Origin of the sequence: Kitasatospora sp. NPDC101183, from assembly GCF_044767945.1 — a bacterium.
Classification (GTDB): domain Bacteria; phylum Actinomycetota; class Actinomycetes; order Streptomycetales; family Streptomycetaceae; genus Kitasatospora.
The window spans coordinates 1-115,343 of sequence record NZ_JBIWOW010000016.1 but is presented as its reverse complement, the minus strand read 5'-3'; the positions used below and the strand labels follow the sequence as shown (position 1 = coordinate 115,343).

The window sequence follows — 115,343 nt, the reverse complement described above, 5'->3', positions numbered from 1 at the left end:
CCGGCCAGGGCCGCGAGCAGCCCGATCCCGGCCGCGAAGAGGCCGAGGCCCGCCACCATCACGTACTTGCCGCCGAAGCGGTCGCAGAGCTTGCCGGAGTACGGCGCGGCGAAGATCGAGACGAGCGGGGCGACGGCGATCAGCAGGCCGGACTGGAAGGCGCTGAAGTCCTGCACCTTCTGGAGGTAGAGCGGGGTGAGCAGCAGCATGCCGCCGAGGCCGCAGGGCAGCGCGCCGACGACCACGGCCATCACGGTGAAGTTGCGGTCCCGCAGGATCGCGAACGGCACCAGCGGGTCGCGGTCCTGGCGGCCGCGTTCGACCAGCAGGAAGAGTCCGAGCACGGCCACGCCGACGACCATCAGCATCGGCACGGTGACCGGCCCCCAGAGCGTGCCCCAGTCGTGGGACTCGCCCTCCATCAGGCCGTAGACCACGCAGAACACGGCGACGGTGAGCAGGACCGAGCCGAGGACGTCGATCCGGTGCTTGCGGTTGGGCTCCAGGGCCGGGACGAAGGCCAGCACCAGGATCGCGCCGATCACCCCGACCGGGATGTTGATGTAGAAGATGCCGCGCCAGCCGAGCCAGGAGACCAGGAAGCCGCCGAGGGTCGGCCCCGCGGCGGCGACGATGCCCGCGAAGGAGCCCCAGACGCCCATCGCGGCGCCGCGCCGGTCGGCCGGGAACAGCCGGGTGATGACGGCCATCGCCTGCGGGGTCTGGAGCGCGCCGCCGACGCCCTGGAAGACGCGGGCGAGGATCGCCTGGCCCGGCGTCTGCGCGATGCCGCAGGCCGCCGAGGAGAGGACGAACACCACCAGGCCGATCAGGAACATCTTGCGCGGGCCGTACAGGTCGCCCAGCCTGCCGCCGGTGACCAGCAGCACCGCGTAGGAGAGCAGGTAGGCGTTGATCATCCAGAGCACCTGGTCCATGCCGGCACCCAGGCCGTCGGCCAGCGAGGGCACCGCCACGTTCACCGCCGTGGTGTCCAGCAGGACCACCGCCTGGGTGAAGCAGATGGCGAACATCGCCACCCACGGGTTTCGCATCCGCTCCGGCAGCCCGGGGCGGCCCGTCTCCGGGGCGGTTTCGGTGGCGCTCATCGGCCGGCCTCGTTTCGCTCGCTCATCGTCTCTCCTCGGTGGCCCGGCTCCCGTACGGCCGGGGGTGCGCCGCTCAGGCGTGCTCGGCCAGGCTGCGCGGGCGAAGGTCCGTCCAGTTGGCCTCGATGTGGTCGAGGGCCGACTGGCGGTCGGCGGGGCCGAAGGCGGTGTCCCAGCCGGCCGGGACGGCCACGGTGACCGGCCAGAGGGAGTGCTGGCCCTCCTCGTTCACCAGGACCAGGTAGCTGCCGTCGGCGTTCTCGAACGGGTTGGTGCTCATGGGGCGTTCCTCTCGTGGGGCGGGCAGTGGGGCGGGCGGTGGGACGGGGCGGGGCCGGGCCGGCCGCGGGTGGCCGGCCCGGCGGGGTTCGGGGGTCAGCCGTTCGCGGTGCGGCGCAGTTCGGCGGCGAGGACCGCGCCGATCCGGCCGATCGGCTGCGGGCGGGTCATCGCGCCGTGCTCGCAGTCCACCGGGTGGTCGTGGACCGTCCCGGTGATGTGCGCCGCCCAGTCCTGGGCGGTCGGGTCCTCGGCCGTCTTGTCCGCCGTGGCGGTGAAGAACAGCAGGTCGCCGTCGAACCTGCGGGGCGTGAACCGGCTCGCCAGGCTCAGGTTCCGTACGAACCCGTGGGCCAGGCCCCTGAGTTGATCCGGCGTCAGCTCGGCGAGCGGGCTCTGCCGCGCCCTGAGCAGTTCCAGCGCCCGCACTGGCGTGAGCGCCTCAACGGCGCCAGTCTGCACCGGGTGGCCTAGCGAGTCAAGAAGATCTGCCAGCGCCTGCTGACTCTCCGTCATCTCCCTGTGGGAGCGCGGCATCGGGTAGCTGTCGAGGAGGGCCAGCAGGGCGACCCGCTCGCCCGACTCGCGCAGCCGGACGGCGATCTCGTGCGCGACCGTGCCGCCGAAGGACCATCCCACCAGGTGGTACGGGCCCTCGGGTTGGACCTCCCGGATCAGCGCGAGGTACTGCTCGGCCATCTCGGCGAGCGTCTCCGGCGCGCCGTCCGGATCGGTCAGCGAGCGGGCCTGGAGGCCGAACAGCGGGCGCCGGGGCTCCAGTTCGCGCAGCAGGCCGGAGTACACCCAGGCGATGCCGGCCGCCGGGTGGACGGCGAACAGCGGCGGCAGGTCGCCCTCCGCGCGCAGCGGCAGCAGCGTGGCGAAGTCGTCCGAGCGCGTGAGCGTCCCCTCCTCGGCGGCGCTCACCCGCTCGGCGAGCCGGGCGACGGTGGGCGCCTCGAACAGGGCGCGGATGCCCAGGTCGGCCCCGGTGCTCTCGCGCAGCCTGGCGATCAGCCGGGCGGCGAGCAGGGAGTGGCCGCCGAGGTCGAAGAAGCCGTCGTCGACCCCGACCGAGGGGAGGTCGAGCACCTCCGCGAAGGCGGCGCAGAGCTCCTTCTCCAGGGCCGTGCCCGGCGCGCGCCCGGGCAGTGCCGGGGTCGCGTCCGGGACGGGCAGGGCGCGGCGGTCCAGCTTGCCGTTGGGCGTGAGCGGCAGCCGCTCCAGCTCGACCAGGGCGGAGGGCACCATGTAGGCGGGCAGCGTGCGGCCGAGCGCGGACCGGACGGCGGGGCCGTCCAGCGGGCCGGCCGCCGGGACGACGTAGGCGACGAGGCGCTGGTCGCCGGGCACGTCCTCGCGGACCACCACGGCGGCGGAGGCGACGTCGGGGCGGGCGGTCAGCGCGGCCGCGATCTCGCCGGGCTCGATCCGGAAGCCGCGCAGCTTGACCTGGTCGTCGGCGCGGCCGAGGTAGACCAGCTGGCCGTCCGCCGTCCAGCGGGCGAGGTCGCCGGTGCGGTACATCCGGCTGCCGGGCGGGCCGTACGGGTCCGCCGTGAAGCGTTCGGCGGTGAGCCCGGGGCGGCCGAGGTAGCCGCGGGCCAGGCTCGCGCCGGCGATGTACAGCTCGCCGCGGACGCCGGGGGCGACGAGGCGCAGCTGCGGATCGAGCACGTACGCCCGGGTGTTGGGGAACGGGCGGCCGATCGGCACCGCCCCCTCGGCCAGCGGTTGGCCGGGGGCGATCCGGTACTCGGTGCAGTTGACCGTCGCCTCCGTCGGCCCGTACACGTTGACCACGGTGGCGTCCGGGTGCCGGCGCCGCCAGTCGGCGACCACCGCGCCCGTCAACGCCTCGCCGCCGAGCAGGAGTTCGCCGGAGGGCGAGAACGCGTCGGGCAGGGTCGCGAGGAGCGGCAGGTGGCTCGGGGTCGCCTTGAGGAAGGTCACCGGCTGCTCGGCGAGGGCGGCCGAGGTCAGCGGGTCGTCCTCCAGGGCGGCCAGGTGCACGCATCCGCCGACCACCAGCGGGGTCCACAGCGCGGTGACCGTCAGGTCGAAGGAGACCGGCGAGTGCACCAGGGCCGCGCCGCGGGCGCTCGGGTAGTCGGCAGCCGTCCAGCCGAGGTAGTCCGCCACCGAGCGGTGCTCGACCAGCACGCCCTTGGGGCGGCCGGTGGAGCCCGAGGTGTAGATGACGTACGCGGGGTGGCGGGCCGTCAGCCGGGCGAGGCGCTCGGCGTCGGTCAGGTCGGTGTCGCGCTGGCCGGACAGCAGGCCGGTCACCTCGGGGCGGTCCAGCTCCCAGACCTCGGGGCCGTCGACCTCCGGCAGGCCGGCCCCCACCTCGAGGGTGGTGAGCAGCAGGGTCGGTGCGGCGTCCTCCAGGGTGGAGGCGATGCGGTCCTCGGGGTGCGAGGGGTCGACGGGCAGGTAGGCGGCGCCGGACTTGAGGACGGCGAGCAGCGCGACCACCAGCTCCGCCGAGCGCGGCAGGGCCAGGGCGACCAGCCGCTCCGGGCCGGCGCCGCGCTCGACCAGCAGGCGGGCGAGGCGGTTGGCGCGGGCGTTGAGCTCGGCGTAGGTGAGGGTCCGCCCGGCGACCCGAAGGGCGGGGCTGTCGGGCGTCCGGGCGGCCTGGGCCTCGAACAGTTGGGGGACGGGCACGACGGGCACCGGCCGCTCGCCGCCGCTCCAGTCGTGGAGCAGCTGCTCGTGCTCGACGGGTTCGAGCACGTCGATCCCGCCGATGGGCCGGTCGGGCGCGGCGACCGCCTGGGTCAGCAGCCGGATCAGCCGGTCGACCAGCCCCCGGACGGTGGCGCGGTCGTAGAGGTCGACGTCGAACTGGAGGGTGCCGTCCAGGCCGGCGGCGGTGCCGTCCGGGTGGAAGCGCTCGCTGAAGTGCGCGGCGAGGTCGAACTTGGCGCCGCCCTGCGCGGTGTCGTACAGCTCGGTGCGCAGGCCGGGCAGGTCGAAGGACGGCTCGGCGTTGTCGTGCACCGTCAGCAGGACCTGGAACAGCGGGTGCCGGGCCGGGGAGCGGACGGGGTTGAGGGCCTCGACGAGGTGCTCGAAGGGCAGGTCCTGGTGGGAGTAGGCGGCCAGGTCGGCCTCCTTGACCCGGTCGACCAGCTCGCGGAAGGTCGGGTCGCCCGAGGTGTCGGTCCGCAGGACGAGCGTGTTGAGGAAGAAGCCGACCAGGTCGTCCAGCGCCTCGTCGGTGCGACCGGCGATCGGTGTGCCGAACGGGATGTCCGTCCCGGCGCCGAGGGCGCCGAAGAGGGTGGCGAGGCCCGCCTGGAGGACCATGAGGAGGCTCGCCCGCTGCTGCCTGGCCAGGCGGGCGAGGGCGTCGTGCAGCTGGGCGTCGACGCGGAAGTCCAGGCCCTCGCCGCGGTGGCCGGCCACGGGCGGGCGGGGCCGGTCGGCGGGCAGGGCGAGCTCCTCCGGCAGGCCGTCCAAGGCCCGGCGCCAGTGGTCGAGTTGGCCGGCGAGGACGCTGCCGGGCCGGTCGGCGGCGCCGAGCACCCGCTGCTGCCAGAGGGTGTAGTCGGCGTACTGGACGGGCAGGGGCGCGAACCCGGGGGCCCGGCCGGCGGTGCGCGCGGCGTAGGCGGTGGCGAGGTCCCTGGTCAGCGGGGCCATCGACCAGCCGTCGGTGGCGATGTGGTGCAGGGTCAGCAGCAGGACGTGGTCCTCGTCGCCGAGGGCGAACAGGGTGGCCCGCAGCGGGATCTCGGCGGCCAGGTCGAAGGCGTGCGCGGCGGCGGTCCGGGCCGCGCCGGGGAGCCCGTCCTCGTCCGTGCGGACGACCTCCAGCACGGGGACGGCGTCGGCGGGTGCCAGCAGGTGCTGGCGGGCGGTGCCCTCGTGGTCGGGCAGGACGGTGCGCAGGCTCTCGTGGCGCTCCGTCAGGTCCGCCAGGGCGGCGCGCAGGGCCTCGCGGTCCAGCGGGCCGCGCAGCCGGTAGGAGAGCGGGATGTTGTAGGTGGCGTTCGGCCCGTCCAGCCGGTTGAGGAACCAGAGCCGGCGCTGGGCGAAGGAGAGCGGGACGACCTCCGGGCGCGGCCCGGCCGTCAGCGCGGGGCGGGCCGCCTCGGCGCTGCCGAGCTCCTCGGCGAGGCGGGCGACGGTCGGCGCCGCGAAGAGCGTGCGGATGCCGACCTCCACGCCCAGGACGGTGCGGATGCGCCCGGCCAGCCGGGTGGCGAGCAGGGAGTGGCCGCCGAGGTCGAAGAAGCTGTCGTCGATGCCGACCGCGGGCAGGCCGAGCAGGTCGGCGAACAGGGTGCAGAGCGCCTCCTCCCGGGGGGTGCGCGGCTCCCGGCCCGACACGGCGGCGCCGAAGTCCGGTTCGGGCAGCGCCTTGCGGTCGGTCTTGCCGCTGGGCGTCAGCGGCAGCGCGTCCAGGACCACGACGACGGTCGGCACCATGTAGTCGGGCAGGGCGCCGCCGAGGAAGGCGCGCACCTCGGCCGGGTCGAGGGCGGCGCCGGGGGCGGGGACGGCGTAGCCGACGAGCCGCTTGACGCCGCCGGCGCCCTCGCTGACCGCCACGGCGGCCGCCGCGACCTCGGGGTGGCGGGCCAGCGCCGTCTCGATCTCGCCGAGCTCGATCCGGAAGCCGCGGACCTTGACCTGGTGGTCGACCCGGCCGAGGAACTCCAGGTTGCCGTCCGGGCGTCGGCGCACCAGGTCGCCGGTGCGGTACATCCGGCTGCCGGGGGCGCCGTGCGGGTCGGCGACGAAGCGCTCGGCGGTCATGCCCGGCCGCTGCCAGTAGCCGCGCGCCAGGCCGGAGCCGGCGATGTACAGCTCGCCCGGCACTCCGGCCGGGACGGGCCGCAGCCCGGCGTCCAGGACGTGGGTGCGGGTGTTCCAGATCGGGCGGCCGATGGGCGGGGCCTGCGGGGCGGGGCTGAGCGGGTCGCTCATGGTGGCGACGACGGTGGTCTCGGTGGGGCCGTACACCTGCATCACGGTGCGGCCCGGGGACCAGCGCTCGACCATGTCGGCGGGCAGGGCCTCCCCGCCGACCACGAAGCCGCGCAGGGTGGGCAGGTCGCCGTCGGGCAGCGAGGCCAGCATCGGGGCGACGAGGTCGGTGTGGGTGACGCCGTGGCGGCTGATCAGGTCGTACAGCTCCTGGCCGGCGGCCTGCTGGTCCGGTCCGGGCACCACCAGTGCGGCGCCGGAGGAGAGCGTCATGACGATGTCGGCCATCGACACGTCGAAGCTGATCGAGACGACCAGCAGGAAGCGGCTGCCGGGGCCGAGCCCGAGGCGGTCGACGTGGGTGCCGGCCACGGAGGCGATGCCGCGGTGGGTGACCACCACGCCCTTGGGGCGGCCGGTGGAGCCGGAGGTGTAGATGACGTAGCCGGGCCGGTCGAGGGTGAGCGGCGCGGTGCGGTCGGCGTCGGTCGGGTCGGTGGCCGCGTACGAGGCGTCCTCGTCCGGTTCGTCGAGTTCGTCGAGGACGATCACCGGGCGGTCCACGGCGGGCAGCCGGTCGGCGACGGCCGCGGTGGTGAGCACCAGCGCCGGGTCGCCGTCGGCCAGCATGTACGCGACGCGGTCGGCCGGGTAGCCGGGGTCGATCGGCAGGTAGGCGGCGCCGGCCTTGGCCGCGCCGAGCAGCCCGACGACCATCTCGACCGAGCGGGGCACGGCGAGCGCGACGAACTGCTCGGGGCCGACGCCGAGGCCGATCAGCCGGTGGGCGAGGCGGTTGGCCCGCTCGTTGAGCTCGCGGTACGAGACCACGGTGTCGCCGAGGACCACGGCGTCGGCCTCGGGGGTGAGGGCCGCCTGGGCCTCGAACAGCTCCGGCAGGGTCGCGGCCGGGACGGCGCGGGCGGTGTCGTTCCAGCCGTGCAGCAGCAGGTGCCGCTCCTCGTCGCCGAGGATCTCCAACTCGCCGATGCGGCGGCCGGGTTCGGCGACGGCGCTCTCCAGCAGGCGCAGCAGCCGCTCGGCGAACCGCTCGACGGTGCCGGGGTCGAACAGGTCGGCGCTGTACTCGACGACACCCTCGATCCCGGCCGGCAGGCCGTCCGGGCCGCGCCGCTCGACCAGGTCGAGGGCGAGGTCGAACTTGGCCTGCCCGAGCGGGACGATCTCGGCGCGGCCGGTCAGCCCCGGCAGGTCGAGTTCGGCGGTGAGGCTCTCCTGGAAGGCGAGCATCACCTGGAACAGCGGGTGCCGGGCGAGCGAGCGGGTCGGGTTGACCAGCTCGACCAGCCGCTCGAACGGCAGGTCCGGGTGGGCGTACGCGGCGAGGTCGTGGGTGCGGACGCGGTCCAGCAGCTCGGTGAAGGCCGGGTCCCCGGAGGTGTCGGTGCGCAGCACCAGGGTGTTGACGAAGAAGCCGACCAGCTCGTCGAGTTCGTCGTCGGTGCGGCCCGCGATCGGGCTGCCGATGGGGATGTCCTCGCCGGCGCCGAGCCGGGTGAGCAGGGTGGCCAGCGCGGTCTGGAGCAGCATGAACACGGTGGCGCCGTTCTCGCGGGCCACCTCCTGGATCCGGCGGTGGAGCCCGGCGTCGATGCGCAGCGGGACGGTGCCGCCCCGGTAGCCGGCGACGGCCGGGCGCGGCCGGGCGGTGGGCAGGTCGAGCTGGTCGGGCAGGCCCTCCAGGGCGGTGCGCCAGAAGGCGAGCTGCTGGGAGAAGGGGCTCTGCCCGTCCTCCTCGGAGCCGAGGACCTCGCGCTGCCAGAGCGTGTAGTCGCCGTACTGGACGGGCAGTTCGTCCCAGGTCGGGGCGGAGCCCGTCGTCCGGGCGGCGTAGGCGCGGGAGAGGTCGCGGGTGAGCGGGGTGGTGGACGGGCCGTCGGCGGCGATGTGGTGCAGGACCAGCAGCAGGACGTGCTCCCGCTCGCCGAGGGTGTGCAGGTGGGCGCGCAGCGGGATCTCGGTGGCGAGGTCGAAGCCGCCGGTGGCGGCCTCGTGGAGGTCCTGCGCGAGGCCCTCGCGGGTCGAGGCCCGCTCGTGCAGCGGGGGCGCGGCCTCCGCCGGGTCGAGGACGCGCTGGTAGGGCTCGCCCTCGGCGTCGGGGAAGAGCGTGCGCAGGGCCTGGTGGCGCCCGGTCAGGTCGGCGAGCGCGGCTTCGAGCGCGGCCCGGTCGAGCGGCCCGTCGAGGTGCAGCGCGATCGGGATGTTGTAGAGCGGGGAGCCGCCCTCGAAGCGGTTGAGGAACCAGAGGCGGCCCTGCTGGTGGGAGAGCGGCAGCCGCTCGGGCCGCTCGCGGCGGCGCAGGGCGGGGCGGGCTCCGGCGGCGCCGGCGAGGCGTTCGGCGAGGCCGGCGACGGTCGGCTCCTCGAACAGGTGGCGGATCTTCACCTCGGCGTCGAACAGGGCCCGGATCCGGCTGATCAGCCGGATGGCGAGCAGGGAGTGGCCGCCGAGGGCGAAGAAGCTCTCCTCCACGGGCACCGAGGGCAGGCCGAGCACCTCGGCGAACAGGCCGGCGAGCAGCTCCTCCTGGACGGTGCGCGCGGCGCGGCCGGCCCGGGCGCCCTGCTCCTCCTCGGGGGCGGGGGCGGGCAGGGCCTTGCGGTCGAGCTTGCCGTTGGGCGTGAGCGGCAGCCGCTCCAGCGGCAGGACGGCGCCGGGCACCATGTAGTCGGGCAGCTCGGTCGCGGCGTGGCGGCGCAGGTCGGCCTGGTCGAGGACGGCGCCGGGGGCGGGGACCACGTAGCCGACGAGGCGCTTGTCGCCGGGCCGGTCCTCGCGGACCAGGACGGCGGCCTGCGCCACGCCCGGGTGGGCGGCGAGGACGGACTCGATCTCGCCGAGCTCGATCCGGAAGCCGCGCAGCTTGACCTGCTGGTCGACCCGGCCGAGGTAGTCGAGGTGTCCGTCGGCCGTCCAGCGGGCGAGGTCGCCGGTGCGGTACATCCGGCTGCCGGGCGGGCCGTACGGGTCGGCGGTGAAGCGCTCGGCGGTGAGCCCGGGGCGGCCGAGGTAGCCGCGGGCCAGGCCGTCGCCCGCGATGTACAGCTCGCCGGGAACGCCGGGGGCGGTGAGGGCGAGGGTGCCGTCGAGGAGGCGGATCTGCGTGTTGTGGACGGGCCGGCCGATGACGGGGGCGCCGGGGCGCCCGTCCAGGGCCGCCGTGGTGGACCAGATGGTGGTCTCGGTGGGGCCGTACATGTTGCTGACGCCGTCGGACAGTTCGCGCAGCCGGGCGGCCAGGGCGGGCGGCAGGGCCTCGCCGCCGACGAGGACGCGCACCCCGGCGAGCGCCTGCGGGTGGGTGGCGATCAGGGCCTGCCAGAGGGAGGGCGTGGCCTGGACGACGCGGACCTTCTCGGCCTCGATCAGCGCGGCGAGCGCGGCCGGGTCCTGGACGGTCTCCTTGGGGGCGACCACCAGGCCCGCGCCGGCCAGCAGCGGCAGGTACATCTCCAGGGCGGCGATGTCGAAGGCGATGGTGGTGACGCCGAGCAGCCGGTCCTCGGCCGTCATCGGGAACTGCTCGGCCATCGCGGCGAGGAAGTTGCCGAGGGCGGAGCGGGGCACGACGACGCCCTTGGGGCGGCCGGTGGACCCGGAGGTGTAGATCACGTACGCCGGGGTGGCCGGGTCGACGGTGACGCCCGGGGAGGTGGCGGGCTGGTCGGCGAGGCGCTCCTCGCGGTCGAGGAGCAGCCGGGGCACGGCGGTGGCGTCGGTGGCGTCGGAAGCGTCGGAGGTGGTGAGGACCAGGGCGGGCGCCGCGTCCCCGAGCATGTAGGCGATCCGCTCGGCCGGGTAGTCCACGTCCAGCGGGAGGTACCCGGCGCCGGTCTTGAGGACGGCGAGCAGGGCGGTCACCAGGCCGGCCGTGCGCGGCAGGGCCAGGGCGACGAACTGCTCGGGCCGCACGCCCTCGGCGATGAGGAGGTGGGCGAGCCGGTTGGCGCGCTCGTCGAGCTCCCGGTACGTGAGCCGCTCGGCCCCGGCGACGACGGCGAGGGCGTCCGGGGTGGCCCGGGCGACGGCCTCGAACGCCTCGGTCAGGCTCTGCCCGGGCAGGGGGCGGGCGGTGTCGTTCCAGCCGTGGAGCAGCTGCTCGCGCTCGTCCTCGCCGAGGACGTCGATCTCGCCGAGGCGCAGGCCGGGGGCGGCGACGACGGCCTCCAGCAGCCGCCGCAGCCTGGTGAGGAGCAGCTCGACGCTCGACGGGTCGTAGAGGTCCTCGCTGTACTCGGCGAGGACGGTGATGCCGCCGCCGGGCCGCTCCTCGCAGTACAGCGAGAGGTCGAACTTGGCGGCGTCGAGGGCGACTTCCACCGGTTCGGTGGTGAGGCCGGTCAGGCCGTGGTCGGCGGCGGGGGTGTTCTGCAGGGCCAGGAAGACCTGGAACAGGGCGTGCCGGGAGAGCGAGCGGGTCGGGTTCAGCGCCTCCACCAGGCGCTCGAACGGGACGTCCTGGTTGCCGTAGGCGGCCAGGTCGGTGTCGCGGACGCGGCGCAGCAGTTCGGTGAAGGCCGGGTCGCCCGAGGTGTCGGTGCGCAGCACCAGGTTGTTGATGAAGAGGCCGACCAGGCCGTCCAGGGCCTCGTCCGTGCGGCCGGCGACGGGGCTGCCGATCGGGATGTCCTCGCCGGCGCCGAGCTTGCCGAGCAGGGTCGCGAGGGCGGCCTGCAGCACCATGAACAGGGTGGCCTGCTCGGAGCGGGCGAGGGACAGCAGGCCCCGGTGCAGGTCGGCGTCCAGCTCGAAGGGGACGCTGCCGCCGCGGTAGCTCGTCCGGGCCGGGCGGGGCCGGTCGGTGGGCAGTTCGAGCTGGTCCGGCAGCCCGGCCAGCGCCTGGCGCCAGTGGTCGAGCTGGCGGGCGTACGGGCTGCCGGCCTCCTCCTCGGAGCCGAGCGCCTCGCGCTGCCAGAGCGCGAAGTCGACGTACTGGGCGGGCAGTTCGTCCCACTGCGGGGCGTCGCCGACGGTCCGCGCGGCGTAGGCCCGGGCCAGGTCCTGGCGCAGCGGCGCGATGGACCAGCCGTCGGCGGCGATGTGGTGCAGGGTGAGCAGCAGGACGTGGTCCTCGTCGCCGAGCGCGAACAGCTCGGCGCGCAGCGGGGGGTGGGCGGCGAGGTCGAACGGGCGGGCCGCCGAGGCGGTCAGGGCGGCGGCGAGGCCCTCCGCCGTGACCGGTGTGACGGGCAGGGCGGGGGCGGCCTCGGGCAGCACCAGCTGGTAGGGCTCGCCGTCCCTGGCCGGGAAGAGGGTGCGCAGCGCCTCGTGCCGGGCGGTGACGTCGCCCAGGGCGGCGGTGAGCGCCTCCCGGTCGAGCGGGCCGCCGAGGCGCAGGGCGATCGGGATGTGGCCGGCCGCCGGGTTCTCGTCCATCCGGCTGAGGAACCAGAGCCGCTGCTGGCCGTAGGAGAGCGGCGGGTGCGCGGGCCGGGTGCGGCGGCCGAGCGCGGCGCGGGCGGTGGCGGCGCCGTCCAGGTGCGGCGCGAGCGCCTCGGGGGTGGGCGCGTCGAACAGCGCGCGGACGCCGAGTTCGGCGCCGAAGGCGGTGCGGATGCGGCTGACGAGGCGGGTGGCCAGCAGGGAGTGACCGCCGAGGGCGAAGAAGTCGTCCCGCATGCCGACCCGTTCGACGCCGAGCACCTCGGCGAACAGGCCGCAGAGCAGCTCCTCGCGCAGGCCCCGGGCGGCCCGGCCGGCGCCGGCGCCCGGCTCGGCGGCGGGCGCCGGCAGCGCCTTGCGGTCCAGCTTGCCGTTCGGGTTGAGCGGGAACGCCTCCAGGACCACGACGGCGGACGGCACCAGGTGGGCCGGGAGCCGCTGCGCCAGGGCCTGGCGCACCTCCTCGGGCGCGGCCGTGCCGGTCACGTAGCCGACGAGGCGGCGGTCGCCGGGGCGGTCCTCGCGGACCGTGGCGACGGCCTGGGCGACGCCGTCGACACCGGCCAACTCGGCCTCGATCTCGCCGAGTTCGATCCGGAAGCCGCGGATCTTCACCTGGTGGTCGAGCCGTCCGAGGTACTCGACCTGGCCGTCGGCCGTCCAGCGGGCGAGGTCGCCGGTGCGGTACATCCGGGTGCCCGGGGCGCCGTGCGGGTCGGCGACGAAGCGCTCGGCGGTCAGGCCGGGGCGGCCCAGGTAGCCGCGGGCCACGCCGTCTCCGGCGATGTACAGCTCGCCCGCGACACCGGGCGGCACCGGGCGGAGCCCGGAGTCCAGCACGTAGACCCGGGTGCGGCGCAGCGGGCGGCCGATCGGCGGGGCGGTGGCGACCGTGCCGGTGCCGTACCAGGCGGTGGCGTAGACGGTGGCCTCGGTGGGGCCGTAGATGTTGGCCAGCCGGTCGGCACCGAGGGCGCCCGCGATGTCGGTGGCGGCCTGGGCGGGCAGGGCCTCGCCGGCCAGGACGACGGTGCCGGCGCTCGCGTCCAGGTCCCCCTGGGCGACGAGTTGGGCGAGCGCGGAGGGCACGCCGCTGATCAGGGTGGCGGGCCGGCCGCCGCGGTCGGCGAGCGCGAGCAGGTCGGTCAGCACCTCGACGGTGCCGCCCGAGAGCAGCGGCCCGAAGAGCTCGAACACGGAGACGTCGAAGTTGAGCGAGGTGGTGAGCAGCACGTGCGCGAGGCGCTCCGGCCCGAACTCCTCGCGTGCCCAGGCCGCCAGGTTGGCGACCGAGGCGTGCTGGACGACGACGCCCTTGGGGCGGCCGGTGGAGCCCGAGGTGTAGATGGCGTACGCCGGGTGCTCGGGCCGCAGCGGCACCTGCGGGTCGGTGTCGGGGCGGTCGGCGGCGAGGCCGGGCTCGTCGAGGAGGAGCGCGGGCAGCCCGGTGTCGGGCAGGTCGACTCCCCCGACGGTCAGCACGAGGGCGGGCCCGGCGTCGCGGAGCAGGTAGTCGATGCGCTCGGCCGGGTACGTGGGGTCGACGGGCAGGTAGGCGGCGCCGGCCTTGAGGACGGCCAGCAGGGCGACCACGGCCCGCTCGTCCCGGGGCAGGGCGAGGGCCACGAACTGCTCGGGGCCGACGCCGCGCGCGATCAGCTCGTGGGCGAGCCGGTTGGCCCGGGCGTCGAGTTCGGCGTAGGTGAGCCGCTGCTCGCCCGCCAGGACGGCGAGGTGTCCGGGCGTCTCGTCGGCCTGGGCGCGGAACAGCGCGGGCAGCGTGCGGTGGACCGCCGGCTCGTCGGTGTCGTTCCAGGTCTCCAGCACCCGGTGGCGCTCGGCCTTGGAGAGGACGGAGATGTCGGCGGCGGGCTGCTCCGGGTCGTCGGCCAGTGCCGTCAGAAGCCGGACCAGCCTTTCGCCGAGCATCGCGGCCTCGGCGGGGCTGAAGCTGTCGGTCCGGTGGCTCAGCCGCAGCCGCAGACGCTCGCCGGGGTGGGCGAGCAGGGCCAGGGGGTAGTGCACGGCGTAGCGGCTGTCCACGGCGGCGCCGGTGCGGTCGCCGGGGAAGCTCTCGAAGACCGTCAGGGTGTCGAACAGCTCACCGTGGCCGATCAGTTGCTGGATCTCGGCCAGCCCCGTGTACTGGTGCGCGGCCATCGCGGCCTGCTGCTCCTGGAGCCCGGCGAGCAGTTCGGCCAGGGTCTGGCCGGGTGCGATGCGGGCGCGGACCGGCACGGTGTTGATGAACAGGCCCACCATGCCCTCGATGCCGGGCAGTTCGGGCGCGCGGCCGGAGACGGTGGCGCCGAACACGACGTCCTCGCGGCCGGTGAGCCGGGCCAGCAGCAGCGCCCAGGCGCCCTGGACGGCGGTGTTGAGGGTCAGGCCGCGGGCGCGCAGCACGCCGTCGAGCCGCTCGGTGAGCCCGGCGGACAGCTCCACCCAGTGGTCGCGGGGCAAGCCGTCGGCGACGGGGGCTCCGGCCGCGCCCGGGGCGAGCAGGACGGGCTCCTCCAGGCCGTCGAGCAGGGTGCGCCAGGCCTGGCGGGAGGCCTCCTGGTCGCGGCCGGAGAGCAGGGCCAGGTAGTCGCGGTAGGGGGTGACGGGGCCGGGCTCGGCGCCGGCGAGCAGCGCGGTCAGCTCGTCCAGCAGCACCGGCAGCGACCAGCCGTCGACCAGGATGTGGTGGAAGGTCAGGGCGGCGCGGCGTCCGTGCGGGCCGAGGTCGGCGACGGCGATCCGCAGCAGCGGGGGCGTGGAGAGGTCGAATCCGCGGCGGCGCTCGACGTCGAACAGCTCCTCGGCCTTGCGCCGCGCGTTCGGGCCGACGTACTCGACCAGGGTGAACTCCGGCAGGGCCTCGGCCGGGACGAACTGGACGGGCGCCTCCAGGTCGTCGTGGGCGAAGCCGGCCCGGAGGTTGGGGTGGCGCTCCAGCAGCCGGCCGACCGCCGTCCGCAGCGCCTCGGGCTCGGCGTCCAGGTCGAACACCAGCTGGACGGCGTAGACGTCCAGGGCGCCCTTGGCGTACTCGGAGTGGAACAACAGGCCCTGCTGGAGGGGGGCGAGCGGCCAGAACTCGACGGCGTCCGGCCGGACGTCGCGCAGCCGGGCCAGCTCGGCCGCGGGCGGCTCGGGCAGGGCGGGCAGCGCCGGGGCGGCCCCCTCGGCCCCCGCGGCCGGCTCGCCGGCGGCCGCGGCGAGGGCCGCGACGGTGCGGTGGGTGAACACGTCGTGCTGGGTGAGCGCGAACCCGGCCCGGCGGGCCCGGCTGACCAGTTGGATGGCGCGGATCGAGTCGCCGCCGAGGTCGAAGAAGTTCTCCTCGACCGAGAGCTCCGGCAGGCCGAGCAGTTCGGCGGCCAGGTCGTGCAGGGTTCGCTCGACGGGCGTGCGCGGGGCGGTCCGCCCGGCCTCGGGCGCGGCGGCGGGGGCCGGCAGGGCCTTGCGGTCCAGCTTGCCGTTCGGGGTCAGCGGGAAGGCATCGAGCAGCACGAACGCGCCGGGCACCATGTACTCGGGCAGCGCGGCCCCGACGGCCTCGCGCACCGCGTCGACGTCGACGGCGCCGCCGGGCTGCGGCACCAGGTAGGCCACCAGCCGCTTGCTGCCGGGCCTGTCCTCCCGGGCCAGTACGGCGCCGGCGCCGACGCCCTCGCAGGCGTCCAACACCGCCTCGATCTCCCCCAGTTCGATCCGCAGGCCGCGGATCTTCACCTGGTGGTCGGCGCGGCCCGCGTACATCACCGCGCCGTCCTCGCGCCGGCGGGCGAGGTCGCCGGTGCGGTACATCCGGCTGCCGGGCGGACCGTACGGGTCGGCGGTGAAGCGCTCGGCGGTCAGCCCCGGGCGGCGGAGGTAGCCGCGGGCCAACTGCACGCCGGAGAGGTAGAGTTCGCCCGTTTCGCCGATCGCGGCCGGCCTCAGCTCGGCGTCGAGCACGTGCACCCGGGTGTTCCAGACCGGGCGGCCGATGGGGACGGAGGTCTCGCCCGGCTCGGGGACGCACTCCCAGAAGGTCACGTCCACGGAGGCCTCGGTCGGCCCGTACAGGTTGTGCAGCGGCACTCCGGGCAGCAACGCCCGGAAGCGGGCGACGAGTTCGACCGGCAGCGCCTCGCCGCTGGCGATCACGCGGCGCAGCCCGGTGCAGCCGGCGGCGGCGGTCTCGTCGACGAAGGCCTGGAGCATCGACGGGACGAAGTGCGCGGTGGTGATCCGCTGTTCGCGGATCAGCTCGGCCAGGTACGCCGGGTCGCGGTGCCCGTCCGGGCGGGCGACGACCAGGACGGCGCCGGTGATCAGCGGCCAGAAGAACTCCCAGACCGACACGTCGAAGCCGGACGGGGTCTTCTGGAGCACCCGGTCGTCCTCGGTCAGGCCGTACGCGGCCTGCATCCACAGGAGCCGGTTGACGATGCCCTCGTGCGGGACGACGACGCCCTTGGGGCGGCCGGTGGAGCCCGAGGTGTAGATGACGTACGCGGCGTCGGCCGGGCTCGGGGCGTCGTGCGTCCCGCCGGGGGCGTCGTCGGTCTCCGGGAGCTCGTCCAGGACGAGGGTCGGAACGTCCTCCCCCGCCGGGTGGCCCACGGTGCTGTGGCTGAGCAGCAGCACCGGCGCGGCGTCGTCGAGCAGGTACGCGATCCGGTCGGCCGGGTAGTCCGGGTCGACCGGCAGGTAGGCGGCGCCGGTCCTGAGCACCGCCAGCAGGGCGACCACCAGCTCCACCGAGCGCGGCACGGTGAGCGCGACCAGCCGGTCCGGGCCGGCCCCGTGCAGCCGCAGGCGGGCGGCGAGGCGCTCGGCCCTGGCGTGGAGTTCGGCGTAGGTGAGCTCGGTGTCCTCGAAGACCAGCGCGGTGCGCTCCGGCGTACGGGCCGCCTGGTCGGCGAGCAGCCCGGTCAGGGTCGCCGGGGTGTCGGGCAGCTCGTGCGCGGTGTCGTTCCAGTCGTCCGGGGCGATCCCGCGCCCGGCCGTGTGCTGCCCAGTCATGTCTTCCCCTCGGGAGGTGGCATCGTGCTCGGTGTCGCGTCGGTGAGCGGTGGCGCCGGTGGTGAGCGGTGGCGGTGCGGGTGGCGGTGCGCAGTGGCGGTGCGGGATGGCGCTCGCGGTGCGGGGCGCGCCGGCCCCGGTGGTCAGCCCTGCGCGGACGGGAAGCTGCGCCCGGTGCCGGCGCGCAGCCGGTGGGGCGTGGTGGCGTCGACGAAGGTGCGCGGCGGTACGTCCGGCGTACCGCCCCGCTCCCCCGCCCAGTCGGCCGTCTGCGACGGGTCCATCGGCACCGGCGGGTACCCGGGCAGTTCGACGCAGTCCACGCCGAGGTTGGCCCGGGTGGTGAGGGCCCAGAGCAGCTCCTCGGCGCAGCGGATCCGGACGTCGTCGTCGGTGAACAGCACCGTCTTGACGAACGGGTGCCGGGCCACGACCTCCCGGGCCAGCGCGGCCAGCGCCCGGTCCCCCTCGGCGGACTCCTTGCGGACGGCGACGGCGAGCAGGAGCATGCCGCCGCCCGCCGGCGAGAAGTGCAGGTCGTGCACGTGCAGCCCGGGCGCGGACGGCAGCGACAGGGCCACCGAGAGCGCGCCGGCGGCGCCCAGGATGTGCGACTGCTCGCGGCCGGGCCCGATCACGGCCTGGTAGAACGGGTCGCGCCGGGTGGTGACGGCGGTGACGGTGAGCACCGGCAGCCCGCTCCTGGCCCGCCCGTCGTAGCCGAGGAACTCGGGGAGCGAGCCCTCGGGCGGGGAGCCCGGCATCGCCTCGTCGGCCAGCGTGCCGTCGAGGAACCCCTCCAGCACGATCTCGCTCTCCGCCAGCGCCGTCGCACCGGGCTGGCTGAGCGCCGGGACGAGCCCGACCGGCGCCCCGGCCAGGGCCCCGGCCACCGTCAGCTTGTCCGAACCCGGCGGTAGGAAGCGGGTGTTGAGGGCCGAGGCGATCATCGCGGCGGGCGGCACCCCGAGGTTGACGGTGACGGGGAGGCGCTCGCCGCGCGCCACCGCCTCCTGGTAGAGCTGCCCGAGCCGCCGGCCGGGGACCATCCAGACCGTCAGCCGGTCCCGGCCGATCACCAGCATCCGGTGCGCGGAGAGCGCGCTGCCGCCGCCCGCGGCGTCGCCCGCGTGAACGAGCGCGGCGGTCAGGTACGGGCCGGCGTCCCGGGGGGTGGTGGTGAGCACCGGCAGCTCCCGCAGGTCCACCTCCGCCGCCACCACCTGCTGGCAGGGGGCGGCGTCCGTCGGCACCGGCGGGAGGCCGGCCGCCACCAGGGCGGAGGCGCTGCGCGGGGTGGTGCGCCGGGGCAGTCCGGGCAGCCAGCCGCGGACCCTGCCCTCGTCGCCGTACACCCCGAGCAGCACCGGCGGGACGGGGCGGCCGTAGCGGACGGGGCTCCCTCCGGAGGCGTCGGACGAGGCCGGCAGCACCCCGGTGTACAGCACCGCCGGTTCGGAGCGGGACAGGCCGACCGCCGGGACGCCGGAGTACCGCTCCGCGAAGTCGGCGGCGACCGCCTCGCGGGCGATCGGCTCCTCCCGGCAGAGCACCGGTATCCCGGCCAGCGCCGCCCGCAGCGAGAGCCCGGCGGGTAAGGCCTCCGGCGAGGGGGCGGGGTAGATGGTCACCACGTCGCCACCGCTCCTTCTCCGAGATCGTCGAGATCGCCGAGATCGCCGAGATCGCCCAACTCACCCAACTCGCCGAACCAGCCGTCCAGATCGGGGTGGCGCAGCAGGCCGGTGCCGATCAGCAGGCCCCGGTACCCTGCGGCCAGCAGCCCCCCGGCGTCCTGCGGCGTCTCGATGCCGCTGGCGCTCACGGGCACCCGGGTGCCGGTGGCCAGGACGGCGGGCAGCAGGCGCAGGCTGCGCCCCAGGTCGGGCGCGTCCTGCTCCTTGCGCCGGATGTCCTTGTTGTTGACGGCCACCACGCAGGACTCCCCGTGCACCACCGCCGCCAGCTCGCCCTCGTCCGTGACCTCGACGAACGGGGTCAGCCCGTGGCCCAGGGCGGCCTCGATCAGCGAGGGCAGCACCCCGCGCGGCAGCACCGTGGCGGTGAGCAGGACGGCCGCCGCCCCGGCCGCGCGGGCCTCGGCGAGCTGCCGCTCCTTGGTGAAGAAGTCCTTGACCAGGACGGGGAGTTCGGTGGCGGCCACCACCTCCTCCAGCAGGGCCGGAGTGCCGCCGAACCAGGAGCCGGTGACCACCGAGAGCGCGGGCGCGCCCAGCCGGGTGTACCGGTCCACGATCTCGCGCACCGGGCGGCCCCGGAACAGGTCCTCGCCGTGGGCGCTGCGGGCCTTGAGCTCCATGACGACCGGCAGCCGGGCGGCCAGCAGCGCCGCCGGGAAGGCCCCGGCGGCGGGCCGCCAGGCCGACCTGATCCGTTCGATCCGCTCCGCGTCGAAGGCGCCGCCCGGGGCGCGCGCGGCGCTGTCCACGTCGATGCCGTGGAAGCCGGGGTGGCTCCGGGCGGCCCGGTGCGCGGTGGAGTTGACCGCGCTGATCCCCCCGGCCAGCATGAACGGCCTGGTCAGCCGCCCGAGCACCGCCTCGACGGCCTCCGCGTCCAGCGGCACGCCGGTGCTGCCGATCCGGCCGTCCGCGCCCACCGAGTCGAACAGGAAGACGTCCACGCCCGCCTGCTCGTAGGCCCCGATCAGCGGCTTCTCCAGCACCCGGCCGTCCCGGACGTGGAGCACCTTCAGCAGCTCCACGCCGGGCAGCTCCGCGCGGATCGCCGCCACCTGGGCGGGTGTCGCGTAGCCGTGCAGCTGCACCCGCGACACCCCCGAGGCGGTGACCGCCTCGCGCAGCGCCGCCGGGTCGGCGAGCAGGGTCACCAGGACCGGGGACGGCCCGCCGGCCGAGCGCGCGCACCCGGCGAGTCGGACCAGCTCCGGCAGGTCGAGGTCCGCGGGCCCGTCCGGCACGCCGTACCAGAGCCCGACCAGATCGACCGGGGCTCCGGCGAGCAGCCGCAGCTGGTCCTCGCCGGTGACCCCGCACACCTTCAACCGCACGGTTCGTTCAGCTCCCCGCGACCTGGTCGGCCTGAGTACCGGAGGGGCCCGCGCCGAACTGCTCCGGCAGCCGGGACAGCGAGCGGGCCACCAGCTCCTGGTCGAAGCCCTCGTCGACGAGCTCGTCGCCCAGGTACTTCTCGTAGGCGGTGAGGTCGAAGTGCCCGTGGCCGGAGAGCCCGAACAGGATGGCCTCGGAGCGGCCCTCCTCCTTGAGCCGCAGCGCCTCGTCGATGGCCACCCGGATCGCGTGGGTGGACTCGGGCGCCGGCAGGATGCCCTCCGTCCGGGCGAAGGTCAGGCCGGCCTCGAAGCAGGCGGTCTGCGGGACGGCGCGCGCCTCCAGCAGGCCGTCCTCCAGCGCCTGGCTGACCAGCGGCGCGATGCCGTGGTAGCGCAGGCCGCCGGCGTGGATCGCGGGCGGCACGAAGGAGTGGCCGAGGGTGTGCATCTTCAGCAGCGGGGTCAGCCCGGTGGCGTCGCCGAAGTCGTAGGCGACGCGGCCCTGGGTGAGGCTCGGGCAGGCGGACGGCTCCGCGGCGATCACCCGCACCCGGCGGCCGCCGCGCAGCTGCTCGCCGAGGAACGGGAAGGCCAGGCCGGCCAGGTTGCTGCCGCCGCCGGCCGCGCCGACGACGATGTCCGGGTAGTCGTCGGCCATCTCCAGCTGGAGCAGCGCCTCCTTGCCGATCACCGTCTGGTGCAGGGCGACGTGGTTGAGCACGCTGCCGCCCGCGTAGTTGGTGAACGGGTCGTTCATCGCGACCTCGATCGCCTCGGAGGTCGCGATGCCGAGGCTGCCCGGGCAGTCCGGGTCGTCCGCCAGGATGCCGCGCCCGGCGGCGGTCTCGGTCGACGGGCTGGGCACGCAGGTCGCGCCGTACGCCTGCATCAGCGCGCGGCGGTGGGGCTTCTGGTGGTAGCTGACCCTCACCATGAAGACCTTGACCTCGAGGCCGAAGAAGGCCCCGGCGAGGGAGAGCGAGGAGCCCCACTGCCCGGCCCCGGTCTCGGTGGCGAGCCGGCGGATGCCGGCCTCCTTGTTGTAGAAGGCCTGCGCGATACCGGTGTTGGGCTTGTGGCTGCCGGCCGGGCTGCCGCCCTCGTACTTGTAGTAGATCCGCGCGGGGGTGTCGAGCAGCTTCTCCAGGCGGCGGGCCCGGAACAGCGGCGCCGGCCGCCACTGGGCGTAGATCTGCCGGACCACGGACGGGATCTCGATGTCCCGCTCCAGGGAGAGCTCCTGCTCGGCGAGCTCCTTGGGCATGATCCCGACCAGGTCCTCGACCGTCGCGGGCTGTCCGGTCCCCGGGTGCAGCGGGGGCGAGAGCACGGGAAGGTCCGCGGCCAGGTTGTACCAGGTCGTCGGGATCTGCGAATCGGCCAGCTGGTACTTGATGGTGTCCACGTGTCGGCCTCCGGGCCTGGTGGTGCGTCGCGGGGAAAGGGGAACGGTGTCAGGTGGTGCGGCGGGCGGCCGCGTCGGCCACCAGCGAACCGGCGGCGAACCGCCGGGACTGCGGCCCGGCGAACAGACCGGGGTGCTCGCGGCGCATGCCGGTCAGCACCAGGTCGTACGGCAGGTCGTCGAACTCGCCGTGCTCGTGCAGGAACTCCATCTGCCGGGCGCCCTGCTCGTCGAAGGGGTGGTGCACGCTGTCGGCCGTCCCGTCGAAGTCCAGCGGCTTCATGCCGTAGAGGCGGCAGAGCAGCTTGTTGAAGACCGGGGTGGCCCGCACCCAGCGCCCGTCCAACTCGACGGTGGTGAGCGCGTGGTAGTGGAAGACGTCGCCGCCGACGTACTCCTTGATCCGCTCGGACGCCAGGTGGTTGCGCACGTCGGTGAGCACCAGGCGGCCGGGGACGCCGACCGAGCGGAGCGCCGCCAGGTACACCAGCGACTTGTGGATGCACAGGCCGCGCTCGGCCCGCAGGGTCGCGCTGGCGGTCAGGGCTTCGCGGGTGAACTCGGCGCCGTAGATCTCGTAGTTGATCCGGTCGCGCACCGCGTAGTACAGCCGTACGGCGCGGTCGCGGTCGTCCGTGCCGCCGTCCGGCAGCACGTCGGCGACGAAGGCGGCCACCTCCGGGGCGGAGTGGTCGATGAAGTCGGTCGCCGCCAGGGTGGCGGGCGGGTCGGTCGGCAAGGTCGGCAAGGGGGGCTCCGTCACGGTGCGAAGGGGAGGCTCAGAGGCCGAGCATGGTGGCGATCCGGACCCGCTGGACCTCGGAGGTGCCGGAGTAGATCGTCCCGGCGACGGCGTTGCGCAGCTCCTGCTCGACGCCGTACTCGGCCGTGTAGCCGTTGCCGCCGAAGATCTGCACGGCGTGCAGCGCGGACGCCAGGTTCGCCTCGCTGACGACCAGCTTGGCCGAGGCCAGGTCGACGGTGACGTCCCGGCCCGCGAGGAGGGCCTCGGCGGTGTCGAACAGCCACCGCCGCGAGGTCTCGACGCCGATCCGCATCTCCACGATCCGGCTCGCCACCAGCTGGAACGACCCGATCGGCTGCCCGAAGGCCGTCCGCTCCTTGGCGTAGTCGATGCACTGCTCCAGCCGGCGCCGCATCTCGCCGACGGTGACGGCGAAGGAGCAGAGGATCTCCCACTTCATCACGTGGTCGAGCACCAGGAAGCCGGTGCCCGGCCGGCCGATCACGTTGGCCTTCGGCACCCGGCAGTCGTCGAAGAACAGCTCCGACATCGGGGAGGCCTTGAGGCCCATCTTCTCGATCGGCCGGCCGACGGTCAGCCCCGGCGTGTCGCGCTCCACCAGGAAGGCGGTCACCCCGAGCGGACCGGCGGTCGGGTCGGTCTTGGCGTAGACCGCGATCACGTCCGCCACCGGTCCGTTGCTGACGAAGGTCTTGCTCCCGTTCAGCACGTACGCGTCGTCGTCGGGTACGGCGCGGGTGCGCATCGCCAGCGCGTCCGAGCCGCCGCCGGGTTCGGTGATCGCATGGGCCCCGATGAGGCGGCCCTCGGCCACTCCGGTCAGGTACCGCTCCTTCTGGGCGGTGGTGCCGAAGCGCTGCAGCGGGACTCCGACGCTCACCATGCTGGTGGTGACGGAGAAGTTGAGCCCGCCGTTGCGGCAGCCGTGGCCGAGACCCTCCAGGACGTACATGGTGGTCAGCAGGTCCTGGCCGAGCCCTCCGTACTCGGGCTCGAACGGCAGCCCGAGCAGGCCCGAGTCGACCACGGCCTGCCAGGAGTCGCGCGGGAACCGCGCGGCCTTGTCGTGGGCCAGGTGGTCGTCGCCGAACTTCTCGAACCACGGTGTCAGGCCGTCGCGCAACGCGCGCCGGTCCTCGGACCATTCGATCATCGCTTCGTTCCCCGGTCGGTGGTCGGTGGTGCGGGCGGGATCAGTAGTGGGAGGACGAGGCGCCGGTGAGGTCGTGGACCTCGTCGCCGCGCAGCGCCGGGGTGAAGACGCACACCAGGCGCAGGTCCTCCTCCGGCCAGGCGATCAGCCAGTGCGCGTCGTTCTGGTCGAGGGCGTAGAGCGTGCCGGGCTCGATGGGGTGGCTGTTGCCCGCCATGTCGACGACCTCGCCGCGGCCCGAGATGCAGTAGCAGGCCTCCAGGTGCCGCTTGTACTCCAGCAGCGACTTGGTGCCGGCCGCCACGACGGTGTCGGTGACGGAGTAGCCCATGCGGTCCGACTCCAGGAGGAAGCGGCGGCTGACGCCGTTGCCCCACTCGACCGTTCTGACGTCGTCCAGCTTGCGGATGATCATGACGAACTCCCTTCAGTGATTGGACAGTTGTTCTTCGCGGGAGGGCCGTCGGCGCAGCCCGCCGACGAATCCCGCGAGTGCGGCGAGCAGGTCGCCGCCGGCCTCCAGGGCCCGCTCGACCTCCGCCACCAGGGCGCTTCCGACGATCGCCGCGTCCGCGCCCAGCGCCCCCATCGCCGAGACGTCCTCGGCGGTGCGGACCCCGAACCCCACGGCCACCGGGGCCGGGGTGAGCCCCTTGAGGGTGGCGACCACCGGCGCGAGCGCCGAGCGGTCCGGGGCCGGGGCCGTGCCCGAGCGGCCGAAGTGGGCCACCAGGTACAGGTACGCCGAGGCGAACTCGGCGCTCTCGGCCAGGACTTCGCGGGGCGAGTTCGGGTAGCAGGTGGTGACCACCGGCTGCCCGATCCGCTCCGCGGCCTCCAGGTACCGCCGCCGGGCCAGCGGCGGAAGGCCGTGCAGCAGGGTCGCGTCCGCTCCCGCGCCCCTGGCCCTGCGCAGGAACTCCTCCAGGCCCACCGGCTTCACCGAGTGGCCCCAGTCGGCCAGCAGGGCGATCCGGGTGTGCCGCAGCTCCGGCCGGACGCGCTCGACGAAGCCGAGCACCGCGTCCAGGTCGACGCCGCGCTCCAACGCCCGCCGCGCGGACCGCCGGATGACGGGGCCGTCGGTCACCGAGTCGGGGAACGGCACCGCCAGTTCGAGGCAGTCCACCCGCTCCTCGTCCAACAGCCGTACGAGGTCGGCGAGTTGGTCCAGGCCCGGGTCGCCGGCGTTGAGGAACAGCGCCAGGCCCGGGTCGGCGGGGCTCCGGCCGGCGAAGAACCGCACCGGTTCGTGACGGTCAGACACCGGCCCGCACCTCCCGGCGCAGCCGCTCCACGAGACCGACCGCCGCGCCGTCCGCCACCGCCGCCCGGGCGGTGGCGAAGGCCTCCGCCCAGTCGGTGCTCCGGCCGGAGGCGACCGCCGCGGCCGCCGCGTTGAGGCAGATGCTCTCCACCGCGGCCGCCGGGCCGTGGCCCCGCAGCAGGTCGAGCAGGTGCCCGGCCGCGTCGGCGCCCTCCGGCGCCGGGGCGAGGTCGGCGAGGGTGCCGTCCGCCGCGCCCACCGTCTCCGGGCCGACGGACAGCTCGCGGCCGTTCGCCCGTACGGTGTTGGCGGTGAAGCTGAGCAGCTCGTCCACACCGAGGCCGTTGCGGACCAGCCAGACCCGCCGCTCGGCCGCCAACTCCGCGAAGGACTCCCAGAGTTCGGGCGAGGACACGCCGGTCAGCTGCACCTCGACGGGCACCGCCGCGAGGAACGGCCCGAGCAGGTTGACGAACCGGCCGATCTGCCGCATGCCGTACGGCAGCACGGCGCGCGCCAGCTCGGTCAGCTCCGCCGGGTAGACGAACCCGGAGGCGAAGGCCAGGCCGAAGCGGCCGAGCCGGTCCTCGCACTCGGCGTACGAGCGCGCGGTCGGCAGCCCCAGCCGGTCCAGGATGTCGATCGAGCCGTACCGGCTGCTGTAGCCGCGCGACCCGGTCTTGACGATCGGCACCCCGGTCGCCGCGGCCACCAGGACGGCCGCGGTGGTCAGGTTGAAGGTGGCGGGGCCGCCCCCGGTGCCGACCAGGTTGACGGTGCCGGGCCAGCGCTCCGGCAGCGGGGCGCGGCGGTCGGACAGTGAGCCGAGGAAGGACTCCAGGGTCGGCGTCGCCGGGGTGCGGGTGGAGAGCGAGGCGAGCACGGCGAGGGCCTCGCCGTGGTTCGGCCGCCGCTCGTGCAGCCGCTCCCAGAAGTCGGCCCAGGCCTGGCGCCCCACCGGCTCGGCGCCCCGTACCAGGCTCTGCAGCAGATCGGACACGGTCAGCTGGCTCCGCTCGCCACCACCTCGGCCTGGCCGAGGAAGGCGTCGATCGAGGCGACCGAGCGGAAGTTGTCCGGCACGATGTCGAGCGCGTCGATGTCCAGCTTGTAGGTGTTCTCCAGCCAGCCGACCACGGTCAGCAGGCCGAGGCTGTCGATCACGCCGTTGGCCAGCAGGTCGAAGTCGTCCTCGATCTCCTCGACCGTGACCTCCAGCAGGAACTGATCGATCAGGTACCGCTTGATGTCGTCGGTGCGCGCCATGTCAGCCTCCGGAGGCAGGGGTGTCGGGTCGGTCGGTCCGCGCCTGAACGAGGCGGCGCTGGACGGCCTTGCGGTCGAGCTTCCCGGTGCCGGTGCGGGGCAGCGGGGTGTCCACCAGCTCGACGGTGGTGGGGATCGCCACCCGGGGCAGGAGCCCGGCGGCGTGCCGGCGGATGGTCAGGGAGTTGAGCTTCCCGCCCTCGGCGCGCTGCACCACGGCGTGCAGCCGTGTGCCCGCGAGCTCGTCGGAAAGGGCGATCACCGCCGCCTCGGCGACGGCCGGGTGGCTGCGCAGGGCGGCTTCGACCTCGGCGGTGTTGATCCGCACGCCGCGGACCTTCACCACGAAGTCCCGCCGGCCCTCCAGGGTCAGCACCCCGTCCTCGTGACGGCGCACCAGGTCCCCGGTGCGGTAGTAGCGGGTTCCGCCGCGCTCGGAGAAGACGCCCCGGTCGAGCTCGGCGTCCAGGTACCCGGCGGTCTGGAACGGTGTGGAGACGACGAGTTCGCCGCGGCCGGGCCCGGTGAGCTCCTCGCCGTTCCCGTCCAGGACCAGCGCGTCGACCCCGTCGATCGGCCGGCCGATCGGCACCGTGCCGTACGGCATCGGGTCCGCCGGGTCGATCGTGTGGAGGAAGCTGTCGTTGGTCTCGGTGCAGCCGTAGACGTTGTGGAAGACGGCCTTGGGCAGGAGCGTCGGCAGCGGTTCGAAGCCTCGGGCGCTGACGGCGTCGCCGGTGAGCAGCGCGTGCTCCACGCCGTCCAGCACCAGCTCCGGGTCGCCCTCGGCGGCCTGGGTGAGCAGTTGGTAGAGCATCGGGACGCCCTGGACGACCTGGGCCGGCCGGGTTCGGTACTGCGCCAGCAGGTGGGCAGGGTTGGCGGCGAGGTCCTGGTCGACCAGGGAGACGCAGCCGCCGCGGCTGAGCGTGGTCCAGACCTCGAGCAGGCACAGGTCGAAGTTGAGGGGTGCGTAGTTGAGCACCGTGCTCTCCGGGCCGATGCCGAACCGCTCGGCGGCCCAGTCGGCGAAGCGCGTCACCGCGCCGCCGGTCAGCGGCACGACCTTGGGCAGCCCGGTCGAGCCCGATGTGGTCAGGAGCAGTGCCACGTCCTCCGGGTCGTGATCACCGTCGAAGGCGAACTCCCCCTGCCCTTCGGTCAGTTGGGCCGGGTCGGGCAGCCGCCGGGCGCCGCAGCGGTCCACCAGGGCGGCCAGGGTCTCCGCGCCGAGCTCCGCCGAGGGCAGCAGCACGGGCCGGCGCAGCATCAGGCAGGCCAGCACCACGGCGACGGCCTGCGGCGACTTCTTCGCCACCAGGGCCACCGGTTCGGCGGGGCGCAGGCCCAGCCCGGCGATCCGCGCGGCGGCGGCGCAGGCCATGCGGTGCAGTTCGGCGTACGTCACCTCGTCCGCGTGCCAGAGCAGTGCCGGCGCCTGCGGGCGGACTGCGGCCGCTTCGGCGATCCGGCCGGGGAGGGGTCTCCATGGCATCGAACGGTCCTCCGTCTCACGTCCTGGGGTTGTCCGGAATGGGTCTGAAGTAGGCGGGTTCCGCGGGCAGGCGTTCGGTGGCCGAAAGACGATTTTCGATCGACGTCGAAATGTTCTCCGGCTAAATCGCCAGGTGGCGGGCGGCCCCGCGCACAATCGGCCGCGCCCGCCCACGGGTAATGGATGAATAGGCCTGAAGAAGTTGAGCGATAAACCGCACGACGGGCGCGGAAGTTGAGGAATAGACCGCGCGCTGGGCGCGGAGGAGCCACGAAGGAGTTGAGCGTGACGGAAATGGAGAGGGCGGAACACGCCGGTCCGGAAGCCGGACGGCCCCGATCAGCCCGCGTGACGCCCCGAGGGCTGCGCGAACGCCGCGGAGGCGCCCAGCAGAAGGTACGTACAGCCGGTGATGTACTTCTGTGCACGGGCGAACCGCACACTGCGGGCGAGCCACGCGCCCACCCCGACCGAGGCCACCGCGTACACCAGGTCCATGGCCAGGGCGATCGCGAAGAACACCAGCCCCAGCACCAGGGTCTGACTGGCGCCCGACCCCCGCTCGGGGTCGACGTACTGCGGCAGCAGCGCCAGGAAGAAGAGGGCGACCTTGGGGTTGAGCACGTTCACCAGGGCCCCTTGGCGCAGAAGGGTCCCCACCGACCGTGGGCTCTCCGCGCCCGACGGGCCCTCGCCCAGCGCGCCGCCCTTGGACAGCAGCGTCCGGACGCCCAGGTAGGCCAGGTAGGCGGCGCCGGCGTACTTCACCACGTCGAACGCCGTGGCGGAGGCGGCGATCAGCGCCGACACCCCCACCACCGTGCCCAGGACGTGGACCAGCGTGCCGAGTTCGACCCCGAGCGCCGAGGCGAACGCCGCCCGCCGGCCCTGACCGATGCCACGACTGAGGATGAGCAGCATGTTCGGCCCGGGCACCACGACCACGGCGACCACGGTCGGCACGAACAGCGCCAGCGCCGCCATCGACGGGAGCGTCAACTCCACCGAGCCCATCCCCTTCGGTCAGTCGAGGAGCGAGCCGTGCGGCTCAGCCCCACTCAAGGTCCTTGTCGCGCCCGCCCGGAAACCCGAAACCCGCCCAAGCCGACTGAAACGATTGCCGAATGGCCACCATGCTACTCATCCCCCCAGCGAATTGATCGATTCCTGTCTCGACTCCGCCGTACTCTGTTTCTCAAGCGAAGTTCCTTCGATCCTGCCGATCGCACCACGGCAAGTCCAGGGATCACAGCTGTCCCATAGGTGCCGTGACTGGTGACGGCCAGGGTTGTCCCCGTGGCACCGCAGAGCAGCAGAACCATCACCACGGAGCTGGCAATGGATCTTGAGCGCGACCGGAAGGTCCTGGCGGACCTCTACAGACAGTTGCGGAACGAGTCGAACCTGAGCACATCCGAGCTCTGCGCCAGGTCGGGCCTGAACCCGGCCTCCCTCCACGAGGCCATGGCGCTGCTCAACGAACTCGGGTTACTGAACGGGTCCGCCGGCGGCAGCGGGCGACCCACCGTCACCTCCACCGAGACCGCGCTCGTCCGCCTCGCGCAGCAGGCCGAACAGACGGCCGTGCGCTGGCTCGAGGAGACCATCCGGGTCCGCAAGGCCATGCGGCTCCTCACCACCGAACTCGCCGACCAGTACCAGCAGCAGGAGAGCCTCGCACCCGCCGAACTGATCGTCGGCCTCGACCACATCTCCGAAGTGCTGGAGGACTGCACCGAACTCGCCCAGGACGAGGTGCTGAGCATGCACCCCGGCCCCGTCGTCAAGAGCCGCTCCAAGGCCCGCCTGAAACGCAACCAGAAGGTCGTCAACCGCAGCGTGGGGATGCGCACCATCCACCTCGCTTCCACCGCACGCCTGCCGGAGGGTCTCGCCCTGCTGGAGGAGATGCAGGAGTCCGGGGTCCAGATCCGACTGGCCCCCACCATCCCGTTCCGCCTGATCGTCATCGACGACGTGATGGCCTTCACCCCCGCCTTCGGCGCGGAGGCCCAGCCCACCGCCATGATCACCCGCGGCCCGGTGATCACCCGCCTGCTCCGCCGGGTCTTCGAGCACTGCTGGCAGTCCGCCGTCGAACTCGGCACCGACACCCAACCGCCCCAGACGCCCGTCGACACCCCCCTCACCGGCCAGCAGGCGAGCATCCTGCGGATGATGAACGCCGGCTCCAAGGACGAGGCGATAGCCCGCGAACTCGGCGTCTCCACCCGCACGTTGCGCCGCCTGATGAACGACCTGATGGAGAAGCTCGGCGCCGACAACCGCTTCCGCGCCGGCGTCCGCGCCCAACAACTCGGCTGGCTCAAGTAGCCCGCCCCCGACCCGCGCCCGGCCGACCCGTCACCACGCGGGTCGGCCGATGCCGGCGGAGCTTCCGGCGGCGGGGCCCTCGGGTCGTTCGGGTCATTCCGGGGTGAGGGCGAGGAGGGCGAGGTCGTCGGCGAGGAGGCCGGCGAAGGTGTGGACGTCCTGGGCGAGGAAGGAGACGACGCGGTCGGGGGTGGCGGTGCCGAGGGCGGCGAGGCGGGCGGCGAGGGGGTAGAAGGATCCGGCCGCGTCGCGGGCCTCGCTGACGCCGTCGGTGTAGAGGAGGACGGTGGCGCCCGGGGGCAGGGCGACGGCGGTGGGCTTGCTGCGGGCGTCGGCCGGGCCCAGGTGGGCGAGGCCGAGGGGGAGCTCGTCGGCGCAGGAGACCGGGGAGATGGTGCCGTCGGCGAGGAGCAGCGGGGTGGTGTGGCCCCGGTTGACGATCTCCACGCAGTCGGAGCCGGGCCGGTACTGGAGCAGGACGGCGGTGGCGAACAGCTCGTCGTCGCCCCGGTCGGCGGCGTCGCGCAGGACGGCGCGGTCGAGCTGGTCGGCGAGGTCGACCAGGTCGGGGGTGTCGTGCGCGGCCGAGCGGAAGGCGCCGAGCACGTCGGCGACCGTACGGACGGCGCCGAGGCCCTTGCCGCGGACGTCGCCGAGCAGGACGCGGACGCCGAAGCGGGTGTCGCAGACCTCGTACAGGTCCCCGCCGACCAGCACCTCGGCCTGGGCGGGGCGGTAGAGGCCGGCGACCCGCAGGCCTCCGGCCCGGTCGGGGACGGGGCGCAGCACGGTGCGCTGGAGGGTCTCGGCGACGGTGCGGGCCTGGAGCAGGGTGCGGTTCTGGCGGGTGCGCTGCCAGGAGAGCGCGGTGCCCATCACGCCGGAGAGCGCGGTGGCGATGTAGACCCAGACGTGGTGCTGCTCGTTGATGTGGCCGGCCCGCAGGGCGAGCAGGATCTGCAGGGTCAGCGCCCCGCCCGTGGTGGTGGCGGTGAGCACCGGGCCGTAGCTGAACGCGGCGACCACGGGCAGGGCGGTGAGCAGGAAGCCGGCGGCGACGGCGTCGGGGACGACGGCCTCGGCGATCAGGTCGAGGACGAGCAGGATCACGGGCAGCCAGAGCACCCAGCCCGGCGTCGGGGGCTGCTCGACCGCGGGGTGCGGCGGGCGGGGTGCTGCGGGCACGGCGGGACCTCCTGGGCGGCCGGTCGCGGCCGGTCCGGGGGGAATCGGCCCGGTTCGACCGGTTCGTCCCTCCATGCTCCCCCACCTTCGGCGCTCCCACGAACGGCCGAACGTCCCGGCCGCCAGGGTCGAAGGGGAACCGGGACGCAGGGTCGGCCGACGGTCAGCGGACGGTCACCGGGAGCGCCTCGAAGCCGCGCAGGATCAGCCGGTCGCGCCGGGTGGCCGGGCCGCCCGGGGCCAGCCGGGGGAAGCGGTCGAGCAGGGCGGGCACCGCCACCTCGGCCTCCGTCCGCGCCAGCTGGGAGCCCAGGCAGAAGTGCGTCCCGCCGCCGAAGCTGAGCGGCTGGCTGTCGGTGCGGGTCGGGTCGAAGACCTCCGGGCGCTCGTACCGCTGCGGGTCGTGGTTGGCCGAGCCGATCAGCAGGGTCAGCATCGAGCCGAGCGGGACGGGCACGCCCTCGAGGGAGAGGCCGTCGGCGAGCGCGATCCGGGAGGTGGCCTGGACCGGGGAGTCGAAGCGCAGCACCTCGTCCGTGAAGCCGCCGGGGGTGACGGCGCCGCTGCGCAGCCCGGCCGCGGCCTCCGGGTGGCGGAAGAGCTGGGCGAGGCCGTTGCCGAGCAGGTTGGTGGTGGTCTCGAAGCCGGCGATCAGCAGCAGCACCAGGTTGGCGAGCAGCTCCTCGGCGGACAGCCGGTCGTCGTCCTCGGCGGCGATCCGGGCGAGGTCGGTGACCAGGTCGTCCTTCGGGTCGGCGACGCGTTCGGCGGCGAGCTCCCGGAAGTACCGGGACAGCTCGACGGCGGCCTCGTCCGCCCGGGCGAGGTCGTCCGGCGACTGGAACATCTCCAGGGCGACGGTGAGGTCGGAGGCCAGGCCGCGGAAGCGGTAGCGGTCCCGCTCGGGGACGCCGAGCAGCTCGCAGACCACGCCGACGGGCAGCCGGAAGGCGAAGGCGTCCATGAAGTCGACGGGCGAGCCGTCGGCGCCCTGCTCGGCCATCCCGTCCAGCAGCCGGGCGACGGCCGCCTCCACGGCCGGGCGCAGCTGGGCGACGCGGCGGGCGGTGAACACGGAGGCGATCAGCGAGCGGACCCGGGGCTGGTCGGGGGCGTTGCGCTGGAGGATCGATCGGCCGAACAGGACGAGCGACTCGTGCTGCCCGTACTGGGCGTCGAACTCGACCATCATGTCCCCGGTCACCACGCCGAAGCCGGGGGTGCGCAGGGCCCGGTTGACGGCCGCGTAGCCCGTCGCCAGGTAGACCCCGCCGCCCGCGTCGATCACCGGGCCCAGCTCGCGCGCCCTCGCGTACAGCGGGTACGGGTCCCTCGTGACCTCCGTCGTCATCAGCTGCTCGACGATCGCCGCGCCGTCCATCCGGTGCTCCCCTCCGTGGTCCTCGTACTGGATCGTGAACCACCGGCGGACGGCCAGGAGTTCCCCGCCGGTTCCCGCCCCCGGTCGCGGGGACGGGCCGGGGAGGCGGCGGGTCGGTAGGGTTGGCGGCATGGAGATCTGGATCAACCCCCGGTGCGGCAAGTGCCGTACGGCGCTCAAGGAGCTGGACGCGGCCGGGATGAAGTACACCGTCCGCCGCTACCTGGAGGACCCGCCGAACGAGGCCGAGCTGGAGGTGGTGCTGGGGCGCCTGGGCCTGGAGCCCTGGGACATCACCCGCCTCGACGAGCCGGCGGCCAAGGAGCTGGGGATGAAGGAGTGGACCCGTGAGCCGGCCGACCGGGCGCGCTGGATCGCGGCGATGGCCGGGCACCCCGCGCTGATCCAGCGGCCGATCATCACCGCGGACGACGGCCACGCCGTGGTCGCCCGGACCCCCGAGGTCCTGAAGTCCGTCCTGCCCTAGCCGTACGACGCGGGGCACGACGAGCACCGGGCACCGGCGGTCGGGCGACTGTCGGTGCCCGGTGCCACACTGGCCGGGTGACGACCACGAGCACCACGTACATCGCGTTCCTGCGGGCCATCAACGTCGGCGGCCGGACGGTGACGATGGAGCGGCTGCGGGCGCTCTTCACCGAGCTGGGGCTCGCCGGCGTCCGCTCGTACATCCAGACCGGCAACGTCTTCTTCACCACCGACGAGCCGGACCGCGCCGCCCTGACCGCCCGGATCGAGGCGCATCTGGAGTCCGGGCTCGGGTACCCGGTACCCGTGATGCTGCGCACGGTCGACGAGGTCGCCGACCTGCTCGCCGCCGAGCCGTTCCGGGGCGTCGAGGTGACGCCCGACAAGCGGCTGGTGATCGCCTTCCTCTCCGAGCCGCTGCCCGCCGGCCTCCCCCTGCCCCGCCGCTCGCCGAAGGGCGACGTCGAGGTGATCGGCGCCGACGCGGGGGCCGCGTACGTGGTGGTGCACCTGCAGAACGGCAAGTGGGTCACCAAGGAGTTCCTCGACACGTCGTACAAGGGGTCCGTCACGTCGCGGTTCCTGCACACCACGGAGAAGATCCTCGCCGCGGCCCGCAAGGGCTGAGGCCGGAACCGGGCGAACGGGCCCGGCGTCTGTCGGTCAGTGACGTACTCCCCCGGTGCCCGCCCGCGGCGCTCTCTGGACACCCCGAACCGGCCGAGCGGACAATCTGGCCATGACGACTCCTGAGTCCCCCACCGGCCGCCTGCGGCCGTCCGACGCCGAACGGGACCAGGCGATCGACGCGTTGAAGGACGGCGCGGGCAGCGGACGCCTCTCCCACGACACCTTCCTCGGCCGGATGGACGTCGCCCTGCGGGCCGAGAGCCGCGCCGAGCTGGACGCCGTGCTGGCCGGTCTGCCCGTCGGCGGGCCGGTGGAGCGCGCGGTGCTGCGGACGGTCGGCCGGTTCTCCGCGTTCGGCGGCCGGATCAACCGGGCGTGGCGCACCGAGCGGCTGCCCGGGCTGGCCCTCCCGCAGGCGGGCGCCGGGCGGTTGACGATCGGACGCATCCCCGGCTCGGGCCTGCGCCTGCACCACCCGTCCGTCTCCCGCCACCACGCGGAGCTGCGCCGGGAGGGCGGCGGCTGGGTGCTGTACGACCTGGGCTCGACCAACGGCACGCACGTCAACGGGCGCCGGATCGCGGGCGCGGTGCGGGTCCGGCCCGGCGACCAGGTGCGCTTCGGGGACCTGGAGTTCAGACTCTCACCGACCTGATCCTGCGGTCAGTGCGGGAACTGCCGGCGCGGGCGCTGTACGGGCAGCCCGTCCTGGAACTCCGCGATGACGGTGGCGATCTGGCGCATCAGCACGGTGCCCTCCAGCCGCTCCAGGTACAGGTTCTCGGCGGCCAGCGCCTCGACGGTGACACCGAAGTAGAGGGCCATCAGGGGGTTGATGAAGAGCTGCTCCCCCTTCGTCCGCTCGGTGAAGCGGACGTCCCCGAACTCGCCCCGGATCGCCGCCGCCACCGAGCCGTTGACGATGCTGGGGTGCTCGGGGAAGGCGGCCCTGGCGTGCTCGACGGCGTCCAGGTAGAGCGTGCCCTCCCGGCTGTCGCGCGGGACGGAGAAGGCGCCGAGGTAGCCGCCGGCCCGGTCGAGGGCGGCGAGGTTCTCCAGCACCAGGGAGTGGTTGACGCCGTGGTGGGCGTCGACGCCGAACCCGAGGCAGGCGACGAGCCGTTCGGGCACCTCGGTGAGTCCGGCCACGGCGGCGAGGCTGGCCATGTCCTCCTCGGGGGTGCCGAGGCCCATCTCGTCGCCGCGCATCAGGATGTCGGTGCCGCCGTCCACCAGCAGGATCGCGTCGAGGCCGCCGAGGTGGGCGATCAGCCGCCGGTACGCCTCGCGCAGCGGCCGCACGCCGGTGGTCGGGAAGGCCCAGACCGTGTCGGGCATGCCGTGCAGGCGCAGCCAGCGGGCGAGGGTGCGTTCGGGGAAGTAGCCCTCGGGGGCGGGGGTTTCGGGCCCGATCCGCGCGAGGTCGGGCTCCTGCCACACCTCGCCGGGCAGGCCGTAGAGGTGGGTGAAGGAGAGGTTCGCGAGGTGGACCTCCTTGCCCGCGGCGCGCAGGGCCAGCGCGACGGGCAGGCCGGCGTACACGTCGAAGCCTCCGCCCGCGCCGGCGACCAGGATGCGGTCGGCGGCCAGCAGGCGCGTGAGCAAGGGGGGTTGCAGCAGGGAGGTCACCGGACGGACGGTAACACCGGGGAAGGCGCCGTCAGGTGGCGGGGCCGTCAGCGGCTGACGTGCAGTTCGGCGAAGTGGTCCTCCTTGTCGGACTTGCGCAGGATGACCTTGACCCCGCCGACGGTGCCCTCCTTGCCCTTGTCGACGGTCTTCCTGTCGTCGCCGATCTTCACCTCGGCCGTGCCGTCGGTGACGTGGCCGACGGTCATCTCCAGCGGGTGCTCCCCGCCGAACACCTTGACGGTCTTGCTGCCGTCGTCGCTTCCCGTACGGATGGACAGCGTGCAGGAGTTGTCGTCCAGGCAGAGCGCCACCCCGCCCTCGCAGGCGGTGGTCCCGGCCCCGAGGGCCAGGACGGCGGCGGTGACGAGCAGGGCGGAGCGGACGAGTGCGGGTGGGCGCCGGCGGTCGGCGCGTGCTGTGGTCATGCCGTTGACGGTACGGAGCGGGAGCCCGGCGGCCATCGGCCGGCGGCGGTACGCGCTCCCTGGCCCGGCCCGGAGCCGTCCGGGGGCCGCCACCCCGAGACGCATGGGTCCGATCCCCTAGGGGCCGAAGGGAGTTGACGGACCGACGGATTCCGCACGCATATGCCGCACGCCCGTGCCACGCGCGTAGATCGACGGGCCGCGAAAAGCGCCGCCGGTCAGTCCGCGAGGCCGTCCAGGTCGGCGGAGCCGAACTCCTCGGGCAGCCGGTCGGACGCCCCGGGGCTGCCCCACAGCCGCGCGGTGCAGCGCTGGTACGTGGCCTGCCAGTGCGGCCAGTTGCGCGCCACGTCGTCGTCGCACTCGGCCAGCAGCCGCTCGACCCGCGACTCCTCCACGCCCTCCAGCAGCCAGGCCAGCGCGTCCGGCGCCCCCGGGCCGTCCGCCGAGCTGAGCAGGTCCAGCAGCTCGCCCAGGCCGCCGACGCGCGATCCCTCGCTGAAGACGCTCTCCATGCGGGTCAGCAACTGGCGCTCCTCGATCCGCAGGTGGGTCTCCAGGCGGGCGGCCAGGTCCTCCATCGCGTAGGCGACGGGCCAGGCGCTGCCGGTGTCCCGGGTGGCGATCCGCACGAGGGTGGTGACCCGGGTGAAGGAGTGGTCCAGCCCGTGGTGGTCGTCCTCCAGCCAGTTGAGCAGCAGTCTCAGCTCGGGGGCGAAGCGGCGCAGGATCGGCCAGATCCGGGAGTCCTGCTGCTCGTGGTGGCAGGTGAGCATCGCCGTCATGAAGTTCCAGTGCCGCAGCAGCGCCTCGCCCTGGTCCTCCTCCCCGGGCTGGAGCAGCCGCAGGGCGTTGGGCAGGCGGGCGAGGTCGCGGCGCAGGGCGGCGTGCACCAGCCGCAGCCCCGCGAACCGGATGGTGACCGGCTCCTCGTCGGCGTCCCGCCCGTACGCGGTCGCGATCCGGGCGTCGGCCCCGGACTGCGCCTGCTCGGGCACGGACGGGGACGGCTGGGGCAGCAGGTGGATCGGCATGGCACTCTCTTCACGACTGAAGGGCGGATGGGCGTCGGCCGGGTGAGGCGGCCCCATCCAAGGTGCTCGCAGTCGATCAGAGGGGAATCAATGTCCGATTGACGTGCAGGTCACGGGCCCTTCCGTGCCCGGGCCCGGATACGCGGCGACCCGCGGCACCGAGGGGTGCCGCGGGTCGTGGACGGTCCGTGGACGGTCCGGGGACGCGGTCGGGAAGGGCCCGGGATCAGTCGGAGGCCGGCCCCGCGAGGTTCGCGGTCAGCCACACCAGGGTGTCCGGGATCATCTTCTTGAAGTCCGAGGTGAGGTGCTTGCCGCCGGGCTGCTCGTAGTACGTGATGGACACCGGCGGGACGGCCTTGCGCACCCAGTTGGTGACCACGTTCTTCTCGTAGCCGTTGGCGCCGCCCGCCGTGACGTACATCTTCACGTCGGCCTTGCCCTGGGTGACCAGGATGTCGGGGTTGTTGGCGGCCTTCTCGGCGTCGTGGCCCTTCCACAGCCCCGAGTCCGGGATGAAGTAGCCGTCGATCGGCACCGCGGCCTTGTAGACGTCCGGGTACTGGAGGGCCAGCTTGGCGCTGCAGAAGCCGCCGGTGGAGGCGCCCATCACGCCCCAGCCGTCGCGGCCCTTCACGGTGCGGAAGTTGGCGCGGACGAAGTCGGGGATGTCCTGGGCCATCCACGTGGCCATCTTGGACTGGCCCGGGATGTCGGAGCAGTCCAGCGCGTTCTTCTCGTCGCTGTTGAAGTTCTGCACCGGCATGATCATGATGAACGGATGGGCCTTGCCCTCCTTGACCAGCCGCTCGTTCTCCTCCTGGATCGGCAGCTGGTTGTCGGTCCAGGTGTTGTAGCCGTTGCTCTGGCCGCCGGCGAAGAGGGTCAGCACCGGGAAGCCGGTCTTGGCGTACTTGGGGTCGTTGTACTCGGGCGGCAGCCAGACCCACACCTGGCCGGAGACGCCGGACTTCGCCCCGGTGACCTTGGTCAGGAAGATCGGGCCGGCGCCGGTGTCCCGGACCTTGCTGAGGCTGGCGGCCGGGCCGGTCGGCATCAGGACCTTGCCGCCGCCGGCCGCGGCGGTCGGGGCGGCGGTCGGGGTGCCCGGGGCGGCGGCGTCGCCGCCGGCGGGGGTGGTGGCCGCCGGGGTGCCGTCCCCGGCCTTGGCACTGTCCCCCTTCCCGCCGTCCGAGCCCCCGCAGGCCGCGAGCGCGGCAGCCAGGACGAGCGTGACGGCGCCGGTCAGGACGGCACGGGAACGGGACGACTGCCTAAGCACGGTGAGGACTCTCCGACCGATGTCACACCCGGTCCGTCTGACCGGGTGGTGGCCCCCCGGTGGGGCCGGACAGGCTCGGGGGCGGTGCAGGTGCGGCCCCGGAGCGACGGTGCGCCGTCCCTCCTGGGGGCGAACCTTCCTGCGATCTTATGACGTGGCCCCGGGTGGGCCGGTTGCGCGGTGGCCACCGTGAATCCAATGTTTGTTCGCGATCAGGTAAAACCCTTCACCGAACCCGCCACACGACGGGGGCCGGACGGCGGGGAGGCAGGCAGAAGGGCCCGGCGGACGAGTCCGCCGGGCCCCTCACCTGTCCCTCTGGTTCAGCTCGCCGTCCGGTTCACCGGTTCACGAACTGTTCACGAACCGGTCCCCGGTCGACCCCAGCCGGTCGACCCCAGCTGGTTGACCCCAGCCGGTCGACCTCAGCTGGTCTGGATCGAGGTGTCGTCGATCACGAAGCTCGTCTGCAGCGAGGCGTCCTCGGTGCCGGTGAACTTCAGGGTGACCGTCTGGCCCGCGTAGGACGAGAGGTCGAAGGTGCGCTGCTGGTAGCCGGCCGCCGCGTCGACGTTGGAGTAGGTCTTGATCGTGGTGCCGTTGACCGAGACCGTCAGCTTGTCGTACGCGGTGGTGCCCGTCTCGGCGGTGTCGATGTGCAGCCAGAAGCTCAGCGTCGCCTTGCAGCCCGCCGGGATCGTCACCGTCTGCGCCAGGGTGTCGGTGTGGGCGGAGCCGTAGCCGTCCAGCCACGCCTTCCAGGAGCCGCCGTGCGCCGCCTGGCCCGAGCTGTTGTCCACCACGCCGGAGCTGGTGGTCCACGGCGCGGCCGTACCCGTCTCGAAGCCCGGGTTGCCCAGCAGCTGCGCCGGGGTGCAGGTCCCGCCACCACCACCGGTGACCGTCCAGGTGAAGCTGGTCGTCCCGGACTTGCCGGCCGAGTCCTTGACCGTGACCGTCACGTTGGAGCTGCCCGCGGCGGTCGGGGCGCCGGTGATCACGCCGGTGGAGGCGTTGATCGCCAGGCCGGCCGGCAGGCCCGTGGCGGAGTAGGACAGCGGGGCGGTGCCGCCGCTGGCCTTGATCTGCAGGTTGACGGCGCCGCCGACCGCGGTGGACTGGTTGCCGGGGCTGGTGACGCTCACGCCGCCCGGGTTGGGCAGCGAGCCGACGGCCACGCCGGCCCAGGCGGTGGCGACCTGGTTGTACTCGGCGCTGTTGGCGCCGTACAGGTCGGTGGCCGCGTTGAGGGTCGCGGTGCGGGCGGCGGCGTAGTTGGTGGTGGAGGTCATGTAGGCGGTGAGCGCCTTGTACCAGACCTGGAGGGCCTTGTCCCGGCCGATGCCGGAGACGGTGATGTTGTTGACCGTCGGGCTGTTGTAGTTGAACCCGTTGATGGTCTTGGCGCCGCTGCCCTCGGAGAGCAGGTAGAAGAAGTGGTTGGCGACGCCGGACGAGTAGTGCACGTCCAGGTTGCCCACGCCCGAGTACCAGGAGTCGGCCGAGGAGCCGTCCTTGGAGGGCTTGTCCATGTAGCGCAGCGGCGTGCCGTTGCCGTTGATGTTGATCAGCTCGCCGATCTGGTAGTTCGGCGGGTTGGCGGGCAGGTTGGCGTAGAACTCGACGCCGGTGCCCATGATGTCGGAGGTCGCCTCGTTGAGGCCGCCGGACTCGCCCGAGTAGTTCAGGTTGGCGGTGGCCGAGGTGACGCCGTGGCTCATCTCGTGGCCGGAGACGTCGAGTTCGGTGAGCGGGGCGCTGTTGTTGGCGCCGTCGCCGTACGACATGCAGAAGCAGCCGTCGTCCCAGAAGGCGTTGACGTAGTTGGTGTCGTAGTGCACCCGGCTCATGGCGCCGACGCCGTCGTTCCTGATGCCGCTGCGGTTGAAGGTGTTCTTGTAGAAGTCCCAGGTCGCGGCGGCGCCGAACTGGGCGTCCACGGCGGCGGACTCGCGGTTGCTGGCCTGGCCGTTGCCCCAGGTGTCGGTGGACTTGGTGAACAGGCTGCCGCTGCCGGTCGTGCCGTTGTTCATGTCCACGGTCGACTGGCCGCCGCGGGTGCCGTCCTTGAGCTGGTACTGCGAGCCGCTCTGGGTGGTGGTCAGCGGGACGGTGCCGACGAAGACGCCGGTGCCGCTGCCGCGCTTGATGCCGTCCGCCTTGCTCAGCACCGCACCGGTCTTGGCATCGGTGACGACGTGCAGCTTGCTCGGGGTGCCGTCCGACTCCTTGCCGGCGACGACGGTCTCCCAGGCGAGCGTCGGGGCGTCGCCCGCGGCCCAGACGACCAGGCGCGGGGCGCCCTCGACGGAGCCCTGCTCGGCGGCCAGCGCGGCCTCCTGCGCCTTGGGCGCGGCGAGGGCGGGGGTGGTGTCGACGCCGGCGAGGTTCGCCTCGCTGGCCTTGGTCACGTTCTTGGTCGCGCCGGAGGCGTCCTGGTGGACGATCAGGTCGCCGCCGAGGACGGGCAGCCCGGCGTACGTGCGCTCGTAGCGCAGGTGGCGGGCACCGTTCGCGTCCTGGACGACGTCCTTGGTGACGAGCTTCTCCTGGCCGCTCAGTCCGAGCGCCTGGGCGAACCCGGCGGACTGCTGGTTCGCGGAGGCGATCAGCGCGGCCCGGCTGGACTGCTGCGCGGCGACGGCGGTCGGGGCGTCGGGCGTGGAGGCCTGCGCGATGACCGGTATGCCGGTGACCAGCAGCGCGGTGGTGGCGGCCAGGACGACCGCCCCCTTCCGGGCGTGAGCGTAACGTGACATGCGGACTCCCTTTTCCTACCGGTGCCGGTTCGCACGCGGTGGAGAGACGCTGGGCCGCGGGGTTGCGGCGCAGTGGGGGCCCCCGCCCTGGGTGCGTGGCGGGGGTGCGGTGCGTTGGCGGTGCTTTGGCGGTGCGAAGGTGCGGCGGTGCTGTGGAGCCGTGGAGCCGTGGAGCTGCAGGGTTGGACGCGCTGCACCTGACCTGGAACAGCTGCACCGGGGGGTGGGGCCCCCTCGTCTGCAGCCGGGGGAATCGTGGCAGCAAACGGCGCGTTAATGACAGATGCATGCCACCGATTGGCCGATTCATTACCGAAACCGTATGCATGACTTGTTGTCAGTTGTGTTACGGCATGACCAGCTCATGAACACGGTTTTCATACCCCTGGTGAAGTTCGATCACCGCCGAAAGTCACTGACCAGCGCGCAGGGGTGCACCGGGTGGTGCAGGGTGGCGCCATCTCCCCGACGGGCGCGGCACGGTGGCGTCCGGGGCGTGCCACCGACGGTTTCCGGCCACGGGGTGGCGAGAACGGTACGGGCCCCGCACCGCCCTGAACGGCGGCGCGGGGCCCGGTGGTTGAGTGCTCGTGGAAATCAGGCCTGCACGAACACCGCCACCGTCCGGCCCGGCACGGTGAACGTCCCGGTCGCGGCGTCGAAGGCGGCGGCCTTCACCACCGCGTCCGCTCCGCCCGCCTGGGCGGGGTGCAGCGCCTGGCCCGTCCCCCTGAGGCCCTCGACGGTCTGCGCCTGCGCGGTGGGCGTGGCGTTGAAGACCACGGTGACGCCCTTCTCCGCGCCCTTGAGCCCGGTGCCGTCGAGGTGCAGGGTGATGACCCCGGGCGTCTCGCCGGCCGTGCCGGAGAGCGGGTACGACAGCCGCCGCTGGACGTCGGCCAGGGTCGGCAGGGCGAACAGCGGCGAGGACCGCTTGATGCGCAGGAACTCCTGGTACTGCGCACTCGCGGCCCGGATGTCGGCCGCGCCGACGGTCAACCTCGGGTCGGCCAGCAGGGATTGGGCCAGGGGCCACATCTCCTGGTTGTCCTTCGCCATCGGCAGGCCCCGGCCCCAGCCGTTGCCGTCGCTCGGGTTCCAGTGAATGGCGTTGAACCAGTCGCCCGAGTCGTAGGAGTTGGAGTCCAGCGACTTGGAGCGCAGCAGGTCGCTGCCCGCCTGGGCGAAGCCCGCGCCCTGGGTGAGGACGGTCAGGGAGAGCCCGAGCGCCTGCATCCGGGCCCGGTCGGCGGGGGCGGTGGTGGTGGGCAGCTTGTACGCGAGGGCGTCGAACAGGTCGGTGTTGTCGTGGGCGTCCACGTACTCCACCGCCTCGCCGGGCTTGGCCGCGTACCCCGTCGGGGAGCCGTTGTAGTCGACCTGGGCGCCGGTGACGGCCTTGCCCGCGCTGTCGGTGAAGGAGTACCCGGCCAGGTTTCCGGTCAGGCCGACCTTCAGCTGGTCCATCTGGTGCAGCAGTCGGGCCTTCTGCTGCTCGGGGGTGCCGTTGGCCGCCGAGCCGTTGGGGTCGGTGAACAGGCCGGAGGCGAAGCCCTGCTGCGGCGCGGAGTTCAGCATGAAGTTTCCGCCCCGGGCGGCGTCGCGCAGCCGGTCGTCGAACGTGGCGATGCCGGTGCCGGCCAGGTTGAGCTGGGTGGCCTGCTCGAAGCGGGCGTTGTTCGCGACGACGCCGAAGTTCCAGCCCTCCCCGTACAGGAGGACGTTCCTGCCGTCGACGCCGTCCGAGGCCGGGGTCATCCGGCGCAGGGCGGACTGCACGTCCAGCACGGTGGACTTCGGGTCGAGGCCCATGAGGTCGAAGCGGAAGCCGTCGACCTGGTACTCCCGGGCCCACAGCGACACCGAGTCGACCACCAGCCGGTTCATCATGGCGTGCTCGGGCGCGGTGTCGGCGCAGCAACTGTCCGTCGTCACCTTGCCGTTGGCGTCCAGGCGGTGGTAGTAGCCGGGCACCACCCTGTCCAGCACCGAGTGGTCGGCCTGGCCGCTCGCGGCGGTGTGGTTGTAGACCACGTCGAGCACCACCCGCAGCCCGGCCGCGTGGATGGCCTGCACCATCCGCCGGAACTGCACGGTGCGGGCGGTGCCGGCGGAGTCCGTGGCGTACGTCCCCTCCGGCACGTTGTAGTGCAGCGGGTCGTAGCCCCAGTTGTACCCGTCCCCGGCGGCGACGGCCGCCACGCACTCCTGCTGCTTGGGGCCGTTCGCCGGAAGGGACTTGAGGTCGCAGGCCGGCAGCTTCCAGCCGGCCTTGTCCTTGGGGATGGACGCGATGTCGAAGGTCGGCAGCAGGTGGACGGTGGTCACCCCGGCCTCGGCGAGTTCGCGCAGGTGCCGCATGCCCGCCGAGTCCGACTCGGTGAACGCCAGGTAGGTGCCGCGCTCGGCGGCCGGGACGGTGGAGTCCTCCACCGAGAAGTCCCGGACGTGCAGTTCCTGGATCTGCTGGCGCGCCGGCGGGACGGCCGGCGGGCGGGGCTGGTCGTCCCAGCCCGCCGGCTTGAGCTCCTTGGCGCTCAGGTCGGCGACCAGGCCGCGGGTGGAGTCGGCGGAGAGGGCGACCGCGTACGGGTCGGTGACGGTGTTGACCACGACCTGCTGCACCGAGGGCGCCCAGACCTTGACCTGGTAGAGGTAGTACCTGCCGTCCAACTCGCGCTTGTCGCGGACGAGTTCCCAGACGCCGGTCTCGTCGTCCAGCTTCAGCGGCAGCGTCCTCGGGCTGCCGCCGGCGGCGGAGTCGAAGACCTGGACCGAGACCTGCTGCGCGGTCGGCGCCCAGAGCGAGAGCGCCACCTTGCCGTCGTAGTAGGCCGGTCCGAAGTCCACCTCGGCGGTGCGGCGGGCGTACAGGTCGTCCAGGACGCCGGGGATCTGGACGCCGGTGGCGGCCAGCGCGGCGCCGCTGGGCAGGTGTTCGGCGAACAGCAGCTGCCCGCGCAGCGCGGCCGGGACGCGGGCGGTGTCCCGGGCGTCCACGGTGAAGGCCCGGTAGCCGGACAGGTGCGGGAACCTGGCCTTCTGGGCGTCGGTGAGCCCGCTCGCGACCGGGTTCAGCCGCAGCCAGTGGCCGGGCTTGGTCAGCACGCCCTTGTCCGCGCGGATGCCGCCCTCGGGGTCGTAGATCAGCTGGGCGCTGGTGCCCCCGGCCAGGGCCGCGTCGGTGGCCCCGTAGCCGGGCGGGACGACGACCGTCCTGGCGTCGATCCACTGGGCCTTGGCGGCGGAGAGGTCCACCTGCGAGGCGGAGCCCGGGTTCTGAGGCAGCAGGTAGCCCTCGCGGCCGCCGAGGATCCACGCCTCCCTGCCGTCGACGGCGAGGTTCAGGGACTGGTCGGCGGGCAGGTCCTTCTCGTCCCCCTTGTGGAGGATGTAGCTGAGGCTGGTCGCGCCGGGGGCGAGCGGCACCTCGAAGACGGCGCCGAAGGCGTCGCGGCGCACGGGCGTCAGCGGCCTGCCCCAGTCCGTGGGTGTGGCGGCGCCGGTCCAGTCGTGCAGGCCCCAGCCGTCGTAGTTGCCGTCCTCGCGGTGGTAGTGCAGGACGGCGGTGTTCGCGGGCGGGGTGTTCACGGGGCCGGGGTCGGCCGTCCGCACCGTCGGGTCACCCTGCTGGAGCCACACCTCCCCGGTGGCACCGAGGTCGAGGTGGCGGTCGGCGTCCACGTCCTTGACGCCGTTCTTCTCCACGATGAACCCGAGGTCCGAGGCGCCCGGCTTGAGCTTCACGTACGCGAAGGCGCCGTACGCGTCCCGCCCGGTGAACGGGTGCCCGGCGGGCCACTGGGTGCCCTCGCCGTCGGCGAGGTCGCCCCAGGCGTAGAGGTTCCAGCCGTCGTAGTCGCCGTCCGGGCGGTTGTAGTGGACGACGGCGTACGGGCGGGAGCCGGCGGTGGGCACCGGCTTGGGCGCGGGGGCGCCGGTGGTGAAGCTCGCGGTGGCGGAGCGCAGGTGGCCGGCCGGGTCCCGCACGACGGCCTTGTAGCGCACCACCGTTCCGGGGGCGACGGCGCCGAGGTCCTGCGTCACCGCGTACGTCCCGGTGTCGCCGGTGCCCAGCGTCTGCCAGGGCCCGGCACCGATCTGCGCGGCGAAGCTCACCCGGTTGAAGCCGCCGTCCGTCGTGGCTCCGACCGTGACGAGCCCGGTGGAGCCGTCCGCCGGGGGCCGCACCGACAGCTGCGGGGCCTCCTTGCCCGCCTGGACCGTGCCGCCGGCCTTGAACACCACCGAGGACAGCGGCGGCACGGTGACGCTCACCTTGCGGTCGGCGCCGGAGGTCAGCGTGGCGCCCGCCGACGGGTAGATCCGGTCGAAGCCCGCGCCGGCCGAGAAGGTGTCCAGGCTGACGGTCTTCGCCTCGGCCGCGTTGTTCACGGCCACCAGGTACTCGACCTGCTGCCCGGCGTCGATCCGCGAGAAGGCGTAGACGCCCGGGCCGTCCGCCGCGTACCGCTCGATCTGCGCGCCGTCCGCCAGCGCCGGGTTGTCGCGCCTCAGCTGGGCGAGGGAGGCGATGCCCCGGTAGAGCTCCCCACCCTGCCCGTACCGGTCGGCCGGGCCGGCCGGGCCGCCGAGGACCCGGTCGGCGTTGTACGAGGCCGTCCGCGAGGCGAACATGTCCTGCCGGGCGTCCTTGTCGCCGCCCGCCCCGGTGAAGCCCTGCTCGTCGCCGTAGTAGACGACGGGCTGACCCCGGGTGAGGAACTGCAGCTCGTTGCCGAGCCGGTCCTTCCTCAGCAGGGTGGCCTCGTCCGCGCCGGGGTTGTCGGCGAGCAGGAAGGAGCCGAAGCGGCCCATGTCGTGGTTGCCGAGGAAGGTGGGCAGCTCGTACGCGTCGGTGTCGGCGCTGGTGTAGCGGTAGTCCTGGGCGTACAGGTCGGCCAGGGCCTTCGCCGAGCCGCCCTGGGAGACGTACGAGCGGGCCGCGCCCTGGAACGGGAAGTCCAGCGTGGCCCGCAGCTTCCCCTTGGTGACGTAAGGGGAGGTGACGGCCGGGTCCCCGGAGTAGACCTCGCCGAACATGAAGAACCGCTTGTTGCCCTGCTTGGCTGCGAACTCCTTGAGCGCGGGCGCCCACTGCTGCCAGAAGGCCATGTTGACGTGCTTGACGGTGTCGATGCGGAAGCCGTCCACACCGGCGTCCTTCACCCACTGCTGGTAGACCTTCTCGAAGCCCTTCACCACCCGGGGGTTCTGGGTGTCGAGGTCGTCCAGGCCGCCGAAGTCGCCCTCGGTGGCGGACTCGCCGACGAAGGTGGAGTCGCCCCGGTTGTGGTAGAGCGACGGGTCGTTGAGCCAGTCCGGCGTCTTGGCCTTGGCGTCGGCCGGGGTGCGGAAGACCGGGGTGTAGGGGAAGGAGTCCTTGGTGATCCTCGGCCAGGGCGCCCCGGAATCGGCGATCGCGGTCTCGTCGACGGGGTTCCCGTCCGCGTCGAGGGTCGGGTAGGCGCCGGTGGAGCGGTAGGCGTGCTGCTGCTCCGCGGAGTCGATGACGTCGGCGGTGTGGTTGGTGATGACGTCGAAGAAGACCTTGAGGCCGCGCGCGTGCGCCTTGGCTATCAGCTCCTTGAGCTGCTCGTTGGTGCCGAAGTGCGGGTCGACCTGGGTGAAGTCGGTGATCCAGTACCCGTGGTACCCGGCGGAGGCCTGGTCCCCGGTGCCCTGGACGGGCTTGTTCCGGAAGATCGGCGCCATCCAGATCGCGGTGGTGCCGAGGCTCTGGATGTAGTCGAGCCGCTGGATCAGACCGGCGAGGTCGCCGCCGTGGTAGAAGCCCTTGTCGGCGGGGTCGAAGCCGTTCTCCATCCGCCCGCCCGTGATGCCTCCTGTGTCGTTGGCGGTGTCGCCGTTGGCGAAGCGGTCGGGCAGGACGAAGTAGAACTGCTCACGGGTGAGGTCGTGGCGCCCTGCGGTGGCCGCGAGCGCGGCGTCCGAGGGCGGGGCGGGCGGGGCGGCGGCCAGGGCGGCGGGGGCGCCGCCGAGGCAGGCGGCGGTGAGGGCCGCGGCGAGCAGGACGGCCGTCCTGCCGGGGCTCTTGCTCCGTGGACGGCGGCGTGGCGAATCGGCCACTGAGGGGCTCCCTCGGGGGAAGGGGCGATCGGGTTGCCAGGAAGCTAGCGGCCTGCAATATGTTTCAGCAAGATGCAGAAACCGTTTCGTGCGAGGAAAATCCGCTCCCCCGGCGGCCCCGCGGCGGTCCCGGCCACCCCGATTACGCGCCCGGAGCGGTCGGCGTGACAATGGGACGTATGCCTGTCCCACCGGTGAGCCCCCGACCCGACCGCACCGCCCGCCCCGGTGGCAGTCACCCCCTAGGCCGAGCCGTACGCCTCAAGGGGGACAGCTGGTGAAGAATCCACTTCCGGAGGATGAGCGGACGGCGACGAGCCGTCTGGCAGACTTCTCGTCCATGGGGGAACCGACCGAGATCCAGCAGGGCGACACCATGCGCGCCGAAGCGGCCCACGGTGGCGGTTCCACAACGGCGACGGCCCCCCCGGTCCGCGTGCCCGAGGGAGCCACCCGTGCCGCCCGGTCCCGCACCGCCGCGCTGCGCAGCCGCGTCCGCGAGCAGCGGCGCTCCCCGGCCAGGCCGCGGATCTGGATCGAACTGGCCCTCATCGGCGTCAGCTACTGGCTCTACTCCCTCGTCCGCAACGCGGTTCCGGAGCAGGAGTCGATAGCCCAGAAGCACGCGCGCTGGATCTGGGACCTGGAGCAGAACCTCGGCATCGCCGTCGAGCGCTCGATCAACCACGCGATGGACAGCGTCGGCTGGCTCATCACGGGGATGAACTACTACTACGCGACGCTGCACTTCATCCTCACGATCGGCGTCCTGGTCTGGCTCTACCGTAGCCACCCCGGCCGTTACGCCGCCGCGCGCACCGTGCTGTTCGTCACCACCCTGATCGCCCTGGTCGGCTTCTACGCCTTCCCGCTGGCGCCGCCCCGGCTGATGACCGACGGCAACTTCATCGACACCGTGCAGACCCACCACACCTGGGGCTCCTTCGCCTCCGGCCCGGCCGCGCACGTCTCCAACATGTACGCCGCGATGCCCTCGATGCACATCGGCTGGTCCACGTGGTGCGGCCTGACCATCTTCTTCCTGGCCCGCCGCACCTGGGTCCGGGTGCTCGGCCTGCTGTACCCCGCCGCCACCCTGCTGGTCATCGTCTCGACCGCCAACCACTTCTGGATGGACGCGGTCGGCGGCCTGGTCTGCCTGGCGGTCGGCTACTTCGCGGCCCGCTGGCTCTACCACGAGTGGGTCTTCAGGCTGCCGCGGGTGCCCGCCCGGGAGACGGCCGAGGTGCCGATCACCGTCCCGGAGCAGTGGAGCGAGCCGGCGGTCGGCACCGCCCGGCGCTAGTACGGACCGAAGGGCCCCTCTCCCGACCGGGAGAGGGGCCCTTCCCGTCGGCCGAAGCCTCACTCGTAGCCGTAGAACAGCCGGTCCACGACCGCCCGGGCCCGCCGGGTGGTGCGCCGGTAGTCGTCCACCAGCTCCCCGCTGTGCCCGGCGCCGTACCCGAGGTAGCGCGCCACCCCGGCCAGCTCCCGGGCCTCCCCCGGGAAGCTGTCCCCGGGCCGCCCGCGCACCAGCATCACCGCCGAGCGCACCCGGGAGGCCAGTACCCAGGCCGCGTCCAGCACCCTCGCGTCCGCCTCCTCCACCAGCCCGGCCTCCGTGGCGGCGGCCAGCGCCGCCCGCGTCCGGGTGGTGCGCAGCGCGGGCAGCTCGTGCCCGTGCCGCAGCTGGAGCAGCTGCACCGTCCACTCCACGTCCGCCAGCCCGCCCCGGCCGATCTTGGTGTGGGTGGTCGGGTCGGCCCCGCGCGGCAGCCGCTCGGCCTCGATCCGGGCCTTGATCCGGCGGATCTCCATCAGGTCCCGCTCCGGCACGCCCCCGCCCGGGTAGCGCAGCGGGTCGATCAGCCGCCGGAACCGCTCCCCCAGCTCCTCGTCGCCCGCCACCGGCTCGGCCCGCAGCAGTGCCTGGCTCTCCCAGGCGTGCGACCAGCGCCGGTAGTAGGCCTCGTACGAGGCGAGGGTGCGCACCAGCGGGCCGCTGCGCCCCTCCGGCCTGAGGTCCGCGTCGACCAGCAGCGGCGGCTCCGTGGAGGGCGCGGCCAGCAGGGTGCGCAGCTCGTTGCAGACGGCCTGGGCGGCGCGGGCGGCCTCCTCGTCCAGGGAGCCGAGCAGCGGCTCGTGGACGAGGAGGACGTCGGCGTCGGAGCCGTAGCCGAGTTCGTGGCCGCCGAAGCGGCCCATGGCGATCACCGAGATCCTGGTCGGCAGGTCGCCGTTGCGTGCCTCCCAGCCGGCCGTGCAGGCGCGCAGGGCGCCCTGGAGGGTCGCGGCGTTGAGCGAGGTCAGCGCCTCCCCCGCCGCGTCCAGGGCCTCGGCCGGGTCGTCCGCGAGCCGGCCGAGCACGTCGGCGGCGGAGGTGCGGAACAGCTCCCGGCGGCGTACGGAGCGGGCGGCGGCCACGGCGGCGGCGGTGTTCCCGGCCCGGCCGACGGCGGCCAGTATCTCCGCCTCCAGGGCGGCCCGGCCGCGCGGCGCCAGGCCCTGGGGGTCGCCCAGCATGGCGACGGCCTCGGGGGCGCGCAGCAGCAGGTCGGGGGCGAGGCGGCCGGCCGACAGGACCCGGGCGAGCTGCTCGGCGGCGGCGGACTCGTCGCGCAGCAGCCGCAGGTACCAGGGGGTGCGGCCGAGCGCGTCGGAGACCTGGCGGAAGTTGAGCAGCCCCGCGTCCGGGTCGGCCGAGTCGGCGAACCAGCCGAGCAGCACCGGCAGCAGGGTGCGCTGGATCGCGGCCTTGCGGCTCACCCCGGAGGCCAGCGCGCTGATGTGGCGCAGGGCGGCGGCCGGGTCCGTGTAGCCGAGGGCCTCCAGCCGGGCCCTGGCCGCATCGGGCCTCAACCCGGCGGCGCCGGGCGGCAGTTCGGCGACGGCGTCGAGCAGCGGGCGGTAGAACAGCTTCTCGTGCAGCCGCCGCACCTCGACGGCGTGCCGGCGCCACTCGCGCCGCAGCGCGGCCTCCGGGTCGGTGCGGGTGTCCCCGTGGATCAGCGGCGCGAGCGAGCGGGCCAGGCGGCGCTGGTCCTCCTCGCCGGTGGGCATCAGGTGGGTGCGGCGCAGCCGGTACAGCTGGATGTGGTGCTCCAGCGAGCGCAGGAAGCGGTAGGCGGCGTCCAGCGCGGCGGCGTCCGCCCGGCCGACGTACCCGCCGCGCGAGAGGGCGGCCAGCGCCTCCAGGGTGTTGCCGCTGCGCAGCGCGGGGTCGGTACGGCCGTGCACCAGCTGGAGCAGCTGGACGGAGAACTCGACGTCGCGCAGCCCGCCGGGGCCGAGCTTGAGCTGGCGGTCCAGTTCGGTGGCGGGGATGGAGTCGATCACCCGGCGGCGCATCTGCTGCACGTCGGCGACGAAGTTCTCCCGGGCGGCGGCCTGCCAGACCATCGGGGCGAGCGCCTCGACGTACGCGGCGCCCAGTTCGGCGTCCCCGGCGACGGGCCTGGCCTTGAGCAGCGCCTGGAACTCCCAGGTCTTGGCCCAGCGCTGGTAGTACGCGAGGTGGCTGGCCAGGGTGCGCACCAGCGGGCCGTTGCGGCCCTCGGGGCGCAGGTTGGCGTCCACCGGCCAGATGGTGCCCTCGCCGGTGGTGTCGGCGCAGAGCCGGGTGAGGGCGGCGGCGAGGCGGGTGGCGGCCTTGACCGCCTCGTGCTCGTCGACGCCCTCGCGGGGTTCGGCGACGAAGACGACGTCCACGTCCGAGACGTAGTTGAGTTCCCGGCCGCCGCACTTGCCCATCCCGATGACGGCCAGGCGGCAGGCCTCGGCGGCCTCGCGGTCCTGGGCGGCGGCGAGGTCCAGGGCGGTCTGGAGGGTGGCGCCGGCCAGGTCGGCGAGTTCGGCGGCGGTCTGGGCGAGGTCGGTGGTACCGGTGAGGTCCCGGGCGGCGACGGCCAGCAGGCAGCGGCGGTAGGCGATGCGCAGGGCGTCGGCGGGCGGGTGGCCCTCCTCGCGGACGCCCTCGGCGAGGGCGCGGCGGAAGTCCTCGGGGCCGGGGTGCATGTCGCGCAGCTCGAAGGTGACGAGCACGTGCCAGTCGTGCGGGTGCCGGGCCAGGTGGTCGCCGAGGGCGGCGGAGACGCCGAGCACGCCGAGGAGCCGGTCGCGCAGCGGCTTGGAGGTGGTGAGGGTGTCGCGCAGGGTGCGGCGGTCGGCCTCGCCGGCCGCCTCCAGGAGGCGGGCGAGGCCGAGCAGGGCGAGGTCCGGGTCGGCGGTGGCGCCGAGCGCGTCCAGCAGGACGGGGTCGTCGGCGAGGCCCTCCAGTCCGGGGCCGTCCAGCAGCCGCACGGCCAGCGCCGGGTCGGTGAACCCGCGCCGGACGAGCCGCATCTCGGGCCGGCTCACCCGGCCTCCGGTCCGCTGATTCTCCGCCATCGGCCCCTCCTTCCCGTCGCCCCCAGCAGGCTACGCGCCCGCGCGGCCCGGCGCCGGGCATGACCGCCGCCTGGACGCCCCCGCGTGACCCGGGGGCCGTCCGGCTCGTTCACCCGGCGGTCCCCGCCGACGATCCGGAGCCGCCCGATGCCCAGCCGCCTGCCCTCGCTCACCGGGCTGCGCTTCTGGGCCGCGCTGCTCGTCGTGCTCTACCACCTCTCCCGCAAGGTCGGGGAGCTGCCGCTGCTCAGCCCCCTTGCCTGGTACGGGCGTTCGGGCGTCACCTTCTTCTTCGTCCTCTCCGGTTTCGTCCTCGCGTGGACGTACGACGCCCGCCCGGCGTCGGCCGTGGAGTTCGCCCGCCGCCGCTTCGCCCGGATCTGGCCGCTGCACGCGCTGACCACCGCGCTGTCGCTGGCCGCCGACGCCGCCCTCGGCGCGGCGCTGCCCGTCGCGGCGGCGCTGTGGTCGCTCGCGCTGCTGCACACCTGGGCGCCGGCGACGGTGTACGGGGGCAACCCGGCGTCCTGGTCGCTGGGCGCCGAGGCCTGGTTCTACCTGCTCTTCCCGTCCCTGCTACGGGTGTTGGGCCCCCGCCCGCGCGCCTGGCTGCCGCTCGCGGCGCTCTGCTCGGCGCTCGGCCCGGCCCTGTGGGCGGCGGGCGCCCTGCTGCCGGAGGACCCGTCGCTGCGCGGCTTCCTGCTGGACTACCTGCCGCTCACCCGCACCCCGCAGTTCGTCCTCGGCGTGGTCGTCGGCCTGGCCGTCCGCCACGGGCGGCTCCCCCGCCTGCGGCTCGCCCCGGCCGCGCTCGCCGTCCTGGCCTGGCACCTCGCGCTGGTCCCCTGGCACGCCGCCGTGCCGGACGGTCTCTGGTACGGGCCGTACAGCGCCTCGCAGTTGGTGCCCGCCCCGCTGTTCGCGGCCCTGCTGGCGGCCGCCGCCCGGCGGGACGCGGAGGGCACGGCACCCCGGCTGCTGGCCGGGCGGGCGGCGGTGCGGCTCGGCGAGTGGTCGTACGCCTGGTACCTCGTGCACGAGATCGGCCTGCGCTGCTGGACGGCCCTGCGGGGCCGCCCCGAGCCGGGCGGCGCGACGGCGCTCGTCTGGCTGCTGCTGGCGGGCGGTTCGCTGCTCGCCGCCGGAGCGCTGTACCGCCGGGTGGAGCGCCCCTGCGAGCGGCTGCTGCGCGGGGCGCCCCGGAACGCGGCGGCGCCGCTGCCGCGGGTGGTGCGGCAGCGGCGCCGGGAGGCGTCGGACGGTCAGACGTCCGTGGAGCCGTCCAGGTTGACGTAGGCGTAGAAGACGCCGATGTCGTAGCCGTCCTTCTCGGTGTTGAAGATGGCGGTGATGTCGGTGTCCCCGTTGCGCAGGTAGGGCGAGATGTCCCACCGGTTGGAGTCGTAGCCGAAGTTGTTGCGGTTGTACGGGTTGCGGACGAACTGGTCGGCCGGGGTCAGCTCCTCGATGGTGGAGTTGAAGGCGTCGTTCGGCGCGTGGTTGATGTCGGAGAACAGGGTCTGCGGACCGTTGGTGGACTTGATGGCGAGGGTGTCGCCCGTCCACTTGAGGTCGCCGTCGTAGACCACCCAGCCGATCTTGCCGCCCATCGGGCCGGACTTCGGGGTGTTCAGCCCGCCGAGCGTGATCCGGCGCTCCGGGCTGTCGGGCAGCTCGACCTGGAAGCCGTCCCACACGTGGACGTGGCGCAGGGGCTTGCAGTCGTTCTCGTACGCGACCACGATCGTCCAGCCGCCCCAGCTGTGCGGCTTCACCACCGAGTCCATGTTGGCGACGGTGTAGGTGCCGTTGCCGGCGTTCCTGACCAGGTCGGTGACGTCGGCGGAGGCCTGGTAGCTGCTCTCCACGTCGGTGGTGATGTAGCCGATGGACGGCTGGTCGTTGGCGATGTTGCGGTACTGGGCCTCGCCCGGGACCTTCAGGTACACCTCGTCGATCTGGCTCTCCGGCAGCACGGTGTCGCCGATGCCGCGGGTGCCGCCCCAGTACAGGCGGGCGTACTTGACCCGGGAGCCGTCGATCAGGCCCAGGTCGGCGGAGCTGGCGGAGTAGATCGGGTCACCGAGCGGGCCGATCGAGCCCGGGTCGATGTTGATGTACTTCATCTCGTACTTGTTGTTGATGGGCATGGTGCCCAGGCCCTTGCGGGCGTCCTCGCAGGGCGGCTGCGCCGGGTCCAGCGGCGGCTTGGTCTCGTCGCAGGTCATCAGCGAGTTGCTGATCCTGGTGACGGAGCCGTGGAAGTCGCCCTCGAAGCGGGTGGTGAACGGCAGCGGGTTCTCGGCGATGGTCTCGGCCCGGGTGTGCGGCTTCCCGGAGCCCGAGCCCCGGGCGTCGGCCGTGGTGGGGACGAGGAACAGCTGGCCCGCGACGGCGACGAGCGCGGCGCCCGCGACACCGGTCCGGCGGACGATCAGACGGGCGGCGGCGCGGCTGACGGAGGAGGAACGCATGGAGCCCTCTCGGAGTACGTGACGGACGGAAGTCCTTCAATCGGACCACAACGTTCCGTCACATATCCCTCACACTCCGCCATCGGGGAAACGATCCGCCCCAGATCCACCCAATAGGCGGGCCCGCCGTCACCCTCCCGGAGGACAGCGGGCCCGAACCGGTTTGCGAGTGCCGCTACAACACCTGGAGGTTCTTGCGCAGCTCGAAGGGCGTGACCTCGGAGCGGTACTCCTCCCACTCCTGGCGCTTGTTGCGCAGGAAGAAGTCGAAGACGTGCTCGCCCAGGGTCTCGGCGACGAGTTCGCTGCGCTGCATCAGGTCGATGGCCTCGCCGAGGTTCTGCGGCATCGGCTGGATGCCGAGGGCGCGGCGCTCGGAGTCGGAGAGGGCCCAGACGTCGTCGTCGGCGCCGGGCGGCAGCTCGTAGCCCTCCTGGATGCCCTTGAGGCCGGCGGCGAGGGTGACGGCGTAGGCGAGGTAGGGGTTGCAGCCGGTGTCCAGGGAGCGGACCTCGATGCGGGTGGAGCCCTGCTTGCCCGGCTTGTACATGGGCACGCGGATCAGGGCCGAGCGGTTGTTGTGGCCCCAGCAGATGTACGAGGGGGCCTCGCCGCCGGCGCCGGCGGTGCGCTGGGAGCCGCCCCAGATGCGCTTGTAGGAGTTCACCCACTGGTTGGTGACGGCGGCCGTCTCGGCCGCGTGGCGCAGCAGACCGGCGATGAACGAGCGCCCGACCTTGGAGAGCTGGTACTCGGCGCCGGACTCGTGGAAGGCGTTGCGGTCGCCCTCGAAGAGGGAGACGTGGGTGTGCATGCCGCTGCCGGGGTGCTCGGAGAACGGCTTGGGCATGAAGCTCGCGTGCACGCCCTGCTCCAGCGCGACCTCCTTCATGACCAGGCGGAAGGTCATGATGTTGTCCGCCGTGGAGAGCGCGTCCGCGTAGCGCAGGTCGATCTCCTGCTGGCCGGGGGCGCCCTCGTGGTGGGAGAACTCCACCGAGATGCCCATCGACTCCAGCATGGTGATGGCCTGTCGGCGGAAGTCGTGGCCCACCCCGCGCGGGGTGTGGTCGAAGTAGCCGGACTGGTCGGCGGGGATCGGCGCGGTGCCGTCACCGGGGAGGTTCTTGAGCAGGAAGAACTCGATCTCGGGGTGGGTGTAGAAGGTGAACCCCTGCTCGGAGGCCTTCTCCAGGGTGCGCTTGAGCACGAACCGGGGGTCGGCGTACGAGGGCGAGCCGTCCGGCATCAGGATGTCGCAGAACATCCGCGCGGTGCCCGGGGTCTCCGAGCGCCAGGGCAGGATCTGGAAGGTCGTCGGGTCCGGCTTGGCGATCATGTCGGACTCGTACACCCGGGCGAACCCCTCGATCGCCGAGCCGTCGAAGCCGATGCCCTCCTCGAAGGCCTGCTCCAGTTCGGCCGGGGCCACCGCGACCGACTTGAGGAACCCGAGAACGTCGGTGAACCACAGTCGGACGAACCGGATGTCACGCTCTTCGAGCGTCCGAAGCACGAACTGCTGCTGCTTGCCCATGGGGACAGTCTCACCTCTGCTCTTTACGCTCGTGTTACGCCCGGAAGGCCGCCGGGAGACCCCGTCGGGCGACTGCCCCCATCATGGCCGATACCCGCCCCGCACGGCACCGCCGGTGCCCGTCACGAGTTCTCCGACGGGACATAGCGTCAGATCGACGATTACACTGCGGACCATGCCCACACTCCGTCTCGCCCTCAGCCAGATCGACCCCTGGGTCGGTGACCTCGACCGCAACGGCGATGAGGTGGTGCGCTGGACCAGGCAGGCCGTGGAGGCCGGCGCGCAGCTGGTCGCGTTCCCCGAGATGGCCCTGACCGGGTACCCGGTCGAGGACCTCGCCCTGCGGCGCTCCTTCGTGGAGGCCTCCCGCGCCGCCCTGGTGGGGCTGGCGGCCCGGCTGGCGGGCGAGGGGCTCGGCGAGGTGCCGGTCGTGGTCGGCTACCTCGGGCGCTCGGAGCACCCCTCCCCCCGGCTGGGCCGCCCGGCCGGATCCCCGCAGAACTGCGCGGCCGTGCTGCACCGGGGCGAGGTCGTGACCCGCTTCGCCAAGCACCACCTGCCGAACTACGGCGTCTTCGACGAGTTCCGCTGGTTCGTCCCCGGCGACCAGTTGCCCGTCCTGCGGGTGCACGGAGTGGACGTCGCCCTCGCCATCTGCGAGGACATCTGGCAGGACGGCGGCCGGGTCACCGCCGCCCGCGAGGCCGGGGCGGGGCTGCTGCTGGTGGTCAACGGCTCGCCGTACGAGCGCGACAAGGACGACCTGCGGCTGGAGCTGGTCCGGCGGCGCGCGGTCGAGGCGGGCTGCGCCCTGGCGTACGTCAACATGGTCGGCGGCCAGGACGAGCTGGTCTTCGACGGCGACTCGATCGTGGTCGGCGCGGACGGCGAAGTCCTCGCCCGCGCACCGCAGTTCGAGGAGCACCTGATGGTCCTGGACCTCGACCTCCCGGCCGCGAGCAGCGACCACACCGACGGCCTGCTGCTGAGCGACGGCCTGCACCTCGTCCGCACCGAGCTGGAGGGCGCGGCCGGGCGGCCCGAGGGCCGGGCGACCGCCGGGATCGCCCCGAGGATCTCGGACGAGGCGGAGATCTGGGCGGCGCTGGTCTCCGGCACCCGGGCGTACGTGGAGAAGAACGGCTTCCGCTCGGTGCTGCTCGGCCTGTCCGGCGGCATCGACTCGGCACTGGTCGCCTCGATCGCGGTGGACGCGATCGGCGCGGAGAACGTGTACTGCGTCTCGATGCCGAGCCGCTACTCCTCCCAGCACTCCCGCGACGACGCGGCCGAGCTGGCCCGCCGCACCGGGCTGAACTTCCGCACCGTCTCCATCGCCCCGATGTTCGACGCCTACACGGGCGCCACCGAGCTGACCGGCCTGGCCGAGGAGAACCTGCAGTCCCGGCTGCGCGGGACCCTGCTGATGGCGATCTCCAACCAGGAGGGCCACATCGTCCTCGCGCCCGGCAACAAGAGCGAGCTGGCCGTCGGCTACTCGACCCTGTACGGCGACTCGGTGGGCGCGTACGGCCCGATCAAGGACGTCTACAAGTCGCTGGTCTTCCGCCTGGCCCGCTGGCGCAACGAGGAGGCCGGGCGGCGCGGCGAGGTGGCACCGATCCCGGAGAACACGATCGACAAGCCGCCGTCCGCCGAGCTGCGGCCGGACCAGAAGGACACCGACTCGCTGCCCGACTACGACCTGCTGGACAGCGTGCTGACCCGCTACATCGAGGGCGACGAGGGCCGGGACGCGATCGTCGCGGCGGGCTTCGACCCGGCGGTGGTGGACCGGGTCGTCCGGCTGGTCGACACCGCCGAGTACAAGCGCCGGCAGTACCCGCCGGGCCCGAAGGTCTCGGTGAAGAACTTCGGCCGGGACCGCCGCCTGCCGATCACCAACCGCTGGCGCCGGGGCTGAGTCCTCAGTACCGGAAGGTGGCGGCCACCGCGAGGTGGTCGCTGCCGTCCCGGGGCAGGGTGCGGGAGTCCAGCGGGGTCAGCCCGCCCCGGCTCATGATCTGGTCGATCCGCGCCATCGGGAAGGCGGACGGCCAGCTGAACCCGAAGCCGTCCCCGGCGGCGCCCTGGGCGGAGCGCATCTGCGAGGTGACGGGCGCCAGGCTGCGGTCGTTCATGGTGCCGTTGAGGTCCCCGAGCAGCAGGACCTTCTTCACCCGCTCGGCCTGGATCGCGTCCCCCAGCGCCTGCGCGCTGACGTCCCGCTGGTCGACGGTGAAGCCGCCCTCGGCCTTGAGCCGCACGGAGGGCAGGTGCGCCACGTACACCGCCACCGGGCCCTGCGGGGTGGTGACCTCGGCGCGGAACGCCCTGGTCCAGCCCATCCTGAGGTCCACCGGGGTGGCCTCGCCGATCGGGTACTTCGACCAGAGCCCGACCGTCCCCTCCACCGCGTGGTACGGATAGGCCGCGGCGAGCCCGGTCTCGTACGAGCGCAGCGCCGATCCGGCCAGCTCCTGGAGGGCGACGATCTGGGCGCCGGAGTCGACCAGGCCGCGGACGGTGCCGGGCACGTCGGTGTTCCCGGCGGCGACGTTGTGGCTGACGACCGTCCAGTCGCCCGTGCCGCCGCTGCGGTCGGCGAGCAGGCCGCCGAACAGGTTGGCCCACAGGGCAGCGGGCAGCAGCAGGGCGATCAGCGCGGTGGCGGAACGGCGCAGCAGCGCGGCCACCAGGAGGACGGGCAGGGCCAGGCCGAGCCAGGGCAGGAAGGTCTCCAGCAGGCTGCCGAGGTTGCCGACGCCGTTGGGCACCTCGGCGTGGAAGGCCAGCAACAGGGCGACGGCCAGGGCCAGGGCGGCGAGCAGCAGGCCCCGCCGCCAGGCGGTGGCGCCGCGCCGGTCGCGGCCCCAGTGGCGCAGGCCGAGGAACCCGCCGCGTCGCCCGCTCGTGCCTGCCTGCGCCATCCGTGGCTCCCGTCGCTCGTGCCGTCCGCCGGTCCGGCCCCGCCCGCACGGTGCGCAGGCGAAGTGCCCGACTGGTGCCGGTTCGATCGGATTCCCGGCTCAGCCTATGACGGGACAGACGTGGGGTCCGGTGGCGAGGGTTCCGGCGCGGCCGGTTCCGTGAGCGAGGCCACGCCGGAGGCCCGCTCAGGCCTGCGGTGCCAGGCCCCCCAGCAGGGCGTCGACCATCTTGCGGGCGAGCTCCGGGTCCTCCAGGTCGGAGTCGTCCCACAGGACGCTGCGGTAGATGATCGGGCCCATCAGGAGGTCCCCGAGGAGGTCCACGTCGATCCCGCGGCGCAGCACGCCCTCCTCGACGGCCCGGCGGATCAGCTCGAGCCCGGCCTCGCGGCGCGGCTTGATCACCCGTTCGCGGTACGCGGCGTACAGCTCGGGGTGGCTCTGCATCTGGCCGAGGGCGGCCTTGAGCACCCAGCGGGTGCGCTTGGCGAGGCCGCGCCGGCGCATGTAGTCGATCATCACGACCAGGTCCTCGCGGGTGCCGAGGCCGCTCGGCTCGGGCAGCGGGGACTCCAGGCGCTCGACCACGTCGACGAGCAGGGCCTCCTTGTTGGACCAACGCCGGTAGATGGTGGCCTTGCCGACCCCGGCCTCCGCGGCGATGCCCTCGATGGTGAGGTCGGACATCGTGGTCCCGCCGGCCATCAGTCCCTCGACGGCGGCGAAGATGGCCTGCTCGGCGGCCTCGCTGCGGGGGCGTCCGCGGCGTCCGGCGCCGACGGCGCAGCAGTCGGGGGCCTGCGGCCCGGCGGTCGGGGTGTCCGTCTTCATCCCCGGTACTCTCCCTCGCTCTGCCCGGGCGCGCGGGCGCCGTCCCTTCGACGGTCCGGGGCGGGTGGGGGCCCGCACGGACCGATGGCCCCGCCGGCCGGACGGCGTCCGGTCGACAGGGCCATTGTCACTCAGCCGTGGTGTGCACCACCGCTGGTCAGGCCTCCGCCGTCGCGGTCGCGCGGGCGCCGCCGTCCTGCGCGGCGTCCTGCCCGTCCTTCGCCGGGGCCTGCCCGCCCGGGCCGCCGGGGGCGGCGGTGCGGCGCGGCAGCAGGAACCAGGCGACGAGGGCGCCGACCACCGAGATCCCCACGGAGAGCCAGGCCACGACGTGCATGGCGTGGATGAAGGCGTCGTAGGCGGGGGCGACCAGGGCCTGGCCCTTCTCGCCGAGCCGGTCGGCGACGGCCATGGTGGCCTCCAGCGACTCGCCCGCCTTGTCGCGGTACTCGACGGGCAGGTTCTGGAGGGTGTCGGCCATGCCGTCGCGGTAGACGGTGGACAGGACCGCGCCGAGGACGGCGACGCCCAGCGAGCCGCCGACCTGGCGGAAGGTGTTGTTGACGGCCGAGCCCGCGCCGGCCTTCTCGCGCGGCAGCGAGCCCATGATCGCGACGGTGACCGGCGGCATGACGTGCGCCATGCCGGCGCCCATGACCAGGCCGAGGACGATCAGCACCCAGATCGGCGAGGTCGCGGTGATCACGCCGTACCCGACGAAGCCGAGGGCGACGAGCACCATGCCGAGCGCGGCGGTGGCGGCGACGCCGAGGCGGTCGACGACCAGCCGGGCGCGCGGGGCGAACACCAGCTGGGCGACGGCCAGCGGCAGCATCAGCAGGCCGGCCTGGAGGGCGCTGTAGCCGCGCACGCTCTGGATGTAGAAGACGCCGAAGAAGGAGACGCCCATCAGCGCGAAGAAGATCACGCCGACGACGGCGACGGAGGCGCTGAAGACCTTGTTGCGGAACCAGCTGATGTCCAGCGCCGGGAAGCGGGTGCGGCGCTCGAACCAGACGAAGGCGACGAGGGCGACCACGCCGGTCAGGGTCGGCGCCCAGGCCTCGACGGCGGTGAAGTCGGCCAGCTCGCCGCCCTTGATGATGCCGAAGATCAGCGCGACCAGGCCGATGATCGACAGCAGCACGCCGATCGGGTCCATCCGGCCGGGGTTCGGGTCCTTGGACTCGGGCACCAGCACGGCCATGGCGACCACGGCGACGATGACGATCGGGACGTTGATCAGGAAGACCGAGCCCCACCAGAAGTGCTCGATCAGCAGACCGCCGGTGATCGGGCCGATGGCGATGGCCAGGCCGACGGCGCCGGCCCAGATGCCGATGGCCTTGGGCTGCTCGGAGCGCTCGAAGACGTTCATGATGATCGCCAGCGTGGCGGGCATCGCCAGCGCGCCGCCGACGCCCATCAGGGCGCGGTAGCCGACCAGTTCACCGGGCGAGGCGGCCATCGCGGAGAGCAGCGAGGCCAGGCCGAAGACGACCATGCCGGCCAGCAGCGCGCGCTTGCGCCCGAAGCGGTCGCCGAGCAGGCCCGAGGTGAAGAGCAACCCGGCGAACACCAGGGTGTACGAGTTGATCGACCACTCCAGATCGCTCTGGGTGGCGCCCAGGCCGACCGGGGCCGGGGTCGCGATCGTCTTCATCGCGACGTTGAGGATCGAGTTGTCGAGCACGACGACGAGCAGGGCGAGCACCAGGGTGCCCAGGATCGCCCAGCGCCGGCGGTGGATCGCTTCTGGTATCCGGGGTGGCGCGGCTGCGGTGGTCATTGGGTCTTCCCCCGTCCGATTGGGTGGTGCACGGTGCACTGGCGGGCGTTTCCGAGCCGCGTGCGTCTCGTATGACCCCCGGCGTCAGCGTAGCCCCTTTTCGATACGAGACGAATCCGTATCGTAAAGCTCTCGCAAAGGCGGGAGCGCCCGGCGGGTGTGGCCCGGATCGCATCCCCGCCCGCACGCCCGCTTCTTGGCGCGCACGCCGGGGCGTGCAAGCATGGGAGGTGATCCGGGGACGCCATACGGCGCCACGAGACCACAACCCTTCAGGAGTCCGTTCGATGAACGCTTCTTCGCCTTCGCCTGCCCAGAACCAGGCGTCGACCACCTCTCTCTACGGCGGGGTGGTCAACCGCCGGGTGACCGTCCGCGACCTCGCCTCCGCCAAGCAGCGCGGTGAGAAGTGGGCCATGCTCACCGCCTACGACGCCCTCACCGCCGGGGTGTTCGACGAGGCCGGCATCCCCGTCCTGCTGGTCGGCGACTCCGCCGGCAACTGCCACCTCGGCTACGAGACCACCGTCCCGGTGACCATGGACCAGATGGTGATGCTCTCCGCCGCCGTCGTCCGCGGCACGAAGCGCTCGCTGATCGTCGCCGACCTGCCCTTCGGCTCCTACCAGGAGTCCCCCGCGCAGGCCCTGCACAACGCCGCCCGGCTGATGAAGGAGGCCGGGGTCGGCGCCGTGAAGCTGGAGGGCGGGGAGCGCAGCGCCCGCTCGATCGAGCTGCTGGTCGACGCCGGCGTCCCCGTGATGGCCCACATCGGCCTCACCCCGCAGTCCGTGCACGCCTTCGGCGGCTACCCCGTCCAGGGCCGCGGCGACGAGGCGGCGCACCGGATGCTGCGCGACGCCAAGGCCGTCCAGGAGGCCGGCGCCTTCGCCGTCGTCCTGGAGGCCGTCCCGGCCGAACTGGCCGCCCAGGTCACCGCCCAGCTGGCGATCCCGACCGTCGGCATCGGCGGCGGCGCCGACACCGACGCCCAGGTCCTGGTCTGGACGGACATGGCCGGCATGACGGCGGGCCGGGTGCCCAAGTTCGTCAAGCAGTACGCGAACCTGCGCTCCGTCCTCGGCGACGCCGCCAAGGAGTTCGCCGAAGAGGTCCGCTCCGGCGCCTTCCCGGCGGAGCAGCACACCTTCCACTGACGGCGGCACGGCCGCCCGGGCCCGACAGCGGGCCCGGGCGGCCGTGACAGTGCGATGACGGCGGGCCGACAGCGCGCCCGGGCCCGTGACAGGGGGGTGACAGCCGCCCCGGGCACCGTGGAGGCATGACAGGAATCGCCAAGGCCCCGACCACGCGGGGCACCACCGGGATCGCCGTCGAGGTGCAGGGCATCGTCAAGCACTACGGCGAGACCAAGGCCCTCGACGGGGTCGACCTCACCGTCCGCGAGGGCACCGTGCTGGGCGTGCTCGGCCCCAACGGGGCGGGCAAGACCACCCTCGTCCGCATCCTCTCCACCCTCATCAAGCCGGACGCCGGCACCGCGGTGGTCGGCGGTTACGACGTCATGCGCCAGCCCCGCGAGCTGCGCCGCACGATCGGCCTCACCGGCCAGTACGCCTCGGTGGACGAGCTTCTCTCCGGCTACGAGAACCTCTACCTGATCGGCCGTCTGCTCGACCTCTCCAAGCGCGACGCCAAGGCCCGCGCCGGCGAGCTGCTGGAGCGCTTCTCGCTCACCGACGCCTCCAAGCGCATCGCCAAGACCTACTCCGGCGGCATGCGCCGACGCCTCGACCTGGCCGCCAGCATGATCGGCCGGCCCCGGGTCCTCTACCTGGACGAGCCCACCACCGGCCTGGACCCGCGCACCCGCAACGAGGTCTGGGACGAGGTGCAGCGGATGGTCGCCGAAGGCAGCACCGTCCTGCTCACCACCCAGTACATGGAGGAGGCGGAGCAACTCGCCGACGAGCTGACCGTCATCGACCGCGGCCGGGTCATCGCCAACGGCGGCGTCGCCGATCTCAAGTCCAGGGTCGGCGGCCAGACCCTCCAGGTGCGCCCCGCCCACCCGGCCGAACTGCCGGAGATGGCCCGCTGCCTGCACGAGCACGGCATCGCCACCGCCACCTACTCGCAGGACACCGGCCTGCTCGCCGTGCCGATCACCGGCGAGGCGCAGCTGACGGCCGTCATCGGGGTGCTCGGCGGGCGCGGCTTCGCGATCGCCGGGATCGACACCAAGGTGCCCAGCCTGGACGAGGTCTTCCTCGCCATCACCGGCAAGCCCGCCCCGACGGACGCCGCCGTCGCCGCCCCCGTCGAGGAGACCGTCGCATGACCACCGCCACGCTCGCGCCCGTCCGGTCGTCCCAGGACAGCCGGATCGGCCTGGCCGCCAACCTGCGCCACATCGGGGCGCTGACCAGGCGCAACCTGATGAGGATCAAGGCCGACCCGGAGTCGATGTTCGACGCCGTGCTGATGCCGATCGTCTTCACCGTGCTCTTCGTCTACGTCTTCGGCGGCGCCATGTTCGCCGGGGACCAGGACGCGTACAAGCAGTACATGATCCCGGGCCTGATCGGGCAGACCGGGATGACCCTGGCACTGGCCGTGGGCACCGGCCTGAACAGCGACTTCCAGACCGGCGTGATGGACCGCTTCCGCACCCTGCCGATCGGCCGGGCCTCGGTGCTGCTCTCCAAGATCGTGGCCGAGTCGCTGCGGGCCCTGCTGTCCACGGCGATCCTGCTGACCTTCGGCTTCCTCCTCGGCTTCGAGCTGAAGACGGGGGTGCCGGAGCTGCTGGCCACCGTCGCCCTGTCGATGGTGTTCGGCATGTCGATCGTCTGGATCTCGATGCTGCTGGGCATGGCGCTGCGCAGTGCCCAGGCCGTGCAGGGCGTCTCCATGCTGGTGCTGCTGCCGATGCAGTTCGGCAGCTCGATCTTCGCGCCGACCGACACCATGCCGGGCTGGCTCCAGGCCTTCACCAAGGTCAACCCGCTGTCCGCGCTGGCCGACGCCTCCCGCGCCCTGCTCAACGGGCACGGCCCGGTGGCCCACCCGGTGATGGTGGTGCTGATCTGGTCGGCGGTCTCGACGGCGGTCTTCGCCCCGCTGGCGGTGGCCCGCTACCGCAAGCGGACCTGACACCCCGGTGCCACCGCCGGCCGCCTCCCTCCGGGGAGGGGCCGGCGGGCGGATCGGCGGACGCGGCCCGGGACAGGCCGTCCGCCGGAGGTGAGGCCGGCCGGCGAACCCTGGGGACGGGCGCCGGCCGGCCCCTCGTCGTCGTCCCCCTACGCCGGGGCCCCTTCGGGCTCTCCCCCGAGCACCTCGGCCAGCAGCGCGAGGGTCTGCCGGTGGGTCAGGACGACGCCCTCCCCGTACGCCTGCTCGTACGCCTCCCCGCCCAGCCACTCGCGCAGGCTCTCGACGGCCCGCTCGCGCTCGTACTTCTCCAGGTAGCCGCCCTTCGGGCCGTTCAGCCCGCCCTGGGCACCGATCAGCACGGCCGCCGTACGGGCGGTCCGGAGGTCCCCGTGCACCTCGTAGAGGGCCCGCAGCGTGCCGACCACGGCCGGGACGACCATCACCGTCATCTGCTCGGCGAGGCCGGAGACCTCGTTCAGCGTCCGCACCAGCTGCCAGCCCTCGCGCAGCAGCGCCAGCCCCTCGTCCGGCTCCCCCGCCCGGGCGGTGATCCAGCCCTTGGCCGTCAGCAGCAGGCCGGAGGTGAGGCCCGGGGCGAAGAAGCCGACCCTGGTCACCTCCAGCAGGTCCAGCTCCGCCAGCGCCTCGGCGAACTCGCCGCGGTGGGCGTGGATGCCGCACAGCGTCAGGTGGCCGAGCAGCACCGCGCCGATGGACGCCTGGTCGACGGCCGGGAGGTCGAGCCCGGCCACGGTCTCCCGGATCATCCGCTCGCCGAGCGCCATGTCCCGCTCCAGCAGGACACTGGCCAGCTGGACCCTCAGGACCGGCACCTCCTGGGGCGCGCCCAGCCGCTCGGCCAGCTCGATCGCCCGCTCGTACGAGTCGGCCGCCCCGTCGTTGTCGCCCAGGTTCGCCAGCGCCTCGCCCCGGGCCGAGAGGGTCTGGGAGATGCCCCAGAGGTTGCCGGAGCGCTCGAAGAGCTCCAGCGAGCGCTCGATGTCGCGGATGCTCTGTTCCTGGCCGCCGGGCCAGTCGTTGAGGGCCTTGGCCCGGACCTGGAGGACGAAGGCCAGGTCGTGCGGCCGCCCGTGGGCCTCGGCGCCGCGCACGGCGTCGTCCAGCAGCTCGCGCATCAGGTCCATCCGGCCGGCCAGGAAGGCCGCGAACACCCGCATCACCGCCGGGAAGCGGTACGACTGCGGCAGGCCCGGGCCGTACACCTCCAGCAGGCGGCGGGCGAGGGCGACGGCGGTCGGGTCGCCGAGCACCTCCAGGTTGCCCTCGAACATCCCGATCAGCCGGAACATCGCCAGCAGCCGACGGCCCTCCTCCACCACCCCTTCGGGCAGCGGGAGTTCGTACTCCAGCACGCCGCGGTCCAGCGGCACGGGCTCCGGCGCGTCCTCGGCGAAGGGGTCGTCGGGGCACAGCGCGGTGACGGCGTTGTACCAGCCGCGGGCCTCCTGGCTGTAGCCGCGCAGCCCCCAGTACCAGGCCAGGCCGAGCACGAGGACCAGCGCCTGCTGCTCGTCGCGCAGGTCGATGGCGCGGCGCAGGGCGGCGCGGATGTTGTCCTGCTCGCGGTCGAGCACGGAGAGCCAGTGCAGCTGCCCCGGGCCGTGGACGGCCTCGTCGGCGGCGCACACGACGGCGCGGAAGCGCTGGAGGTGGCGGGCCTCCGTCGCGGCGCGCTCGGCGGCGGACTCGGCGAGGCGCTCGGTCGCGTACTCGTGGATGGTCTCCAGCATCCGGTAGCGCGGCAGCCCGGCGCCGTCGTCCAGGTCGGCGACCAGCAGGGACTTGTCGACCAGGGAGAGCAGCACGTCGGCGACGTCCTCGGCGGCCACCACCGCCTCGTCCGCGCAGACCGCCTCGGCGTCCTCCAGCTGCCAGCCGCCGGTGAACACCGAGAGCCGGCGCAGCACCGCGCGCTCGCGCTTGCCCAGCAGGTCCCAGCTCCAGTCGACCACCGCGCGCAGGGTCTGCTGGCGCGGCAGCAGGGTGCGGCTGCCGGCCGTGAGCAGGGCGAAGCGGCCGTCGAGCCGGTCGGCTATCTGGCGGGCCGTCATCACCCGCAGCCGGGCGGCGGCCAGTTCGATGGCCAGCGGCAGCCCGTCGAGGCGGCGGCAGATCTCGGCGCAGGCCTGCGGGTCGGCGCGCGGGTCGAAGCCCGGACGGGCGGCGGCGGCGCGCTCGGTGAGCAGCCGCAGCGCCACCGTGTCCGGCAGCGGCTCGACCGGCAGGACCGTCTCGCCGGGCACGCCGAGGGGCTCGCGGCTGGTGGCGAGCACGGCCAGGCCCGGGCACTCGGCGAGCAGGACGGCGACGAGTTCGGCGGCGGCCTGGATCAGGTGCTCGCAGTTGTCGAGGATCAGCAGCATCCGGCGGCGGCCGCAGTGGTCGACCAGCCGGCGCACCGGGTCCTCGGGGCGCTTCTCGATCACCTCGGAGACCACGCTGGTGTGCAGCACCACCTCGCGCAGGCCGAGGGCGGAGACGACGGCGGCGGCGACGGCCTCCGGGCTCTCCAGCGGGGCGAGTTCGGCGATCCAGACGCCGTCCGGCCAGGCGCCGGTGGGCTGTTCGGCGCGGCCGGTCTCGACGGAGAGGCTGGTCTTGCCGGAGCCGCCGGGGCCGGTCAGGGTGACCAGCCGACGGTCCGTCAACAGATCGCGCACGGTGGCGAGATCGATCTCGCGGCCGACGAAGCTGGTCAGCCGGCCGCGCAGATTGCCCACCGTGCGCGGGGGTTTGGGCGGCGCGGGGGCGGCGGGCGCTCGCTCCTCCCGTACGGGCCCGGGGGCCGGCTCCTCGGCGGAGGAGAGCAACTCGGCGTACAGGGCCTGGAGTTGGCGCCCTGGGTCGACGCCGAGCTCCTCGGCGAGGGCGCGCCGGGTGCGCTCGTAGTGGCGCAGCGCCTCGGCGGTGCGCCCGCTGAGGTGCAGGGCGCGGAGCATCAGCAGGTGCAGCGGCTCGTCCGAGGGGCGGCGGTCGCAGAGCTCGGCGAGTTCGGCGACGAGTTCGCCGGCGCGGCCGAGCCCCAGGTCGGCGGTGATCCGGTGGCGGCGGGCCTCCTCGCGCTGGGCCTCCAGCCGGGTGGCCGGGCCGGAGCGGTCGGGCAGGTCGGCGAGGGCCGGGCCGCGCCACAGGGCGAGGGCGGCGCGCAGGCGCTCGGCGGCCAGGGCGTGGTCGCCCGCGTCCAGGGCCCGGCGGCCCTCGCCGCTCAGCCGCTGGAAGTCGGCGAGGTCGGAGGCGGAGGAGGTGAGCCAGTAGCCGGCCGGGCCGGAGCCGACGGCCTCGCGGCCGATGGTGCGGCGCAGCCGGCCGACCAGGGTCTGGAGGGCGGCGGAGGAGTCCTGCGGCGGCTCGGCCTCCCACACCTCGTCGACCAGGACGTCCGCCGGGACGGGCCGCCCCTGCCGCAGGGCCAGGGCGCAGAGGAGGGCCCGCAGCCGGGCGCCGCCCAGGGGCACCGGCGTGCCGTCGTCGTGGTGGGCCGTGGTGGTCCCGAGGATGCCGTAGTGCACCGGACCATTCTGGTCGATCCGCGGGAGTGGGGGCGCACAATTGTGCTGACCCCTCCCCGCCCCGTTCCGCGGCCCGTTCCGCAGCCCGTTCCGCGGGCGGAACGCGGGAGGGGTCCCGGTCGTTCACCGGGAACGGCTTGTCCGGCCCCCGCACCGCCCGGCATGATCGGACCCGAACCCCCTCCCCCGTACTCGGAGCACCCACAGATGACCTTCGCCGACGCCCAGCGCTCCCGCAGCGAGGACCGCCGGATCAGCCCGGTGTTCTGGGTCCTGCTCGCCGTCCTCGCCACCTCCGCCTGGGCCGTGACCACGGGCTACGGCAACGTGCGGTTCGGCGTCTTCCTGTTCGTGGTCTCCGGCTGGGTCGTGTCGCTGTGCCTGCACGAGTACGCCCACGCGCGCACCGCGCTGCACGGCGGCGACATCAGCGTGGGTGCCAAGGGCTACCTCACGCTCAACCCGCTCAAGTACACCAACGTGCTGTTCAGCTTCGTGCTGCCGATCGTCATGGTGATCCTCGGCGGCATCGGCCTGCCCGGCGGCGCGGTGTGGATCGAGCGCCACCGCATCCAGGGCCGGCTCAAGCACAGCCTGATCTCGGCGGCCGGCCCGCTGGCCAACGTGGTCTTCGCGGCGGCGCTGCTCGTCCCGATCGGCATGGGCTGGATCGACGCGTACAGCAACCCGAACCTCGCCGCCGCGATGGGCTTCCTCGGCCTGCTCCAGATCAGCGCGGCGCTGCTGAACCTGCTGCCGGTGCCCGGCCTGGACGGCTACGGGATCGTCGAGCCCTGGCTCTCGTACAAGACCCGGCGCTCGATCGAGCCGTTCGCGCCGTACGGCGTGCTGGCGGTGTTCGCGCTGCTGTGGCAGCCGCAGGTGCGGGCCGTGTTCTACGACGCCGTGTACGGCGTGATGGACCTGTTCGGCGTGAGCGGGGCCTACGCCTCCGTGGGCTACGCGCTGTTCCGCTTCTGGGACTGAGCCCGGGCCGGCCCTGCTGGGCCCAGCCCTGCCAGGCCTAGCCCTGCCGGGCGGCAGCCGCCGCTTCGAGAATCCTGGCGCGGCGGCGGTTCATCCAGATGATGTTGCTCGCGACGCCCGCGAGCAGCGGCCACAGCACCAGGCCGAACCAGAACGCGTTCACCGCCGAGACCACGGTGGCCCCCAGCGCGAGGACGACGGCGATCAGGGCGAAGAGGGACGTGCGGGGCATGGCGGGGGCTCCTCGGGCGGGGTTCGGTCGGCCGGGTCGCGACCGGGACCCATTGTCGCCGACCTCACCCCGGGAGCCCGTCCAGGGGTGAGGCCGACACACCCGCGTTCTACACGTCGGTGATCCGCAGGCCCGCGTGGGCCTTGTAGCGGCGGTTGACCGAGATCAGGTTGGCCACCAGCGCCTCCACCTGGTGGGCGTTGCGCAGCCGCCCGGCGAACACGCCCCGCATGCCGGGGATGCGCTCCGCCAGCGCCTGCACGACGTCGGTCGCGGCCCGCTCCTCGCCGAGCACCAGGACGTCGGTGTCGATCCGCTCCACCGACTCGTCCTGCAGCAGCACCGCCGACAGGTGGTGGAAGGCCGCGGTGACCCGGGAGTCCGGCAGCAGGGCGGCGGCCTGCTGGGCGGCGCTGCCCTCCTCCGGCTTGAGGGCGTACGCGCCCTGCTTGTCGAAGCCCAGCGGGTTGACGCAGTCGACGACGATCTTGCCCGCCAGCTCCTCGCGCAGCGCGCTCAGCGTCGCCGCGTGGCCCTCCCACGGCACCGCGACGATCACCACGTCGCTCTCCCGGGCGACGGTGGCGTTGTCGGCGCCGCGCACGCCGAGGCCGCCCCCGCCGAGCTCGGCCGCCGAGGCCTCGGCCCGGGCGGCGTCGCGGGAGCCGATGATCACCTGCTGCCCGGCCCTGGCGAGGCGCAGCGCCAGGCCCCGCCCCTGGTCGCCGGTGCCGCCGAGGACGCCGACCACCAACGCGGACACGTCCGGCAGCTCGCGGCCCGGGCTCTTCTGTTCGTTCGTCACTGGATCGAGGGAAGTCATGGCCCGATCCTCCCAAACCCCGCGCCGGGCGCGACATCGTGGGCCTCATGGACGCGCTGAAGGTCACCGCACTCAGGGAACGACTGGCCGGCACGGGCTGGCTGGAGAGGGTCGGCGGCTTCGCCGGGTCGCTGCGCCGCTCGGTGGAGCGGCGCGGCGCGGACGACCTGCTGCTGGTCGGCACCGAGGAGTACGAGCCCTGGCACCTGGCCGCCCACCTGGAGGACGAGGCCGCCTGGTCCGCCGTCCCCCGGCTGGCACCCACCCTGCTGCGCCACCGTCCGCCCGGGGGCTCCCCCATGCACCTGGCGCAGGACCTGGGCCGGCTCGCCGGGGCCGGGCGCGGGGCGACCGTCCTGGTGGTGGCCCCCTCGACGGCGGGGGCGCCGCTGCTGGAGCGGGTCCGGGACGCCCGGCGCCGGGGCGCCACCGTCCTCGCCCTGGACGGCGCCGCCCCCGGTCATCCGGGCGACCTCGGGGGCCTGGCGCACGAGCGGCTGGGGGTCGGCACCGACGCCGAGGAGCCCTTCGACCTCGCCCAGCACCTGGTCAGCGCCGCCGCCGGGGAGCCGCCCGCCCGCCGGTCGGCGCTCGGCCGGCTCGCCGAACTGGCGGGGCGGCTGACGGCGGGGCCCTCGATCAGCCGCTGGTGAAAAACCCGTTGCGGGGGCGAAGCGGGCGCCAGAGGATATCGGTTCGTGAACGACGACGAACCGCCCCATAGCGGTCGGCTGCGCACGGCCCTGCGCTCCCTGGCCCCGGACCTCTCCCCGTGGCGCGAGTCCCGCGACTTCCGGTACCTGTGGACGAGCGGCTGCATCACCAGCTTCGGCGGCTTCCTCACGTACGTCGCCGTGCCGATGCAGATCAAGGAGCTCACCGACTCCTCCCTCGCGGTCGGCCTGATCGGCGCCGTCGAACTCGTTCCGCTGATCGTCTTCGGCCTCTGGGGCGGGGCCCTCGCCGACGCCCTGGACCGCCGCAAGCTGGTGCTGCGCTCCGAGGCCGGGCTCGGCCTGCTCGCCGCCCTGCTGCTGCTCAACGCCCTGCTGCCGGACCCGGTGCTCTGGCCGATCTACGTGGTCGCCGCCCTGGTCGCGGCCTGCGACGGGCTCCAGCGCCCGGCGCTGGACTCGCTGCTGCCGCGGCTCGTCCCGCACGAGCACCTGAGCGCCGCCTTCGCCCTCAAGTCGCTGTACCACAACGTGGCTTCGATCGTCGGGCCCGCGCTGGCCGGCGTGGTGGTGGCCTTCTCCGGGGTGAAGACCGCCTACGCGCTGGACGTGCTGACCTTCGCCGTCTCGCTGCCGCTGCTCACCCGGATCAAGGCGGTGCCGCCGCCCAGCGGGGCCGAACGCCCGTCCGTACGGGCGGTGTTGACCGGCGTGCGCTACGCCTGGAGCCGCAAGGACCTACTGGGCACCTACGCGATCGACGTCTGCGCCATGCTGTTCGCCTTCCCCGTGGCCGTCTTCCCGTTCCTGGCCTCGGAGTTGGGCGCCGACTGGGCGCTCGGCCCGATGTACGCGGCCTCGGCCGTCGGCGCCCTGCTCGTCGGGGCGACCAGCGGCTGGACCTCCCGGGTCCACCGGCACGGGCGGCTGCTCGTGGTCGCGGCCGTCGGCTGGGGCGCCGCGATGACGCTGGCCGGACTGGCCGGGAGCGTCTGGGTGGTGCTCCTCGGGCTGGCCCTGGCCGGCGGCGCCGACGAGATCAGCGGGATCGCCCGCTCCACCATGTGGAACCAGTCCATCCCGGACGAGGTCCGCGGCCGCATGGCCGGCGTCGAACTGCTCAGCTTCTCCGTCGGCCCCCAGCTCGGCCAGGTCCGCGCCGGCACCATGGCCGGTCTCGTCGGCGCCCGCGCCGCCGTCTGGACCGGCGGCCTCGCCTGCGTCCTCGCCGTCCTCGCCGTCGCCGCCGCCCTCCCCAGGCTCCTCGCCTACGACGACCGCACCGACCCCCACACCGCCGCCGTCCGCGCCCACCACGAACGCGAGGCGGCGGCCACCGCCTAGCAGTGCTTTTGTCAGGACGGGCCTCAGGGCCTGGGCTGTTCCCCGTCGTTCCAGCGCGGGTCCTCGCGCCACTGTTCGTTGCGGGCGGCGGCCGTCTCCAGGGCGTGGGAGGCCTCCTCGGGGGTGGCGTAGGGGCCGAGGCGGTCCTTGGCGGGGCACTCGGGGCCCTCTTCGACCTTGTTGTGCTTGATGCAGTAGAACCACTCGCCGGGGTTGCCGGCCGGTTTGCGGTTGAAGAGGGGCATGGTGTGCTCCCGTCCGTTGCGTAGGGGTCGGTACCGATCATTCCCCGGGGCGGGCCGCTCCGCACACCGCTGCGGGGGCCCTAGACTCGCCGCCATGGCTCTCGTACCCGGCATCCAGTCCCCCACCCGCAAGGTCCCGGCGCACATCGCGCGCCCCGAGTACGTCGGCAGGCCCGCGCCGACGCCGTACACCGGGCCCGAGGTGCAGACCGCCGAGACGATCGAGAAGATGCGGATCGCGGGCGGGATCGCGGCCCGGGCGATGGAGGAGGCGGCCAAGCTGATCGCCCCCGGTGTCACCACGGACGAGCTGGACGCCGTCGCCCACGCGTACATGTGCGACCACGGCGCGTACCCGTCGGACCTCGGCTACCGGGGCTTCCCCAAGTCCGTCTGCACCTCGATCAACGAGGTCATCTGCCACGGCATCCCGGACTCGACCGTGCTGCAGGACGGCGACATCGTCAACATCGACGCCACCGCGTTCATCCACGGGGTGCACGGCGACCTCAACGCCACCTACCTGGTGGGTGACGTGGACGAGGAGTCGCGCCTGCTCGTCGAGCGCACCCGGGAGTCCCTCGACCGGGCGATCAGGGCCGTCAAGCCGGGCCGTCAGATCAACGTCATCGGCCGGGTGATCGAGTCCTACGCCAAGCGCTTCGACTACGGCGTCGTACGGGACTTCACCGGGCACGGCATCAACACGTCGTTCCACTCCGGCCTGATCATCCCGCACTACGACAGCGAGCGGGCCACCGAGGTCATCAAGCCGGGCATGACCTTCACCATCGAGCCGATGCTCACCCTGGGCACGTACGACTACGAGATCTGGGCGGACGGCTGGACGGTCGTCACCAAGGACCGCAAGCGCACGGCCCAGTTCGAGCACACCCTGGTGGTCACGGCGGACGGCGCGGAGGTCCTCACCCTGCCGTGACCCCCTCGACGGGCGTCGTCAGCCGATGATCCACTGCTCCTCGGCGACGGCGCCCACCTCGGTGCAGGCGTCGGTCAGCACGTCCAGCACCCGCAGCGGGTCCGGCAGCGGCAGGTCGGGCCCGCGCAGCCACCGCACCTGGGAGCCGTCCGGGAGGGCGGCCGGGGGCAGCAGGGTGTACGAGCCGCGGCAGTGCCAGCGCATGCCGGGGTGCTCGGAGTCGGTGTCGGGGGTGGAGTCCAGCGCGCTGTCCCACCACTCGTCCTCGTCCTGCGGGGTGCGGGTGGCGGTGAAGAACAGGTACCGGTCCTCGCCGACCGCGGCGACCGGGCCCTCGACGCCCAGCGCCGTCAGCCGCTCCAGCGCCAGCCGTCCGGCCTCCGCCGGGACGTCCAGCACGTCGTGCACCCGGCCGGTGGCCGTGACGAAGTTGGCCTCCGGGTCGCGGGAGAGCCAGCGGGACAGCTGCTCGGGATCGGTGGTGGCCTGCGTCTGCCAGGCGAAGGAGACCGGGTGCCGGGCCGGGGCCGGACAGGCCACGCGGTCGCAGGAGCACCGGTAGCCGGCCGGGTGGGCGGCGGGGGCGATCGGGAAGCCGGCGCGCAGCGCGGCGAGCAGTTCGTCCATCCGGGCGGCCGGGCCGTCCGCGGCTCCGGTCCGCTGACGCTCACGCTTCTGCCACCAGGCCGTCCACCTGCTGCCGGATTCCATCGGGCCCCTTCCGCGCAACTGCCGTGCCCGGTGCGACACGGCGTCCGACGTACCACTGGGACGCAACGCACGGCACCCGCCAGTGCTTCCCGGGGCGGTGCTCGGCCCTGCTGTCCGCGCCCCGCCGGCCGCGGCCCGGGGTCACCGGACGGCCGACGCCCAGGTCTCGGTACGCCTGTCGCGGCAGCACGCTGTCCGCGCCGGTGACGGCCGGAGGGCGCGCCGACGCGCGCCCCGCCCGGCCCGTACGGGCCCGCTGACCCGGGGTGGACCCCGGGGGCGTAACAGGAAGGATAAGGGTGCGCGGGGCCTCCGGATGACCGGGGGCGGTGCCTCTCCGGTCACACTTCCCACCCCCGGGCCGCACGCGGCCTTCGCTCCACCTGCGGGATGAGACCCTGGAGTGGTGAAGAGCGTGGACACCGAATTCGTGGGCGGCCCCCTGGACGGGAAGGTCCTGCCGATCCCCCTGGGCCCGATGCTCGGTGTGCCCAAGAAGTACAAGGTCCCCGTCCCCGCGCACGGCGACTCCCCCGAGCGCACACTGGTGTACGTCCGCAGCAAGCAGGTGCGGGGCCTGAGCTGGTTCTGGCGCTACGAGTACGACGAGGCCGCCTCCGGCTGACCCGGCCCCCTCCACCGTCCCCGAGACTGCGGGAGTTCCCCGGGACTGCGGGAGGTCACGGCATGGCGAGAGCACACGGACACCACCGGACCCGCTCCGAGGCGATGGCCCACCACAACCGGCAGGTCGCGGGCGCGACCGCGGGGCTGCTCCTCCTGGTCTCCGTCTACAGCGTCGTCATCGGGCCCGACGGCCGGCTCTGGTTCGCGTGGGCGGTGCTGCTGCTGGCGTGCGCGGCACTGTTCGTCGTCCGCTGACGCGCCGGCAGCAGCAGCCGCCGGTCCCCCCGCTGTCGGTCAGTCATCCTCGGCGAGGATCAGGTACAGCTTCTTGCGGGCCTCGATCAGCACCGCCAGCCCCTTGGCGCGCTGCGCCTCGGTGCCGGTGTCCATGACCTGACGGATCGCCTCGTGCACGGAGCCCAGCGTCCTGCCGGTGTCACGGACGGACTCCCAGTCGATGTCCCGGCCGGCCTCGGCCCACGGCTCCTGCGGTCCGGCCTCGGCCTCGGTCCGGCCCGCCTCGGTGAGCGAGACCAGCCGCTTGCCGCCGACCGTCTCCGAGGTGATCAGGCCCTCCTCCTCCAGCAGTTGGAGGTTCGGGTAGATCGACCCGGGGCTGGGCCGCCAGGCCCCGCCGGTCCGCTCGGCGATCTCGGCGATCATCTCGTAGCCGTGCATCGGCCGCTCCTTGAGCAGCGCCAGCAGCGAGGCGCGCACGTCCCCGCGCCGCGCCCGGCCGCCACGCCGCCCGTGCGGCCCCCCGCGCCCGCCGCCGCGCCCGCCGAAGCCGCGCCCGAACGGCCCGCCGGGCGGCGGACCGAACCCGCCGAAGGCCTCCCGCCCGTCGAACTCCTCCCCGGGGCCCGGGCCGCGACGCCAGTCGCCGCCGCCGCGCGGGCCCTCTCCGCGAAATCGCATTCCTGAGCGCATGGCGCCCACCTCCTGGTTGTCCGGTTTGTTCAGCGAAACAGTCGAGTCACTGTCTCGATAGTTCGACGATATATCGGTGAGTATCGGTCGTCAACAGCGCGGCCGACCCTCCCGACCGCTACGGTGGCCTCCATGACCGGTGAACGAGACCTCGCACAACTCCTGCGCGGCATGCGCCCCCTGCTCAACCCGGGGCGGTACGTCTACTGCACGCTCCCCGCCAAGGTGCCCGCCGGGATGCGCCCCGTCGTCACCGTCGCCGAACCCGAGGGCGTCACCGTCGTGGTCGCCCAGGAGGAGGCGGACGCCCTGGGCCTGCGCTACGAGTACGTCGCCGCCTGGATCACCCTGCAGATCCACTCCGCCCTGGAGGCCGTCGGCCTCACCGCCGCCGTCTCCGGCCGCCTCGCCGAGGAGGGAATCAGCTGCAACGTGGTGGCCGGCTTCCACCACGACCACCTCTTCGTCAACGCCGACGACGCCGACCGCGCCGTCCGCGCCCTGGAGGAGCTCTCCGCCCGCCCCTCCTGAGTGGCCGCCCGCCCCGCCCCCTCCGACACTGGGACCAACTGCGGCACTCACCGGAAGGGACCCGTCACCGATGGCCACCTGCGTCACCTGCGGCAACGACTACTGGCTCGCCTTCGAGATCAAGACCATCACCGGCGACACCTACACCTTCGACAGCTTCGAATGCGCCATGGAGAAGCTCGCCCCCCGCTGCGAACACTGCAACGTCCGCATCGTCGGCCACGGCGTCGAAGTCGCCGGCATGTTCTTCTGCTGCGCCAACTGCGCCCGCGTCAACGGCGGCCTCGGCACCCAGATCCGCGACGCCATCGGCGCCCACCCGGCGTAACACGAGCCCCTGGGAAGCGGAAAGGCCCCCTGGCCCGCGCGAGAAGCGCGGGCCAGGGGGCCTTCGACCGTTCAGGGGCGGAAGAGTCAGCTGATTTGGCATCAGCAGTTTCCGACCCATCTGGCGACCTCCCAACCAAAGGGATTTGCACGTCAGGACTGCCATGCCGACCAGGCCATTTGTCCTTCACTGCCAGGAGATCCGTTACGAGATCGTCACTCGGAATGGTCAAGACCGCCCACCAGCAAGTGAGAGATTGTCATTCGGCTTTTTTAAGCCTATTCAAATCAATGGGAATCTCTTGAGAGAGTCTTGATGTCACGATGGTCTCTGGCCTCGTCCGCGTTCGGCGGCGGGGCCTTCTCCATGCGTCGGGTGCGCCCTGTAGCGGCGCTCCTGACGCTCGGCCTGCTGGTGCAGGCCGGGGTAGCGGTGGACGCGATCACGGCCGCCCCTGCGGTCGCCGCGCCCGCACCGCCGCCCATCCCCCCGGCTTCTCCGGTTGACGAAGCGGCCGATGAGGCGTCAGCGCTGCTGTCGGCCCGGCTGCACAAGCGGCGCGTCGAGGTCACCGGCGCCCGTACGGAGTTCACCACGCTGTGGGCGAACCCCGACGGCACGCTGACCTCGGACCGGTCGACCGGGCCGATCCGGATGAAGGTCGGCGACGCCTGGGTGCCCGTCGACACCACCCTGGTGCAGACGCCCGACGGCAAGGTCGCGCCGAAGGCGCACCCGGGCAGGGTCGTCTTCGAGGGCGGCGACGCCGGGGTGACGGTCGGCGACAGCCTGCCGAGCGCCGCGCCGACGACGGCAGCACCGGGCGCAGAACCGACGGCCACTCCCACCGCCGCTGCGACCACGCCCACTGTCACACCGTCAGCGAACACCACGACCGGGGCGACTGCCTCGCCGTCGCCTGCCCCGTCGACGTCCGCTTCGACGTCTCCGTCGGCCAGGGCCTCCGCCTCGGACGAGCCGAGCCGGGCCTCCCGCAACGGCGCCCGCGCCGCCGTGGCCCCGGCCGCCGACCCGAAGCCGGCCCAGCCGAAGCAGCCCGAGCAGCAGCCCGCGGCTCCGAAGCCCGCCGAGCGCGAACTGGTCAAGATCGGCTCCGGTGAGCAGCAGGTCACGTTCGGCTGGCTGGGCAAGCTGCCCAAGCCGAAGCTGGACGGCAACAAGGCCACCTATGTCGACGCCCGCCCTGGCGTCAACCTGGTGCTGGAGGCCACCCGGACCGGCTTCGAGCAGTTCCTGATCGTCAAGGACCGTGCCGCCGTCGCCCAGACCGGCACCGTGACGATCCCGCTCGACACCACCGGTCTCACCGTCTCCCCGCAGCAGGACGGTTCGATCCAACTGCTCGACAAGGCGAACGGGAAGACCGTCGTCCGGATCCCGGCCCCCGTCATGTGGGACGCCGCCGTCGACGAGGCCTCGCAGGAGCACCTGAACCGCGGCGCGGTAACGATGCAGCTGCGCGGCCAAGGCGCCGACACCGAGCTGGTGTTCACCCCGGACGCGGCCTTCCTGGCGGACCCGAAGACCCAGTTCCCGGTCACCATCGACCCGGTGGTGGACGTCGGCACGACGTTCGACACCTACGTCCAGACCAACGAGAACATCGACGCCTCCGCGTCGACGGACCTCAAGCTGGGCAGCTACGACGGCAAGGTCGTGGCCCGGTCGTTCCTGACCGTCCCGGGCGGCCCGTTCAACGGCAAGCAGATCCTCGGTGCCACCCTCAACGTCGCCAACTACCACTCCTCCTCCTGCACCCCGAAGCAGTGGGAGGTCTGGAACGCGGGCGGCGCCGCCTGGTGGACCCGCTGGGGCAACCAGCCCGCGCTGGAGAAGAAGTGGGCCACCTCGAACGACACGTACGACGTGGCGAACGACGGTGACAGCCACGACTGCTACGACGCCAACGGCAACTTCTGGGCCAAGGCCGACGTCACCGAGATGATCCGGCACTTCGCCGGGTTCGGCTACAACGACTACGCCTTCGCCCTGAAGGCCGCCGACGAGTCCAGCAGCCTGTCCTGGAAGCGGTTCAGCTCCGCCGAGGGTTACTGGCCGCCGTTCATCTCGATCACCTACAACACCGTCCCGGCCACCCCGGCGACCGTCGAGGTGCTCCCCTCCCAGCAGGGCAACCCGCGCTACACCTCGGACGCCAACCCGCGCTTCCAGGTGCAGGCGGCCGACCCCGACGGCGACCCGCTCAAGGTCTACCTGGACCTGTGGCGCGGCGGCACGTACCTCGGCAGCATCGTCCGGGACACCCCGAACGGCGCGATCGCGACCGTCCGTCCCTCCGACTACGGCATCGCCAAGCTCGACGAGGGCGTGCAGTACTCGATCTGGGCCATGCTCGACGACGGCAAGTCCCGCTCCGGCTGGGTCGGCACCAACGTCATCGCCGACACCGTCAAGCCCGGTACGCCGTTCGTGAGTTCGGCCGACTACCCCGCGGACGGCCTGTGGCACGGCACCGCCAACCAGGCGGGCTCGTTCACCTTCTCGCCCGCGCCGGGCACCGACGACACCGCGGCCTACGTCTACACCCTGGACGGCGGCACCCCGGTGACGGTCAACGCGACCGGCGCCCTGACCACGTCGATCACGCCGACCACCGAGGGCCGCCGCGTCCTGTCGGTGCAGTCCAAGGACCGTGCGGGGAACCTCTCCCCGCCCGCGACGTACGTGTTCCAGGTCGGCCAGGCGGGCATGAGCTCGCCGGTCAACGGCACCCAGAGCGCCAAGCGCGTCAAGCTCTCGGTCGACGCGCAGGCCCAGTTCAAGCGGGTGGTCTACCAGTACCGCCGCGGCCCCGGCGCCACCGAGTACACCGTCCCGCGCGCCAACCTCACCAAGGCCGACAACACGGCCGTCACCGAGGACAAGCCGCGCCTGGCGGACCTCGGCCCGCACGCCAACTGGAACGTGCTCGACACCCTCGGCCAGACCGGCGGCGTCGTCCAGGTCCGCGCCGCACTGTTCCCCGAGGACGGCTCCGGCAACGGCTACACCACCGTCTGGAACACCCTGAGGGTCGACCGCAACGCCGACGGCGCGGCGAGCACCGGCATCGGCCCCGGCTCGGTCAACCTGCTCACCGGTGACTACTCCACCGACGTCACCGACGCCGACGAGTTCGGCACGTCGGTCAAGCGCACCACCTCCTCGCGCGACCTCGCCCGCGGCTGGCAGCCCCAGGGCGAGCGGCTGACCGTCAACCAGCGCCAGATCGGCACCGACACCGCCGGCTTCACCCCCGGCCAGGCCGACATCTCGCGCTCCACTGCCCGCGGCCACGACAGCTCCACCGATTCGCTCCTGGTCACGCCGAAGGGCGGCGACTCCTACGTGGCCGTGGGTCCCGAGTACACCTTCGGCTCGGGAATGAAGCCGGGACGCACCTACCGGATGACCGGCTGGATCTACGTCCCCGGCGCCACCGGCCTGAACCCGGACCTCGAACGCCACGGCCTGCGGCTGGTCGGTGTCTCCACTGTCCCGTCCGCTCCGAACGGCTACGTCCACGTCTTCTCGCCGAAGGCCTCCTACACGGACGCCTGGCAGCAGTTGACGGTAGACATGGAGGTGCCGAAGGACGCCACCCAGGCGTGGTTCCGCATGTACAACGGCTTCTCCGCGGCGGGCAAGGAGGTCTTCTTCGACGACCTGTCCGTGAAGGAGATCGTCGCCCCCTTCGGCCCCCAGTGGGCCGGTGGTCCCGACGCCGGACCTGACGCGGATTTCCGCGCGCTGTCGTTCCCGCAGTCCGACCTGGTCGAGATCAAGGGCAACGACGAATCCTCTCTCACCTTCGCCAAGGGCGCGGACAGCAGCTTCTTCCCGGAACCCGGCGCCGAGTCGATGGCACTGAAGGCAGTGCCGGCGAAGTCGGGTGCGATCGTCCTGTCCACCACGGGCCAGTGCTTGGAGGCCCCGAACGGCACGACCGGCAACGGCGCGCGCCTGCAGCCCGCCCCGTGCACCGGCGCCGCCAACCAGCAGTGGACCCGCGGCGACGACCTCACCCTGCGGCTGCTCGGCTACTGCCTGGACAACCCGTGGGGCACGGCCGACAACGCGACCCCTCTGACGCTGTGGACCTGCAACGGCGGCACCAACCAGCAGTGGGAGGTGCGCACCGATGGCATGGTGACGAACCGCTACTCGGGCAAGTGCCTGGACGCCGACAAGGGCGCCTCGATCTGGGTCTGCTGGGCCGGCCCCAACCAGATATGGGACATCCAGACTGCCGGCACCACCTACGAGCTGACCGCGCTCGACGGCTCGAAGACCGTCTTCGCCCGCCAGGCCGGTTCCAGCATCTACCAGGTGGTCAGCGAGACCGGCCCGGACGCCGCGTCGACCACCCGCTACCAGTACGACACCACCGACGGCCGCTCGCTGGTCAAGCGCGTCATCCCGGCCGTCGAGCCGGGCGTGGACGACGTCAACGGCTGCACCGTCGACCCGTTGCCGCGCGGCTGCGAGGTGATGGAGTACGACTACGCCAAGGCGACCACCGCCACCGCCGCGGCCCCGGGTGACTACCTGGACCGTGTCCGCGGGGTCAAGGTCTGGTCGTGGAACCCGGCCACCTCCAAGCAGGAGCCCGTCGAGGTCGCGCACTACGCGTACGACGACAAGGGCCGCCTGTCGCAGGTCTGGGACCCGCGCCCGGCCACCCCGCTGAAGACCGCCTACGCCTACGACGAGACCGGTCGGCTGACCCGGACCGGTAGCGCCGGCGAGCTGCCGTGGAACTTCGACTACGGCAAGGCCGCGTCCGACCAGGACCCGGGCCGCCTTCTCAAGGTCCGCCGCGCCACGCTCGCACCCGGCAGCAAGGACCAGGTCAGCGGCGAGAACGCCACGAACGTGGTCTACGACGTGCCGATGACACGTGCCGCCGGCGGCCCGTACGACATGTCCGGGGCAGACGTGGCGAAGTGGGCGCAGACCGACGCGCCGACGGACGCCACCGCGGTCTTCGGCCCGGAGGACGTCCCCGCCGTCAACACCGCCTCGGTCGCCAGGCCGGGACCGGACGGCTACCAGCCTGCCACCGTCCACTACCTCAACGCCTCCGGCAACGAGGTCAACACCGCGACCCCGTCCATCACCCCCGGTGGTGACATCGCCACCGCGGAGTTCGACCGGTACGGCCACGTCGTTCGCACCCTGGAGGCCACCAACCGCTCCATCGCGCTCGGCGCCCACCCCGATGCCGACCGATTCGCGTCAGAGCTCAGTCTGCCCACGGACTCCCCGTCCAGAGCCCGCCTCCTTGACACCCGCACGGCCTACACGGCCGACGGGCTCGACGTGACGGAGACGCTCGGCCCGGTCTACCGTGCCTCGCTCGCCGAAGAGGTCAAGGGCCAGACCGCCCCGGTCGCCGTGACCTACGAGGCCGAGAAACTGCCGCAGCTGGGCACCAACACCAAGGTCCAGGTCGACAGCGACTGCTGCGGCCTGACCTGGTCCGGCGGCGCCCACCTGGGCGTCCGCGGCACGACGGTGGGCGCCTTCGACAGCATGCGGTTCGGCGTCCCCGAAGAGGGCGACTACGTGCTCTCCGGCCAACTCACCAAGAACAGCGACCACGGCGTCATCCAGTGGGCGATCAACGGCCAGGACGTCGGCCGACGGATCGACACCTACAGCGCCACCCCGGTGGTCACCCCGTTCACCGTCGGCCAGTCGGTGCACCTGGCGCGCGGCGACCACGAGCTCAAGCTCACCGTGGTCGACACCAACGCGGCCAGCGGCGGCGAGCGCTTCCACACCGGCATCGACACCGTCACCCTGACCAAGACGACCGTCAACCCGACCCTCCCGGCCGGCACCTCGGTCGTGGCCCGAGACCACAACACCAACACCTACGACGAAGGCAAGCCCGACGGCCAGGCCTACCACCTGGTCACCGCTGCCACCGATGGTGCCCGCATCGACGGCTACGCCGACGACGTCGAACTGCGCGTCACCAAGCGTGGCTACGACCCGGTGCTCGGCGGTACCTCCGGCTGGACCCTGAAGACGGCCACGTCGGTCACCACCGACGCCCTCGGCGTCAAACTCACGACCACCGTCAAGTACGACGCTCTCGGTCACGCTCTGGAGTCCCGCAAGCCGGGATCCAACGGCGCCGACGCCGGCACCGTCAAGTCCGTCTTCTACACGGCCGGGGCCAACCCGGACGACGCCCTGTGCGCCAACCGTCCGGAGTGGGCGGGCCTGCCCTGCGTCACGATGCCGGGCGGCGCGGTCACCGGCGCGGACTCGACCCGGATGCCGACGACGCTCCCGGTGAAGCGAGTCACCCGCTACTCGGCGTTCAACGACCCGGAGGAGGTCACCGAGACCAACGCGGGCAAGTCCCGCAAGACCGTCACCACCTACGACGCCGCGGACCGAATCACCTCCACCGAGATCACCTCGGACGAGGGCAAGCCGCTACCGCAGGTCACCACCGAGTACGACCCGGCGACCGGTGAAAGTGTCAAGACCTCTGCGGGCGGCAAGTCGCTCACCCGCGTGCTCGACGCGCTCGGCCGCCTGATCTCGTACACGGACGCCGACGGTGGCACCACCACCACGGAGTTCGACAGGTTCGGCAAGCCGGTGAAGGTGAGCGACCCGACCGGGTCCACCACGTACGGGTACGACCGCGCCAAGGAGCCGCGCGGACTGGTCACCTCCGTCAGCGACAGCGTGGCCGGCGAGTTCACCGCGAAGTACGGCCCGAGCGGTCAGCTCGTCGAGCAGTCCTACCCGGGCGGGATCGTCCGCAAGGACACCTACAACGCGGTCGGCGAGGCCACTGGCCGTAGCTACACCCGTAGTTCCGACAACACGGTGATCTGGGCGCAGACCACCGACATGTCCACCCAGGGCCAGGTGGCCAACGACACCAGCTCCACCGCCACCCGCTCCTACCAGTACGACCGGCTCGGCCGGCTGGTGAAGGCCGAGCAGACCACGGCCGCCGCCGGCTGCGTCACCCGTCAGTACGCCTTCGACTCGCACTCCAACCGCCTCTCCAAGCAGACCTCCCGGAGCGGCGCGGACGGCAAGTGCAGCACCGCCGGTGCCACGGCGGAGAACCACACCTACGACAGCGCCGACCGCCTCACTGACGCCGGCTTCGTGTACGACGCCTTCGGGCGCACGGTCAAGACCGCCACCGGCTCGACCAACACGTACTGGGCGAACGACAAGGTCGCCGCCCAGGAGAAGGGAGACACCAAGCAGGAGTGGGCCGTCGACGCCGCCCACCGCCTGACCGCGTTCACCACTGCCAAGAAGCAGGCCGACGGCAGCTGGGCCAACGCGACGTCGAAGCTCAACCACTACGGCGACGATTCCGACGTGGCCCGCTGGACCGTCGAAGACACCACCCAGGGCAACCTGACCCGCAACATCTCGGGCCCGGACGCCGGCCTGGCCGCCACCACCAGCAAGACCGGTGACGTCCAGCTCCAGCTCACCAACCTGTTCGGCTCGGTGATCATCACCACCGACACCGCGCTCAACAAGCCGGTCGTGCTGGACTTCGACGAGTTCGGCATCCCCCAGGACGGCCAGGCGAACGTCCGCTTCGGCTGGCTCGGTGGCAAGGAGCGCTCGGCGGAGGCCCAGGACGGCGACATCCTCATGGGTGCCCGCCTCTACAGCCCCGCACTCGGCCGCTTCCTCCAGATCGACCCCGTCCCCGGCGGCAACGCCGGCCCGTACGACTACTGCACCGGCGACCCCGTCAACTGCACCGACCTCGACGGCAACTGGGGAATGCCCAAGTGGCTGAAGAAAACGGTCGAGGTCGTCGCCAAGGTCGCCGAAGTCGCCTCCTACATCCCCGGTCCCATCGGCGCTGCCGCGGCCGCCGTCTCCTCGGTCTCGTACGCGGCCACCGGCAACTGGGAGAAGGCCGCGGAGATGGCCGTCACGGCGGTCGCTGCGACCGTCGGTGCCGGTCCCGTCGTCAGGGCTGCGGCGACGGCCGCGAAATCCACACGGGCCGCGTCCCGGGTGGACCGGGCGGCCTCGGTCTCGCGAAAGATCTTCCGCCGAACGGGCTGCAACTCGTTCGAACCGGAAACGCCGGTCCTGATGGCCGACGGCAGGTATCTGCCGATCAGTGAGATCCAGGTCGGCGACTACGTCGCGGCGGCAGATCCGGAAACCGGTGAAACCAAGTCGCAGCCGGTCCTCGCGGTCCACACCAGTTTCGCTCCGAAGCACATCGTCGAAATCGGTACGGACACCGATCCGGCTTCGCCGGGGATCCGGGCCACGTCCTACCACCCGGTCTACGTCGATGGTCGCGGATGGGTGAACGCCGCAGACGTCAAGGCCGGCGACCACCTGCAGGGACCCAACGGCACGCTCAGCACGGTTGCCTGGATTCACGACGAGGGTGTGCTCGACGCGCAGATCGTTTACAACCTGAACGTCGGCAACGCTCACACGTACTTCGTGGCCACCGGGTCCGACGACGTCCTGGTCCACAACACGAGCGACACCTGTCCGATCGTTCGTGTTCAGCCGACCTCCCGTTCAGGCATGGCCGGGCCGGGGCCGCATGCCCGCTTCGGGGTGGTGTGGCCCAGGGGCGTGTCCCGTTCGTTCGACTCGATCCACGCGAAGATCGACATGATCGGCCGGAAGTACGGTTGCCATGCGTGTGGCAACAAGACCAATCTCACCAAGAAGGGGAGTTTTATTCCCGACCACATTCCCGCAGTCTCCGTGAACGAGCGCGCGGGAGGAAACCTCCCCACCCTCCTGCTCCCGCACTGCACAGCATGCTCGAGGAAGCAGGCGACCTTTATGTCGAAAATATCCCGTGTCATCAAAAAGCGGAAGAACGGCCGCTGACGAGACCAGACGATTCAATTGAAGGGAAGCAAGTGAGGCTCTTCATCCGAGCTCTCATCGTCGGCGAGATCGACGAGGAGCAGGTGCCCCAGATCACGGCTGATTCCCTGGGCGCCTTCAACCACAACCCGTTCATCGTCTTCGCTGACGGCTGGGAGATCGAGATCGGCACGACGGTCGACCTCAAGGGCGATGCCACCTGGCAGCCGGGCATCGAGCGTTCGACGTACTACCTGGATTGCTCCCCCGACGACGAGCAGTCCTGGCAGGAGATCCACACAGCGCTGGACAATCTCCGTCAGGGATTCGAAGCAGCCGGAACCCGGCTCGCCTGGCAGCTCGTCGACCAGCTGACCGAATAGGCAATGCGACCGAGGAAGGCGGCACCACCCCCGGGTGGTGCCGCCTTTCGCTTCCGTGACCGAGGGGGCCTGCCGATGGACCTGCTCCTGGGGTCGCCGCGGACGGCGGCCTCGGCACCCAGATCCGCGACGCCATCGGTGCCCACCCGGCGTAGAACGAGGCCCGGAACGACGAAAGGCCCCCGGCCCGCGCGTCATGCGCGGGCCGGGGGCCTTCGATCGTTCGGGGGCGGAAGAGTCGGCCTGTACGCCGGGTTCTGTCGCCGGGGTTGCTTGCGCGGCCCCGGGAGACGGTCATCCATCTAGGGCTGCCGTTGCCGACAGCCTCGTGCGGTCTACCCGCGAATTCGGGCGAGCAGCCCTCAAACATCCGCGCACGGTGCCCGAGGGCACCGATCTTGACCTTGCTCCAGGTGGGGTTTACCTAGCCGGCCGGGTCACCCCGGTCGCTGGTGGTCTCTTACACCACCGTTTCACCCTTACCCACGCGCCGAAGCGGTGGGCGGTCTGTTTTCTGTGGCACTGTCCCGCGGGTCACCCCGGGTGGGCGTTACCCACCACCCTGCTCTGTGGAGCCCGGACGTTCCTCGGCGGGTCTGGGACCCGTCGCGACCGCCCGGCCGGCTCTTCCGCCGTAGTGGTCATCGTAGCCGCTCGGGCGGGGCCTGCCGTACGCCGGGGCGGTCGGTGGGGGGCTCGGCGCCGAGGCGGGCGGCGACGCGGGTGGCGGTGGCGGTGGCCCAGGGGGTGGTGGTGAGGAGGCCGAGGGCGAGGACGGCGGCGCCGAGGCCGACGAGGATCCACCAGCCGGCGTGGCTGGCCGGGGCGAAGCCCGTCGCCATCGGGCCGACGACGGCGGAGGTGACGACGGTGCCGATCACGGCCACGCCCAGGGACTGCCCGACCTGGCGGCTGGTGGAGGCGACGGCGGCGGCCACCCCGGCCTGGGCGCGGGGCATGCCGGAGACGGCGGCGTTGGTGATCGGCGCGTTGACCATGCCGAAGCCGAAGCCGAACAGCGCGTACGCGGCCAGCAGCAGCGCCGCCGGGGAGTCGGCGGTCAGCCGGGTGAGCAGCAGGCCGCTCGCGGCGAGGCCGATCCCGGCGGCGACCAGGGGCAGGCGCGGGCCTCGGCCGCCGACGATCCGTCCGGACAGCGGCGCGCAGACCAGCATCATCAGCGCCATCGGCAGCGTCCACAGGCCCGCCTCGACGGGGCTGTAGCGGCGGACGTCCTGGAGGTAGAGGGTGTTGAGGAAGAGGAAGCCGCCGAGCCCCGCGAAGGCGCAGACCGCGGTGACGGTGGCGCCGGTGAACGGGGCGCTGGCGAAGAACCGGGGGTCGACCAGCGGTTCGGCGACCCGCCGCTCCCACAGGGGGAAGGCGATCAGCGCGGCGACGGCCACCGAGGCGAGGGTGAGGATCAGCGGGGAGGTCCAGCCGTTGCCGGGGCCCTCGATGATCGCGGCGGTGCCGCAGCCGAGCAGCACGACCATGAGCAACTGCCCGACCGGGTCGAGGCGGCGCGGGCGGGGCGCGCGGGACTCGGGGACGTAGCGGATGGTCAGCGCGACGGCCAGCAGGGCGACCGGAACGTTGATCAGGAAGATGGACGGCCAACCGGCGCCGTCCACCAGGAAGCCGCCGACCAGCGGGCCGAGCGCCATCGAGATGCCGACCACCCCGCCCCAGACGCCGATCGCCCGGGCCCGCTCCCTCGGGTCGGTGAAGGTGTTGGTGATGATCGACATCGCCACCGGGTTGAGCATCGAGCCGCCGATCGCCTGCACCGCGCGGAAGGCCACCAGCCACTCCAGGCTCGGCGCCAGGCTGCACAGCAGGGAGCCGAGCGCGAAGCAGGCCAGGCCGGTCAGGAACACCCGGCGGCGGCCGACGCGGTCGGCCACCGAGCCGAACAGCATCAGCAGCGAGGCCAGGACGAGGGTGTAGGCGTCGATGATCCACTGCAGGCCGGAGGCGGGGGCGTCCAGGTCCCGCTGGATGGCGGGCAGGGCGATGTTCACCACGGTGTTGTCGAGGCCGACGATGAACAGGCTCAGGCAGCAGATCGCGAGGACGAGGAACCGCCGGCGCGAACCGGTCCCGGGCGTGGGGGCTTCGGGGGTGCGGGCTCGGGGGGTGAGGGCTTCGGGCACAGGCCGATCCTCCCACCCCCGTTCGGCTCAGACGGCGGCGAAGCGGACCGTACGGGTGGCCGGGTCCGCCGCGGTCAGCCGGACGTCGACGACCCGGCCGAGCGGCAGCGGGGCGCCCGTGGGCGAGGCGTCGCAGCGGGCCCTGACGGCGGGTTCGCGCAGCTGGACGGTGCCGGTGCCGGGCCGCCTGCCGTCCACGTCGACGACCACCGCCGGGAACGACTCGCCCTCCCGGCCGGCCAGCAGCTCCGCCTCCACCAGGTCCACGCAGGCGCGTTCGACCTCGGCGGCCCGGCGGTCCCCGCTCGCCATCAGCGCCGGTACGGCGGACAGCGCCTCGCGCGCCCAGGCCGGCACCTCCTCCCCCGCCGCGACGGCCGCGCACACCTCCTGGGCGAAGCGGTCGCCGAGCCGGCGCAGCGGGGCGGTGCAGTGCGCGTACGGCGCGGCGATCGCGGCGTGGCCCGGGTCAGCCGGGGCGGGCAGGCCGCGGGCCTCGTCGAAGGCGTGGTAGCCGGCGCCGCGCAGCAGCCCGGTGCAGGCGTTGAGGAAGGCGGCGTCCAGCGGGGCGTCCGGGTCGAGGGAGCGGATCAGCTCGGGGTACGGGAGCGCCTGCGGCCAGTCGACGTCCAGGGCGGCGGCGATCAGGCGCAGCCGCTCGTACGCGGAGGCGGGCGCGGCGGGCAGGGTGCGCAGCAGGCCGATGCCCGCGTCCAGCATCATCTCGGCGGCGGCCATGCCGGTGAGCAGGGAGATCTGGGCGTTCCAGCCGTCCGCCGGGACGGGGGCGCGGTAGCCGAGGACGTAGCCGTGCAGGGTCTCCTCGACCTCCTGTTCCGGCACGGGCAGGCTCACGCCGCCGCGTTCGCGCTCCTGCTGCTCGCGCAGGCGGCCGACGGTGGCGAGGAGGGCGAGTTGCTCGTCGGCGCCGCCGAGGTCGACGGCGCGCTGGACGGCGGCGTAGTCGAGACGGCGGTGGGAGCGGACCATGGCGCGGCGCAGGTCGGCGAGGACGAGGGCGCCGTCCGCGTCCAGGTCGAGCTGCCAGAGCAGGGCGGGGCGGGGCTCGCCGGGCAGCAGGCTGGCGGCGTCCTCGGAGATGCGGGCGGGGTGCAGGGGGACGCGGTGGTCGGGGAAGTAGAGGGTCTCGACGCGGCGGCGGGCCTCGGTGTCGACGGCGCCGCCGGGGTGGACGAAGGCGGCGACGTCGGCGATGGCGTAGTGCACCCGGTAGCCGCCGCCGGGGCGGTGGGTGAGGTGCATGGCCTGGTCGAGGTCGCGCGAGCCGGGCGGGTCGACGGTGAACAGCGGCAGGTCGGTGGCGTCCAGCTCGGGCGTCCGGGGCCGCTCGGCCGCCTCCTCCGCCTCGGCCAGCACCGCCTCGGGCCACTCGGTGTGGATCTCGAGGCGGGTGCGGAGCTCGGTGAGCTCGGTGTTGATCCGGGCGGAGTCGGCGGCCTTGACGCGCAGTTTTCGGCGAGGCATGCACGCCAGCGTAGGGCGAATCGGGTGATTCCGGGCGGAGGCTCGGCGCGGGGTTTCAGCGCCCCAGGAGGGCCTTGAGGTCCTTCGCGGCGAGTGCGAGGGCGTCGTCGTACCCGCCGGTGGCCAGGCGCAGCACGTACGCCACGGCCTCGTCCGGCCGCGGGTCGGTGTACGGCTCCCCGTTGTAGTCCAGGAACAGGAGCATCGCCTCGAAGGCGGTGCGCTTGTTGCGGTCGACGAGGGGGTGGTTGCGGGCGAGGCTCTGGCCGAGGGCGGCGGCCTTGGTCCACAGGTCGGGGTAGGCGTCGGCGCCGAAGACCGTCGCCTGAGGACGGGCGATCGCGGAGAGCAGGCCGCCGAGGTCGCGGACGGTCTGCGGGCCGCCGGCCAGGTAGGTGACGTCCTCCAGGTCCAGGTACTCGGTCACAGGTCCTTGAGCCTCTCCAGCGTCTCGGCGTTGGCCTCGCGGATGCGGGCCACCATGGCGGCCCGGCGCTCTGCCTTGCTCGGCCCTCCCTCCGTGAGCGCGTCCGGGACCTCGGACCGGCGGACCTCGAACGCCAGCTCGGCGGTGTCCGACCCGGCCGGGGCCTCCGTCACCCGCACCCGGCCGGCCATCACGGCCTCGGCGGCGGCGCGCACGGCGAACTCCAGCGCCTGCCGCGTCTCGGCGGGCAGGCCGGCGGGCAGCCGCACGGACAGGGACTCCTCCACGGCGTCGTCGTCTCCGGGGACCAGGTTCAGGGGGTTCAGGGTCATCTCGTTCACTCTCCTCGCAGGTCACGGTAGTGGCGGAGGGTGCGGCGGGACCAGCGGATTCACCGGGGCGTAAGGGCTCGTACGGTGGGTGCACGAGGACGCGAAGGGGGTTCGGGCGATGGACGTGGTGAAGGCGACCGGGGTCGCGGTGGCGGGGACGATGGCCGGGGTGGGGGCGCTGCACGCGGTGTGGGCGGTGACGCCGTGGCCGCTGCGGACGCCGGAGGAGTTCGCGGACGTCGTGGTGGGGGCGGGCGAGGGGTTGCCTCCGGCGGCGGCCTGCCTGGGGGTGGCGGGGCTGCTGGGCGCGGCCTCGTACCTGGTGGCGGCCCAGGCCGGGGCGGTGCCCGCCGTGGGGCCGGCGCGGCTGCGGCGGGCCGGGGTGCGGACGGTCTCGGCGGTGATGCTGGCGCGCGGGGTCGGCGGGCTCGCCCTGTTCGGGACGGCGCTGGAGCGCTCGGAGCGGTTCCGGCGGCTGGACCGGCGCTACTACTCGCCCCTCTGCCTGGCGCTGGGGGCCGGCGCGGCGGCAGTAGGGTGGCGGGGTTCCGCTGCCACGAAGTGTTGAGGAGTTCCGCTGTGCTGGTGCTGTTGCCGCCGTCGGAGGGCAAGGCCGCGTCGGGGGACGGTGCGCCGGTGGCGCTCGACGGGCTGTCGCTGCCGGGGCTGACGGCGGCGCGGGCGGCGGCGCTGGACGCGCTGGTGGAGCTGTGCCGGGGCGGGGAGGAGGCCGCCGCCGAGGTGCTGGGCCTCACGCCCGGGCTGCGCGGCGAGATCGCCAAGAACGCCGGGCTGCTCACGGCCGGCGCCCGCCCGGCGGGCGAGGTGTACACCGGGGTGCTGTTCGACAACCTCGGCCTGGCGAGCCTCGACGCCGCCGCGTACGGGCGGGCGGAGCGCTCGCTGCTGGTCTTCTCCGGCCTCTGGGGCGCGGTGCGGGTCTCGGACCGGATCCCGTCCTACCGCTGCTCGATGGGCGTGAAACTCCCCGGCCCGGGGGCGCTCGGGGCGTACTGGCGGAGCGCGATGGCACCCGTGCTTCCGGAGGTCGCGGACGGGCTGGTGCTGGACCTGCGCAGCTCGGCGTACGCGTCGGCGTGGCGGCCCGCCGGTGAGGTGGCCTCCCGGACGGCGACCGTGCGGGTGCTGCAGGAGCGGGACGGGAAGCGCACCGTCGTCAGCCACTTCAACAAGGCGACCAAGGGCCGGATCGTCCGGGACCTGCTGGTGGCCGGGGCCGAGCCGAAGACGCCCGGCGAGCTGATGGACGCCCTGCGGGAGCTGGGCCACCACGTCGAGCTCGCGGCCGAGGGCACGGCGCGCAAGGCCTGGCAGCTCGACGTGGTGGTCACCGAGGTGCACTGAGGTGCACTGAGGACGTTTCAGGACCGCAGGTGCGAGGTGTCGTTCAGCAGCCGCAGCGAGGCGTTGCCGTCCGCGTAGTACTGGACGGCGCAGATCGAGGCGGCGGACAGCTCCATCCGGAACAGCGAGTCCGGCGGGGCGCCGAGCGCCAGCCGCACCAGCGTCTTGATCGGGCTGACGTGCGAGACCACCAGCACCGTCTTCCCCGCGTACCGGGCGAGGATCTTGTCCCGGGCGACGCCCGCGCGGTGGGTGAGGCTCGCGAAGCTCTCCCCGCTGCCGGTCGGCCTGGCCTTGGTGGAGCCGAGCCAGGCCGTCAGGTCGTCCGGGTGGCGCTGCTGCACCTCGGCGAAGGTGAGGCCCTCCCAGGCGCCGAAGTCGACCTCGCGCAGCCCGTCCTCGTAGCGGACCTCCAGGCCGAGGCGGGCGGCGACGATCTCGGCGGTCTGCCGGGTGCGGCGCATCGGGGAGGCGACCACGGCCTGGACGCTGCCGCGGGCGGCCAGCGCCTCGGCGGCGCGCTCGGCCTGCCAGCGGCCCTTGTCGGAGAGCTCCGGGTCGCTGCCGCCGCTGCCGGAGAAGCGCTTCTCCGGGGTGAGCGGGGTCTCGCCGTGGCGCAGCAGGACGAAGGTGGTCGGGGTGCCGAGGTCGGCGGGGGCGGCCCAGCCCGCCTTGGGGGCGGCCGTCTCCAGGGGAGGTTCCTCGACGGGCACGGCCTTCGGGCGCGGCTCCCACGGTCGACCGGCCTGGCCCGCGTCCATCGCCTCGTTGGCGAGCCGGTCGGCGTCCTTGTTGCGCTCGCGCGGGATCCAGCCGTACGAGACCCGGCCGGACGGGAAGACGGTGCGCGCCTCGGCGGCGAGCGGGCGCATGTCGGGGTGCTTGATCTTCCAGCGCCCGGACATCTGCTCGACGACCAGCTTGGAGTCCATCCGGACGTCGACGGTCGCCTCGGGGTCGAGGGCGTGGGCGGCCCTGAGGCCCGCGATCAGGCCCCGGTACTCGGCCACGTTGTTGGTCGCGTGGCCGATGAACTCGGCCGCCTCGGCGACGATCTGCCCGGTGTCCCCGTCCCGGACGACCGCGCCGTAGCCGGCCGGCCCCGGGTTGCCCCGGGACCCGCCGTCCGCCTCGACGACGAAGCGCGCCGCCATCGGGTCAGACGCCCGAGTCGGCGGTGCGGACCAGGATCCGCGAGCAGTTCTCGCAGCGGACGACCTTGTCGGCCGGCTCGGCCTTGATGGCGTTGAACTCGGTGATGGAGAACTCGGTGCGGCAGCCCTCGCAGCGGCGCTGGTAGAGGCGGGCCGCGCCGACGCCGCCCTGGGTCTCGCGCAGCTTGGCGTAGACCTTGAGCAGGTCGGCCGGGATGACGGCGGCGACGGTCTCGCGGTCGCGCTTGACCTTGTCGGCCTCGCCGTCGATCTCGCCGAAGGCGGCGTCGCGGCGGCCCTCCGCCTCCTTGAGGACGACGGTGGAGTGCTCCAGGCGGGCGCCCAGCTCCTCGACACGGGTCTTGGCGCTCTCCTGGCGCTCCATGATCTCCAGCACGACCTCCTCCAGGTCGCCCTGGCGCTTGGCGAGCGAGCCGATCTCGTGCTGGAGGTTCTCCAGGTCCTTCGGCGAGGTGACGGCGCCGGAGTCCAGGCGCTGCTGGTTGCGGGCGGAGCGGGCGCGGACCTGCTCGACGTCCTGCTCGGCCTTGGTCAGCTCGCGGGTGGTGTCGCCCTGCTGGGCCTCGGCGGCGACGACGAGGTCCTTGAGCGCGGTGTGGTCGGCGGTGGCCTTCTCGATCTCGGCGTGCTCGGGCAGGCCCCGGCGCCGGTGGGCCAGCTGGTCGAGCTTGGAGTCGATGGCCTGGAGGTCGAGCAGGCGGATCTGGTCGGCGGGCGCGGCGTTCAAGCGGAAGGCTCCTGTGAATCGGGTCAGGCGGGGAAGGACATGGGGGCGTGCGCGGTCCAGGGGTCGGTGACCAGGTGGGACACCGTGGTCTCGACCGTCCAGCCTCGCTCGTCGGCCGCGGTGCGCAGGGCGCGCTCGGCGAGGGTGAGCCAGGGCCACTCGGTGGCCCAGTGCGCGGCGTCGACCAGGGCGATCGGCGCGGCCTCGGTGGCCTCGGAGGCCGGGTGGTGGCGCAGGTCGGCCGTCAGGTAGGCGTCGACGCCGGCGGCGCGCACGTCGGCGAGGAAGGAGTCGCCGGATCCGCCGCACACCGCGACCCGGCTCAGCAGTCGCTCCGGGTCCCCGGAGACGCGCACGCCCGCGGCGGTGGAGGGCAGGCCCTCGGCGACGCGGGCGGCGAAGGCGGCGAGGGTCAGCGGGGGCTCCAGCAGGCCGATGCGGCCGGTGCCCCGGCGGCCCAGCGGGTCGGTCGGGTCCGGCACCAGCGGGCCGGTGACCGTGAGGCCGACCGCCTCGGCGAGGGCGTCCGAGACGCCCGGGTCGGCGTGGTCGGCGTTGGTGTGCGCGACGTGCAGGGCGACGCCGTTGGTGATCAGCGTGTGCACCACCCGGCCCTTGAAGGAGGTGGCGGCGACGCTGGTGGTGCCGCGCAGGTAGAGGGGGTGGTGGGTGACCACCAGGTCCGCGCCCCAGGCGACGGCCTCGTCCACGACCGCCTGGACGGGGTCGACGGCGAAGAGCACGCGGGCGACCTCGGCCTGAGGGTCTCCGCAGACCAGGCCGACGGCGTCCCAGGACTCCGCCCACTGCGGGGGGTAGACCTCTTCGAGGGCGGCGATGACGTCGGACAGTTTCGGCACCAGTCGAGACTACCGTGCGCGTGGGGGCGGTCGGGCCCCGGCCGTTCCGGCGGGCGGCGGGCGGACAGCGGGCGGTGGGCGGGCGGCGGGCGGTGGGCGGGCGGTGCGCCGCCGGGGTGCGGCCGTTGTTCGGACGGGGGTTCCGGGGGCGTACGGGTGCGCGGCGGGGCGGGCCCCGGGGCGTCAACCTGCGCGGAACCGCCTCCGTGGGGGTGCGCACGAGGCCCGCACGCCCGGGTTCCGGGCGCCCGCTGCGCACAGGTGGGTACTCGTACGAATTCGAAACCACCCCTGGATCACCCTTACGAGTGAAGTGACCGGTTCTGCGTTGAGCCTCCGGTTTTCTCGAAACTAACTTCTGTCCTGCGAACGGGAGTTGCCCCGCCACCCCCGGCCCCTGCGGAGGGCCGGGGCGGGCGGGCGCCCCCGCCGGGGGTGCGTCCGCACCCCCGGGGAGACCGATCGGGCCGGGCCGTACGCCCGGGTGCCGGAGCTGTGGGCACCCGGGCCGGCCGCCGGGACGAAGGGATGTGGTGGCGGATGGGAGCGGGCACATCACTGCGTACGGCGCGGAGCACGGCCGGGGGCGGGCGATCGGTGGGCGACGGGACGGCTGCGGCCGGGTCGTGGCCCGGGGCGACGCGGGCGGCGCTGGCCGCCGGAGGCCGGGGAGGCGACGGCGGGTGGGAGATCGCCGTCGGGGGCTTCTGGTGCACGGCCAGGCCGTCCGCGTCCGCGCCCCTTCCGGAGCAGGGGTGGAAGCTGCACGTCAGCGCGGCCTCGGCGGCGGGCGAGGCGGTGCTCGCGGCCGTCGTGCGGGTGCTCGCCCAGGACCCGTGCGTGTTCAGGTTCGCCGTCGGGCAGGAGCGGCTGCACGAGCTCAACTCCCGCAGCAGCGACAGGGGTTCGACGGGCACGTTCATCACGGTGTACCCGGCGGGCGAGGAGCGGTTCCAGCGGCTCGCCGCCGCGCTGGACGGGGCGACGGCCGGGCTGCCCGGGCCGGTGGTGCTCTCCGACCGGCCGTACCGGGCCGGAAGCCGGGTGCACTACCGGTACGGCGCGTTCGCGCTGCGGGCGGAGCCGGGCAACGACGGGGAGTACCGCTCGGTGCTGCGCGGTCCGGGCGGGGAGCGCTCGGAGGACGTGCGCGGGGGCTCGCACCGGGCACCGGGGTGGGTGCGGGACCCCTTTTCGACGGCGTCGGGGACGCGCCGGAGCGGCGGGGGGCTGCTGGGCGGGCGGTACGCGGTGACGGCGGCGCTGCGGCACGGCGCCAAGGGCCGGGTGTTCCTCGGGCGGGACGTGCGGACCGGCGAGGAGGTCGTGGTCAAGCAGGCCCAGGCGCACATCGAGGTCGACCGGGCCGGGACGGACGCCCGCGACGCGCTGCGGCACGAGGCCGCGCTGCTGGACCGCCTCGCCGGGCAGGAGCTGGCGCCGCGCGCCCTCGAACTGATCGACCAGGACGACTCCGTCCTCCTGGTGCAGGAACGAATCGCCGGGCAGCCCCTCGGCGGCTGGGTCTCCGCCCGGCTGCGGCGCGACGGCAGCCCGGACGTGGACTGGGCCGAGGCCGGGCCGGTGGCGCGCGGGCTGCTCGACCTCGTCGAGCGGGTGCACGCCCAGGGGCTGGTGCTGCGCGACCTCTCCCCCGGCCATGTGATCGTCCGGCCGGACGGCGGGCTGCGGCTCGTCGACCTGGAGCTGGCGGCCGAGGCCGGACGGACGGCGGGCGCCGCCGGAACCCCCGGGTACCGGGCGCCGGAGCACGGGCCGGGGCGGCTCGCGGCCGTCGGGTCGGGCGCGGTCTGCACGGCCGATCCCGCCGTCGACCTGTACGCGCTCGGCGGGCTGCTCTTCCTGCTCGCCACCGGGCACGACCCGCTGCTGCCCGAGGACCTGCCGCAGGCGCGGCCCGTCGCCGAGCGGCTCGGGCGCTGGCTCGCCCTCGCCGCGCGGTCGGGCGCCACGGCGCGGCGCCTCGCCCCGGCGATCCTCGGTCTGCGCGCGGAGGACCCCCGGGAGCGGTGGTCGCCGGCGCGGGTGCGGGCGGCACTGGAGGGCGGGCAGGCCTCCCCCGTGACGCCGCTGTGGCAGGCCGCCCGGCCCGCCGTCGCGCCGCTCGACCTGGCCGGCGCCACCGGTGAGCGCGAATTCCGCACCGGGGCCGAGGAGTTGGCGCAGCCGGCCGCCGCCCGATCCGCTCCGCGTGACGGCCTGCTCGTCCTGCCCGACGAGACCGGGACGGGCTGCGCCGCCGGGTACGGGACGGGCACGGCGGGGGCGCCGGCCTTCCTGCTGCGGCTGCGGCACGGCGGGCCGCGGCTGTCCTCCACCGCGGTGGGCGCCGAGTGAACGCCGCCGCCGCCCTCGCCACCCAGGCCCTGCGCCGGCTCAGCTTCGGCTTCGCGGGCGACGGCAGCCACGTCGCCTGCCTCGCCTCGGCCGCCGACGGCGGCTGGTACGTGGAGAGTTGGCGCCTCCCGGCGGACGGCTCACCGGCCGTCCCGGTGGCGCTGCCGCTGGCGGGCAACCGCTCGGAGAGCCTGCACGCGCAGCTCGTCGCGCTCGCCGACGGCTCGGTGCTGATCTGCCGGCACGACGGCGACCGGCACGACCTCGTCCGCCTCTCGTACGGTGAACAGGCAGCCGTGGAGGAGGAGTTGGCGACGCTCCGGATGCCCGGGCTGCGCATCCTGCCGCTGCCGGGCGCCGCCGCCGGTGCCCCCGCCGACGCCGATCCGCACGCCCCGGTGGCCGTGGCGCTCGGCAGCGACACCCGCCCGGCCACCACCGCCTGGCTGATCCGCACGGACGGCAGCGCGCCCGAACCCGTCGCCGAGATCCCCGGGCTGCACGGCGGCGGCACCTGGCTGGACCACGCGGGCGCCCTGCTCGCGCTCGACCGGGTCACCGACGGGCTGGTGCGCAGCGTGGTGCTCGACCTGCGCACCGGCGCCACCACCCCCCTGCTGGAGATCGGCGAGCGCAGCAACGACCGGCTGGTGCTGTTCGACCCCGACAGCCGCTTCGCGATGGTGCGCAGCGACGCGCCCGGCACCGACCGGCTCGGCTGGGGCGTGCTCGGCGGCGGGGAGCCGCTGCGCTTCCCCGAATGCCTGCACGTGGCGGGCATGTTCCTGCGGCCGGTCGCGCTGCGGCAGGCGGCGGACGGCCCCCGGGTCGCCGTGCAGATCGACCACGGCGCGGCCTCCGCGCTCGCCCTGTGGCGGCCCGCGCTGAACCGGCTGGACCGGCTGCCGGTGCCGCCGGGGCGGCTCGGCGCCGCCGGGCACTGGGGCGGCGCCGGGCTGCGGATGCCGTACTCCTCGCCCGACCACCCGGCGGCCCTGGCCACCCTCGACGTGGACGCGCTGCTCTCCCACAGGCCCGCCCCGGCGGGCACCGGGCCGATGCCGCTGCCGCTGCCGCTCCAACTCGCGCCGCTGGGCTCGGGGTTGCCCGGCCCCTGGCGGGACGCCGTCCTGCCCTGGCAGCCCGGCGGGGTGCGCACCGCCCGTACGGTGCCCTCCGGTTGGCGCCTGGACGGCAGCACCCCACCGGGGGACGGCGGGCGCTGGCAACCGGCGCAGAGCATCGAACTCGCGGGCCCGGCAGGCCCGTTGGAGGCCGTGGTGTACGGCGGGGACGCCTGGCTGAGCAGCCCGCACCTGGTGCTGGCGCTGCACGGCGGCCCGGCGGACGCGTGGCGGCTGGAGTTCGACCCGGCCCTGCAGCGGATGGCCACCGAGGGCCTGGCAGTGGTCGCGCCCAACCAGCGCGGCTCCACGGGGTACGGCGTCGCGCACGCCCTGGCCATCCGGGGCGCCTGGGGCGGGCCCGACCTCGACGACGTGCTCTACCTGCTGGACGGCATCGCCGGGCAGCGGGCGGCGCTCGGGCTCGAACCGCCCGCGCTGTTCGGGGTCAGCTACGGCGCGTTCCTGGCGCTGCTGGCGGCCGCGCACGCGCCCGCCGAGCACGTCGCGCGCTGCGCGGTGGTCGCGCCGTTCCTGTCCGGCGCCCGGCTGCTGGCCGAAGCGGCGCCCCCCGTACGGGCGTTGACCACCCGGCTCGGCGGCGGCGACCCGATCGTCGACGCCCGGGGGCCGCGCGACGTGCTGCAGCTCGCCCACCGGATCGGGGCCCCGCTGCTGGTGGTGCACGGAAACCGGGACGAGGTCGTGCCCGTCAGCCAATCCCGGGCCCTGCGGCACGAGTTGCTGCGGATCGGCCGGGCCGAGGGCGCCGACTTCCGCTACGTCGAGGCGGCCGGCTCGGGCCACGAGGTGCTCGCCGAGGAGGGCGGGGCCGTCCTGCACGAGCTGCTGGCGACCTTCCTGCGCACCGGCCGACCGGGCTGAGCCCGGGCCTCTCGCGCCAACTCCACAGACTCCCGGGCCCGTTCGGGCCCGGGGCACCACCCCGAGCGCCCGCCGGCAGATCGCGGCGGGCGCGAAACCCAAGGGGAGGATCGCAGGGTCGTCCCAGGGGTGCCGCCCCTTCTCCCCCTGAAGCTGCCCCGTGCCTCGGCGGCCCACCGACTGGCCCCTCGCACTCGGCAGGCTGGGCGGCGCGGGGCTGTTGGGGTGCCCGGCGCGGATCGTCGTCCTCGACGACACGACCTCGGGGCTGGACCTCGCCACCGAGTACCAGGCCACCCGGGCCCTCGCCCACAGCACTCTCCAGGCGGCGAGCACGTGGTGCGTCCTGGCGTTGTGGACACCGCGCTGCATGAGAAGTCAGCCCCATCGACTTCCTGCGCGCTCCCACCACACGAGCACCGCGCCGCAGGGGCACATATGTGCCCCTGCGGCGCGCCCGGGGTGTCACACCCCTGCGGGGCACCGCCGGGCTCGCACGAGGATCTCGATAGGATCTCGCCTGCCCCGGCCGTTATGGTGGCCGGGTCAAGGGCCGCGATCACCGGCTGTGGGCGCGTACCGAGCGCCCGATCGGGGACCGCGCCGCGCGCCCCACAGCGCCGGCCGGACGCCGATGACCTGCACCCATCCGCACGGAAACACGGAAAAGACGATTCTGATGTCCGACACCCTCACCGACGCCGACGAGAAGACGGCCGAGGACTCCGCGTCGCACGGTCGCCACCGTGGCGGCTCCGCCGCCGACGACACCGCCCAGTCCGACCCGCACGGCCGCCACCGCGCCGCCGCGCACCAGGGCTGACGCACCGCCCCACCGCAGTCGAGGGCCCGCCGAGAATCCTCGGCGGGCCCTCGTGCGTATCCAGGCGGGCCCCAGGGCGATCAGCCCAGCGTCACGACCGTCCGCAGCGCCTCGCCGCTGCGCATCTGCGCGATCGCCTCGTTCACGTCCGCCAGCGCCACCCGGTGGGTGACCATGCCGTCGAGGTCGATCCGCCCGGCCCGCCACAGCTCCACGACCAGCCCGATCGTGCGCGCCACCGGCGCCCCGCCGTACAGCGAGGGCAGCAGGCGCTTCTCGTTGAAGAACAGCTCGCCCATCGTGAACTGCGCGAGGTCGTCCTGCGCCCCGGCCCCGATGACGACCACCGCGCCGCCGCGCCGGGCCGCGTCGTAGCCGGCCCGGACGGTGGCCGAGCGGCCGACCGCCTCGAAGACGTGGTCGAAGCCGCCCCCGGGCAGGGACTTGGCGACGGCCTTCAGCTCCTCCGGCGCGATCGCCTCGGTGGCGCCGAAAGCCAGCGCCCGCTCGCGGCGCGAGGCGACGGGGTCGACGACGGTGATCCGCGCGGCCCCGCACACCCGGGCGCCCTGCACGGTGGCCACCCCCACGCCGCCCGCGCCGATCACCGCGACGGACGAACCCGGCTCCACCCGCGCGGTGTTGACGGCCGCGCCGACGCCCGTGGTCACCCCGCAGCCGATCAGCGCGGCGGCCTCGTACGGCAGGTCGCCGGGCACCTTGATCACGGCGTCGGCCGCGACCACCACCTCCTCGGCGAAGGCCCCGGTGCCGTAGAACCCGGACGCCTGCGTGCCGTCCTCCTCCAGCCGGAAGCCGGGCGCGCCGAGCCGTCGCAGGCTGGCGATACAAAGGTGGCCGCGGCCCGCCGCGCAGTGGGCGCAGCGGCCGCAGGGGGCCATCCAGCAGAGCACCACCCTGTCCCCGGGGGCGAGGCCGGTGACGCCCTCGCCGACCTCGACCACCTCGCCCGCGCCCTCGTGCCCGGGGACGAACGGCGCGGGCTGCGGCAGCACGCCGCTCATCGCGGACAGGTCCGAGTGGCACAGGCTCGCGGCGCGCATCCGCACCCGTACGGCGCCCGGGCCGAAGCCGATCGCCGTGACGTCCTCACGGACGTCGAGGACGTCCTGGCCGGTCTCGTGCAGGACGGCTGCGCGCATGGGCTGCTCCCGGGGTGCCTGGTGTGCGTCTGGTCGAGGGTCCGGCCGATTCTGGCACGGGGCCGCGAAGGGGAGTAGAACGCGTTCCAGTTCCGGTACGTCCCACCCGTATCCGATCCCGGCTGACGCCGCCGGCTGCCATGATCACCGCCGTGACCGATCTCATCGTCCCGACCCGGGCCGGGCCCTGCCCCCGGTGCGGCTCCGGCCTCACCACCGATCCTCGCTTCCCGATCTGGTGCCCGGCCTGCGACTGGAACGTCTCCCCCCAGCCGGGGCCGGAGCCGACCCGGGCCGAACGCGCCCTGCTCGACCGCTGACCGCGCCGGGGCCCCGCCGCCTACCGTCGAGTAGGGTCCGAGCACGCCCGTCGACCGCACGAACCCGAGGAGCACCGCCATGACCGACCTGCTGGAGAGCGCCCGCCCGGCGCCCGAGGTGCTGGCGGCGTTCGAGGCGGCCACCGGGTTCATGCCGGTGGACGAGGGCCTCGCGCTGTACGTGGCGGCCGTGGCGGCGGCCCGGAGCACCGGGCTCCCGCTGCTGGAGATCGGCACCTACTGCGGCCGCTCGGCGATCCTGCTCGCGGCGGCGGCCCGGGAGGCGGGCACCGTCGCGCTGACCGTCGACCACCACCGGGGCTCCGAGGAACAGCAGCCCGGCTGGGAGTACCACGACCCGACGCTGGTCGACCCCGAGGTCGGGCTGATGGACACCCTGCCGCGCTTCCGCCGCGCCCTGCACGCCGCCGGGCTGGAGGAGCACGTGGTGGCCCTCGTCGGCCGCTCGCCGAGGATCGCCGCGCTGTGGGGCCGCCCGGTCGGCCTGGTCTTCATCGACGGCGGCCACACCGACGAGCACGCGACCGGAGACTACGAGGGCTGGGCGCCCCACCTGGCGCCGGAGGGCCTGCTCGTGGTGCACGACGTGTTCCCGGACCCGGCCGACGGCGGCCAGGCCCCGTACCGGGTGTACCTGCGGGCGCTCGCCGAGGGCTTCGAGGAGGTCTCCGTCACCGGCTCCCTGCGCGTCCTGCGCCGTTCCCACGGGTAACACCCCGTAGCGGGGGTGGGAACGGTACGGTGTCCGCGCAGCACCAGGCAGATCATCGGCGGACGGCGGGGGCCAGCGGCACATGACGGACCAGCACAACACCGCACCGGCGGTCTGGGACCCGACCGCACGCGGTGGCGCGGGCGGCTGGGTGCGCAACGCGCAGCAGCCCGCGGCGGAGGCGGCCGCACCCGCGCCCGCTCCGGCACCCGCTCCTGCGCCTGCTCCGCGGCCCACGCCGCCGCCCCCGGCTCCGCCCGCCCACGACCCGCCGACGACCCGGCTCGCCCCGGCCGCGCCGCCCGCCGACCGCCTCCCCCCGCCGCCCCCCGCCGCCCCTCCTGCGGCCGCGCCGGTGCCCGCCGCTCCGGCCGCCGACCGCCGACCGCTGCTGATCGGCGCGGCCGTGCTGCTGGTCCTCGCGATCGGCGGCGGCCTGCTCCTGACCTCCGGCGGGGACGAAGGGGACAAGGCCGCCGCTCCCCCGGTCGTCACCGCCCCGGCCCCGGCACCCCCCACGACGGGCGCCGCCCAGCCGCCCGCACCCCTGCCCACCGGAGCCGGAACGGACACCACCGCACCGGCCACCCCCACCCCCACCTCCTCGCCCACGGCGACCGCCGGCCCGCACGCCGCCGCCCAGGCGAAGGCGCTGAACGACCTGCTCGGCCAGGTCGGGTCCGCCCAACTCGGCAGCGCCGTCGCACAGGTGACGAGCTGCCCCCCGAAGACCGAGATCGAGAAGGCGGCCGCCGTCTTCGACGGCGACGCCGCCCAGCGCCAGAAGCTGCTGGACCAGCTCCCCTCGAAGAGCGTCACGGAGGTGCCCGGCGGGACGGAGGCCGTCACCGCGCTGAAGTCCGCCTGGCAGTCGTCCATCGACATGGACAAGGCCTACGCGACCTGGGCGCACTCCGTCGCCCAGCAGGGCTGCTCCGGCCGGGCCCCCTCCACCGACGACCAGAAGCGCGGCGAAGCCCTCAGCTCCCAGGCGCGGAAGGCGAAGGCGGAGTTCTACACCAAGTGGCAGCCGATCGCCGAGACCTTCGGCCTGACCGCACCGAGCCAGGACAGGATCTGATCCTCCCGTGACCCCGCCCCGCCGCTCCCCCCTGCTGCGCGCCACCACCGTCGTGGCCGCGGTCGTGCCGCTGTGCACGGCGGGCTGGCTGGGCTGGCGGGCCCTGGACGACCCCGCGCCGACGCCCACCCCCGCCGCCGCCGTCCGGTCCGCGGCCCCCGCGGCCCCCGTGGAGACCACCCCGCTCTCCCCGCCCGTCGCGGCCGCTCCCACCGCGACCCCTACGCCGACCCCGACCCCCACCCCCACAACCGCCCCCACAACCGCCCCCACCCTCGCCGGCCGCACGGTCCTCCTCGACCCCGGCCACAACCCCGGCAACGTCCAGCACCCCACCGAGATCAACCGCCAGGTCGACATCGGCAACGGCCGCAAGGAGTGCGACACCACCGGCACCGAGACCAACGCCGGCTACAGCGAGGCCGAGTACACCCTCGACGTCTCCCGCCGCGCCCGCGCGATCCTCACCGCCCGCGGCGCCACCGTCGTCCTCGTCCAGGACGGCGACCGCCCCTGGGGCCCGTGCGTCGACGAGCGCGCCCGCGCGGGCGCCGAGGCGCACGCCGACGTCGCGCTCTCCGTGCACGGGGACGGCGGCCCGGGCAGCGGCAGCGGGTTCCACGTGATCATGCCCGCCAAGGTCGTCGCCGGTAAGGCGGACAACTCCGCGATCGTCGAACCCTCGCACCGCCTCGGGCTGCTGCTGCGCGAGCGCTTCCACGCCGCGACCGGTGAGCCGTACGCCGACTACACGGCGAGCGAGGGCCTGGACACCCGTTCGGACCTCGGAGGACTCAACCTCTCCGCCGTCCCCAAGGTGTTCATCGAGTGCGGTAACATGCGCAACTCGACGGACGCCAAGCGGATGACGGACCCTCAGTGGCGCCAACAGGCGGCCCAGGGGATCGCCGACGCGCTGACGGCCTATCTGACCAGCTCGTGAGGGCGGGGGCGGCTCTCCCGCCGCCCGGCCCGCACGGTTTGCAACGAATTCGCCCCGTTCCCGGTCCCGCTGTGCACCGGCGGGACGGTTGGGCCTAGGCTTCTGGTCCGTTCGGTGGTTTCAGCCGGTCGCCCCGACCGCGCGAATCACCGTCCACGACACGTCAACGAGGGGAACGTTAGTGAATCTGCGCGCTCTCACCAGGGGAGACGCCGCCGTCGCAGGCGGGGCCGTCCTGCTCTTCATCGCCTCCTTCCTGCCCTACTGGTCCGTGGACTGCGGGAACAGCAGGTACTGCACGTCGACGAACGCGTGGAGCACCGCCCTGTTCCCCGTTCTGCCCTCGATCTACCTGCTCGGCATCGCCGCCGCGGTGCTGATCCTGGTGCAGCGCTTCCAGGGCCCGGCGGCCGCCAACCGTCAGGTGCTCGGCCTGCGGCTGGACCAGTGGGGCATCGCGTTCGCGGTCGCCGCGCTGTGGACCTCGGTCTGGTCGCTCGGCGGCGGTGGCGACGTGGCCCCGGGCCTGGGGATCAGTGCCGGCCACAGCTTCGGCGCCTGGCTCGGCCTCATCGCGCTGATCGTCGTGGCCGGCGCGGCCGCGGCCGGCCCGCTGATGCCCGCGCTCAAGGCTCCGCTGGTGACCGACCGCCCGGCCGTCCCGTACCAGGGCGGCTACCCGATGCCGGGCCAGCCCGGCCACCCGGGCGCCCCCGGCCAGCCGCAGCCCGGCCAGTACGGCTACCCGGCGCAGGTCCAGGACCCGGCGTTCGGCGGCCAGCCCGCCCCGGCCGGCTACGGCTACCCGGCCGCCGGCCAGCCCGCACCCGCCCCGGTGCAGGACGCCGCCGTCGCGGCCCCGCAGCCGACCCAGGTCGCGCCGCCGCAGGCGGGTGCCGCCCCGGCCGCGGACTTCCAGCCCTTCTGGTTCGCCGTCCCGGCCCCGCGCCAGCTGGCGCCGAAGGACAACCCGGTCGGCGCCCCGGTCGGCGAGGTCGTTCCGGGCACCTGGTACCTGGCGGTCGAGCAGCGCGGCACGGCGCTCGTCGCCCAGCTGCCGGACGGCTCGCAGGGCGTGCTGGCCGACACCACGGGCATCCAGCGCGGCTGACGGGCCGCACGGGGAAGGGGCGGGACCGGTTCTCCGGTCCCGCCCCTTCGCGTTGCTCCCCCGAGGGGTCAGCAGCAGTCCTCGACCACCAGCCCGGCGGGCAGCTCCTCGCCGCCGAACACCGCGACGGTCGCCGGGTCCCCGCCGAGGGCGGCCACCGCGAGCAGCAGCGCCCCGGCCGTCCAGGTGGTGCGCTCCTCCGGCCAGATGGCATCGTCCTCGAAGACGTACCCCGTCCAGTACGAGCCGTCCTCGTGCCGCAGGTGGCGCTGGATCCAGCGCAGCACGTCCACCGCCCGGTCGGACTGGCCGATCGCCCAGAGGGCGAGGGCGAGTTCGGCGCTCTCGCCGCCCGTCACCCAGGGGCGGTCGCTGACGCAGCGCACGCCGAGGCCGGGCACGACGAAGCGCTCCCAGCCCTGCTCGATCCGGGCCACGGCGGCCTCGCCGCGCAGGCCGGTGCCGAGGATCGGGTAGTACCAGTCCATCGAGTAGCGGTCCTTGTCGAGGAACCGCTCGGGGTGGTGGGTGATCGCGTGGCCCAGCCGCCCGGCCGCCAACTCCCAGTCGGGCTGCGGCTCTTCGCGGTACTCGGCGATGGCGAGGCCGCAGCGCAGCGCGTGCAGGATGCTGGAGGAGCCGGTCAGCAGCGCCTCGTCCGTGGCCGTGCCGTCCTCGCCGACGCGCCAGGCGATCGGGCCACCGGGCAGCCGCTGGCCGACGATGAAGTCCAGCGCCCGCCGCACGACCGGCCAGATCCACTCCAGGAAGGCGTCGTCGCCGGTGCTGAGGTGGTGGTGCCAGACCCCGACCGCCACGTAGGCGCAGAAGTTGGTCTCCTTGGAGCGGTCGGTGACCTCCCCGTCGGTGTACGCCGCGTACCAGGAGCCGTCGGGGTTCTGGTGCGCGGCCAGCCAGCGGTAGGCGGCCTCGGCGGCGGCGTGCTCGCGGGCGGTGTCGAGGGCCATCGCGGCCTCGGTGTGGTCCCACGGGTCGAGGTGGTGCCCGGCGAACCACGGGATCGCGCCGTCCGGGCGCTGCTCGGCGAGGATGCTGCGCACGGTGCCGGCCGCCTGCTCGGCGTCCAGCACCCCGTCGAGCAGCAGCGCCTCGGGGACGGCGGCGGTCATGCCCCGGCCTTCGCCTGCTGCGGCTTGGAGGCGTACGCCACGAAGCTCTTGCCGATGACCGGGTTGAGCGCCTTCTCGGCGGCCCTGGTGAGGCTGGAGATGACCGGCGTCCCGACGATGTCCCAGACCAGCAGCTGGTGGTACGCCTTGACGGGCAGCGCCTTGTCGTTGTCCACGCCCACCGCGCACTTGATCCACCAGTACGGCGAGTGCAGCGCGTGCGCGTGGTGGCTGCCGTACGGCTCCAGCCCCGCGGCCTTGATCTTGCCGAGCAGTTCGTCGCCCCGGTAGATCCGGATGTGGCCGCCCTCGACCTCGTGGTACTCGTCGGACAGCGCCCAGCAGATCTTCTCCGGCAGCCAGCGCGGCACGGTGACGGCGAGCAGGCCGCCCGGCTTCAGCACGCGGAACATCTCGGCGAGCACGCCCTCGTCGTCGGGTATGTGCTCCATCACCTCGGAGATGATGATCTTGTCGAAGTACCCGTCCTCGAACGGCAGCGCCAGCGCGTTGCCCTCCATCGCGACCGCCGACGCGCCCTCGGGGGCCTCACCGGCCGCCTCCATCGCGGCGAACCACTTCTTGACCTCGGCGATCTCCTCGGCGCTCTGGTCGAGGGCGATCACGTTGGCGCCGCGGCGGTAGCACTCGAACGCGTGCCGGCCCCCGCCGCAGCCCAGGTCGAGCACCCGGTCGCCGGGGGCGAGCGGGAAGCGCGAGAAATCGACGGTCAGCACTGCTGGGCTCCCATTCCTATTGCTACCAAGCGTTCTTGACGCCCCGTCAGGCCCACGGCGCTGCCCGCGCCGGGCGGGCGTCTCAGGGCACGTACCGCCAGCCCGGGCCCGAACGGGCCCGCGCGCCGGCGCCTGTGGCGATCGCCGCGCGGTACGCCTCGGCGGTCAGCTCGGCGGCCCGCTCCCAGGTGAACCGGGCCAGCACCCGCTCGCGCCCGGCCGCGCCGAGCCGCTCGCGCAGGCCGGCGTCGTCCAGCAGCCGGCCGAGCGCCGCCGCCAGCGCGTCCGCCTCCCCCGGCGGCACGGCCAGGCAGGTCTCGCCGTCCGGGCCCGCCACCTCGGGGATCGCCCCGCCGGTGGTGGCGACCAGCGGGGTGCCGGTGGCCATGGCCTCGGCGGCCGGCAGCGAGAAGCCCTCGTACAGCGAGGGGACGCAGGCCACCTCGGCCGAGCGGTACAGGTCGACCAGCTCGGCGTCGGTCAGGCCCGTACGGAACTCGATGTGCCCGGCCAGCCCGAAGCGGCGCACCGCCTCGGCCACCGGGCCGTCGTCCTTCTGCGGCTTGCCGACCACCACCAGGTGCGCCTCCCGCTCGGTGCGCACCTTCGCCAGCGCCTCGACCAGGTGGACCAGGCCCTTGAGCGGGACGTCCGCGCTGGAGGTGGTGACGATGCGGCCCGGGACCCGCGCGACCTCGTCCGAGGGCGACCAGAGCCGGGTGTCGGCGCCGATCGGCACCACCGAGACCGCGCCCGGCGCGGCGCCCAGGTGCTCGGCGATCTCGCGCTTGGAGGTGCCGGAGACGGTCAGCACGTGGTCCAGCCGGGCGGCGACGCGGCGCTGCATCCGGGTGAAGGCGTACCAGCGGCGCAGCGACAGCCGCTTGAGCCGGGTGGGGGCCGCCTCCAACTCCAGGCGGCGGTCCACCGTGATCGGGTGGTGGATGGTGGTGACCAGCGGGAATCCGTGCCGGGCCAGGCCCAGCAGGCCGTAGCCGAGGGTCTGGTTGTCGTGGACGACGTCGTAGCGGCCCTTGTGCGCGGCCAGGTACTGCCGGGCGCGCAGCGAGAAGGTCAGCGGCTCGGGGAAGCCGCCGGTGCGCATGGTGGCGTACTCCAGGGCGTCCACCGCGCCGCGGAACTCCCCGCGGGCGGGGGTGCGGAACGGGTCGTCCGCGCGGTAGAGGTCCAGGCTGGGCAGCTCGACCAGGCGCACCGAGCCGGGGCCCTCGACCTCGTCCAGCACCGGGTACGGCTGGGCGCCGATCACGTCGACGTGGTGGCCCAGCCGGGCCAGTTCGCGGGAGAGATGGCGGACGTAGACGCCCTGGCCACCGCAGAAAGGGTCCCCCCGGTACGACAACAGGGCGATGCGCAGCGGCTGCGCGGTCATCCTGGGCCCTCATCTCTCGCTGCGATCTGTGCTGCCGGTCGGTTGTGCCGGTCGCTAAAGTAGATCAGGTTTCAGTGGCTGCGGAACTCGTCATCGACCGTGTGAACAATGAGAGACCTCGAAGATACCGGCCCGTAGCATCCGCTCAGGAGCCAGGGCTGGTGATTCCCGCCACGCCCGCCCGGTCGACGGCCCGTCGACCCGTGTCGTCCACGGTGGAGCACGCCACCGCCCACGCGCCCCGGGAGCACTCCTTGTCGCCGTCCACCTCCTCCACCCCCTCCTCGGTCGCCGTTCCCGAGACCGCCCCGCTGACCGCCCGCCAGGCCGAGCGGCGGCGGCGCATCCTGCGGGCCGCGACCGCGCTGGCGGCGCGCGGCGGGTACGAGGCGGTGCAGATGCGGGAGGTCGCGGAGGGCGCGCAGGTCGCGCTCGGCACGCTCTACCGGTACTTCCCGTCCAAGGTGCACCTGCTGGTCGCGGTGATGCTGGAGCAGTTGCAGGGCCTCCAGGAGCACATCCGGCGCCACCCGCCCACCGAGGAGGAGCCCGCGCTGCGCGTCGCCGACACCCTCACCCGGGCGTTCCACGCGCTGCAGCGCGAGCCGCTGCTGGCGGAGGCGATGGTGCGGGCGCTGTCCTTCGCCGACCGCTCCGTCGGGGCCGAGGTGGACCAGGTCAGCGGCGCCACCGGACAGCTGATCCTCGATGCCATCGGGCAGTCCGGCCCGCCCAGCCAGAGCCAGCGCGCGGCCGTCCGGGTCATCGAGCACACCTGGCACTCGGCGCTCGTCTCCTGGCTCTCCGGGCGCTCCTCGATCGCCGAGGTCCGGGCCGACCTGCACACGGCCGCGCGGCTGCTCACCCTGCCCTGAAGTTGGAACCTGTTCCTGCTGTGGTGCACGGTGTCCTCCCGCACCGGCGGCTAGAGTCGACGGGCAGCACAACTCCATCCCGTCCCTCCCGCGGGGGAAGCCGGTGCGACTCCGGCGCTGACCCGCAGCCGTGAGCCCGGTGTCCCTCCTCGGTGGGGACGGGCGAGTCGGAGCACCCGCGAAGGGACGAGCGGCAGGCTCGGCGCTCTCCGCGCCCGGCACCGTCGAGGACTACGGCACGGCCCCCGCCCGGGGCCCCCACCGCTCACCGAAAGGCCCGACCGCATCATGCTCACCGCCGCCCGCCTGGGCGCCGCCGCCCTGTCCGCCGCCCTGCTGACGGGCGTCGCCGCCGCCCCGGCCCTCGCCGACGTGCCGACCCCCGTCGTCCCGGACGGGCTGTACGGCAAGAGCGACCCGACGTACGACGGCGTGTGGCGGCAGTCCCTCGCGCTCACCGCGCTGGCCGGGGCCAAGGTCACCCCGGCGGACTCGGCGGTCGGCTGGCTCACCGGCCAGCAGTGCGAGGACGGCGGCTGGCCCTCCTTCCGGGCCGCCGGCGCGGCCTGCGACGCCAAGTTCGAGGACAGCAACGCCACCTCCGTCGCCGTCCAGGCCCTGATCGCCCTCGGCGGGCACAAGGACGCCGTGGACAAGGGCGTGCAGTGGCTCAAGGCCAACCAGAACGCCGACGGCAGCTGGGCCTACAACCCCGGCAACCCGGGCGACGCCAACTCCACCGGCCTCGCCGTCAACGCCCTCCTCGCCGCCGGGGCCGACCCTGCGGGCGTCGCCAAGGCCGGCAGGTCCGCGTACGACGGGCTCGCGCTCTACCAGCTCGGCTGCACCGCCCCCGCCGACCAGCGCGGCGCCTTCGCCTACCAGCCGGCGGCCCAGGGCGGCGCCCTCGCCCCCAACGGCCTCGCCACCGGGCAGGCGGCGCTCGCCGCCGTCGGCGGACACCTGCCGGTGGCCACCACCGCCCGTACGGACGCGGCGCCCAGGGCACTGGCCTGCCCCGACCCGTCCGCCGCGGCCGTGCCGCGCGCCGACTCCGGCGAGGCCGTGACGGCGTACCTGACCGCCCAGCTCGCGGCGGGCGGCGGCCACCTCACCCAGACCCTGCCCGGCGCGGCGCCCGCCCCCGACTACACGGCCACCGCCTGGGCCGCGCTCAGCCTCATCCAGAGCGGCCACCCGCAGCAGGCCGAAGGCTCCGTCGACTGGCTCCTCGAGGAGGGCGGCGCCTGGACGAAGAACGGCGGCGACGCGGGCGCCACCGCCAGCCTCCTCCTCGTCACCCAGGCCGCCCACCGCGACACCGCCGCCGCCACCGGCCAACTCACCGCCCTCGGCCCCGCCCCGAAGGCCACCGAGGCCCCCACCGCCGCTGCCACCACCAAGCCCAAGGGCGACAACAGCACCGGCCAGTACTGGCTCATCGGCATCGGCCTCCTCGTCGGCATCGGCGGCGGCCTCCTCCTCAGCCTCCAGCGCAAGCGCTCCCAGCGCCTGTGACCCCGCCTCCGGCCTCCCCCGCCACCCGGGCCCTCCGCCCGGGCGGCGGTGGCCCCGCCGAGCAGGGTGCGCGGAACGGCACTCGGCTCGCGGTCGTGCTGGTGCCGGTGCTGGCCCTGCTCGTTCTCCTCGCCGGGGCCGGGCCCGCCGAGGCGGCCGGGTACCGGTACTGGTCGTTCTGGCGCGGGGCGGACGGCGGGTGGGCCTACCAGCAGCAGGGGCCCGCGATCGCCGTGCCGGCCGACGGGGCGGTGGACGGGTGGCGGTTCGCCGTGAGTCCGGACGGCGGGCAGGACGCCGCCAGGCCGCGCTCCGGGGCGGAGTTCGCCGCCGTGTGCGCCGACACGCCCGCGCAGCAGGGCCGCAAGCGGGTCGCCGTGGTGCTGGACTTCGGCACCGCCGAGGACGCCGGCTCCGCCGGGCCGCCGCCGGAGCAGCGGACGGTGTGCGCCTCCGTCGCGCCGGGCGCGACCTCCGCCGAGGTACTGGCCGCCGTCGCGCCGCCGCTGCGCTACGACACCAACGGCCTGCTCTGCGCCATCTCCGGTTTCCCGAGGGCGGGTTGCGCCGACCAGCTCGGCTCGGCCGCCCAGCCCGCCGCCACCCCCGACTCCCCGTCCAGCGGCCCGGACCTCGGCCTGATCGCCGGTGGCGCGCTGGTCGCCGTCCTGGCGGGCGGCGCCGTCTGGCAGGCCCGCCGCCGCCGTTCCCCGTGACCCCACCCCCGACGCACGGGAAGTCGGCCGGCCCGACTTCCCGAGCACCCGCACCCACCCCACCCACCAGGACCACCCCGTGCCCCCACCCCGCAGCACCCGCACGCCCTTCGGGCCGCGCCAACTCCACCCCGGCGCCTGGTGGTTGTGGGCGCTCGGGATGGGCGCGGCGGCGACCAGGACGACGAACCCCGCGATCCTCCTCCTGATCGCCGCCGTCGCCGGCTACGTCGTCGCCGCCCGGCGCGGCGATGCGCCGTGGTCGCGCTCGTACGGGGCGTTCCTGCGCCTGGGCCTGGTGGTGCTCGGCATCCGGCTGGTCTTCGCCGTGCTGCTCGGCTCCCCCGTCCCGGGGACGCACGTGCTGTTCACGCTCCCCGAAGTCCCGCTCCCCACCTGGGCGCAGGGCGTGCGGATCGGCGGCCGGGTGACGCTGGAGGGCCTGCTGTCCGCCCTCTACGACGGGCTGCGCCTCGCGACCCTGCTGATCTGCGTCGGCGCCGCCAACTCCCTCGCCAGCCCGGCCCGTCTGCTGCGCGCCCTGCCCGGCGCGCTCTACGAGGCGGGCGTGGCCGTCGTGGTGGCGATGACCTTCGCCCCGAACCTGGTCGCCGATGTGCGCCGTCTTCGCGCCGCCCGCCGCCTGCGCGGTCGCGAGGACAGGGGGATCTCCGCCGTCCTGAGCGTCGGACTCCCCGTCCTGGAGGGCGCGTTGGAGCGTTCGGTGGCCCTCGCCGCCGCCATGGACACCCGCGGCTTCGGCCGCACCGCCGACGTCCCGCGACGCCTCGCCCTGGCCACCGCCGCGCTCACCCTCGCCGGGCTGCTCGGCGTCTGCCTGGCCGCGTACGGCCTCCTCACCGCCGGCGGCACCGGCTGGGCACTTCCCGTCCTCGCCCTCGGCCTGGCCGCCGCCTTCGCCGGGCTGGCGCTCGGCAGCCGACGGTCCGTCAGAACCCGCTACCGGCCTGACCCCTGGGCGCTGCCCGAGTGGCTGACCGCCGGTTCCGGCATCGCCGTCGCCGCGCTGACCACCTACCTGGCGGGCGCCGATCCGGCCGCCTTCGCCCCGACCGTCGTCCCGCCGTCCGTCCCCGCGCTGCCGCTGGGCGCCGTCCTGGCCGTACTGCTGGGCCTGGTACCGGCGTTCGCCACCCCGACCCCGCCCCCGACCTCGACCAGGAGCGCCTCGTGATCACCTTCGAGCAGGTGTCCGTCCAGTACGCGGACGCCCCGGCGCCCGCCCTCGACGGCCTCGACCTGACCGTCCCCGAGGGCGAACTCTGCCTGCTGGTGGGCCCGTCCGGCTCGGGCAAGTCGACGCTCCTCGGTACGGTCAGCGGCCTGGTGCCGCACTTCACCGGCGGCGTGCTGCACGGCCGGGTGACGGTCGGCGGCCGGGACACCCGCGAGCACCGCCCCCGCGACCTCGCCGACCTGGTCGGCACCGTCGGGCAGGACCCTCTGGCGCACTTCGTCACCGACACCGTGGAGGACGAACTCGCCTACGGCATGGAGTCCTTGGGCCTCCCCGCCGACGTGATGCGCCGCCGCGTCGAGGAGACCCTGGACCTCCTCGGCCTCGCCGACCTGCGCGACCGCGCCCTCACCTCGCTCTCCGGCGGCCAGCAGCAGCGCGTCGCGATCGGCTCCGTCCTCACCGTGCACCCGCGCGTCCTCGTCCTGGACGAGCCCACCTCCGCGCTCGACCCGGGCGCGGCCGAGGAGGTGCTGGCCGTCCTGCAGCGCCTGGTGCACGACCTGGGCACCACCGTGCTGATGGCCGAGCACCGGCTGGAGCGGGTCGTCCAGTACGCCGACCAGGTCCTGCTGCTCGACCCCGGCGCCCCGCCCGTCCTCGGCGAGCCGGCCGAGGTGATGGCGCACTCGCCCGTGCACCCGCCGGTGGTGGGCCTGGGCCGGCTCGCCGGCTGGCGGCCGCTGCCGCTGTCCGTCAGGGACGCCCGGCGCAAGGCCGCCGACCTGCGCTCGCGCCTGGACGGCCGTACGCCCGCCGCTGCCACCGCCCCCTCCGGCGAGCCCGTCGCCGCCGTCGACCGCCTCGCCGTGCGCCGCGGCCCCGTGCCCGCCCTGCGCGGCGTGGACCTCGTGCTGCGCCCCGGCGAGATCACCGCCCTGATGGGCCGCAACGGCGCCGGCAAGTCCACCCTGCTGGGCACCCTGGTCGGCCTGCACGCGCCCGCCTCCGGCACCGTCCGGGTCGGCGGCCGCACCCCGCACCGCACCCGCCCGGCCGAGCTGATCCGCGAGGTCGGCCTCGTCCCGCAGGACCCGCGCGACCTGCTGTACGGCGAGTCGGTGGCCGCCGAGTGCGCCGCCGCCGACTCCGACGCGCACGCCGAACCGGGCACCTGCCGCACCCTGGTGGAGCGCCTGCTCCCCGGCATCGCCGACTCCGCTCACCCACGCGACCTCTCCGAGGGCCAGCGGCTCACCCTCGCGCTGGCCGTGGTGCTCACCGCCCGGCCCCCGCTGCTGCTGCTCGACGAGCCGACCCGCGGCCTGGACTACGCGGCCAAGGCCCGGCTGGTCGCCGTCCTGCGCGAGCTCGCCGCCGAGCGGCACGCCGTCCTGCTGGCCACCCACGACGTGGAGCTGGCCGCCGAACTCGCCCACCGCACGGTGATCCTGGCCGAGGGCGAGATCGTGGCGGACGGCCCGACCGCCGAGGTCGTGGTCTCCTCCCCGGCCTTCGCCCCGCAGGTCGCGAAGGTGCTGGCGCCCGGGCCGTGGCTCACCGTCCACCAGGTCGCGGAGGCGCTCTCCTCATGACCACCCGCCCCGTCCCCCTCGGCCGCCGCTCCGTCCTCGCCCTCTGCCTGGTCTCCCTCGTCGGCGTGGCCGCCTTCGGCTGGCCGCTGCTCGCCTCGACGAAGTCCGCCCTGGTCGGCCACTCCGCCGACGCCCCCTGGCTGTTCGCGCTCCTGCTGCCGCTCCTCCTCGCCGTCGTCATCGCGCAGATCAGCGAGGGCCGGACGGCGGGCGGCGGCGCGCCGGGCCTGGACGCCAAGTCCGTCGCCCTGCTGGGCGTGCTGGCCGCGGCGGGCGCCGCGCTGCGGCCGCTGGGCGCGGGGACGGCCGGGCTGGAGCCGATGTTCTTCCTGATGGTGCTCTCCGGCCGCGTCCTCGGCCCGGGCTTCGGCTTCGTCCTCGGCTCGCTGTCGATGTTCGCCTCCGCCCTGCTGACCGGCGGGGTCGGGCCGTGGCTGCCGTTCCAGATGCTCGCCATGGGCTGGGTCTGCCTCGGCGCGGGCCTGCTGCCGGGCTCCGCCACCCTGCGCGGGCGCCGCGAACTCGCCCTGCTCGCCGGGTACGGGGCGGTGTCCGCCGTCCTCTACGGCACGATCATGAACCTCCAGGGCTGGCCGTACATCGGCGGCCTCGCGGGCTCCATCTCCTTCGTCCCGGGCGACCCTCTGCCCGCCAACCTCGTCCGCTTCGCCGCCTACTGCCTGACCACGTCGCTGGGGTGGGACCTCCCGCGCGCCGCGCTCACCGTCGTCCTCTGCCTCACCCTCGGCACCCCCGTCCTGCGCGCCCTGCGCCGCACCACGCGCCGCGCCGCCTTCGACGCCCCGGTCTCGTTCCGGCCGCCGGGGGCGTGAGGTGAACGGGACACCCTAAGCTCTGCGACCATGCGTTGCATACGACTGACCGCGCTGCTCCTCGGCGCCGTCGCCCTGACCGCCGCCTGCACCGACTCGCCCGCGCCCTCGGACTCCTCCTCGGCCTCGCCCCGGAGCGCCCCGGCCCAGGCACAGCAGCTCACCCCGGCGGAACTGCAGGGCCGGTGGTGGTCCTGGGCCGCCTCGACCGAGCAGTCCCGCAACCCCGTCCTCGACGAGGACGGGCACCTGTGCGCCCGGGGCCAGAAGGACGGGATCTGGTTCCTCGCCGGCACCACCGGAGGCACCGTCAGCCGCTCGTGCACCGTCCCCGCCGGCTCCCCGATCGCGTTCCCCCTGGTGAACGTCTTCGGCCGGGCCGCCGACTGCGCCGACTTCATGACGACCGCCAAGGGCAGCGCGGCCCTGGACGGAAAGCCCCTGACGGCCGAGACCTTCGACGCGACGCCCATCGACATGACCTCCGTCCCCGGCAACCCGTTCACCTCCGAGACCAACGCCCACACCTGGTCCTGCGGCCTGTGGGTGCGCCTGGACCCGCTCACCCCGGGCAGCCACGAACTGACCCTCCGGGGCGAGTCCGGCTCCTTCACCACCGGCGTGGACTACCACCTCGCCGTCGCCGAGGTGACCCCGAACGGCGCCACCTGAGCGCCCGTCTTGCCCGTACGCTGTCACGCAACACGCACGCACCAGGCAGTCGGGACGGGTAGTGGAACTCGGTCAGTTGCGCGTCTTCGAGGCGGTCGTCGCCCACCGCACCATCGCCGAAGCCGCGACGGCCCTCGCCCTGGAACCCTCCGCCGTCGACGCCCAACTCCGCTCACTGGAACGGAGTTTGGCCACCACCCTGCTCCACCGCACGCCCCAGGGGCTCGCCCCCACCCCGTCCGGTGAACGCCTACTCCCGTGGTCCCGGCGGCTGTTGGAGCAGGCCGAGCAGGCCCGGCGCGAAGTGGCGGGCAGCCGACCGCGGCTGCGCCTGGGCGTCCTGCACTCCATACCGGACGCGGACCTCTCCGCCGCCCTCGCCCAACTCGCCGACTACCGCCTCGAACTGCACACCTCCGCGACCTACGACACCGTCCTCCACGACGTCGCCGCCGGAGCCCTGGACGCGGCACTGATCCTCGACGCCCCCGGCCCGCTCGGCAGCCTCGGCTTCCCCCTCCCGCCCGCCCCGCTCGCCCACCTCGACCTCGCCGAACTCCCCCTCGCCGTGGTCGCCGCCCCCACCCACGCCCCGCGCCTCCTCCTCCCCACCCCCGGCAGCCCCTACCGCCTCGCCGCCGACCTCCTCCCCCTCACCCTCGAACGCCTCCCCACCGGCCCCCTCCCCACCACCCTCGCCTGCACCCTCCAGGGCCTCGGCCTCGCCCTCCTCCCCGCCTCCACCGCCCACCCCCACCTCGCCACCGCCACCCTCACCCGCCTCCCCCACCACCCCCCACCTCTCCACCTCCGCCTCATCCGCCGCGCATAGGCGCCGGGCATCGACCCCGCGACTCGGCCCCGACGACCGAGCGGACCGGCACCACGCAGACGAACGGCGGGGCCCCCCGGGGGGGGGGGGCGCCGGGGGGGGGGGGGGGGGGCGGGGGGGGGGGGGGCCCCACGCGCGGCCGGGGGGGGGGGGGGCGGGCGGGGGGGCGGGGGGGGGGGCCGCG

Annotated in this window: 83 protein-coding genes, 1 other RNA gene and 1 riboswitch (1 of these 85 running past the window's edge); of the genes, 38 read left to right on the top strand and 46 right to left on the bottom strand. The window is 73.9% G+C overall.

The genetic code is table 11. From position 1 onward, the window contains the following. From ACIRRS_RS23335 to ACIRRS_RS23270, 14 genes are all read right to left on the bottom strand, one after another. On the bottom strand, positions 1–1,109 hold the 5' portion of the coding sequence (locus tag ACIRRS_RS23335) for a DHA2 family efflux MFS transporter permease subunit (protein ID WP_402973844.1). 346 nt of this gene lie to the left of the window's left edge; 1,109 of the gene's 1,455 nt are visible here — the first part of the coding sequence; it begins with the start codon at positions 1,107–1,109; the stop codon falls past the left edge of the window. Positions 1,110–1,182: 73 nt separating this feature from the next. Beyond that, complete coding sequence (locus ACIRRS_RS23330) at positions 1,183–1,389, bottom strand: MbtH family protein (protein ID WP_402973841.1); 207 nt, start codon at positions 1,387–1,389, stop codon at positions 1,183–1,185. A 95-nt stretch (positions 1,390–1,484) separates the two neighbouring features. Further along, the gene (locus ACIRRS_RS23325; RefSeq protein WP_402973838.1) at positions 1,485–16,730 is read right to left on the bottom strand and encodes an amino acid adenylation domain-containing protein; all 15,246 of its coding nucleotides are present in this window, start codon (positions 16,728–16,730) and stop codon (positions 1,485–1,487) included. Between the two features lie 143 nt (positions 16,731–16,873). Beyond that, positions 16,874–18,364, bottom strand: a complete 1,491-nt coding sequence (locus ACIRRS_RS23320) for a UbiD family decarboxylase domain-containing protein (RefSeq protein WP_402973833.1) — start codon at positions 18,362–18,364, stop codon at positions 16,874–16,876. Then, positions 18,358–19,761: a hypothetical protein gene (locus tag ACIRRS_RS23315; RefSeq protein ID WP_402973830.1), complete on the bottom strand. Its 1,404-nt coding sequence runs from the start codon at positions 19,759–19,761 to the stop codon at positions 18,358–18,360. Before ACIRRS_RS23315 ends, ACIRRS_RS23320 begins: the two co-directional genes overlap by 7 nt. A gap of 7 nt (positions 19,762–19,768) precedes the next feature. Continuing rightward, positions 19,769–21,169, bottom strand: coding sequence for a TrpB-like pyridoxal phosphate-dependent enzyme (locus ACIRRS_RS23310; protein WP_402973828.1), 1,401 nt, complete (start codon positions 21,167–21,169; stop codon positions 19,769–19,771). 49 nt (positions 21,170–21,218) lie between these two features. Next, the gene (locus tag ACIRRS_RS23305) at positions 21,219–21,917 is read right to left on the bottom strand and encodes a transglutaminase family protein (RefSeq protein ID WP_402973825.1); all 699 of its coding nucleotides are present in this window, start codon (positions 21,915–21,917) and stop codon (positions 21,219–21,221) included. A 31-nt stretch (positions 21,918–21,948) separates the two neighbouring features. After that, positions 21,949–23,088, bottom strand: coding sequence for an acyl-CoA dehydrogenase family protein (locus ACIRRS_RS23300; RefSeq protein ID WP_402973822.1), 1,140 nt, complete (start codon positions 23,086–23,088; stop codon positions 21,949–21,951). A gap of 40 nt (positions 23,089–23,128) precedes the next feature. Further along, entirely contained in the window at positions 23,129–23,503 is a 375-nt protein-coding gene (locus tag ACIRRS_RS23295) for an ectoine synthase (protein WP_402973819.1), read from the bottom strand. 12 nt (positions 23,504–23,515) lie between these two features. Further along, positions 23,516–24,355, bottom strand: coding sequence for a tryptophan synthase subunit alpha (trpA, locus tag ACIRRS_RS23290; protein ID WP_402973816.1), 840 nt, complete (start codon positions 24,353–24,355; stop codon positions 23,516–23,518). Next, a complete protein-coding gene (locus tag ACIRRS_RS23285; RefSeq protein ID WP_402973813.1) occupies positions 24,348–25,355 on the bottom strand; it encodes a hypothetical protein in 1,008 nt (335 codons plus the stop codon). The genes trpA and ACIRRS_RS23285 overlap by 8 nt, the downstream gene beginning before the upstream one ends. Positions 25,356–25,357: 2 nt before the next feature. Next, the gene (locus ACIRRS_RS23280; RefSeq protein ID WP_402973810.1) at positions 25,358–25,621 is read right to left on the bottom strand and encodes a phosphopantetheine-binding protein; all 264 of its coding nucleotides are present in this window, start codon (positions 25,619–25,621) and stop codon (positions 25,358–25,360) included. Between the two features lies 1 nt (position 25,622). Then, positions 25,623–27,116 (bottom strand): AMP-binding protein, encoded by a 1,494-nt coding sequence (locus ACIRRS_RS23275; protein ID WP_402973807.1) that lies wholly within the window; start codon positions 27,114–27,116, stop codon positions 25,623–25,625. 339 nt (positions 27,117–27,455) lie between these two features. Further along, entirely contained in the window at positions 27,456–28,121 is a 666-nt protein-coding gene (locus tag ACIRRS_RS23270; protein WP_402973804.1) for a LysE family translocator, read from the bottom strand. Between the two features lie 333 nt (positions 28,122–28,454). Between ACIRRS_RS23270 and ACIRRS_RS23265 the strand changes: the two genes are divergently transcribed. Then, the gene (locus ACIRRS_RS23265) at positions 28,455–29,450 is read left to right on the top strand and encodes a LuxR C-terminal-related transcriptional regulator (protein WP_402973801.1); all 996 of its coding nucleotides are present in this window, start codon (positions 28,455–28,457) and stop codon (positions 29,448–29,450) included. 93 nt (positions 29,451–29,543) lie between these two features. On the opposite strand, the gene ACIRRS_RS23260 is transcribed toward ACIRRS_RS23265, so the two are convergent. Continuing rightward, the gene (locus tag ACIRRS_RS23260; protein WP_402973798.1) at positions 29,544–30,635 is read right to left on the bottom strand and encodes a PP2C family protein-serine/threonine phosphatase; all 1,092 of its coding nucleotides are present in this window, start codon (positions 30,633–30,635) and stop codon (positions 29,544–29,546) included. 163 nt (positions 30,636–30,798) lie between these two features. After that, the gene (locus ACIRRS_RS23255) at positions 30,799–32,148 is read right to left on the bottom strand and encodes a cytochrome P450 (protein WP_402973795.1); all 1,350 of its coding nucleotides are present in this window, start codon (positions 32,146–32,148) and stop codon (positions 30,799–30,801) included. Between ACIRRS_RS23255 and ACIRRS_RS23250 the strand changes: the two genes are divergently transcribed. The 3 genes from ACIRRS_RS23250 (at position 32,147) to ACIRRS_RS23240 (ending at position 33,790) form a co-directional block, all read left to right on the top strand. Continuing rightward, the gene (locus ACIRRS_RS23250; protein ID WP_402973792.1) at positions 32,147–32,503 is read left to right on the top strand and encodes an arsenate reductase family protein; all 357 of its coding nucleotides are present in this window, start codon (positions 32,147–32,149) and stop codon (positions 32,501–32,503) included. The genes ACIRRS_RS23255 and ACIRRS_RS23250 overlap by 2 nt on opposite strands. Before the next feature lie 77 nt (positions 32,504–32,580). After that, a complete protein-coding gene (locus ACIRRS_RS23245; protein WP_402973789.1) occupies positions 32,581–33,132 on the top strand; it encodes a DUF1697 domain-containing protein in 552 nt (183 codons plus the stop codon). 112 nt (positions 33,133–33,244) lie between these two features. Next, positions 33,245–33,790, top strand: coding sequence for an FHA domain-containing protein (locus ACIRRS_RS23240; protein ID WP_402973786.1), 546 nt, complete (start codon positions 33,245–33,247; stop codon positions 33,788–33,790). 8 nt (positions 33,791–33,798) lie between these two features. On the opposite strand, the gene ACIRRS_RS23235 is transcribed toward ACIRRS_RS23240, so the two are convergent. From ACIRRS_RS23235 to pulA, 6 genes are all read right to left on the bottom strand, one after another. Beyond that, positions 33,799–34,764, bottom strand: coding sequence for a DUF1152 domain-containing protein (locus ACIRRS_RS23235; RefSeq protein WP_402973783.1), 966 nt, complete (start codon positions 34,762–34,764; stop codon positions 33,799–33,801). A gap of 47 nt (positions 34,765–34,811) precedes the next feature. Continuing rightward, the gene (locus ACIRRS_RS23230; protein WP_402973780.1) at positions 34,812–35,192 is read right to left on the bottom strand and encodes a hypothetical protein; all 381 of its coding nucleotides are present in this window, start codon (positions 35,190–35,192) and stop codon (positions 34,812–34,814) included. Positions 35,193–35,410: 218 nt separating this feature from the next. Continuing rightward, entirely contained in the window at positions 35,411–36,226 is an 816-nt protein-coding gene (locus ACIRRS_RS23225) for a hemerythrin domain-containing protein (RefSeq protein ID WP_402973777.1), read from the bottom strand. Positions 36,227–36,452: 226 nt separating this feature from the next. After that, the gene (locus ACIRRS_RS23220) at positions 36,453–37,508 is read right to left on the bottom strand and encodes an alpha/beta hydrolase (protein WP_402973775.1); all 1,056 of its coding nucleotides are present in this window, start codon (positions 37,506–37,508) and stop codon (positions 36,453–36,455) included. 425 nt (positions 37,509–37,933) lie between these two features. After that, positions 37,934–40,267, bottom strand: a complete 2,334-nt coding sequence (locus ACIRRS_RS23215; RefSeq protein WP_402973772.1) for a M4 family metallopeptidase — start codon at positions 40,265–40,267, stop codon at positions 37,934–37,936. 597 nt (positions 40,268–40,864) lie between these two features. After that, positions 40,865–46,357 carry a pullulanase-type alpha-1,6-glucosidase gene (gene pulA / locus ACIRRS_RS23210; RefSeq protein ID WP_402973769.1) on the bottom strand — a complete coding sequence of 1,831 codons (5,493 nt, stop codon included), beginning with the start codon at positions 46,355–46,357 and terminating at the stop codon, positions 40,865–40,867. A 340-nt stretch (positions 46,358–46,697) separates the two neighbouring features. On the opposite strand from pulA, the gene ACIRRS_RS23205 reads away from it, so the two are divergent. After that, positions 46,698–47,663 carry a phosphatase PAP2 family protein gene (locus tag ACIRRS_RS23205; protein WP_402973766.1) on the top strand — a complete coding sequence of 322 codons (966 nt, stop codon included), beginning with the start codon at positions 46,698–46,700 and terminating at the stop codon, positions 47,661–47,663. Positions 47,664–47,722: 59 nt separating this feature from the next. Here the strand turns inward: ACIRRS_RS23205 and ACIRRS_RS23200 are convergent, their stop codons facing one another. Continuing rightward, positions 47,723–50,746 carry a bifunctional [glutamine synthetase] adenylyltransferase/[glutamine synthetase]-adenylyl-L-tyrosine phosphorylase gene (locus ACIRRS_RS23200; RefSeq protein ID WP_402973763.1) on the bottom strand — a complete coding sequence of 1,008 codons (3,024 nt, stop codon included), beginning with the start codon at positions 50,744–50,746 and terminating at the stop codon, positions 47,723–47,725. 147 nt (positions 50,747–50,893) lie between these two features. Between ACIRRS_RS23200 and ACIRRS_RS23195 the strand changes: the two genes are divergently transcribed. Continuing rightward, positions 50,894–52,042: an acyltransferase family protein gene (locus ACIRRS_RS23195; protein ID WP_402973760.1), complete on the top strand. Its 1,149-nt coding sequence runs from the start codon at positions 50,894–50,896 to the stop codon at positions 52,040–52,042. On the opposite strand, the gene ACIRRS_RS23190 is transcribed toward ACIRRS_RS23195, so the two are convergent. Together ACIRRS_RS23190 and glnA are read right to left on the bottom strand one after the other, a co-directional pair. Continuing rightward, entirely contained in the window at positions 52,009–53,220 is a 1,212-nt protein-coding gene (locus ACIRRS_RS23190) for a hypothetical protein (protein WP_402973757.1), read from the bottom strand. The two genes, ACIRRS_RS23195 and ACIRRS_RS23190, sit on opposite strands and share 34 nt — an antisense overlap. A 175-nt stretch (positions 53,221–53,395) precedes the next feature. Beyond that, positions 53,396–54,757, bottom strand: coding sequence for a type I glutamate--ammonia ligase (gene glnA, locus ACIRRS_RS23185; RefSeq protein WP_402973754.1), 1,362 nt, complete (start codon positions 54,755–54,757; stop codon positions 53,396–53,398). A 175-nt stretch (positions 54,758–54,932) separates the two neighbouring features. Here glnA and ACIRRS_RS23180 point away from each other — a divergent pair, with 175 nt between their 5' ends. Beyond that, complete coding sequence (locus ACIRRS_RS23180) at positions 54,933–56,684, top strand: NAD+ synthase (RefSeq protein WP_402973751.1); 1,752 nt, start codon at positions 54,933–54,935, stop codon at positions 56,682–56,684. A gap of 4 nt (positions 56,685–56,688) precedes the next feature. On the opposite strand, the gene ACIRRS_RS23175 is transcribed toward ACIRRS_RS23180, so the two are convergent. The 3 genes from ACIRRS_RS23175 to ACIRRS_RS23165 form a co-directional block, all read right to left on the bottom strand. Then, the gene (locus ACIRRS_RS23175) at positions 56,689–57,690 is read right to left on the bottom strand and encodes an endonuclease/exonuclease/phosphatase family protein (protein WP_402973748.1); all 1,002 of its coding nucleotides are present in this window, start codon (positions 57,688–57,690) and stop codon (positions 56,689–56,691) included. A 186-nt stretch (positions 57,691–57,876) separates the two neighbouring features. Further along, positions 57,877–58,521 (bottom strand): TetR/AcrR family transcriptional regulator, encoded by a 645-nt coding sequence (locus tag ACIRRS_RS23170; protein WP_402973745.1) that lies wholly within the window; start codon positions 58,519–58,521, stop codon positions 57,877–57,879. A 157-nt stretch (positions 58,522–58,678) separates the two neighbouring features. Then, positions 58,679–60,310, bottom strand: coding sequence for an MFS transporter (locus ACIRRS_RS23165; protein ID WP_402973742.1), 1,632 nt, complete (start codon positions 60,308–60,310; stop codon positions 58,679–58,681). Positions 60,311–60,597: 287 nt separating this feature from the next. Between ACIRRS_RS23165 and panB the strand changes: the two genes are divergently transcribed. From panB to ACIRRS_RS23150, 3 genes are all read left to right on the top strand, one after another. Then, positions 60,598–61,467: a 3-methyl-2-oxobutanoate hydroxymethyltransferase gene (gene panB, locus ACIRRS_RS23160; protein ID WP_402973739.1), complete on the top strand. Its 870-nt coding sequence runs from the start codon at positions 60,598–60,600 to the stop codon at positions 61,465–61,467. A gap of 125 nt (positions 61,468–61,592) precedes the next feature. Next, on the top strand, positions 61,593–62,612 hold the full coding sequence (locus tag ACIRRS_RS23155; RefSeq protein WP_402973737.1) for an ATP-binding cassette domain-containing protein: 1,020 nt from the start codon (positions 61,593–61,595) through the stop codon (positions 62,610–62,612). Continuing rightward, positions 62,609–63,427, top strand: a complete 819-nt coding sequence (locus ACIRRS_RS23150; protein ID WP_402973734.1) for an ABC transporter permease — start codon at positions 62,609–62,611, stop codon at positions 63,425–63,427. Before ACIRRS_RS23155 ends, ACIRRS_RS23150 begins: the two co-directional genes overlap by 4 nt. Before the next feature lie 149 nt (positions 63,428–63,576). On the opposite strand, the gene ACIRRS_RS23145 is transcribed toward ACIRRS_RS23150, so the two are convergent. After that, the gene (locus ACIRRS_RS23145) at positions 63,577–66,960 is read right to left on the bottom strand and encodes an AfsR/SARP family transcriptional regulator (RefSeq protein WP_402973731.1); all 3,384 of its coding nucleotides are present in this window, start codon (positions 66,958–66,960) and stop codon (positions 63,577–63,579) included. Between the two features lie 207 nt (positions 66,961–67,167). Between ACIRRS_RS23145 and ACIRRS_RS23140 the strand changes: the two genes are divergently transcribed. Beyond that, positions 67,168–67,947: a site-2 protease family protein gene (locus ACIRRS_RS23140; protein WP_402973728.1), complete on the top strand. Its 780-nt coding sequence runs from the start codon at positions 67,168–67,170 to the stop codon at positions 67,945–67,947. Between the two features lie 37 nt (positions 67,948–67,984). On the opposite strand, the gene ACIRRS_RS23135 is transcribed toward ACIRRS_RS23140, so the two are convergent. Further along, positions 67,985–68,179, bottom strand: a complete 195-nt coding sequence (locus tag ACIRRS_RS23135) for a hypothetical protein (RefSeq protein ID WP_402973725.1) — start codon at positions 68,177–68,179, stop codon at positions 67,985–67,987. Positions 68,180–68,288: 109 nt separating this feature from the next. Further along, positions 68,289–69,002 (bottom strand): NADPH-dependent F420 reductase, encoded by a 714-nt coding sequence (gene npdG, locus ACIRRS_RS23130; protein ID WP_402973722.1) that lies wholly within the window; start codon positions 69,000–69,002, stop codon positions 68,289–68,291. Positions 69,003–69,049: 47 nt separating this feature from the next. On the opposite strand from npdG, the gene ACIRRS_RS23125 reads away from it, so the two are divergent. Further along, positions 69,050–69,655 (top strand): hypothetical protein, encoded by a 606-nt coding sequence (locus ACIRRS_RS23125; RefSeq protein WP_402973719.1) that lies wholly within the window; start codon positions 69,050–69,052, stop codon positions 69,653–69,655. A 45-nt stretch (positions 69,656–69,700) separates the two neighbouring features. After that, positions 69,701–71,020 (top strand): MFS transporter, encoded by a 1,320-nt coding sequence (locus ACIRRS_RS23120; protein ID WP_402973716.1) that lies wholly within the window; start codon positions 69,701–69,703, stop codon positions 71,018–71,020. 23 nt (positions 71,021–71,043) lie between these two features. On the opposite strand, the gene ACIRRS_RS23115 is transcribed toward ACIRRS_RS23120, so the two are convergent. Beyond that, complete coding sequence (locus ACIRRS_RS23115; RefSeq protein ID WP_402973714.1) at positions 71,044–71,265, bottom strand: hypothetical protein; 222 nt, start codon at positions 71,263–71,265, stop codon at positions 71,044–71,046. Positions 71,266–71,359: 94 nt separating this feature from the next. Between ACIRRS_RS23115 and map the strand changes: the two genes are divergently transcribed. Beyond that, on the top strand, positions 71,360–72,205 hold the full coding sequence (gene map / locus ACIRRS_RS23110; protein ID WP_402973711.1) for a type I methionyl aminopeptidase: 846 nt from the start codon (positions 71,360–71,362) through the stop codon (positions 72,203–72,205). Between the two features lie 18 nt (positions 72,206–72,223). Here the strand turns inward: map and ACIRRS_RS23105 are convergent, their stop codons facing one another. After that, the gene (locus tag ACIRRS_RS23105) at positions 72,224–72,916 is read right to left on the bottom strand and encodes a bifunctional DNA primase/polymerase (protein WP_402973708.1); all 693 of its coding nucleotides are present in this window, start codon (positions 72,914–72,916) and stop codon (positions 72,224–72,226) included. 415 nt (positions 72,917–73,331) lie between these two features. Between ACIRRS_RS23105 and ACIRRS_RS23100 the strand changes: the two genes are divergently transcribed. Both ACIRRS_RS23100 and ACIRRS_RS23095 read left to right on the top strand, forming a co-directional pair. Next, entirely contained in the window at positions 73,332–73,541 is a 210-nt protein-coding gene (locus ACIRRS_RS23100; protein WP_063763298.1) for a hypothetical protein, read from the top strand. A 62-nt stretch (positions 73,542–73,603) separates the two neighbouring features. After that, complete coding sequence (locus tag ACIRRS_RS23095) at positions 73,604–73,798, top strand: hypothetical protein (RefSeq protein ID WP_402973705.1); 195 nt, start codon at positions 73,604–73,606, stop codon at positions 73,796–73,798. A 39-nt stretch (positions 73,799–73,837) separates the two neighbouring features. On the opposite strand, the gene ACIRRS_RS23090 is transcribed toward ACIRRS_RS23095, so the two are convergent. Further along, positions 73,838–74,461: a PadR family transcriptional regulator gene (locus tag ACIRRS_RS23090; protein WP_402973702.1), complete on the bottom strand. Its 624-nt coding sequence runs from the start codon at positions 74,459–74,461 to the stop codon at positions 73,838–73,840. Positions 74,462–74,605: 144 nt separating this feature from the next. Between ACIRRS_RS23090 and ACIRRS_RS23085 the strand changes: the two genes are divergently transcribed. The 4 genes from ACIRRS_RS23085 (at position 74,606) to ACIRRS_RS23070 (ending at position 84,592) form a co-directional block, all read left to right on the top strand. After that, a complete protein-coding gene (locus ACIRRS_RS23085) occupies positions 74,606–75,004 on the top strand; it encodes an ACT domain-containing protein (RefSeq protein ID WP_402973699.1) in 399 nt (132 codons plus the stop codon). A gap of 70 nt (positions 75,005–75,074) precedes the next feature. Next, on the top strand, positions 75,075–75,332 hold the full coding sequence (locus ACIRRS_RS23080; protein ID WP_031075430.1) for a hypothetical protein: 258 nt from the start codon (positions 75,075–75,077) through the stop codon (positions 75,330–75,332). Positions 75,333–75,647: 315 nt separating this feature from the next. Beyond that, on the top strand, positions 75,648–84,230 hold the full coding sequence (locus tag ACIRRS_RS23075) for a ricin-type beta-trefoil lectin domain protein (protein WP_402973696.1): 8,583 nt from the start codon (positions 75,648–75,650) through the stop codon (positions 84,228–84,230). Between the two features lie 32 nt (positions 84,231–84,262). Beyond that, on the top strand, positions 84,263–84,592 hold the full coding sequence (locus ACIRRS_RS23070; RefSeq protein ID WP_402973693.1) for a hypothetical protein: 330 nt from the start codon (positions 84,263–84,265) through the stop codon (positions 84,590–84,592). 230 nt (positions 84,593–84,822) lie between these two features. Here ACIRRS_RS23070 and rnpB read toward each other — a convergent pair. From rnpB to ACIRRS_RS23045, 5 genes are all read right to left on the bottom strand, one after another. Continuing rightward, positions 84,823–85,220: RNase P RNA component class A (gene rnpB / locus ACIRRS_RS23065), an RNA gene on the bottom strand. A gap of 13 nt (positions 85,221–85,233) precedes the next feature. Beyond that, on the bottom strand, positions 85,234–86,748 hold the full coding sequence (locus ACIRRS_RS23060; protein WP_402973690.1) for a DHA2 family efflux MFS transporter permease subunit: 1,515 nt from the start codon (positions 86,746–86,748) through the stop codon (positions 85,234–85,236). Positions 86,749–86,775: 27 nt separating this feature from the next. Beyond that, the gene (locus tag ACIRRS_RS23055) at positions 86,776–88,233 is read right to left on the bottom strand and encodes an RNB domain-containing ribonuclease (protein WP_402973687.1); all 1,458 of its coding nucleotides are present in this window, start codon (positions 88,231–88,233) and stop codon (positions 86,776–86,778) included. A 55-nt stretch (positions 88,234–88,288) separates the two neighbouring features. Further along, positions 88,289–88,660, bottom strand: a complete 372-nt coding sequence (locus ACIRRS_RS23050; RefSeq protein WP_402973685.1) for a type II toxin-antitoxin system death-on-curing family toxin — start codon at positions 88,658–88,660, stop codon at positions 88,289–88,291. After that, positions 88,657–88,992, bottom strand: coding sequence for a hypothetical protein (locus ACIRRS_RS23045; RefSeq protein ID WP_402973682.1), 336 nt, complete (start codon positions 88,990–88,992; stop codon positions 88,657–88,659). Before ACIRRS_RS23045 ends, ACIRRS_RS23050 begins: the two co-directional genes overlap by 4 nt. 118 nt (positions 88,993–89,110) lie before the next feature. On the opposite strand from ACIRRS_RS23045, the gene ACIRRS_RS23040 reads away from it, so the two are divergent. Together ACIRRS_RS23040 and yaaA are read left to right on the top strand one after the other, a co-directional pair. Next, entirely contained in the window at positions 89,111–89,560 is a 450-nt protein-coding gene (locus tag ACIRRS_RS23040) for a DUF3995 domain-containing protein (RefSeq protein WP_402973679.1), read from the top strand. 11 nt (positions 89,561–89,571) lie between these two features. Then, on the top strand, positions 89,572–90,357 hold the full coding sequence (gene yaaA, locus ACIRRS_RS23035) for a peroxide stress protein YaaA (protein WP_402973677.1): 786 nt from the start codon (positions 89,572–89,574) through the stop codon (positions 90,355–90,357). 17 nt (positions 90,358–90,374) lie between these two features. Here the strand turns inward: yaaA and ACIRRS_RS23030 are convergent, their stop codons facing one another. From ACIRRS_RS23030 to ACIRRS_RS23020, 3 genes are read right to left on the bottom strand one after another with little or no spacing between them, the layout of a single operon-like run. Beyond that, complete coding sequence (locus tag ACIRRS_RS23030) at positions 90,375–91,511, bottom strand: bifunctional RNase H/acid phosphatase (RefSeq protein WP_402973674.1); 1,137 nt, start codon at positions 91,509–91,511, stop codon at positions 90,375–90,377. Between the two features lie 4 nt (positions 91,512–91,515). Then, positions 91,516–92,259: a zinc ribbon domain-containing protein gene (locus ACIRRS_RS23025; protein ID WP_402973672.1), complete on the bottom strand. Its 744-nt coding sequence runs from the start codon at positions 92,257–92,259 to the stop codon at positions 91,516–91,518. A gap of 23 nt (positions 92,260–92,282) precedes the next feature. Beyond that, the gene (locus tag ACIRRS_RS23020; RefSeq protein ID WP_402973670.1) at positions 92,283–93,119 is read right to left on the bottom strand and encodes a Nif3-like dinuclear metal center hexameric protein; all 837 of its coding nucleotides are present in this window, start codon (positions 93,117–93,119) and stop codon (positions 92,283–92,285) included. Between the two features lie 597 nt (positions 93,120–93,716). Here ACIRRS_RS23020 and ACIRRS_RS23015 point away from each other — a divergent pair. The 3 genes from ACIRRS_RS23015 to ACIRRS_RS23005 all read left to right on the top strand — a co-directional run bounded on the left by ACIRRS_RS23015 (position 93,717) and on the right by ACIRRS_RS23005 (position 98,309). Then, positions 93,717–95,477, top strand: coding sequence for a hypothetical protein (locus ACIRRS_RS23015; RefSeq protein ID WP_402973668.1), 1,761 nt, complete (start codon positions 93,717–93,719; stop codon positions 95,475–95,477). Then, positions 95,474–97,486, top strand: coding sequence for an alpha/beta hydrolase family protein (locus tag ACIRRS_RS23010; RefSeq protein ID WP_402973666.1), 2,013 nt, complete (start codon positions 95,474–95,476; stop codon positions 97,484–97,486). The genes ACIRRS_RS23015 and ACIRRS_RS23010 overlap by 4 nt, the downstream gene beginning before the upstream one ends. A 679-nt stretch (positions 97,487–98,165) precedes the next feature. Beyond that, on the top strand, positions 98,166–98,309 hold the full coding sequence (locus ACIRRS_RS23005) for a hypothetical protein (protein WP_402973663.1): 144 nt from the start codon (positions 98,166–98,168) through the stop codon (positions 98,307–98,309). 80 nt (positions 98,310–98,389) lie between these two features. Here the strand turns inward: ACIRRS_RS23005 and ACIRRS_RS23000 are convergent, their stop codons facing one another. Further along, positions 98,390–99,472 (bottom strand): alcohol dehydrogenase catalytic domain-containing protein, encoded by a 1,083-nt coding sequence (locus ACIRRS_RS23000; RefSeq protein WP_402973660.1) that lies wholly within the window; start codon positions 99,470–99,472, stop codon positions 98,390–98,392. A gap of 152 nt (positions 99,473–99,624) precedes the next feature. Between ACIRRS_RS23000 and ACIRRS_RS22995 the strand changes: the two genes are divergently transcribed. The 5 genes from ACIRRS_RS22995 to ACIRRS_RS22975 all read left to right on the top strand — a co-directional run bounded on the left by ACIRRS_RS22995 (position 99,625) and on the right by ACIRRS_RS22975 (position 103,660). Then, positions 99,625–99,792 (top strand): hypothetical protein, encoded by a 168-nt coding sequence (locus tag ACIRRS_RS22995; protein WP_402973657.1) that lies wholly within the window; start codon positions 99,625–99,627, stop codon positions 99,790–99,792. A gap of 79 nt (positions 99,793–99,871) precedes the next feature. Further along, positions 99,872–100,525: a class I SAM-dependent methyltransferase gene (locus ACIRRS_RS22990; RefSeq protein ID WP_402973654.1), complete on the top strand. Its 654-nt coding sequence runs from the start codon at positions 99,872–99,874 to the stop codon at positions 100,523–100,525. 82 nt (positions 100,526–100,607) lie between these two features. Next, a complete protein-coding gene (locus ACIRRS_RS22985) occupies positions 100,608–101,606 on the top strand; it encodes a hypothetical protein (RefSeq protein WP_402973652.1) in 999 nt (332 codons plus the stop codon). Between the two features lie 7 nt (positions 101,607–101,613). After that, complete coding sequence (locus tag ACIRRS_RS22980) at positions 101,614–102,549, top strand: N-acetylmuramoyl-L-alanine amidase (protein WP_402973649.1); 936 nt, start codon at positions 101,614–101,616, stop codon at positions 102,547–102,549. 181 nt (positions 102,550–102,730) lie between these two features. Further along, positions 102,731–103,660, top strand: a complete 930-nt coding sequence (locus ACIRRS_RS22975; protein ID WP_402973647.1) for a hypothetical protein — start codon at positions 102,731–102,733, stop codon at positions 103,658–103,660. 68 nt (positions 103,661–103,728) lie between these two features. On the opposite strand, the gene ACIRRS_RS22970 is transcribed toward ACIRRS_RS22975, so the two are convergent. The 3 genes from ACIRRS_RS22970 to ACIRRS_RS22960 form a co-directional block, all read right to left on the bottom strand. Further along, entirely contained in the window at positions 103,729–104,790 is a 1,062-nt protein-coding gene (locus tag ACIRRS_RS22970; RefSeq protein WP_402973644.1) for a prenyltransferase, read from the bottom strand. Beyond that, complete coding sequence (locus ACIRRS_RS22965) at positions 104,787–105,527, bottom strand: class I SAM-dependent methyltransferase (protein WP_402973641.1); 741 nt, start codon at positions 105,525–105,527, stop codon at positions 104,787–104,789. The genes ACIRRS_RS22970 and ACIRRS_RS22965 overlap by 4 nt, the downstream gene beginning before the upstream one ends. A gap of 82 nt (positions 105,528–105,609) precedes the next feature. Further along, positions 105,610–106,920, bottom strand: coding sequence for a glycosyltransferase family 4 protein (locus ACIRRS_RS22960; protein ID WP_402973638.1), 1,311 nt, complete (start codon positions 106,918–106,920; stop codon positions 105,610–105,612). A 254-nt stretch (positions 106,921–107,174) separates the two neighbouring features. Between ACIRRS_RS22960 and ACIRRS_RS22955 the strand changes: the two genes are divergently transcribed. The 8 genes from ACIRRS_RS22955 (at position 107,175) to ACIRRS_RS22920 (ending at position 115,159) form a co-directional block, all read left to right on the top strand. Further along, a complete protein-coding gene (locus ACIRRS_RS22955) occupies positions 107,175–107,795 on the top strand; it encodes a TetR family transcriptional regulator (protein ID WP_402974114.1) in 621 nt (206 codons plus the stop codon). Between the two features lie 93 nt (positions 107,796–107,888). Then, a riboswitch (cobalamin riboswitch) is annotated at positions 107,889–107,973 on the top strand. A gap of 110 nt (positions 107,974–108,083) precedes the next feature. Continuing rightward, positions 108,084–109,313 (top strand): prenyltransferase/squalene oxidase repeat-containing protein, encoded by a 1,230-nt coding sequence (locus tag ACIRRS_RS22950; protein ID WP_402973635.1) that lies wholly within the window; start codon positions 108,084–108,086, stop codon positions 109,311–109,313. A gap of 95 nt (positions 109,314–109,408) precedes the next feature. Continuing rightward, complete coding sequence (locus tag ACIRRS_RS22945; protein WP_402973632.1) at positions 109,409–110,029, top strand: SCO2322 family protein; 621 nt, start codon at positions 109,409–109,411, stop codon at positions 110,027–110,029. Positions 110,030–110,108: 79 nt separating this feature from the next. After that, complete coding sequence (locus ACIRRS_RS22940; protein ID WP_402973629.1) at positions 110,109–111,224, top strand: CbiQ family ECF transporter T component; 1,116 nt, start codon at positions 110,109–110,111, stop codon at positions 111,222–111,224. Then, on the top strand, positions 111,221–112,822 hold the full coding sequence (locus tag ACIRRS_RS22935; protein WP_402973626.1) for an ABC transporter ATP-binding protein: 1,602 nt from the start codon (positions 111,221–111,223) through the stop codon (positions 112,820–112,822). Before ACIRRS_RS22940 ends, ACIRRS_RS22935 begins: the two co-directional genes overlap by 4 nt. After that, on the top strand, positions 112,819–113,655 hold the full coding sequence (locus tag ACIRRS_RS22930) for an ECF transporter S component (protein WP_402973623.1): 837 nt from the start codon (positions 112,819–112,821) through the stop codon (positions 113,653–113,655). Before ACIRRS_RS22935 ends, ACIRRS_RS22930 begins: the two co-directional genes overlap by 4 nt. A gap of 30 nt (positions 113,656–113,685) precedes the next feature. Beyond that, entirely contained in the window at positions 113,686–114,327 is a 642-nt protein-coding gene (locus tag ACIRRS_RS22925) for a signal protein (RefSeq protein ID WP_402973620.1), read from the top strand. 61 nt (positions 114,328–114,388) lie between these two features. After that, positions 114,389–115,159 (top strand): LysR family transcriptional regulator, encoded by a 771-nt coding sequence (locus ACIRRS_RS22920; protein ID WP_402973617.1) that lies wholly within the window; start codon positions 114,389–114,391, stop codon positions 115,157–115,159. Positions 115,160–115,343 lie beyond the last annotated feature (184 nt).

Excerpts from the sequence above, each read along its gene's own strand:
- ACIRRS_RS23090 (WP_402973702.1), bottom strand. The coding sequence starts at position 74,461 with ATGCGATTTCGCGGAGAGGGCCCGCGCGGCGGCGGCGACTGGCGTCGC.
- map (WP_402973711.1), top strand. The coding sequence starts at position 71,360 with ATGGCTCTCGTACCCGGCATCCAGTCCCCCACCCGCAAGGTCCCGGCG.
- ACIRRS_RS23265 (WP_402973801.1), top strand. The coding sequence starts at position 28,455 with ATGGATCTTGAGCGCGACCGGAAGGTCCTGGCGGACCTCTACAGACAG.
- ACIRRS_RS22930 (WP_402973623.1), top strand. The coding sequence starts at position 112,819 with ATGACCACCCGCCCCGTCCCCCTCGGCCGCCGCTCCGTCCTCGCCCTC.
- ACIRRS_RS23325 (WP_402973838.1), bottom strand. The coding sequence starts at position 16,730 with ATGACTGGGCAGCACACGGCCGGGCGCGGGATCGCCCCGGACGACTGG.
- ACIRRS_RS23055 (WP_402973687.1), bottom strand. The coding sequence starts at position 88,233 with ATGCCTCGCCGAAAACTGCGCGTCAAGGCCGCCGACTCCGCCCGGATC.
- ACIRRS_RS23040 (WP_402973679.1), top strand. The coding sequence starts at position 89,111 with ATGGACGTGGTGAAGGCGACCGGGGTCGCGGTGGCGGGGACGATGGCC.
- ACIRRS_RS23180 (WP_402973751.1), top strand. The coding sequence starts at position 54,933 with ATGCCCACACTCCGTCTCGCCCTCAGCCAGATCGACCCCTGGGTCGGT.
- ACIRRS_RS23095 (WP_402973705.1), top strand. The coding sequence starts at position 73,604 with ATGGCGAGAGCACACGGACACCACCGGACCCGCTCCGAGGCGATGGCC.
- ACIRRS_RS23215 (WP_402973772.1), bottom strand. The coding sequence starts at position 40,267 with ATGTCACGTTACGCTCACGCCCGGAAGGGGGCGGTCGTCCTGGCCGCC.
- ACIRRS_RS23150 (WP_402973734.1), top strand. The coding sequence starts at position 62,609 with ATGACCACCGCCACGCTCGCGCCCGTCCGGTCGTCCCAGGACAGCCGG.
- ACIRRS_RS23205 (WP_402973766.1), top strand. The coding sequence starts at position 46,698 with ATGGGGGAACCGACCGAGATCCAGCAGGGCGACACCATGCGCGCCGAA.
- ACIRRS_RS23165 (WP_402973742.1), bottom strand. The coding sequence starts at position 60,310 with ATGACCACCGCAGCCGCGCCACCCCGGATACCAGAAGCGATCCACCGC.
- ACIRRS_RS23105 (WP_402973708.1), bottom strand. The coding sequence starts at position 72,916 with ATGGAATCCGGCAGCAGGTGGACGGCCTGGTGGCAGAAGCGTGAGCGT.
- npdG (WP_402973722.1), bottom strand. The coding sequence starts at position 69,002 with ATGACTTCCCTCGATCCAGTGACGAACGAACAGAAGAGCCCGGGCCGC.
- ACIRRS_RS23295 (WP_402973819.1), bottom strand. The coding sequence starts at position 23,503 with ATGATCATCCGCAAGCTGGACGACGTCAGAACGGTCGAGTGGGGCAAC.
- ACIRRS_RS23195 (WP_402973760.1), top strand. The coding sequence starts at position 50,894 with ATGCCCAGCCGCCTGCCCTCGCTCACCGGGCTGCGCTTCTGGGCCGCG.
- ACIRRS_RS23125 (WP_402973719.1), top strand. The coding sequence starts at position 69,050 with ATGGACGCGCTGAAGGTCACCGCACTCAGGGAACGACTGGCCGGCACG.
- ACIRRS_RS22950 (WP_402973635.1), top strand. The coding sequence starts at position 108,084 with ATGCTCACCGCCGCCCGCCTGGGCGCCGCCGCCCTGTCCGCCGCCCTG.
- ACIRRS_RS23275 (WP_402973807.1), bottom strand. The coding sequence starts at position 27,116 with ATGCCATGGAGACCCCTCCCCGGCCGGATCGCCGAAGCGGCCGCAGTC.
- ACIRRS_RS23115 (WP_402973714.1), bottom strand. The coding sequence starts at position 71,265 with ATGCCCCTCTTCAACCGCAAACCGGCCGGCAACCCCGGCGAGTGGTTC.
- ACIRRS_RS23225 (WP_402973777.1), bottom strand. The coding sequence starts at position 36,226 with ATGCCGATCCACCTGCTGCCCCAGCCGTCCCCGTCCGTGCCCGAGCAG.
- ACIRRS_RS22985 (WP_402973652.1), top strand. The coding sequence starts at position 100,608 with ATGACGGACCAGCACAACACCGCACCGGCGGTCTGGGACCCGACCGCA.
- ACIRRS_RS22925 (WP_402973620.1), top strand. The coding sequence starts at position 113,686 with ATGCGTTGCATACGACTGACCGCGCTGCTCCTCGGCGCCGTCGCCCTG.
- ACIRRS_RS23300 (WP_402973822.1), bottom strand. The coding sequence starts at position 23,088 with ATGATCGAATGGTCCGAGGACCGGCGCGCGTTGCGCGACGGCCTGACA.
- ACIRRS_RS23140 (WP_402973728.1), top strand. The coding sequence starts at position 67,168 with ATGACCTTCGCCGACGCCCAGCGCTCCCGCAGCGAGGACCGCCGGATC.
- ACIRRS_RS23005 (WP_402973663.1), top strand. The coding sequence starts at position 98,166 with ATGTCCGACACCCTCACCGACGCCGACGAGAAGACGGCCGAGGACTCC.
- ACIRRS_RS22970 (WP_402973644.1), bottom strand. The coding sequence starts at position 104,790 with ATGACCGCCGCCGTCCCCGAGGCGCTGCTGCTCGACGGGGTGCTGGAC.
- ACIRRS_RS23155 (WP_402973737.1), top strand. The coding sequence starts at position 61,593 with ATGACAGGAATCGCCAAGGCCCCGACCACGCGGGGCACCACCGGGATC.
- ACIRRS_RS23085 (WP_402973699.1), top strand. The coding sequence starts at position 74,606 with ATGACCGGTGAACGAGACCTCGCACAACTCCTGCGCGGCATGCGCCCC.
- panB (WP_402973739.1), top strand. The coding sequence starts at position 60,598 with ATGAACGCTTCTTCGCCTTCGCCTGCCCAGAACCAGGCGTCGACCACC.
- ACIRRS_RS23175 (WP_402973748.1), bottom strand. The coding sequence starts at position 57,690 with ATGGCGCAGGCAGGCACGAGCGGGCGACGCGGCGGGTTCCTCGGCCTG.
- ACIRRS_RS23200 (WP_402973763.1), bottom strand. The coding sequence starts at position 50,746 with ATGGCGGAGAATCAGCGGACCGGAGGCCGGGTGAGCCGGCCCGAGATG.
- ACIRRS_RS22960 (WP_402973638.1), bottom strand. The coding sequence starts at position 106,920 with ATGACCGCGCAGCCGCTGCGCATCGCCCTGTTGTCGTACCGGGGGGAC.
- ACIRRS_RS23080 (WP_031075430.1), top strand. The coding sequence starts at position 75,075 with ATGGCCACCTGCGTCACCTGCGGCAACGACTACTGGCTCGCCTTCGAG.
- ACIRRS_RS23280 (WP_402973810.1), bottom strand. The coding sequence starts at position 25,621 with ATGGCGCGCACCGACGACATCAAGCGGTACCTGATCGATCAGTTCCTG.
- ACIRRS_RS23190 (WP_402973757.1), bottom strand. The coding sequence starts at position 53,220 with ATGCGTTCCTCCTCCGTCAGCCGCGCCGCCGCCCGTCTGATCGTCCGC.
- ACIRRS_RS23250 (WP_402973792.1), top strand. The coding sequence starts at position 32,147 with ATGGAGATCTGGATCAACCCCCGGTGCGGCAAGTGCCGTACGGCGCTC.
- ACIRRS_RS23240 (WP_402973786.1), top strand. The coding sequence starts at position 33,245 with ATGACGACTCCTGAGTCCCCCACCGGCCGCCTGCGGCCGTCCGACGCC.
- ACIRRS_RS23075 (WP_402973696.1), top strand. The coding sequence starts at position 75,648 with ATGTCACGATGGTCTCTGGCCTCGTCCGCGTTCGGCGGCGGGGCCTTC.
- ACIRRS_RS23230 (WP_402973780.1), bottom strand. The coding sequence starts at position 35,192 with ATGACCACAGCACGCGCCGACCGCCGGCGCCCACCCGCACTCGTCCGC.
- ACIRRS_RS23170 (WP_402973745.1), bottom strand. The coding sequence starts at position 58,521 with ATGAAGACGGACACCCCGACCGCCGGGCCGCAGGCCCCCGACTGCTGC.
- ACIRRS_RS23330 (WP_402973841.1), bottom strand. The coding sequence starts at position 1,389 with ATGAGCACCAACCCGTTCGAGAACGCCGACGGCAGCTACCTGGTCCTG.
- ACIRRS_RS22990 (WP_402973654.1), top strand. The coding sequence starts at position 99,872 with ATGACCGACCTGCTGGAGAGCGCCCGCCCGGCGCCCGAGGTGCTGGCG.
- ACIRRS_RS23255 (WP_402973795.1), bottom strand. The coding sequence starts at position 32,148 with ATGCCGCCAACCCTACCGACCCGCCGCCTCCCCGGCCCGTCCCCGCGA.
- ACIRRS_RS23030 (WP_402973674.1), bottom strand. The coding sequence starts at position 91,511 with ATGGCGGCGCGCTTCGTCGTCGAGGCGGACGGCGGGTCCCGGGGCAAC.
- ACIRRS_RS23135 (WP_402973725.1), bottom strand. The coding sequence starts at position 68,179 with ATGCCCCGCACGTCCCTCTTCGCCCTGATCGCCGTCGTCCTCGCGCTG.
- glnA (WP_402973754.1), bottom strand. The coding sequence starts at position 54,757 with ATGGGCAAGCAGCAGCAGTTCGTGCTTCGGACGCTCGAAGAGCGTGAC.
- ACIRRS_RS23045 (WP_402973682.1), bottom strand. The coding sequence starts at position 88,992 with ATGACCCTGAACCCCCTGAACCTGGTCCCCGGAGACGACGACGCCGTG.
- ACIRRS_RS23000 (WP_402973660.1), bottom strand. The coding sequence starts at position 99,472 with ATGCGCGCAGCCGTCCTGCACGAGACCGGCCAGGACGTCCTCGACGTC.